Raw genomic sequence first — 115,343 nt, 5'->3', positions numbered from 1 at the left:
ATTCAGAAAAGTATTCAAAACACAATAGATATAATTCAGGTTTTGAACCCGAATATAAATTTCGTTTTTACCGTTTCTCCGGTACGCCATATCAAAGACGGTTTTGCAGAAAATCAACTCAGTAAATCACATCTGTTTGCCGGACTTCATCAAGTTTTAAAAACTCATAAAACAGAATTCATTACTCAAAACTATTTCCCATCTTACGAAATCATGATGGACGAACTTCGTGATTATCGTTTTTATGCCCAGGATATGCTGCATCCTAATCAAATTGCCATTGATTATATCTGGAAACTTTTTAGCGAAAATTATATCTCACCAGAAAGCAGTACTACTATGCAGGAAGTAGATGAAATTCAAAAAAGTCTGCGTCACAGAAGTTTTAATCCGGAATCAGAACAGCATCAAAAATTTTTAGCAAAACTTCAGCAAAAAATAAGTGCTATTCAGGAAAAATGGATTCATATTAAATTTTAATTTAATATAAGTATTTCAATTCCATTATTTAATGAAGGGTTTTCCAATCAAAAAACTTAGTGTCTTGGTGCCTTCGCGGCAAATTAAAAGTAAGAAAATAATTATTTGTGCGTAAAATTCTAGAATAATTGCGTGTAATTATGTAAATTGTTAAAGTTTAAAATTCTCAATTTTGTAGACTGTGTAAGTACAGCCTTATAACAACGCAACTTTAATCTAATCGTGTTTTATTGACGTATGAATAAGAAACCCATTCATTTTCTTAAAAAAACACTACGTATACTTCTTTGGTGCGTGGTTTCTATCATTGCACTTTTATTACTTTTAATTGTTTTAATTCAGGTTCCTTCTATTCAAAATTATGCGAAGGACAAAGCAATTACCTATCTTCATAATAAGATTAAAACCAAAGTTTCATTAGATCATATTTCGATTAAATTCCCAAAAGATATAGTTTTGGAAGGTTTTTATTTCGAAGACCAAAAAAAAGATACTTTACTGGCAGGTAAAAGATTACAAGTCGATGTTGATCTTTTTAAACTCGTAAGCAGTGAACTCGAAATCAATTCGGTTTCACTTGAAAACGTTACGGCCAATATCTCCAGAAATAAAGACGGCGTTTTCAATTTTGATTATATTATTAAAGCTTTCGAATCAAAAGAACCAAAGGTGGAGGATCCGGATAGTAAGTCTTTTAAAATTTCGGTTGTAAAGGTGAATCTGGATAATGTGAAATTCAGTTTTAAAGATGATTTTTCCAAGAATGATGTCAAAGTGAATCTAACCCATTTTGATACAAAATTCAAAGAATTCGATTTGGATAAAATGAATTTTGATATTCCGAACATTAAATTAGACGGATTAAAATTGGTTTTAGATCAAGATGCAGTGGAAAAAATTGCCGAAGTTTCGGTAGAAACCGTTGATACCATCTCGAAAAGAAAAGATTTTAATTTAAAATTAGGCAAAATCAGTTTATCGAAAATTGATATTGCCTATGACAATAAAGACTCCAAATTAGATTCAGGGATAAAACTGGGTAATCTTGATTTATCGGTAAACAAAATAGATTTGAATAATCAGCTTTTAGATTTCGATACTTTCGAACTAAAAAATCTAAAAGGAAACCTGAGATTAGGTACAAAAGACAAACAAATAAAAACGCCCGATTTAGATTCAACTGCCATTAAACAAGCAGGTTGGAAAGTAAAACTAAATGATATCGACATACAGGATGTTGCTTTCAAATTTGATGATATGCAATCCAAACCGGTTGTAAAAGGAATTGATTACAGTCATTTAGATTTGGATAAACTGAATTTTAAAGCAGAAAAATTATACTACGGAAACGATACCATTTCAGGAAATATAAAAGCTTTAAGTGCAAACGATAAAAGCGGATTACAAATTCAGTCTTTAAAAACTGATTTCTTTTACGGGCCTAAAAATGCGTATCTGAATGATTTGTATTTAAAAACACCTCAAACTTTACTTCAAAATAAAGTCAAAGTGGGGTACAATTCGATTGCATCAATTTCTAAAGATTTAGGAAACCTTTCTATAGAGGCAAATCTAAATCAGTCGAAAATTGGTTTTAAAGATATTTTATTATTTGTTCCGGATTTACAAAAAACAAATCCGTTTAAGAGTAACCCAAATGCAATTTTGTATCTGAATACACGCTTGAGCGGAAAAATAAAAGATCTAAGGATTCCGCAATTCGAAATGAGCGGAATAGGAACTACAAAAGTTTCCCTTTCGGGGAAAATAAAAGGATTGCCGGATGCTCAAAAAGCGTATTACGATCTGGATATTAAGAAAGTTTCAAGCACTTCTAAAGATATATATTCGTTTGTACCAACAGGAACAATTCCAAAGAATATTCAGTTGCCTTCTCAATTGAATTTGCAGGGAAAATTTAAAGGTTCAGTTCAGAATTTCAAAACCAATCTGGCTTTAAACAGTAGTTTTGGAAATGCAAAAGTGGATGGTTTATTTGATCAGCGCGTTAAGAAAAAAGAGAAATACGATGCAACGGTTTATCTGTTAGATTTTGATTTGGGGAGATTGATCAAAAACGATTCGATTGGAAAAATTACCCTTAAAGCGAAAGTAAAAGGAAATGGCTTAGACCCAAAAACGGCTCGTGCTCAATTTGATGGACTGGTACAGAAAGCAGTTTTTAATCGATATACTTATAAAGATTTAGCATTAAAAGGAAATATCGCAAAGGGTTCATTCGACGTAAAATCCGAAATGAAAGATCCAAATTTGAATTTTGACTTGGTTGCGAGCGGAAATACACAAGAGAAGTATCCTTCAGTAAAATTAAAATTAAACCTTGATATTGCCGATTTAGAAAAACTGAATCTTCATGCCGGACCAATGAAATTGCGAGGTAATGTAGATGCTGATATTGCCAATAGTAATCCTGATTTTTTAAACGGAAAAGTGTTTCTTTCCAACATTCAGGTTTTGCAGGCTGCAGAACCAATCGTTCTGGATTCTGTTCGCATAATTGCTTTTGCGGATAATAACCGAAATAATATCAAAATTTCATCTCAGTTTTTAAAGGCCGAAGTTGACGGAAAATATAAACTGACAACATTAACTGCCGCGATAAAAAAATCATTGTCAAAATATATCGATTTAAAAAATCCAAAAGTAAATGGCGAGGCAGACGAGCAACGTTTGACCTTTAAGTTAAAGATCGATAATGACCCGATACTTTTTAAACTGGTTCCCAAATTAACCGGTTTAGAACCTGTTAACATTACCGGAAAATACAATAACGTAACAGATTCATTAGAAATAAAAGGAACAATCCCAAGAATTGTGTATGGCGATAATACCATTTCTGACGGGAAAATAAATATCGAAGCCAAAGAAAATGCTTTAGAATATTCGGTTTCTGTAGCAACAATCGAAAGCGGATCTTTAAAAATTCCCTTTACGAGTTTATCGGGAAAAGTGGAGAATAATCTTTTGACATATGCACTTGAAGTGAAAGATGTAAAAGACAAACAACAATATTTTATTGCCGGAGAATTTAAAACAGAGGATTCTAAAAACATCTTTAAAATCGATGCTGAAAACTTTATACTAAATTATGATAAATGGACTATTGATCCTGAAAATGTAATTGAGTTTGGAGCAAAAAGATTGTACATCAATAAATTTTATCTGGCCAATTCAGGTAATGAATTAAAAATACAATCTAAAGGAGAAAAGGATAATGCGCCATTGCAAGTCGATTTTGTAAACTTCAAGATCGAGACCATTATGAACATGGTTAAAAAAGACGAAATCTTGATGCAAGGTTTGATTAACGGTAATGCGGTTGTCGAAAATGTAATGACCAAACCCACTTTTACATCAGACTTAAAAATAGATCAATTTGCTTTTAAAGGTGAACCGGTTGGGGATATTGCCATAAAAGTAGATAATAAAACCGATAATTTACTCAGTGCAAATCTAGCATTGACCGGGGAAGGAAACGAAGTGAACCTGACGGGAAATTATAAAATAGACGATGGAAATCTTGATTTTGATTTAGATTTGAATAAGTTGTATATCAAAAGTATCCAGGGATTTACAATGGGCAACCTTACCGATGGAACGGGGTATTTATCAGGAAATTTCAAGATTGTAGGCAAGGCATCAAGTCCAAAAGTTTCGGGCGAATTAAGTTTTAATGATACAGGATTTAGAATCACACAACTCAATTCATTTTTTAAAACAGATAAGGAAAAAATCACCTTTAATAATGATGTAATCACTTTTGATAAGTTCACGCTCCACGACGAAAATGACAACGAATTATCTGTAGATGGAACCATTCAGTCTCCGGATTTCAAAGCATATAACTTTGGTCTGGTGGTTACGGCAGACGATTTTAGAGCCATACATTCTAAAGAAGCCGATAATGATTTGTTTTATGGCGATATGTTTTTAGACACAAAACTAAATATTAAAGGAAATCTTGATAGCCCGGTTATTGACGGAACGATAAAAATTAATAAAGAAACCAATTTTACGGTGGTAATGCCGCAGTCAGATCCTTCAATTGCAGATCGTGAAGGAATTGTAGAGTTTGTCAACGAAGATAGTATGTATTTGAAACAGACCGTTGATTTACAGAATAAACTCGATCAGTCTGAAGTAAAAGGAATGGATGTAAATGTGGCCATTTCGATTGATAAAGAAGCAGAATTGACTTTGCTTATCGACAAAGCAAACGGGGATTATTTAAAATTAAAAGGAGAAGCAGAGTTAGTTGGAGGAATAGATAAATCAGGAAAAACTACTTTGACTGGCAAATATGAGTTTTCAGACGGGGCTTATGAAATGAATTTTAACGGAATCAAAAGAAAATTTGATATCCAGAAAGGAAGTTATATTACCTGGAATGGCGAACCGACAATGGCAAATTTAAATATTACGGCAATTTATAAAGTAAATGCTGCGCCAATTGATTTATTAGGCAACCAGCTTGGAAACGATGATCAGGCCATAAGAAATAGATACAAACAAAAGCTTCCGTTTCAGACTTTATTGAAAATGAACGGAGAATTAATGAAACCTGATATCTCTTTTGGTATCGTACTTCCTGATGGCAATTATAATGTTTCTTCCGATGTGGTGACCTTAACGCAGACTAAACTAAAACAATTAGAACAAGATCCTGCCGAATTAAATAAACAGGTTTTTGCCCTTTTATTACTAAACCGATTTGTAGGCGAGAATCCATTTGCCAGTGAAAGCGGCGGTACAAATGCAGAATCTTTGGCCAGACAAAGTGTGAGTAAGATTCTTTCGCAGCAATTAAATAATCTTGCCGGAGAACTAATTACCGGATTTGAAGTCAATTTTGATTTAGAATCTACAGAAGATTACACTTCTGGAACCATGCAAAACAGAACCGATTTGAATGTTGCGGTTTCTAAAAAACTGCTCGATGACAGATTGAAAGTAACGGTAGGAAGCAGTTTTGGTGTTGAAGGAGCGGAGCGTGCCAATGAAGAAAGCACCAATATTGCCGGAGACGTAGCCTTGGATTATCAGCTTACAAAAGATGGCCGTTATATGGTTCGTGCTTACAGAAAAAATCAATATCAGGTAGCAGTTGAAGGTCAGGTTGTAGAAACGGGTGTTGCTTTTATCATTACAATGAGTTACAATAAATTCAGAGAGCTTTTTCATCGTTCAGAAGAAGAAAAGCAAATGATAAAAGAAGAAAAAATCCGCAAAGAAAAAATAAAGCAAAAAGAGAAGGAAGAAAAAGAATTAAAAGAGAATCAAATTCAAGGTAATGAACAAAAAACATAAACATATAGAAAATTGGTATATAAAGTATTTTGTACTGTTTTGCCTGTTTTTTGTTTTAGGCTGCAGTAATACTAAATACCTGCCGGAAGGCGATTTGCTTTACACAGGAGCTTCTGTAAGAGTGAAAGATTCTTTAATAAAGAAAAAAGAAAGAAAAGCACTCGAAACAGAATTAGAAGCTTTATTGCGTCCAAAACCCAACAAACAAATTTTGGGATTACGTCCCAAATTATGGATTTATAATCTGGCCGGCGAACCTAAAAAACAAAAAGGAACCAGATATTGGCTTCGTAATAAAGTAGGAGAGGCGCCGGTTCTTTTCAGCAAGGTCGATTTAGATTATAATGCTTCTGTTCTGAGAAATTTTACCGAAAACAGAGGTTATTTTAAAACCCGTGTCAGCGCTGATTCTACCGTTCGAAATAAAAGAGTTACGGCAGAATATACCGTTATACCCAAAAAACAATATATCATTAAAAGCGTAACTTTTCCTGATGATTCCCTGGCCATGTCCAGAATCATTGGAAGATCAAGCCGAAGAAGTTTATTGAAAGTAGGAAAACCGTATGATCTGGATATTATAAAAGCCGAAAGAGAACGAATCGATGCAAGGCTTAAAGAGAAAGGGTATTTTTACTTTAACCCAGATTATCTTTTGGCTCAGGTAGACAGCAGTAAAGGCGATCATGAAGTAAAAATCAGGCTGGTAATAAAACCAGATACGCCGCCAAAAGCACTTACGGCCTATAAGATTAATAGAATTTTTGTTTACCCTAATTATTCTCTTTCGAATGATAGTGCCGTTTACAGGAAAAAAAATATAACGCAATACAAAGATTTCACGATTATAGATACAACAGAGACTTTTAAACCAAGAGTTTACGATCGAACGATCTATTTTAAAAAAGGAGATTTGTATAACAGAAAAGACCATAATTTAACCTTAAATCGTTTTGTGAATCTGGGAACTTTTAGTTTTGTAAAAAATGAATTTAAACCCTCGGATAGTATTCCAAAGACTTTAGATTCCTATTACTATCTAACACTTTTGCCTAAAAAGTTTATTCGCGTTGAGGTTCTGGGAAAAACAAATTCAGCCAGTTATACCGGAACAGAACTTAATGTAAATTGGAATAACCGAAATTTACTTAAAGGCGCAGAACTATTTACCGTGTCTGTTTTTGGCGGTGCTGATTTCCAGCTTGGAGGTGTAAACAAAGGAAAGAACATTTATAAACTGGGAGCAGAAACAAGTTTAACCTGGCCTAGATTTGTTACGCCGTTTAATATCGAAGGGAACAGCGAGTATGTGCCAAGAACCAAAGTAGCTTTGCGATATGAGTATCAAAAAAGAACACAGTTGTATGCCCTTAATTCCTTTAATGCCTCTTTTGGATATTTGTGGAAAGAAAACATAAGGAAAGAACACCAGCTAAATGTAATAGATGTAACCTACGTAAGTCCCAATCATGTTACCCCAGAATATTTAGAAGATATACAACAGGATCCTGCGCTGGGGAAAGTAATTGAAAAACAGCTTATTTTTGGACCTACTTACAGTTATACTTTTACCAATACGATGCAGAAACGCCGAAAAAATACCTTCTATTTTAATGGTGAATTAGATTTGGCCGGAAATATTACAGGATTGGTTACAGGTGCCAATTATAAAAAAGACGATGTAAAGACCATATTTGACGTTCCCTTTAGCCAATATGTAAAAATCAAATCAGATTTCAGGCATTATTTAAAACTGGGGAAAGAAAGCGAATTGGCCAGCAGATTAATTGTAGGAGCAGGATTGGCTTACGGAAATTCAAGAACGCTGCCAACATCGAAACAATTTGTAGTAGGAGGAACCAATAGTATTAGAGCTTTTAGAGCCAGAACTTTAGGGCCGGGAAGTTATGTGATTCCTCCAACAGTAAACAACAATTATACACCAGATCAATCAGCAGATTTAAAACTGGAATTTAATACAGAATACAGAGCAAAGCTCTTTAGTATTGTAAGAGGAGCGGTGTTTATAGATGCGGGAAATATTTGGCTTTTACACGCCGATCCTGATAAACCCGGAGCCGAAATCTCAAAAGATTTTATGAAACAAATTGCAATAGGTGCTGGTGCAGGTTTACGTTTCGACTTGTCGTTCTTGGTTTTAAGAACCGATTTGGCTTTCCCTCTTAGAAATCCAGCCCTTCCGGATGGACAGCGCTGGGTAATCGATGATATTAATTTCGGAAGCGGACCGTGGAGAAAAGACAACCTGATTTTAAATATCGCGATTGGTTATCCATTCTAAAGAAGGTTTGCCACGAATTTGCTTTGCCAGTTCGCTATGGCTCGGTTCACCAATGAGCACCAATTTTAAAATTGAATTTTTAAGATTTTAATTCATGAAATTGATTATAATGCGCAAACTACTAATTAGTGCAAATTAGTGGCGAAAAAACTTCGTAACAAAAAAACTTTTCAGCTCTTAAAAAAAGAAGTAAATTGGTCTAATAAAAAAATAGAATGCAAAATTTAATAAAGAGAATAATAGTTTTAGCTGTGCTGGTACTTGTAGTGGTTCTGGCTTTCAAGTATTGTGAGTTCAAAAAAGACGACGATTCTACAATCGATTATAACACCAATCTCATTCAGCAACAAATCCTTAATGTTGGTAAACTGGTAGTGACCGAAGGACATTTCTCAGAAGTTATCACCTATAAAAACCAACAAAAGTATTTGATGGATATGGTTTCTTTTGAAAAGAAAGCTCTTGTTGTTGTAAATGCAAATGTTACTGTTGCCTACGATTTGCACAAGATGAAATATGATATCGACGAAAAAAACAAAACCATCACCATTCTCAATATCCCAAAAGAAGAAATAACCATCAATCCCGATATCCAGTTTTATGATGTCGAACAAAGTAAACTCAATCCATTTACGGGAGATGATTACAATAAGATAAACAAATCTGTAAAAGCAAATCTGGCCAAGAAAATCGAAAAATCAACTTTAAAAACCAATGCTCAAAACAGATTAATCAGTGAATTATCTAAGATTTTAATTCTAACCAATTCAATGGGCTGGAAATTACAATACGAAGGAAAGACAATAGAATCTGATAAGGATTTTAATGAGGACTTAAAGTTGTAGCGCAAGGGTTTAAGGGTTCAACGTTTTTTTGCAGTAGAAACTCCACAAAGAAACTCTTTAATCTTTTTCGATTTACCACTGTGATTTCTCCCTTCGATCGAAAGTGACAAATTTTCCGAGATTAAAATAAAATCTTTGTTGATCGGTTAAATCTCTAACCTAAACGCTAGCCAACAGGCAAGCAGATCCTCGGGTAACAAATTAAACAGCTTTCTTATCAAAAATCAAATCCAAACCACCAGCAATTAAATGTGCCACTTCAGGACGTTTCCCTTTCAATTGATCTAAATAAACCAATACTTGCTGTAACAGCTGCTCTTCATTTGAATCCTTTAAAAGCTCAGCAATTTCAACAGACAATAACCAATCATTAGAATGGTTTTTTTGAAGTTTTTCAAATACAGCTTTTAGTTCAGCTTTAGAATCTTTATTTTCTCCAATCATGCGAACCGTTTGATACAAGACTTCAAGATCATCACGTTGTTCAGAATGTTTGGCTTTTATAGTGGTTGTTTTTGGGACAGAATTAATCAAGTCAAAACTATTCACATCGGCTGGGCCGGAAAAAGCAGAAACTACTTTTTTACCAATCGCCATATCATAATTTCCCCATTCAGGCTGAAACAAAATCGTTTGGCCATGCCTTACGGTACAATTTCTAAAACTAATTAGAATAATCTCTCCGTGCAGGTTTCTGGATCCCGTAATAATTTCACCTTCCACAATGATATTGCCTTCAAATTCCAGTTTTACCGTTTCATTTTCAACAATAGAATAAGCCTGTAAATCCTTCGGACTCATATCTTCAATGGCTAAATTAAAGCCTTTTAGTTTTCCAATCGGACTTCCAAATCCTTCGGGATGCGTCAAAGTTCCGTGACCAACCAATTCTTTTTCACGGTATGACAAAGCTGTTTTTCCTGTAGTCTGAATGTAAACAGGTTTTCCTTCGTCTTCCAGTACATTGGTAAAAACACCCGAAATTTGTAAACCAGTACTCAACTCAATTGTTCCTAAGGCATTGGAATGAATCAATTTCTGAATCCCCGAGAGCCCTCCTGTACGTAGAGCCATTTTATTTGCAAATTCTTCTAAGATTAAACTTAAATAAGAGAAATTAGGCGTTACATAGAGTTGAGGCTGCAACTGCGTAATATCAAAATTTTGATTTGCAGCTGATATATCATAAGGAATTTTCTTTACGTTATCTGTCATGCACCAGGCACTCTCACCAATCGAGGAAAGTAATCCGGCGCCATATATTTTTGGGTTTTCAACCGTTCCAATCAAGCCATATTCAACCGTCCACCAATGCAGATTTCGAATCTGAGCCATTTCAGATAATTCACCCATATTATTCTGTAAATCAGCAACTGCTTTTTCGGCTTGGTCTATTTTTTCCTGAGGCGTATCCTCAGCTTCTTTCAAAATCGAAAGCAACCGAATCGCTTCATACATCTGATAATCTTTGTGAGAAGAAATCGCTTTGCAGCCAATTTCGCCAAAACGTCTCAAATATTCAGCATATTCAGGATTGGCAATAATTGGAGCGTGGCCGGCACCTTCATGAATAATATCCGGAGCAGGAGTGTATTCAATATGTTCTAACTGACGAATATCCGATGCAATAACCAAAACGTTATACGCCTGAAATTCCATAAAGGCATTGGGTGGAATAAACCCGTCAACTGCAACTGCAGCCCATCCAATTTCAGTCAGGATTCTATTCATTCCGTACATGCTGGGGATCGAATCAATTTCGATTCCCGTTTTACGCAAACCTTCTAAATACGAACTATGCGCAACTTTCGATAAATAATCTACGTTTTTACGCATTACATAGCGCCAAACCGCTTGATTTATAGGAGTGTAATCGCTATAATCCTGAGGTTTAATAAATTGCTTTAAATGTTTAGGCAATCGCTCTAATAACGGGTTTGTTTCAATACTTGCATTCATTTCGAAAACGTTGTAGATTAGGAATGTAAAATTACGAATTAAGACCGCTATTTTTTGCTATTTGTTACAATTTTTTTGTCCGAAATGATTTTTTATTGCGTTTTTATAGATTTTGGAGTATTAATAAAAAAGTGAAAATTTTAGCAGTCGTTATTGTCAAAACTCACTTTTTCCATAGTTTTTTCATAGCTTTCGATCTCTTTTTTGGTCATCGAAGCTTCTTTTAAATCTACCTTCAATTGTTTTTTAGTATCGGGGCTAATCCATAAACCCGAGAAAGTATTTCCTGTTTTCTTTAAAATTAAAACACCACTGAAATCATGTTCGACCATTACAAATTCATTTTCAGCCTTTTTGTTCTGCGTAGGATAAATTTGAATCCATTTGCTTGATTTATTGTAGCGATACATTGAGGCAAACATTAAATCAGCAGTACACGGATTTTCTTCTGTTTTAATATAAAGAGTTATTGGTGTTTTTCCATCAATAGTTCCTTTGTATAAATTAGAAACCGGAGCTTGAGATTGTGCATTTAAATGACTTAAAAAAGAGAAACAGATTGTAAAGAACAGGATGAGTTTTTTCATTTTAATTAAATTTTTGATTTGGCTTTTATCAGTATTTTCAAATCAAATTTATTTAATTAAAAATAGTATGCAATCTAAAACTTGAATATTTTTAAGATTTACCTGATGTATTTCTCAGCTCGTTTTCGGCATTTCTAAAATATTCAATTTTGTGGCTGAACATATAGGCCATATTAGCGGCGCGCATTTTAGCTTCTTGGGTTATTGGACCGGCAAATTGTGCATCGATTGTGGTATTAAAAATTGCAATCCAGCGGTCAAAATGCGTTTTATCTACTGGTAATTGTTTGTGTGGGGGAAAAGGAGTTCCCGAATAAGCTCTCACATCAAATAAAATAGTCTGCCAGAATCCATACATTTTTTGCAGATGAGGTTCCCACCGATCTTGCAGTTTATCATTAAAGATAGGGCCAATCAGCTCGTCTTTTCTAACATTTGCATAAAAGCTGTTCACCATTTGTTTAATGTCTTCTAAGGTTGAAATATCTTTAAGTGCCTCCATATTTTAAGTAATTATATTAACGGCAAAAATACGCTATAACTCCAGGATTGTTCTATGAGATTTGTCATTTGTGAAAATTTTATAACACAATAGAATATTTAAAAGATGATCTAAAAGCTTGATTTTGAAAAATTTATTTATTTAATGAAAAGTAAAATTAGAATTTTATGACTTTTTAGGGTTTAAGTATTTGGTTTTTAGGTTTTTGTAAAAATAAAAGATCAGTTTTTGTTAAGGTAATTTTTACAAATGATGTGTATTTGTAAAGTTTGAATTATATCGATTTCGTGAAAGATTGATGTAATTTAGATGCGTTTTAATAAAAATAATCATAATAAAATGAAAGAAATTTAACTATCTAAAACCACAAAAAAATGCACAAAACTACTCACAAACCTACAAATCGAGTAAAAGCAATTTTGACCCAGGTCATCATTGTAATGCTTTTGGTTATGATCAAAGCCAATGCTCAAACAGTCACACCTTTTATCACATCAGGTGATCAGACCAGATTATTACAGCAGCAATCTGCAGTAAGTTTCGGGACAAACTCAGGAACTAATCCTTCTACAATTACGATTAATGCAGCAACAACCTACCAAACCATGGATGGTTTTGGTTACACTCTTACCGAAGGAAGCGCCGAGGTAATCAGTGCAATGGCAGCCACTCAGCAAAATCAATTATTAAATGATTTGTACAATCCTGTTACAGGTTTAAACGCCAGCGTAGTTCGTATTAGTATAGCGGCTTCTGATTTAAGCAGTTCATCTTATAGTTACAACGAAACTTCAGGAGACGTTAATATGAACAATTTCAGTCTTAACGGACCTGATTTGACCTATTTGATTCCCATTATAAAAAAGATACAGCTTATCAATCCAAACATAAAAATATTAGCCACTCCCTGGTCAGCACCACGCTGGATGAAAACTAATAATTCCTGGATTGGCGGAAGTTTGCAAACACAATATTACGCTGCCTACGCGAGATATTTTGTAAAGTATTTTGCCGCAATGCAAGCGCAGGGAATTTCAATTTGGGCGGTCACACCTCAAAACGAACCAGAGAATCCGCATAATGAGCCAAGTATGTTAATGAATTCTACAGAACAAAAAAACTTTATCAATCAGCAACTGGGACCACAAATGGCAGCAGCAGGTTATGGAAATATAAAAATCATCGCTTTTGATCACAATTGCGACAATACAGCTTACCCTATTGATGTTTTAAACAACAGCAGTTATGTTGATGGTGCAGCGTTTCATTTGTATTTAGGAAATATTTCGGCCATGTCAACTGTGCGAAATGCCACCAATAAAAACGTTTATTTTACAGAACAATATACAGGATCAGGCGGAAACTTTGGTGGAGATTTTGGCTGGCACATGCAAAACGTAGTGATTGGAAGTACCAATAACTGGTCAAAAACAGTTTTAGAATGGAATGCAGCCAATAATCCGAGTTTAGGGCCGCGTACTCCGGGTGGATGCAATACTTGTCTGGGAGCCATTACGGTAAATAACAGTACAAGTTATACTAAAAATGTGGCCTATTATATTATTGGTCAAATCTCAAAATTTGTAAAACCGGGTGCTGTAAGAATTTCATCTTCAAGTACAAGTGGTACAATTCAAACGGTTGGATTTAGAAATCCTGACGGATCGATTGCACTTGTGGTTTACAATTCAGGATCAGCCAATACCATAAAAGTGGTTTCAGGATCATCAGCTTTTAATTATACAGTTCCCGCTTCATCAGCAGTTACTTTTAATTGGTCAGCAGGATCCCCTCCGTCTTCTTCATTTCCGGGATATTACAATGTCATTTCAAGAAACAGCAGCAAAGGATTAGATGTTGCAGATAATTCCACTATAAGCGGAGGACGCATTCAGCAATATGACATTACCGGTGGAGGAGGAAGTAACCAACGCTGGAAGTTTGTTGCTGAGGCAAGCGGCAATTACTACATCATTGTAAAATCGACAGGATTATACCTGGCACCTGAGAGTAATAGTACTGCTGATGGAATAAAAGTACAACAAAGAGCATTCTCGTCTTCGAATGAATTTAAATGGACAGTGAACAGTCTTGGCGGAGGTTACTATAGTATTATCAATGTAAATAGCGGAAAATCATTAGATGTCGAAAGTGTTTCTACTGCAAATGGTGCCAATATTCAGGTATGGGCCTATACAGGAGGATTAAATCAGCAATGGCAATTGGTACAGGTGGAGGCTTCTGCAGCCAGGAAAGCTGCCATAGAAGAACAAGCCAATACCGTATCTGATTTTTCTCTTTATATCAATGTAACAAACAACTATTTAAAAATTAACACCCCTAATTCAGGCTCCGGACAAGTCGAAGTTTACAATGCTTCTGGGCAAAATGTTTTAAAAAGAAGCGTTGATTTTACAACTGGTAATGAAGCCGAAATAGAAATTTCGCAATTACCAAAAGGGATTTATGTAGTAAAAGTAAATGATGGCCAAAGCTCGTATTCTAAAAAAGTGATAAAGAAATAATTACCAATTTTTAATTTTAATTAGTTATTTTATTTTGGTTTGAAAAAGGCTGTCTGATTTTAAATTCAGACAGCCTTTTGTTTTATCCAATGAGTTGTGTAAACAAATCCTGATTGTCATTCAGGTATTGAAATTCAAAACCATTTTTGGTCATATTCATTTTAATTGCTTTGATATCTTTTTTATTTTTTAATTCTAAACCAACCACTACAGAACCAACTTCACGACTGTTTTTCTTGGCAAACTGAAAATAAGTGATATCGTCATCGGGACCTAAAATATTATTGACAAATTCTTTTAAAGCTCCGGGACGCTGCGGAAACTGAATCATAAAGTAATGCATCAAACCTTCATACAATAAAGAGCGCTCTTTTATTTCGGCAGTTCTCTCGATATCATTATTACTTCCGCTTACAACGCAAACCACTGTTTTACCTTTTATTTTATCTTTATAAAAATCTAAAGCGGCAATGGTCAATGCGCCGGCAGGTTCTACCACCATAGCTTCTTCGTTATACAAACGCAAAATTGTCGTACACACTTTTCCTTCGGGAACCAGAATAATATCGTCCAGATTTTCACGACAAATTTCGAAAGTTTTATCTCCAACTTGTTTTACAGCCGCGCCGTCTACAAACTTATCAATTGTTTTTAAGGCTGTGTTTTTATTCTCTTCAATAGAGGTTTTCATCGATGGAGCACCTTGTGGTTCAACACCAATAATTTTAGTATTCGGGCTTAAATGTTTAAAAACTTCAGAAAGACCAGAAGCCAGTCCTCCCCCGCCAATCGGGACAAAAACATAATCGATGGGTTCTTTATAAGTTTCCAGAATCTCTAAACCTACAGTTCCCTGACCGGCAATTACTTTTTCATCGTCAAAAGGATGAATAAATATTTTATGATTTTTAATCGCATCTGCCGTGGCCGAAGCATAAGCATCATCAAAAGTATCTCCGGTTAAGACAATCTCTACAAACGATTTCCCAAACAACTGAACTTGTTTTACCTTTTGTTTTGGAGTTGTTTTAGGCATATAAATTTTGCCCTGTATTTGCAAAAGATGACACGAATAGGCGACACCTTGCGCATGATTTCCGGCACTTGCACAAACAATTCCGGTTGCTTTTTCTTTTTCATTCAACGAAGAAATCTTATTGTATGCGCCTCTGATTTTGTACGACCGCACAATTTGTAAATCTTCCCGTTTCAGTAAAACAGTCGATTTAAACTCGTCTGAAAGATTTAAATTTTGAGTGAGTGGGGTAGCGGCAACTACATTTTCGAGTTGCTTTTTTGCAGAGAGTACTTCGTTAAATAAATTCATTTTTGTTTTATTTTTTTGCCACGAATTGGCACTAATTTTTATTGTTTAATATGGAAAAAAGGATTCGCGTTAATTCCTAGCGACTTTAATCTTCGTTAAATAAAAAAACCTCCCGATTTGGGAGGTTTTATAAATTGTATTTTGTTTACTTATTTATATAATACCTCACCATTATTGCTGAATAGCAATAATTTTAATAGAGATAATAATGATATTTAAGTTTTTCATTTCAGATATTTGAAACACAAATGTATTAATTATTTTTTAACGGGAGGATATTGCGCTAAAACTTTTGTTACAATTTCTTTTACTCTGGCATCTTTTTTATCGACGTTTTTAGTTAAAGTTGCAACTCCTTCACCTTGCCATATCATTTCTTTCTTTTTAGCATCGATTAAATCAATGAATAAAGTTCCTTCGGTAGAAGTTGATACAGTAGTCTGGTTTCCTCCGTACATCATGTAAGGATTCCATCCCCAACCCCAACCGTAGCCCCATCCGGCGCTAAATTGGTTTACGTTAACCTGCTCTCTTGATTTTGTAAAAATATTTACTAATAAATCAGGGTTTTCGCTTTTTGTAAAACCTTTTGCCTGCATTTGTTCGTCTATGGCATGTAAGATACGTCTTTTATCCAAATCAGAGATTTCGACCTTATCAATTCCGGGCTTAAAAAAAGCGTACGTCTTATATGGTGCGAAATCTACGTTTTTATCGTAATCAGAATATACACTTACCGTGCTGCATGAAGCTAGTATCAAAAGCAAAAAAACGGGTACTAATTTGAATGTTTTCATATGTTTAAAATTTTTAATGTTCTTTGTTTTTAATTAAATACGAAACTTTGTCTAAAATAGATTTTCATCTACAATATTGGGTAAAGTTACCTTTAATAGCGGCTGGACTTCCATTGCTCTTTTTATAGCAAAAACAGCTTCGTCATTTCGGGCCCAGCTTCGTCTTGAAATTCCGTTGTTAACATCCCAAAAAAGCATTGATGCTAAACGTTTTGACGCCTCTTTAGAGCCATCAAGAACCATACCAAAACCACCGTTTATAACCTCTCCCCAGCCAACTCCTCCGCCATTATGAATCGAAACCCAGGTTGCTCCTCTAAAACTGTCTCCAATCACGTTTTGAATGGCCATATCAGCCGTAAAACGAGATCCGTCATAGATGTTAGATGTCTCTCTGTAAGGAGAATCAGTTCCCGAAACATCATGATGATCGCGGCCTAAAACAACCGTTCCTATTTCGCCTTTGGCAATCGCCTGATTAAACGCTTCAGCAATTTTAATTCTACCTTCAGCATCAGCATATAAAATACGGGCCTGAGAACCTACAACGAGTTTGTTTTCCTGCGCGCCTTTGATCCATTTGATGTTATCCTGCATTTGCTGCTGAATTTCATTAGGAGCAGTTTTAGCCAGTTCTTCTAAAACCTGGCTTGCGATGTTATCTGTTTTTTGTAAATCTTCTGGTTTCCCGGAAGTACAAACCCATCTAAATGGCCCAAATCCGTAATCAAAACACATTGGTCCCATTATATCCTGAACATAACTCGGATATTTAAAATCGATATTATTCTCTGCCATTACATCAGCTCCGGCGCGGGAAGCTTCAAGTAAAAAGGCATTTCCGTAATCAAAAAAGTAAGTTCCTTTTGCGGTATGTTTGTTAATCGCTTTGGCTTGCCTGCGTAATGATTCCTGAACTTTTTCTTTGAATAAGTCAGGATTATTGGCCATCATTTCGTTGGCTTCTTCAAAAGAAATTCCAACAGGATAATAACCACCAGCCCATGGATTATGGAGCGAAGTCTGGTCAGAACCCAAATCAATTTTGATGTTTTCTTTGTCGAAACATTCCCAAACATCCACCACGTTTCCTAAATAAGCAATTGAAACCACTTCTTTATTGGCTTTGGCCAAAGTGACTCTTTTTACCAATTCTTCAGTAGAAGTTACGATCTCGTTAATCCAGCCCTGTTCGTGACGGATTTTAGTGATTTTAGGGTTTACTTCGGCGCAGACCGTAATACAACCGGCAATGTTTCCGGCTTTTGGTTGTGCTCCGGACATACCGCCAAGACCCGAGGTTACAAAAAGATTACCTTCAGGATTGAGTTTTATTTTTCTGAAACCATTTAAAACTGTAATGGTAGTTCCGTGTACAATTCCTTGTGGGCCAATGTACATATAACTTCCAGCTGTCATTTGTCCGTATTGGGAAACACCCAAAGCATTCATTTTTTCCCAATCGTCGGGTTTAGAATAATTCGGGATAACCATTCCGTTGGTAACCACAACTCTTGGCGCTTCTGCATGTGAGGGGAATAATCCCATAGGATGTCCTGAATACATCGTTAAGGTTTGCTCATCTGTCATTTCAGACAAATATTGCATGGTCAATAAATATTGCGCCCAGTTCTGAAAAACAGCGCCGTTTCCACCATAAGTAATCAATTCATGCGGATGTTGCGCCACAGCATAATCCAGATTGTTCTGAATCATGTGCATAATGGCTTTTGCCTGCAATGATTTTCCTGGATATTGGTCAATCGGTCGCGCGTACATTCTGTAATCAGGACGTAGGCGATACATATATATACGACCGTAAGTTTCTAATTCTTCTGAGAATTCTTTAATTAATTCAGCGTGATGTTTGGCTTCGAAATAGCGTAAGGCATTTTTTAAGGCCAGTTTTTTTTCTTCTGCCGAAAGAATTTCTTTTCGTTTTGGCGCGTGGTTAATGGCCAAATCGTATGCTTTTTTTGGAGGTAATGTAGAGGGGATTCCCTGTTTTATTTGTTCTTGAAAAGTCATTTTTTTTTAAGGTACTTAGTTGCTAAGATAATCTAGCAAGATTAACAACAGATTAATTTTTTTGTTCTTTACAAATTCAGTATTAAAAGAATTATCTAATTATCAAATTGGCACATTTTCTAATTTAGATAATTTTCTAATTAAAAAACTAGGGATAACGAATATCCGACCTGTGATAGGATTTGTGGATCCTAATCCTAAATTTTCGCAAGAGAATATCCATTTATAATTTTAGAGTTTAGATTATTGATTTTAGATTTTTCCTTCGACTTTGCTCAGGATGACAAAACTATCAAATTGTCACATTATCTAATTCGCTTTTTTTCTTATTTCGCCAGTTCGTTTATCAAACCCATACGGACAATGACGACAGCCACTTTTGCAGCAATAACCACGTTTTAAGTGGTGTTTTTCGGTAAAGCATTTATAACCTTCGGGCGTATAGTAAAAATCTTCGCCTTCAATTAGTTTATTTTCATTACTTTGCTCTTTCATAAATCTGCATAGGGTTGATGTTTCTTTTCTTTTAAAATCAAATACACGAATTTGATTGTGATTTTAATGAAATCGAACATTTTTTATCTACAAATTTATAAATTTTACAGCGAATGTTTCTAATTGTTGCTAAATATTTAATTCCGAAAGGATATAGGGGAATGGCTGTGTTTCCCTTTGTAATTTTAAAATATGATTTGGATAAAAATAATCCTGTTTTTGTCAATCATGAAAAAATTCATTTGCGACAACAATTAGAATTTCTGATTTTACCTTTTTATATCTTTTATGTTTTAGAATATATTATCAGACTCATACAATACAAAAACAAAGATCTGGCTTATAGAAGTATAAGTTTTGAAAGAGAAGCTTATGCAAATGAAACGGATTTGGATTATTTGAAAAACCGATCTTTTTTTGGTTTTTTGAATTACATAACTTTAAAATAAAATAGATTTTGAATCAGGAAATTCATATCAGTTTTCCTAATCATATTTCGCTGACAATAAAACGTGATGACTTAAATCATCCGTTTATCTCGGGAAATAAATTAAGAAAATTAAAATACAATTTACTTCAGGCAAAAGCCGAAAACAAAGGAACACTGGTAACTTTTGGCGGAGCATTCTCCAACCACATTGCAGCGGTGGCGTATGCAGGAAAAAAACAGGGTTTTAAAACAATTGGTGTTATTCGCGGCGATGAGCTTTTTGATAAAATTCAAGAAAATCCAACGCTGAGATTTGCTAAGGAAAACGGAATGCAATTTGAGTTTGTAACCCGGGAAGAGTACCGATATAAAAGTGAAATTTTCTTTATCGAAAAATTAAAAGAGAAGTTTGGCGATTTTTATTTAGTACCCGAAGGCGGCACAAATGAATTAGCCGTAAAAGGCTGCGAAGAGATTTTGACAAAGGAAGATGCTGTTTTTAATTACGTTTGCTGCGCGGTTGGAACCGGCGGAACAATTTCCGGTTTGATCAATAGTGCCTTGCCAAATCAGAAAATTTTAGGGTTTCCGGCGTTAAAAGGTGACTTTTTAACCAATGAAATTCGTATTTTTGCAAAACAAGATAACTGGAATTTGATTTGTGACTATCATTTTGGAGGTTACGGGAAGATAAATTTAGAATTAATTGAATTTATCAACACTTTTTTTGAAGAAACAAAAGTGCCTTTAGATCCAATTTATACAGGAAAGATGGTTTTTGGCGTTATAGATTTAATCCATAAAAACTATTTTGCTGAAGATTCAAAAATATTACTCCTTCATACCGGCGGATTGCAAGGAATAGAGGGGATGAATATAAAATTGAAACAGAAAAAATTACCAATACTTAAAAGCAATGGTTAAAAAAATAATAACATTCTTGATTCTTGCTACTTTAGTGAGTTGTTCGTCTAGTAAACCTACTGTTGCAACGACCAAAAAAGCAGCAGCAATACAGAGGCCAAGAGTGGCAGCGACCAAAAAGCAAACTCCTGTTAAGCCAATTGGTAAAAATTATCCTTCTACAAATAATACAACTGAGGTTATTCAATCTACTTCGAAAACAGTTGTAACAGGCGATTTAATCAATAATTATATTTTGCAATTTAAAGATATTGCAATGGGCAATATGCAGAAATACGGTATTCCTGCCAGTATTATTCTGGCTCAGGGAATCTTAGAATCCGGTGCCGGAAGAGGTGATTTAGCCTTGGAAGCAAACAATCATTTTGGGATTAAATGCCATAAAGACTGGTTGGGAGAAAGTGTTCGCCATGATGACGATTCAGCTCAGGAATGTTTCAGGAAATATCCAGAAGCTGCAGAATCTTACAGAGATCACGCTTTGTTTCTGGTGGGTAAAAAAAGATATGAAACCTTATTTACTTACGAAAAAGACGATTATAAAGCCTGGGCAAAAGGTTTAAGAGCAGCAGGTTATGCTACAGATCCTAATTATCCCGATAAATTAATAAGTTATATCGAAAGATACAATCTGCATCAATATGACTGTCAGGTTACCGGAAGAAATTACAAACCTTTTGAGAAATCAACCACGGTTAAAAATTCTTCAACACCTTCTAAGAGTTCATCAAACCCGAATTCGAATGATCCTAATTTATACGAAGTTCAAAAGGGAGATACATTATATTCGATTTCAAAAAAATTCAACGTATTGGTTGATGATTTAAAACAGAAAAACAATCTTTCAGACAACGCCATTTCTATTGGGCAGCGATTGAAAGTTAAATAAGTTTTCAGTCTGAGTCTGAGTTTTCAGTTTTGAAATCAATCTAAATCAAAAAATCAAATTTTAAAATAAAGTTTTCAGTTTATAAACTACAATCTGAACTCAAAAATCAAAAATCTAAAATGATCTATAAAAGAAGTAGTCAGCTTTTTGCTGAAGCAGAAAAAGTAATTCCAGGAGGAGTAAATTCACCAGTTAGAGCCTTTAAAGCGGTTGGGGGAACTCCTGTTTTTGTAAAAAGTGCCAAAGGTGCATATTTATATGATGAGGACGGAAATAAATTAATAGATTATATCAACTCATGGGGACCAATGGTCTTGGGGCATGCCTATCAACCCGTTGTAGATGCTGTGATTGAAAAAGCAAAATTGGGAACTTCATTTGGAATGCCAACTGAATTGGAAACTCAAATTGCAGCTTTGGCGGTTTCTATGGTTCCGAATATTGATAAAATAAGATTTGTAAATTCAGGTACAGAAGCTTGTATGAGTGCGATTCGTCTGGCTCGCGGATTTACAAAAAGAGATAAAATCATCAAATTTGCAGGTTGTTACCACGGACATTCTGATTCATTTTTGATTCAGGCAGGAAGTGGAGCCGTAACTTTTGGTTCGCCAAATAGCCCGGGAGTTACAGAAGGAACTGCAAAAGATACTTTGTTGGCAAAATACAATGATTTAGAGAATGTAAAAACTCTGGTAGAAGCAAATAAAGGGGAGATTGCAGCGATTATTATCGAGGCAGTTGCCGGAAATATGGGCTGTATTCCGCCTCAAAAAGGTTTCTTGGAAGGTTTAAGAGAATTGTGTACAGCAAACGGAATCTTATTAATTTTTGATGAGGTAATGACTGGTTTCCGTCTGGCTCGTGGTGGGGTTCAGGAATTGTATAATATCAATGCTGATATTGTAACTTTCGGAAAAGTAATTGGTGGAGGTTTACCGGTTGGCGCTTTTGCTGCGCGCGAAGAGATCATGAATTATTTAGCGCCTCTTGGTCCGGTTTATCAGGCAGGAACATTATCAGGGAATCCCTTAGCAATGGCTGCGGGATTGGCAATGTTGCAGGCACTTGATAATGATCGTGAAATTTTTACCCGTTTAGAAGAAAAAACAGCTTATTTAGAAGCGGGAATCAACAGGGTTTTAAAAGCCAATAATGTTACTTTTACCATCAATAGAGTGGGTTCTATGATCTCTGTTCATTTTGATGCTAATCCTGTGGTTGATTTTCAAACGGCTGCAAAAGGAGATAACCAAACGTTTAAGAAATTCTTTCACGGTTTATTAAACGAAGGTGTTTACATTGCACCATCTGCTTATGAAACCTGGTTTATTACAGATGCATTAACGTATGAAGATCTAGATTTTACCATTAATGCGATTGATAAGGTTTCAAAGACATTTTAAAACGTAAAGAATTTATATTTTCAATTTCAGGCCCAGCTTTTTAATAAAGTTGGGCTTTTTTTTGGCCTTTAAAATTTTAATTTGAAGTAGTTAATAAAAAGTTAATGAGAATGTTTGTTCTTATATATTTAGAATAAAAATTATTTTTGTTTAACAAATAATCATTAAACTTACCATAAATGAAGAAATTTTTCATTTTTATTACACTGACAGTTTTTATGCTGTTTTCTACTAAACCATTTGCACAATCTAAAAAGAAAGACACCAAAAAAGGAGAACCAGCAGTTGCTGGGCCAGAGAAAAAATCAGAATCTACAATAAAAGAATATAGTAAAGTAATTACTAAAGACGCTGTTTCTGATCCGGGACTTTTTACTGTTCATAAAGTGGATAAAAAATACTACTTCGAGATTCCAAATAAGTATTTAGATAAAGACATGCTTTTAGTAAGCAGACTCTCAAAATTACCTTCAAATTTAGGAGGAGGATATGTAAACGCCGGTTCTGAAACCAATGAACAATTAATAGTCTGGCAGCGTTTTCAGGATAAAATTCTCATCAAATCAAAATCATACAGTGCTGTTGCCAATGATACTTTGCCTATTAGTATTTCGGTAAAATCCAATAATTATGAGCCAACATTGTTTGCTTTTGATATTGTAGCTTTTAGCAAAGATTCAGCCAATAGCGTTATTGATGTTACTAAATTTTACAGTACAGATGTTAAAGCCATCAGCGGAATATCGGCAGAAATGCGCGAAATGTATAAAGTAAAAGGACTTGATGATTCGAGAAGTTTTATCAATACAATTAAAAGTTTTCCTATGAATATCGAAGTAATTCAGGATATGACTTATAATGCTTCGAAGCCATCAATGCTGGAAGATACAGAGTCGATAAGCATACAAATGAATCAATCGATGGTTTTATTGCCAGAAGTGCCAATGAAACCAAGATTAGCAGATCCAAGAGTAGGATGGTTTACTGTAAGTCAATACGATTACGGAAGTAATGAGTTAAAATCTGACCTTAAAACCTACATTCGCCGATGGAGATTAGAACCTAGTGATCCTGAAGCTTATAACAGGGGAGAACTGGTCGAACCTGTAAAACCAATTGTGTATTATTTAGATCCTGCAACGCCTGAAAAATTAAGGAAATATATTAAACAAGGAATTGAAGAATGGCAAAAGCCTTTTGAAGCTGCAGGTTTCAAAAATGCTATTATTGCCAAAGATGCTCCAACAAAAGAAGAAGATCCTGATTTTAGTGCTGAAGATATTCGTTATTCGGTTATTCGATATGTAGCAAGTACAACCCGAAATGCCGTTGGGCCAAGTGTGTCGGATCCCAGAACCGGAGAAATAATCGAAAGTGATGTTATCTGGTATCACAATCATTTGCGTTCCTACAGGAACCGCTATTTGCTCGAGACAGGAGCAGCAAATCCCTCGGCAAGAACTTTGCAAACCAGCGATGAAGAAATGGGAGAGATGATGCGAATGGTAATTGCTCATGAAGTGGGCCACGCTTTAGGGTTTCCTCATAATATGGGAGCAAGTTGTGCTTATGATGTAGAGAGTTACAGAAACGGTGATTTTACACAACAAAACGGAATCTCGGCAAGTATTATGGATTATGCCCGTTTTAATTATATCGCACAGCCTGGGGATAAAAATATTCGTTTTATTCGTAAAATGGGAGCATACGATCATTATGCCCTGAATTGGGGATATAGAGTAATTCCAAATGCCAAATCACCTGAAGAAGAAGTTTCTGTTTTAGACAAATGGATTTTAGAGAAAGCTGGAAATCCTGTTTATAAGTTTGGCAAACAAAGCAGTGCTTTTGATCCTACAACTCAAACCGAAGACATTGGAAATAATGCGATCAAAGCAAGTTCATACGGGCTGAAAAATTTAGAATATGTAGCGTCTCATTTAAATGAATGGACAAGTACTGTGACCAATAATTATGCAGATTTGGATGAATTGTATAAAGAAATGCTAGAAGCCTGGAGCAGATATGTTGGGCATGTGGTAACCAATGTGGGCGGGGTTTATGAAAATACTAAAAAGCCAAATCAAGCCGGAAATATTTATGAAGTGGTTTCAAAAGCAAAACAAATTGAGGCAATGAACTGGCTTCAGGCAAATGCTTTTGCTTCGCCAACCTGGATTGTAAACGTAAATACTTTAAAAAATACAGATGTTGCAGGGTATAGCGAGAGATTTAGAGCCTTGCAGGTTCGACATTTAAATAATTTATTGAGTATTGGCCGTATTGGCCGCCTGATGGATAATGAAATACTTGGCGCAGATACTTATAAAGCTTTGGATTTATTAAGAGATACGCGAAAAGGAATCTGGAAAGAAGCCGTTACACCGGGCAATGTAACAATATACAGAAGAAATTTGCAGCGCGGTTATATCGAGAGAATGGGCGCTTTAATGAGCGAAGAAATTAAACCAGCAGACAGATCTGTAATTTATTATAATGTAGCACAATCTGATGTAAGGGCTTTGGTTCGCGGCGAATTAACTGCACTAAAAACAACACTTTTGGCAGCAAAAGCAAAACCGGTAAACACCGAAACAAAATACCATTATGAAGATTGTATCAAACGAATCGATTTGATTTTAAATCCGAAATAAGAAATGTATAAACAAAAAAAGAGGCTCACGAGCCTCTTTTTTTTGATCAGGATTATTTTTTACCTTTTCTGTGTTCTTTCATTTTGTCTTTACGCTCTTTTTGAATCGCTGTCCATTTTGTATATTGATCTGCATTCAAAATAGATTTCATTTTAGTGTCAAAAGCTTTATGATCTACTTCCATTTGTTTTCTCATGGCTTTTTTCTCCGCATCACTTGGAACTACACCAGTATCTTTGCGGCTTTTTTCAAGCATAGAGATTTTGGTAGTTCTCTCAGATAAAAGTTCACTAACTTGTTTTTGCTGATCAGCATTTAAGTTTAGATCTGTAGTTAGTTTTTGCAAGTGTGCCTGATCGCGTTCTTGTGGAGATTTCATATCTCTTTTTCCCCTGTGATCGCCTTTTTTGTTATGATCTTTATGCTCATTTTTAAGAGCGGTCCATTTAGTGTACTGATCGGCGTTTAGAATAGCTTTCATTTTGGCATCATTTGCTGCTCTTTCAGTTTCCATTTGTTTTTTAAAAGCGTCTCTTTCTGCAGCAGTTGGTTTTGTTTTGCGATCTTTATTAGCATCTTTAAACTTTTCTGCTTTAGCATTTCTTTCGGCTAATAATTGTTTTACTTTTTCCTGTTGGTTTTTATCCAAACTCAATTCAGAAGTTAATTTTTGTAAATGTTTCTCACTACGCTGCTCAGGAGTTAATTTTTCTCTTTGATCACCTGTAGCTTTCTGATTGATGTCTTGCGCAAAACTTACCATTCCAACGAATAATAAAGCTGCGATAAATAATTTTTTCATAATTCGTTTTTTTTTAAAAGGTTTATATCCATTAGACTTCAAGAAGTTGGCTGGGTTTAATCTTGTTGTAAGATTTATCTTTTAATTAACACAAACTATTAAGGAAAGCATAAAAAGTATTCTCAATAAAAAAGAGGCTATTTAAGCCTCTTTTTCAACTATAATTAGTTGTTTTCTTTTTTGTATTCTCTCATTTTCTCTTTTGCCTGCTCTCTTTTTTCGTCCTGAATAGAGGTCCATTTTTTGTATTGATCCGCATTGAGTATCGCTTTCATTTTAGCATCATTGGCGTCTTTTTCAGCTTTTAATTCATTTTTAAAAGCTTCTCTTTCTGCTGCAGTAGGTTTCTCTTTTCGGTCTTTTCGTTCTGCTCTTAATTTTTCTGCTTTAGCACTTCTGTCGGCCAATAGTTGTTTTACCTGAGCTTGCTGATTGGCATCTAAATTTAACTCTGTAGTTATTTTTTTTAACTGTTTCTCATTACGTTGTTCCGGAGTTAGTCTTTCTCTTGGTTCGCGTGTAGGTGTTTGATCTGCTTCTTGTGCAAAACTTGCTACTCCAATAAATAACAAAGCTGCGATAAATAGTTTTTTCATGATGTTGAGTTTTTTAATTGTTATAGTTGTTAGACTTTATTAAATTCAATAGGTTTAATCTGATAATCAGAATTGTAGTTTATTTAACAAAACGAAAAATCGCCTTGCGATATTGTCTCCTGATTTACAAGGGCTTTTTTATTGTTTTAATTATGCTCGATGATGATGTTTTACAACAATAGGTTTTTAAATTTGTTATTGCATTGACAATTTCAAAATAGAATTACCAGGATAAAATATGGAAGAATTATTTAATAAGAAAAATAAAAACCGTGTTCTTAAAGCTGTAAGCGGAGAGATGTCATATCAAAAATTAACCACTGCCGAATTGCATCAATTTGTGCAGCTCTGGAATTATGATGACGGACTTGAACCCTTTAACTGGATCATTAAACAAAAGCACCTGGACAAAGGAACAGCGCTTTGTTTGTATTGGATCTTGCAGCCGGATTATTTCTGTAAATTCAAAAACCAGGAGGCAATAAAACAGGATATTAATTATCAGACTTATCTTGTAATAAAAGAAATTGAAGAAAAATATACTTCCGGGTTTTATAAACAGGAGCATTTTTCTTTTGATCCAAAGCAAGAGTTTCTCGATGAAAATTCTAATACTAAATGTATTCCTGCTCAAATGCTGGAAAAATCGCCGGGAATTATTTTTGAACGAGAGGATATTGAGTTTGCTTTTTTAAGAACCCCCAACGAAAAAGAGTTAAATAACATCAATACAAAAATTGCAGCTGCTGTAAAGATTATTCAGATTTCGAATCCTGATTTTGTTTACAATCAAACAGATGAAGCCATTAAGGCTATAATAGAAAGTATAGAGTATTGGAAAGAAAAAGAATTAGGAAAGATAAAAATTAAGAATCTCTCTTATTTATGGATGGATTGCGTGCATAAAAAACACCACTGGAACTGGATTATTTGGGATTGGGAAACGGGAAATAATATCGGTGTTACAAACGCTACAAAAGAATTAACATGTTTGGCTGATACAATTATAAATCATACAATAGATGGATTTCAGCAATCTTCGATAATTTCAGATTTATATCAGGATCTGGCAGGGGTCAATAATTTTTATGATTTAAAAAAAGATCCTTACAGTGGCATTGGCTTGCTTTTTAGTACAGATCATTTGAAATTTAGAGCATAATAAATCATGGCATTAAGAAAAATTACAGTTCAAGAAAATGTTTATCTATATAAAAGCACTACCGGATTTGGACTTAATTCAGAAATAGCAAGATTTGAAATAACAATATTCTTGAAAGATTTTAAACAAACCCCATTGAAAATTAATTTCATTACATGGGAAGATTTGTACACTGGAAATCCCTTAAATACAGGTGTAAATCTAATTAGATTAACTGCTAAAGAAGAAGAATTTGTCAATTTGAATAGACCTAAATATATTAGAGAATGTATTTTGTATGGTTTGAAAATAGGTTGGAATGGTAAAAACAAATTAGAATCTATTGATGGTTTAGAAATACTTGAAAGTTTAGGCTATGATGTTTCTTCCCTGCATCCAAAAGAGGAATTCATTAAGGCTCATGGTAAAGAGTATCTAGAATAAGTTGATTTTTTAGGATCAGAAATTACTTCAGAATTAATTGCGTACTTTAGTAAGACCAGAAGTTAAAACCCAAAAAAAAAACGATTATGAGTTTAAATGCTACATCAAACAATACTAAAATTGCCTTTTTTTCGACACAGCCTTACGATAAAACATTCTTTAATAACTACAATGAAGATTTTGGTTTTGAATTAGATTTTTTCGAAACACAGCTGAATCCTCAAACGGTAATTCTTATCGAAAATGCTGCTATAGTTTGTGTTTTTGTAAATGATATTGTCAATGAAGCGGTCATTAAGCAATTGGCAGAAAAAAGCGTGAAAATTATCGCATTACGTTGTGCTGGTTTTAATAACGTTGATCTGCAAGCCGCTAAAAAATACAATTTAAAAGTCTGTCGCGTTCCGGCTTATTCACCTCAGGCAGTTGCAGAACATGCCATTGCGATGATTTTAACTTTAAATAGAAAAACGCATAAAGCCTATAACAGAGTTCGTGAGCAAAACTTTTCGCTCAACGGATTACTGGGTTTTGATTTGTTTGGAAAAACAATCGGAATCATCGGAACGGGAAATATAGGGAAAGCTTTTGCAAAAATTGCTTTAGGTTTTGGATGCAAAGTGCTCGCCTATGATATTGTTACAAATGATGAAATGATAAAAGACGGAGTAAAATTCGTGTCTCTTGAAGAAGTTTTTAAACAGAGTGATATTATTTCGCTGCATTGCCCATTAAACGAGCAAACCAAACATATCATAAACAAGAAGTCTATCGATGAAATGAAAGACAATGTGATGATCATCAACACAAGCCGAGGCGGATTAATAGAAACAGCTTCGGTAATTGAAGGTTTAAAAGAAGGTAAAATTGGATATTTGGGAATAGATGTTTACGAGCAGGAAGAAAAACTATTCTTCAGAGATCTTTCTGCTGATATTATTCAGGATGATGCCATTCAGCGTTTAATGAGTTTTCCCAATGTTTTGGTTACAGCGCATCAGGCCTTTTTTACCAATGAGGCCCTAACGCAGATTGCTCTGGTAACTTTTAATAATATAAAAGATTTATTGACTAAAAATGATATTGAAAATAAAGCAGCTTTGCTGGTTTAACAAAGGCAATGTTGAGAACTTAAAACAAAGAGATTATGAAAAATAAAATTTTAGTGGCAGTTATGATTCTGGGAATGCTTTCATGCCAAAATAAAGATAAAACTGACTCAAAGAGTATCATCAAAACAATTGCCGAGGATACCTTATCAAAAACCGTTGCAGGAACTGCAGATCTTAGTGATGCCCCTGCAAAAGATGATAAGGCAGTGGAATTGATCCGCAAACAATTGAATATTCTATTAAAGAAAGATTTGCCGGCATTGACAAAAGACGATCGATTTTTTTACTACGAAGCTTTTGATTTAAACAACGATAAAAAAGACGAATATTTCGTAGGATTCTCCAACTCTTACTTCTGCGGAAGCGGAGGCTGCTCAGGATATATTCTAAAGAATGATGGAGGTTTAATTAATTCTTTCACCGTAACCGATTTTCCGATTTTGGTCACCACTTCATCTACTGAAAAGTTTTACGATCTTATATTTGAAACCGGAGGAAAGTTCCACCTTGTGAAAATGAAAAATGGTAAATACCCTTCAAACCCTTCTGTTCAGGAAATTTGGAAAGGTGAAACTCCTAAAGAAAACTCAAAGGTTTTAGATATTCAGGCAAAGAAATTAGAGAAGTATTGGTTTTAAAATAAAAAACCCGGCAGATTTTTAAAAATTTGTCGGGTTTGAATATTAATACAATTTTGGAATTTGGAATTTTCAAAAATTGGAATTTTAAAATTTACTCTACAAGTTCCACAAATTTAAACTCACCTTCAACAGCCACTTTAGTCAAACCATGTTTTGATAAATTTTTCATAGACGCATCCCATTTTTTACCACTTAAATTAGCAGTAATTTTTAATTGCTGAAGATCCATCTTGTTTTCATTTCCTTTCAATAAATCTACGATAAATTTCTCTTCATCAGACAATTCAATCTGCGCTTGTTTTTTCTCAGGACGCATTTGAGGGAACAATAAAACTTCCTGAATCGAAGCGTTGTTTGTTAGGTACATAATCAAACGATCCATACCAATTCCCATTCCCGAAGTTGGAGGCATACCATATTCTAATGCTCTTAAGAAATCCTCGTCGATAACTCCGTTTGCTTCATCATCACCTTTTTCAGCCAAACGCATTTGGTCTTCAAAACGCTCACGCTGATCAATTGGGTCATTTAGTTCAGAATACGCATTTGCAATTTCTTTACCACAAACCATCAATTCAAAACGCTCAGTAAGCTCAGAATTATCGCGGTGTTCTTTACATAAAGGCGACATTTCTTTGGGGTAATCCGTGATGAAAGTTGGCTGAATATAATTTCCTTCGCATTTAGCGCCAAAAATCTCATCAATCAATTTTCCTTTCCCCATTGTTTTATCAACGTCAATTCCCATTCCTCTGGCAGCTTCAAACAATTCCTCTTCCGTTTTACCCGAGATATCAAAACCAGTAAAATGTTTGATAGAATCTGTCATGGTTACACGGGCGTACGGCGCTTTAAAGTTAATTTGGTGCTCGCCAAAAGTAACCTCGCTTGTTCCGTTTACGGCAATTGCACAATGCTCAAGAAGGCCTTCTGCAAATTCCATCATCCAGTTGTAGTCTTTGTAGGCTACATATATTTCCATAGCGGTAAATTCAGGATTATGGGTTCTGTCCATACCTTCATTTCTAAAGTTTTTCGAGAATTCATAAACACCTTCAAAACCACCCACAATTAATCTTTTCAAATACAATTCGTTTGCAATACGCATGTAAAGTGGAATGTCAAGCGAATTGTGATGCGTGATAAAAGGTCTTGCGGCAGCTCCACCAGGAATCGATTGTAAAACCGGAGTTTCCACTTCAAGATATCCTGCATCGTTAAAATAACCACGCATTGCTGTATACAACTTGGTACGTTTGATAAAGTTTTCTTTTACCTGGGGATTCACTGTTAAATCCACATAACGCATTCTGTAACGTAACTCAGGATCATTAAAAGCATCGTGTACGTTTCCATCCTCGTCTACTTTTGGTAAAGGCAGTGGACGTAAAGTTTTGCTCAGGAAAGTGAATCCGTCCACACGAATACATTGCGCGCCCACTTTTGTGGTAAACAATTCACCTTCAATACCAATAAAGTCACCTAAATCAGTTAGTTTTTTAAATACTGTGTTGTATAAAGTTTTATCATCACCCTCACATAAAACATCACGATTCACATACAATTGTATACGTCCTTCGCTATCCTGTAATTCAGCAAAACAAGCTTTCCCCTGATCTCTAACACTCATTAAACGTCCGGCAACGATCACCTTCTTACCCTCTTCAAAAGATTCCTTCACCTGCTTTGAAGTATGATTTACAGGGAAAAGATTAGCCGGATAAGGATTGATTCCTAAGTTGCGTAAGTTTTGAAGTTTTTCTCTTCGGATGATTTCTTGTTCTGATAATGCCATTTTGTGCTCTTTTTTAAGTGTGCAAAGATAAAGAAAAGAATGTAGATTTTAGAATGCAGGTTTTAGATTTTTTGTAGCAGTAATTTATTGCATTTCAATTGCCTTTTGTCCCGCTATTCACTTGTGTTTTTTTTGCCCAACACCGGCATAAAAGGATTTTCATTTCTATCAGGGCTAGATTAGAAATTTAAGTTTTCAAAAGGCGTTTTAGCTGATGTGGTTACACAATCTTGTCATTGCTAGGAATGAGAAACTAAACCAATGAAAAAACATTTCTGTAAAAATTAAACAAAAAAACCTCAGTATCTTAGCAACTCACAACCTTAGAACCTTGCAAGAAAATGAAAATCATAAAAGCCTTTCTACTCTTAATTTTAGTCTCAAGCTGTCAAATCACAGAAACTATAAAGATAAACCCAGACGGGAGCGGAACTATTGAAGTTTTTCAATTACGCGACGAAAATAGTTATTTGCAATTAGGACGTCCTTATTCTGATTCTGAAAAATTTACAGATACAATATTTGTTTTTCAGGATTATATAACAAAGTATGCAGCAACGTTTGTGAAATTTAATAAATCTGACCAGGCATTGTTTCAGGAGCATGCCAATGTAAAAATGCATATTAAAGCGGATCCGGTTCAAATGGAAAATTTTAATGTAATTTCTTCTGACTTTAAAAAAATAGAAGAAATACCTAATTTTTATGAAAGTCTTACTTTGGCAAATTCGTTAAAAGAAAATTATCCGGTTTCAAAAGAATCTTTCAAAATACAATATACTTTCGATGGCTCTACTTTCAAAAGAAATCTTGTAATTGTTGATCAGCAAAAGTTTGATACGGATAAAAAAATGTTGGAAGAAAGAAAAAAAATGTATGCTAAGTATAAATTAGCGCAATACTATACTTTAAAATATCATTTTCCAAGAGAAATAAAATCGGTTTCAAACGAAAAAGCAGTTATCAGTGCAGATAAAAAAACAATGACATTCCAATTTCAACTTTCAGATTGTTTACAAAATCCAGAAATAACGAATCTGGAAGTGGTTTTAGAACAAAAAGACCTTCAATAGTGTTGTCTTGGAATCTTAAAAAATAAAATAGTCTTCGTATCTTTGATAAAAAAATAGCCATTATGAAATTATACAAGTTACTTAGTTTTTGTTTTGTATTAGCAACATTAACAAGCTGCACCTTAACCGAAAATATATATGTAAATGATAACGGAACCGGAAAGTTTTCTGTAGATATGGATGGTTCCTCTTTAATGGCGATGGCTGGTGACCAGCTTGGACCTGATGCCAAAAAAAATATAGATTCTACTTTTACCTTCAAGCAATTATTTGAAGAGAAAAAAGACAGCATTGCAAAATTGTCTCCCGAAGCCCAAAAAGAACTTAAAAAACTCGAAAATTTTGTAGTAAATACCAAAATGAATGGTGAGAAAAAAGAGTTTTTAATGACCATTTCGACTGATTTTAAAAATGTAAATGAGCTACAAGATGCTTTGCAATCTCTCAGCGCACTTCAAAAATTAGAAGGCGGGGCAAATGCTTCATCACCGTTGGGGAAAGGCTTAGGAGATAATAATAGTAAATTAAGCTATAGCTACGACGGAAAGAAATTTACACGTACAGCAGTAATCGATAAAGACAAATTAGCTGCAAAAGCGAAAGATTCTACGGCCGATATGTCTAAGATGATTTTTGCTTCTTCGACCTACATTATAAAGTATCATTTTCCTAAGAAAATAAAAAAAGTATCCAACCCAAATGCTTTGTTTAGCGAGGATCGAAAATCAATTACAATTCAATACCCTTTTACGGATTATATGGAGAATCCTGACAAACTTAACTTTGATGTAGAGTTTGAAAAATAATTAAAATGAATAAAAAAATTCAACTTCAGGATTTAGGAAGTAAAGACTATAAATCGACCTGGGAATATCAGGAAGAAATTTTTAAGGATATAGTCGACTTAAAAATCAAAAACCGAAGAGAAGAACTTGATTTGCCAACACCCAATTATTTACTTTTTGTTGAGCATCCCCATGTGTATACTTTGGGTAAGAGTGGAGATCTTGACAATCTTTTATTAAACGAAAAACAGCTCCAGGCCAAAGGAGCCACTTTTTATAAAATCAATCGTGGCGGTGATATTACCTATCATGGCCCGGGACAAATTGTAGGTTATCCGATCTTGGATTTAGAAAATTTCTTTACAGATATTCACAAATATTTGCGTTTTCTCGAGGAAGCTATTATCCTGACTTTAGAAGAATACGGCTTAAAATGCGGGCGAAGCGAAGGCGAAACTGGAGTCTGGCTCGATGCGGGAACTCCTTTTGCCAGAAAAATTTGTGCGCTTGGTGTACGCGCTTCACGCTGGGTAACCATGCACGGATTTGCCTTAAATGTAAATGTAGACTTAGGATATTTTGACAACATTATTCCGTGTGGAATTCGAGGAAAAGGCGTTACTTCATTGCAAGTGGAACTTGGTGTAGAAAAAGTCGATGAAGCCCAAGTAAAGGCTAAAATTGTAAAACATTTGACAGAATTATTCGAAGCTGAATTTGTTTAAATTAGCCTATTAAATATAAATAGTATGAAAAATGCTGAAGAAAATAACAATTATAGAATTGCCGTTCCTTCAGCATTTGAAACTGTTTTTTCTCATTTTTACTTTGCCGAAAATAAAACGGCATTTCCCATAACCAAAACCTTATTGCCAAGTTTTCAAACCATATTGGTTTTTAACTTTGGAAGAAAATCATCTTTACAATCGCAGCAAAATACCTTTCTGGAAGTTGAAAAATGTATGGTTCTTGGTCCTATAAAACAAGCTTTCAATTATACTTTAGAGCCTAATTCAGAGATTTTGGTAGCCAATTTTAAAGAAGATGCTTTTTACAGATTCTTTGGCAATGCGCTTTTTGATTCTTTGCCTATTGATCCGGATGATTTAATTGATGAGAATTGTTTTGCTCTTTTATGGGAAGAACTTCAAAAACTTTCAGACCCAAAACAGCGTGTTGATTATATTTTAGATTTCTGCAAACCTTATTTAAGGGAGCAAAAGCAGATAACGAAGCTTTTAACTGATTTTCAAAACCAAAATCTCAGTCCAATAAAAGCAATTGCTTCACAGATCAATCAAACCCAGAGAAATATTCAGCTCAATCAGAAGAAACTTTTTGGCTATACAATTAAAGAAGCCAATCGGTATGAGAGGTTTTTAAAAGCGGTAAATCAAATTCAGGAAAATATACTAAAGGACTCAAAAACGGATTGGCTAACGATTGTGGATCAGTGCGGCTATTACGATCAGAGTCAGCTCATTCATGACTTTAAATATTATATGAATATTTCGCCCAGAAAATTCCTGAAATTTCAAAACGATATCTGCAGCTCAAGGTCAGAATAAAGCAGATTTCGTTTTCTTACAATTCTACCCCAGCCTTGCGCTTTACATTTGTCATGTTAATCTTTAAAAACAGAAAACATGAAAAATTTAATTGTTTATGCGCATCCCAATTCAGGTAGTTTAAATCACTTCTTCAAACAAACAGTACTGGAAAGTCTTCAGGAATCTGGAGAAGCAATTGCACTTCGCGATTTGAATGAGATCAATTTTAATCCCGTACTTTCTTTAGAAGATATGAACGGACAAAGAATGGGAAAGGTTGCCGATGATGTAAAAACAGAACAGGATTTTATAACCTGGGCAGATCGTCTTGTTTTTATTTACCCCATCTGGTGGACAGGAATGCCGGCAATAATGAAAGGTTATATTGATCGTGTATTTAGTTACGGATTTGCATACAGATACGAAAAGGGTGTTCAGAAAGGTTTATTGAGCGGAAAGAAAACAATCATTATCAATTCGCACGGAAAATCAAATGCAGAATATCAGGCAATGGGAATGGACAAAGCTTTGGCCTTAACCTCTGATAGCGGAATTTTTACCTATTGCGGATTAGAAATCGAGCAGCATTTTTATTTTGATAAAGCAGACAGAGCCTCCAAAGAGAGTATTTCGGATTGGGAAAATCAGATCAAAACTACTTTGAGATTCATCGATAAAGAATCTGTTTTGGGATAAAATGATTTAAAATTAAAGATGGTTGCAAAAAACACAAAAAAGAGTCTTTAACGGCAAAGATTTTAAATGGACCGCAAATTATCTTAGGGTAGTACTAGTATGAGTTTTTTATACTAAATTTGGTTTTATACTTTTAATAAAAGCTTTAGCTAACCTAATTTAATGACTTATGGGAAAAATCTACTTTATCTGTTTTATTTTTATGATTAATGGTCTTTTTGCTCAAAAGAAGGATAAATTAAATCCAATCGAGATTTATGAAAAGGCCTGGTCAGAACCTAAGAGTGATGTGAGGCTAAAAATAATTAAAACAATTTGGCTCGAGGAAAGTACTTTTGAGGATCCTTCTGCATCTATAAAAGGAACAGCTGCCTTTAATAATGTTATAAATGAATTTTATAAAAAGTACCCCGATGCAGTATTTAGCTCAGGATCAAAAGTGGTAAAAGACAATTATGTAAGTTGGGACTGGAAAATTTTAGATTCAAAAAATAAGCTTATAATGGCCGGTCGTGATTTTGCCCGACTAAACGGAAAAGGTCAGGTGAGCAAAATCATTGGTTTTTGGAATCCGCAAGCCACTTTGTCTGAGGCTGAAATTTTGAATAATCTCGAAACGGAAAATTTTAAGATTGTTGCCCAGTATTACCAAAGCGTTTTTAAAACCAGGGACTTCACTACAATGGCACATTTAATAGAAGAAGGGGCAGTTTATAATCAGGCAGAAGGATTACCTTACGGAGGAAAGTTTACAGGTTTTAATGAATGGGTAAAAATGTACAGCAAATCAGCTGAGTTTTTTGATTTAGAGATAGAAAAAGAGCCTGTTTATTTTAGCGATGCTACAAAAAATGAAGTAATGATTTATTTCACCATAAAGGCCAAAGCAAAAAAATCAGGAAAAACAATCTCAGTGCCAATCTCAGAGCATTTCGATTTAAAAAATGGAAAAATTATCGCAATTAGACCTTTTTATTTTGATACCAAACAATTTGCAGAATTCCTGAAAAGTAAAAAATAAGAGAAATCTAAATCTCTCTATACAAAAAAGACTTATCGATCTAGATAAGTCTTTTTTTGTTATTCAAAATTCAATTCGAGTTGATCCGGCAAAAGCCTAAAACTCATGCGGTGGTATTTGGTGGTTCCGTATTTTCTGATCGCTTCCCGGTGTTCTTTAGTGGGGTAACCTTTGTTTTGTTTCCAGTTGTACATAGGGAATTCTTCATGAATTTGATCCATGTACTCATCGCGATAGGTTTTGGCCAGGACAGAAGCCGCGGCAATGCTTAAAAATTTACCATCCCCTTTTATAATGCTTTGGTTAGGAATCGATTTTAGTAATTCAATTTCAGGAAGAGAAAATTGTTTGCCAAAAGTATTTTTTAAACCCAGTTTTGCATTCAAAGAACGATTACCATCTACAATGATAAATTCAGGAACATGTTGTAATTTCAAAATACATTCCTGCATGCCTTTCATGGAGGCGTTTAGAATGTTAATCTCATCAATTTCGTTGGGATGCAAATGGGTAACCGAAAAACAAAGGGCATGCTGCTCGATGATTGGTTTTAAAAACACTCTCATCTTTTCAGACAATTGTTTACTGTCGTTTAAAAATTCATGCTCAAAATTATGGGGTAAAATTACTGCAGCAGCCGTTACCGGACCAGCCAGACAACCTCGGCCAGCCTCGTCAGTTCCGGTCTCTAAATTAAATCCTGAGAAATTTTTTTCAAGCATTTGCTTTTTTTGTTTTAATTGGCAAATATTATAAAATTTTCTTTAAAAACATTCGTTCTCTTACTATTTGCCAAAGCAGTGGTATAAATTCAAGTGTTTTTTTATTTATACGTTTTTATCTTTTACCTTTGCCAGACAAATTTTGCCAAAATAATTCCATATAAAGCGATCAAATGAGAATATTCTTTTTTCTATACCTATTAGTTGTACCCACTTTATTGTTTTCTCAGGAAAAAAATACTTCTAAAAATAGTTTAGATATGAATACTAAATATTCAAGTATAACTGATACTATAAAAAAGAAAAAAGCAAAAATTGCAGCCATAGATCAATACCAGATTATTACCCTGGAGCATGATACTACTTATGTCGATACTTCATTAACCTTAAAGAGTGCTTACAAACAAAATAATCTTCGCAGGGATGATTTCGGACTATTGTCTTTTGCCAATATCGGTCAGACTTATAATACTCTGCAATACAGCCTGACTAGTTTTTCTCCGTATCCGGAAATTGGTTTTAACGGAAAACATTTTAATTATCTTCAGGCAGATCAAATCAATTATTACTCGGCAGCAACGCCCCTGACCGAACTGTTTTTTAATACAACAATAAATAAAGGTCAGAATGTAGATTCCTTTATTACATTAAATACGTCAAAAAATCTTAACTTTTCTATTGCATACAGAGGTTTACGTTCAGAAGGAGATTATATAAACCAATTGGTAAGTGCAGGAAATTTTAGATTTACAACAAGTTACGCTACAACCGATAGAAGATATGCAATCAATGCGCATTATACTTATCAGGATGTTTTAAACGAAGAAAATGGAGGGATTACTACACCTGCAGACTTTGAAAGTGATAATCCGGATTATAAAAACCGTCAAAGATTGCAAGTGTATCTTACCGATGCAGAATCATTTTTAAAAGGCCGACGTTTGTTTTTTGATCATGCTTTTAGAATAAATCCAACTGAGGGCAATAATAATTTATATGTAACGCACCAGTTTAATTACGAAAACAAATTTTTCGAATACAATCAGCCAACCGTTCTTTCAGCTGTTGGAACCCGATCAGTGAAACGATTTGGAGAATCATATGTAACAAGTGGTATAAACGATCAGACCCATTATGAAAGATTGTATAATAAGGTGGGGGTGGCCTATGAAAATTCTCTTTTAGGGAAATTTAATTTTTTTGTAGACGATTACAGGTCTAATTATAAATACGGAAGAGTCTTAGTCGATAAAGATGGGACTGTTATTCCCGATAATTTATTTTTGCAGATTAATAATGTAGGGGGACAATTCGAATATCAAAAAAACAAATGGAACGGACGTTTTTTATATTCAAGATCAATTACAGATCAGTCATTGTCTGATTTAGATGCTAAATTAAAATATGATTTTAATGATAAAATCCAGTTTGATTTTAGATACCGTAACATCAATAAATTACCCAATAATAACTACAATTTGTACCAAAGCAGTTATGTGGAGTATAACTGGTCGAATAATTTTAAAAACGAGAAAATTAATTCCCTTAGCGCCGCTGTTCGCACGCCTTGGCTAAACGGTGAAGTTCAGTATACAGTTTTAAATGATCATTTGTATTTTGCAGATGTTTCCTCGCCAGAACAAAAGGCGGTCAATACACAAATTATAAATCCGGCTCAATACTCAAATGCGATTAATTACCTGGAGATAAAAGCAAGTCGTGAATTTAAATTTGGTCCTTTCGCTCTTGATAATACACTATTGTATCAAAAAGTAGATCAGTCAGATTTAATTTTAAATGTGCCTGATTTTGTAACAAGAAATACATTTTATTATTCAGGTCACTTTTTTCAAAAAGCATTGTTTTTGCAAACCGGAATCGTTTTTAACTATTTTACGAAATATTACGCAAATGGCTATAACCCTGTTGTTGGAGAGTTTTATGTTCAGAAAGAAAAAGAAATTGGAGGTTATCCATTATTTGATGTTTTTGTGAATGCCAGAATTCGCCAAACCCGATTCTATGTAAAGGCTGAGCACATCAATGCTCTTTTTTCTAAAAGCGACTATTATTCAGCACCTAATAATCCTTATCGTGATTTTGTTATCCGATTTGGTTTAGTTTGGAATTTCTTCCAATAGCATTAGGTATTATTATATTAAAAATCAAATATTAAATTAAATAGAAATGGACTTTTCAAATAACATTTTAGAAACAATTGGTAATACACCATTGGTAAAACTCAACAAAATTGTTGCTGAAATTGATGCGTTAGTATTGGCAAAAGTCGAAACTTTTAATCCCGGAAATTCTGTAAAGGACAGAATGGCCGTGAAAATGATTCAAGATGCAGAGGCAGATGGCCGATTAAAACCCGGAGGAACTATCATTGAAGGGACTTCTGGAAATACCGGAATGGGATTGGCTCTTGTGGCCATCATTAAAGGATATAAACTCATATGTGTAATATCAGACAAGCAGTCTAAAGAAAAAATGGATATTTTGCGCGCCGTGGGTGCCAAAGTAGTAGTTTGCCCAACAGATGTTGAGCCAACAGATCCAAGATCTTATTATTCTGTTTCAAAACGCCTAGCTGAAGAAACGCCAAATTCATGGTATGTAAATCAGTATGATAATATGTCAAACTCTTTGGCACATTACGAGCAAACAGGTCCGGAAATCTGGAAACAAACTGATGGGAAAATCACTCATTTTGTCGTTGGAGTAGGAACAGGAGGAACGATTTCTGGTGTTGGAAAATACTTAAAAGAAAAAAATCCAAATATTAAAATTTGGGGAATCGATACTTATGGTTCTGTGTTTAAAAAATACCATGAAACGGGAATTTTCGATGAAAACGAAATTTACTCCTACATCACAGAAGGAATTGGAGAAGATATTTTACCTAAAAATGTTGACTTTTCTCTAATTGACGGATTCACAAAAGTAACCGATAAAGATGCAGCGGTTTATACCAGAAAAATTGCTCTTGAAGAGGCTATTTTTGTTGGGAATTCTGCCGGAGCTTGTATAAAAGGCCTTTTACAGCTTAAAGAACACTTTAAGCCAGAAGATGTGGTTGTGGTGTTGTTTCACGATTCAGGAAGCCGTTATGTGGGTAAAATGTTTAATGACGACTGGATGCGTGAGCGTGGTTTCTTGGAAGAGAACATTACAAAGGCTGAAGACGTAATTAAAGATCATATCGATAAGGAATTAATCGTGGTGCGTACAGAAGAATTGGTTTCTCACGCCATTGAACGTATGCGTAAATACAAAATCTCACAGATTCCTGTTGTAGATATTACTGGGTTTGTGGGTTCTGTTGATGAAACAGATTTGTTTAGAAGTTATGTTGCAGATAAAAATGTAGCCGAAAAACCAATTAAAGAAGTAATGGGAAAACCTTTCCCAATTGTAAAATTAGGAACACCAATTGAAGAAGTTTCTAAATTGTTTACCAAAGAAAATGATGCTGTTTTGGTTGATTTAGGAAATGGTAATCATCATATTATTACAAAATATGATATTATTGGATCTATAAAATAATACGGTTTTAATAATTGATAAATCCATAAATCTAGTTTTGATAATTAGTTTTATGGATTTTTTAGCTTAATATACTTGAAAATGACTTTTACCGCGATAGATTTTGAAACTGCTACAGGACATCATCCGTGCTCTGTTGGAATCGTTACTGTAGAGAACGGAATCATTACAGATGAGTTTGTTACCCTGATTAAGCCTCCCAAAAACGAATACAATCCCTTTACGATTCGTGTACATGGAATTTATCCCAGAGATACCCTGAATGCCAAAACTTTTGTCCAGGTTTATCCCGAGATCGAAAAAAGATTAAAAAACAGAGTGGTGGTGGCACACAACGAGAGTTTTGATCGAAATGTTTTAATGAAATCGATGATGCTTTATGGTTTGCAATATCAAGATTTGAATATAGCAGAGAAGTGGGAATGCACCGTGAAGATTTATAAGGCAAAAGGTTTTAAGCCCACTAAGCTAAGTGATTGCTGTCGGGAGATGAAAATTCAACTCGATCATCACGAGGCGCTATCTGATGCAAGAGCTTGTGCTAAATTGTATCTGTTGAGATAAAAGCCAACAAGTTCAGGGAGGAATATTATTTTTAATTCATTTTCAGACTTTCTATAAGCCAAAGTAAAAGCCTAAAAGAATATTTACTGAAAGAGTAGGGAATTCCCCTTGTGATCACAATTAATACCATAATGCTAATTTAGTTTGCTCTTTGAGTGTAAGGGGGATATTAATTGGCGAGGAATTAATATTTGTCAGTGAGCGTAGCCCTTAAGAAAAACGATCTGAGTGATGCATTTAGATCTTTTGGAGTTTGCGCTAAAGATACTTTTGAAATACAAAGATTAGTAGAAGTTTAAAAATAAGTACTCAATCACAGAGGATCTCTAAGAGATGTCTTAGCAAGGGAGCTGCTAGAGAATAATTAGAGATTTAGAAAATGGGTCAATGAGATAATTTTGTACTTTTGTCGGCAAATACTAATAGCATCCCGGGTAAAGCCCAGGGATAAAATAAAAATGTAACTATGTCGGGAATTTTAAGACTTAAGTTTTTCTTAGAGAAGTACGGATTCCATGTTTCTTCACGATTGGCCGATAAACTGGGTATGCGCGTGACAAGTGTGAGATTGTTTTTTATCTATATTTCATTTGTTACGGCAGGTTTGGGATTTGGAGTTTATCTTACTTTGGCATTCTGGATTCGCCTAAAAGATTTAATTCGGGCAAAACGTACCTCGGTTTTTGATTTATAAATCGATATACAACATAAAAAAAAGGATCATAAAGTATTTATACTCTATGATCCTTTTTTATTATCTGCAAGAAAATTACTTCCCTGGATTATTCAGTTTACTGTTTTTCTTACCATAAACAAAATAGATTACTACTCCTAATGCCATCCAGACTACAAGTCTCACCCAGCTTTCGTTAGGTAATGAATACATTAAAGCCAGGCAAATTACAATACCTGCGATAGGCACAAATGGTACTAAAGGTGTTCTGAAAGATCTTGGAGCATCTGGCATTCTTTTACGCATCACCATCACACCAATACAAACAAGTACAAAAGCCAATAATGTTCCAATACTTACCATGTGTCCTAAATCGCTTACCGGAACCAATCCAGCAAATAAACTTACAAATACTAAGAAGAAAAGGTTAGTTTTCCACGGAGTACGAAATTTAGAGTGAATAGAACTAAAAAATGGAGGTAATAAACCATCTTTACTCATTGTATAAAATACACGGCTTTGGCCCAAAAGCATTACTAATATTACAGAGGTGTAACCCGCCAGAATAGCTACAATTAAACCTGTTTGTAGAAAGTCATAACCTGTTTTTGCAAAAGCAGTTGCAGCAGGCTTGGCATCACCGGCAAATTCTCTGTAATTAACAAGACCTGTCATTACGTGAGCAAAGAATACATATAATAAGGTACATATAACAAGGGATCCTAAAATACCAATTGGCATTCCTTTTTGAGGATTTTTAGCTTCCTGTGCAGCTGTAGATACAGCATCAAAACCAATAAAGGCAAAGAATACAGTTCCCGCACCTGCAGCAATTCCTGACCATCCAAATTCACCAAAAACACCTGTATTTTCAGGAATGTAAGGCGTGTAGTTGGAAGAGTCAATAAAGCTCCATCCTAAAATGATAAAAACAAGTACTACAGCAACTTTTACAACAACTAAAAAGTTGTTTAAAGACGCAGATTCCTTTGTTCCTCTTATTAATAATAAAGATAGCATAGATACAATAAAAATCGCCGGTAAATTTACAATACCGCCTTCAATTACTGTACCGTCACTGAGTTTAAGAGTTTCCCAGGGCGAACATATAAATTGATGGGGGAGGTGAATTCCGTATTTGTTTAGTAATTCTAATAAATAGCGCGACCAGCTTACACCAACTGTGGCGGCTCCCAAAGCGTATTCTAAAACTAAATCCCAGCCAATAATCCAAGCCATAAATTCTCCCATTGTAGCATAAGAGTATGTATAGGCGCTACCGGCAACAGGAATCATAGAGGCAAATTCTGCATAACAAAGTCCGGCAAAAGCACATCCAACGGCTGCTAAAACAAAAGAAAGAGTAACTGCTGGTCCTGCATGTTCTGCAGCAGCAATTCCTGTTAACGAGAATAATCCGGCTCCAATAATAGCTCCAACTCCAAGTGCAACGAGTGACCGTGAAGATAGAGTTCTTTTCAAGCCTTTTTCAGATTCGGAAGCTTCGTCAAGCAATACCGAAAGTGGTTTAGTTTTCCAAATTGACATATTATAATATTGGTTTATTGTTATTAAGCTCCAAATGTATCGTTTTTTGTAAAAAATAAAAACAATTATCTGTTTTTAAGTTATAAAATATTAATTTTTTTGATAAAACCTGCGTTGATTATTCTTTAAATACTGGGATTCATTAAATTAATTGGGCTTTAGTAGTGAAAAATGTAATTTTAAAAACAATAACATTTTTAATATAATTCTTATTAAATAAATTGTTTTTCTCTTAATTTCTGGGAATTATTAGAAATCAATATTTTCAATGGGAACAAGCTTTAGCCCATTTTCAAAATGTTTTAGCCATGCAAAGCAGCAATCAACAGGATTTTTTTTACTCTTTCTTGCTTATAATGATAGTGCATAGAATTTATTTTTTGGTCGATTTTAGTTTACCTGAAAAATCTTTTATGCAAAAACAGCCAAGGTTGTCTCTCTAGGGTGAATTAAAGAAAATAGCCATAGAGGCTGGGTCTTTAAAAGAATTATGGATGTTGTTCTATTTCCAGTATGTCGGGTTAAAATAAATTCTAACTTATAGAAGTAGGAGCAGAAATATTAATAATATTGAGGATTTATCAAAAATTAAAGGTTTTCCTGTTGAAAAAGCAAAAATAATTAGTTTATATTTGGAGTTCTAAAACAAAAGCAGCTTACAATGAATTTTGAATATAACGAAACGCAGTCGATGATTGCTCAATCTATAAAGGATTTTGCCGAAAAAAATATCAGACCTAACATTATGCAATGGGATGAGGCTCAAATTTTTCCAGTTGACCTATTTAAAAAATTAGGAGAAATGGGATTTATGGGAGTCTTGGTGCCTGAAGAATACGGAGGATCAGGGTTAGGGTATCATGAATATATTACCGTTGTAGAGGAAATTTCAAAAGTAGATCCTTCAATTGGTTTATCGGTTGCTGCGCATAATTCATTATGTACCAATCATATTTTGACTTTTGGAAACGAAGAGCAAAAGAAAAAATGGTTGCCAAAACTGGCTACCGCAGAATATATAGGAGCCTGGGGTTTAACAGAGCACAATACAGGTTCTGATGCTGGTGGAATGAATACAACAGCCGTTAAGGATGGAGATCATTGGATTGTAAACGGAGCCAAAAACTTTATTACCCACGCAATCTCTGGAGACATCGCAGTTGTAATTGTGCGTACAGGAGAAAAAGGAGATTCTAAAGGAATGACCGCTTTTGTTTTCGAGAAAGGAATGAAAGGATTCACCTCGGGTAAAAAAGAAAATAAATTAGGGATGCGTGCCAGTGAAACTGCGGAGTTGGTTTTTGACAGCTGCCGTGTTCCCGATGCCAATAGATTAGGAGAAGTAGGCCAGGGATTTGTTCAGGCCATGAAAATATTAGATGGAGGGCGTATTTCAATCGGAGCTTTATCTCTTGGGATTGCAAAGGGCGCGTACGAGGCGGCGCTTAAATACTCTAAAGAAAGACATCAGTTTGGTCAGCCTATTAGTAGTTTTCAGGGGATTTCCTTTAAGCTGGCCGATATGGCAACAGAGATCGAAGCTTCAGAATTACTATTGCATAAAGCAGCTTTCTTAAAGCAACAACATAAACCTGTTACAACATTGGGCGCAATGGCAAAAATGTATGCCTCGGAGGCCTGCGTGAGAATTGCAAACGAAGCGGTTCAAATTCACGGAGGGTATGGTTATACAAAAGATTATCCTGTAGAGAAATTCTATCGTGATTCCAAACTATGTACTATAGGAGAGGGCACTACCGAGATTCAAAAGTTAGTTATTTCAAGAAATTTACTCAAGTAATAAGAGTAAGATCATAATATGGGCGTGCCCACAAAAAAAATAATGAGCCATTCAATGTTGAGTGGCTTTTTTTTGTTTTTTTAAAGGTCGGGCTTTGTGTTATATCCATGTTATATACTTCAAAGAAAAAATATAAAAGGATTCTCATGGCAGCCTCTCAGCGGCGGTGCTCATGACGGTGTGAGTTTGTGCAAGGATTAGTTTTTAAAGATAGTGGGTCTGTTTTCTGGATTCTTTTCTACCTTATCAAAAAAAAATAATAATTCATAACTCATAATTGATAATTAATACTTACTTTTGCAGCCTTAACGAGAGGAGGTGTCAATATTATGTTAATTATACCAATTAAAGACGGAGAAAATATCGATAGAGCATTAAAGCGCTATAAAAGAAAATTTGATAAAACAGGAACTGTTCGTCAATTAAGAGCACGTACTGCTTTTATTAAGCCTTCTGTTATCAAAAGAGCACAAATTCAAAAAGCTGCTTACATCCAAAACATGAGAGATGGTTTAGAGAGTTAGTATTAGCTTTTCAAAAATAATTACCGTTAGTTATCAAAATTTTGATACTAACGGTTTTTTTATGCTTAATTTTGAGATAAATAATATTCTTTTTAAGTTAGGATATGAGTTTGAATAAATGAAAAAGTCTATAATCTTATGAAATCAAATAAAGAGGCGTTTGGTGATTATCTTGAATTGGAGAAAAAATATTCCCCACATACGGTCAATGCTTATTTGAATGATATTTTATTTTTCGAAACATTCAATAAAGAACATTTTGAGCAGCAAAATATCGAACAGGTTAATTACAGTCAAATCAGGAGCTGGATAGTCTCACTTGTCGATGATGGTATTTCCAATGTATCGGTTAATCGAAAAATGTCTTCCTTAAAAGCATTTTATAAATTCCTTTTAAAAACAAAACAAATAGAGGTGAGTCCAATGCTGAAACATAAAGCATTAAAAACACCTAAAATTGTTCAGATTCCATTCTCTGAAAAGGAATTGACAGATTTGATGCAGCAGGTTGGAGATCCTTGCGGATTTGAGCAAGTCAGAGATAAGTTGATTGTGGATCTTTTTTATACCACAGGAATGCGTAGGGCCGAGCTGATACATTTAATGAAGTACAATGTTGATTTGTCTTCAAATGTAATTAAGGTGCTGGGGAAACGAAATAAAGAGCGTATCATTCCGGTTTTGCCTATAATTACCCAGCAGTTTGATTTGTATTTGCAGCAAAGGGCCTTGGTGGAGAAGATCATTGATGAGGATTATTTTTTTATTTCAGCAAAAGGGTTAAAATTGAGTGAATCTTTTGTGTATCGATTAATAAATTCATACTTTAGTAAAGTCTCTGAAAAGGTGAAAAAGAGTCCGCATGTGCTTCGGCATACTTTTGCAACTCACTTGCTAAATAACGGGGCAGATTTAAATTCAGTTAAAGAGTTATTAGGACATTCGAGTTTGGCATCTACGCAAGTTTATACTCATAATAGTTTAGCAGAGCTTAAAAAGGTGTATGGTGATGCGCATCCAAGAAATAAATAATGATTCTTAAATGTTTAACCCTAAAATTTGTATTATGAAGGTAGATGTTCATGCAGTTAACTTTACTGTTGACAGAAAATTAGTAGATTTTATTCAGGAAAGAATGGATAAATTAGAAAAATATTACGATCGGGTTGTTTCGGCTGACATTTTTTTAAAGGTCGAAAGAACAAGTGATAAGGAGAATAAGGCAGTAGAGATTAAGATTAATGTCCCGGGAGATGATTTTTTGGTTAAAAAACAATGCAAAACCTTTGAAGAGGCAGTCGAGCTTTCGGCAGAATCTCTAGAACGTGTATTGGTGAAAAGGAAAGAAAAAATAAGAGCACACATATAATTGAAAATTTTTTTTAAAAAATGTTTTGATTAAAAGATAAAATAGCTACATTTGCAGTCCGTTAGAAATAGCGGACTTTTTTATTGATATTGCCAGCGTAGCTCAGTTGGCTAGAGCAGCTGATTTGTAATCAGCAGGTCGTGGGTTCGAGTCCCTCCGCCGGCTCTAAATATTTCAAATGCGATTTGAAATTGTTCATGCAATTATTGATAAAATAAAGGGGAGATACTCAAGCGGCCAACGAGGGCAGACTGTAAATCTGCTGTGTGAACTTCGCAGGTTCGAATCCTGCTCTCCCCACAAAAAGAAGTTAAGATTTCAGGGCGTAGATTTCGGGTTTTAAAACTAAAATCCATAAATACAATCTAAATCAGAACTCTCTGCCGACTTAGCTCAGAGGTAGAGTGCTTCCTTGGTAAGGAAGAGGTCACGGGTTCAATTCCCGTAGTTGGCTCAAGTAAGTAGGAAATTGAAAATTAATATATAACTAAGATTAAAAATTAAGTAAAATGGCAAAGGAGAATTTTAATCGTTCCAAACCGCACTTAAACATAGGTACAATTGGACACGTGGATCACGGGAAAACTACATTAACTGCAGCAATTACAAAAGTATTGTCTGATGCTGGTTACTGTCAAGCAAAATCGTTTGATCAAATCGATAACGCTCCAGAGGAGAAAGAAAGAGGTATTACTATTAATACATCACACGTAGAGTATGAAACAGCTAACCGTCACTACGCTCACGTTGACTGTCCAGGTCACGCGGATTACGTAAAGAACATGGTTACTGGTGCTGCTCAAATGGACGGAGCTATCTTAGTAGTTGCTGCTACAGATGGTCCAATGCCACAAACTCGTGAGCACATCCTTTTAGGTCGTCAGGTAGGTATTCCAAGAATCGTTGTTTTCATGAACAAAGTGGATATGGTTGATGATGCTGAATTGTTAGAGCTTGTTGAGATGGAAATCAGAGATTTATTATCTTTCTACGAATATGATGGAGATAATGGTCCTGTAGTTCAGGGTTCTGCTTTAGGAGGATTGAATAATGATCCTGCTTGGGTACCAAAAATCATTGAATTAATGGAAGCTGTTGATGCTTGGATCGAAGAGCCAGTGCGTGACGTAGCTAAACCATTCTTGATGCCGGTTGAAGATGTATTTACAATTACTGGTCGTGGAACTGTTGCTACAGGTCGTATCGAAACAGGTATTGCTAATACAGGAGATCCAGTTGAAATCATTGGTATGGGAGCTGATAAATTAACTTCTACTATTACAGGAGTTGAGATGTTCCGTAAAATCCTTGATAGAGGTGAGGCTGGAGATAACGTAGGTTTATTGTTAAGAGGTATTGATAAAGAATCTATCAAAAGAGGAATGGTTATCATTAAGCCAGGATCAGTAAAACCACACGCTACTTTCAAAGCTGAGGTTTATATCTTGAAAAAAGAAGAAGGTGGACGTCATACTCCATTCCATAATAACTACCGTCCACAGTTCTACGTACGTACAACTGACGTAACAGGAGTTATTACTTTACCAGAAGGAGTAGAGATGGTAATGCCAGGAGATAACTTGACTATCAATGTTGCTTTATTAAGCCCAATCGCAATGAGCGTAGGTTTACGTTTTGCTATCCGTGAAGGTGGTAGAACTGTAGGTGCAGGTCAGGTAACTGAAATCGTAGGATAATCCTATAAACAAATTATAAAAAGCCAGTTGATTTTCTTAACTGAAATCACTGGCTTTTAATTACGGGCGTAGTTCAAGGGTAGAATAGCGGTCTCCAAAACCGTTGATGGGGGTTCGAATCCCTCCGCCCGTGCAATAAAAAATATATCAAATGACAAAAGTTACGAATTATTTATCAGAGGCTTTCGAAGAGTTAAAGTCAAATGTTACTTGGCCTGCTTGGGCTGAGGTTCAAAAATTGACAATTGTTGTGGCTGTATTTTCGGTTTTATTCGCCTTGGCAACATGGGGAGTAGACGAATTTTTTGCAAAAGCTTTGGCTGGATTTTTTAACTGGTTAAAAGGATAATTTTTTTGTGATGGCAGATAATAATGTGAAAAAATGGTACGTAGTTAGAGCTGTAAGCGGACAGGAAAACAAAGTCAAAGCTTATATCGAAACTGAGATTGCCAGACTAGGTATGGGTGATTATGTTTCCCAAGTTTTAGTACCTACAGAAAAAGTAGTTACTGTAAAAGAAGGAAAGAAAATGTCTAAGGATAAAGTTTATTTCCCTGGATATGTTATGATCGAAGCCAATTTGGTTGGTGAGATACCTCATATTATTAAGTCTATTACTAGTGTAATTGGATTTTTAGGTGAGATCAAAGGCGGAGAACCTGTTCCTTTGAGACTCTCTGAAGTAAATAGAATGTTAGGTAAAGTAGATGAGCTGGCTGTAAATACAGATACCCGCGCTATCCCTTTCAACTTAGGGGAAACAGTAAAAGTGATCGATGGTCCTTTTAATGGCTTCAACGGAACGGTTGAAAAAATCAATGAAGAAAAGCGTAAACTTGAAGTTATGGTGAAGATTTTCGGAAGAAAAACTCCACTGGAACTGAGTTTTATGCAAGTTGAAAAAGTATAATTTTTGTTACATCTATAATAACCATCGTAATCGCTTCCAATGATTAGGGTGTTAAATTTTTTAAAAAATGGCTAAAGAAATTAGTAAGGTAGTTAAACTACAAGTTAAGGGAGGTGCTGCGAATCCGTCGCCACCGGTTGGACCTGCTTTAGGAGCTGCTGGGGTTAATATCATGGAGTTCTGTAAGCAGTTCAATGCTAGAACACAAGATAAACCTGGCAAAATATGCCCAGTACAAATTACTGTGTATAAAGACAAATCATTTGATTTTGTTGTTAAGACTCCTCCAGCTGCTGTCCAATTATTGGAAGCTGCAAAGCTAAAGTCTGGATCAGGTGAACCAAATCGTAAAAAAGTAGCTAGTGTTACTTGGGACGTTATCAAAGCTATTGCTGAAGATAAAATGGTAGATTTAAATGCATTCACAATCGAATCTGCAATGAGCATGATCGCTGGAACTGCTAGATCTATGGGTATAACTGTATCAGGAGATGCTCCTTTTTAATTAAGAGAAAGAAATGGCAAAATTAACAAAAAAGCAAAAAGAGGCTGCTTCAAAAATTGAAAAGAACAAACTATACTCTTTAAAAGATGCAGCTGCATTAATTAAAGTTATAGCTTCTGCAAAATTTGATGAGTCTGTTGATATCGCAGTTCGTTTGGGTGTAGATCCAAGAAAAGCGAATCAAATGGTTAGAGGTGTAGTTACATTACCTCACGGAACAGGTAAAGACGTTAAAGTATTAGCATTGGTTACTCCAGATAAAGAAGCGGAAGCTAAAGAAGCTGGAGCTGATTATGTAGGTCTTGACGATTATTTACAAAAAATTAAAGATGGTTGGACAGATGTTGATGTTATCATCACTATGCCAGCTGTTATGGGTAAATTAGGTCCATTAGGTCGTATTTTAGGACCTAGAGGTTTAATGCCAAACCCTAAAACAGGTACTGTAACTATGGATGTTGCAAAAGCTGTTGCAGAGGTAAAAGCTGGTAAAATTGACTTTAAAGTTGATAAAACTGGTATCGTACATGCAGGAATTGGTAAAGTTTCTTTTGGAGCTGAGCAAATTTATGACAATGCACACGAAATTATTCAAACATTAATCAAACTTAAACCAACTGCTGCTAAAGGTACCTACATTAAAGGTATTCACCTTACAAGCACTATGAGTCCTGCAATTGCATTGGACCCTAAAGCAGTATAATTGGTAGTTAATAATTTTTAGTATGACTAGAGAAGAAAAATCAATCGCGATTGAAGATTTAACTGCACAGTTAGCTGGTACAAATATTATTTATGTATCTGATATTTCTGGATTAAACGCAGAAACTACTTCAAGCTTGAGAAGAGCTTGCTTTAAAGCAGGTATAAAATTAGAGGTTGTAAAAAACACTTTGCTTGCAAAAGCAATGGAGGCTTCTGCTAATGACTATGGTGATTTACCTTCAGTATTGACTGGTAATAGTGCTATATTTATTTCAGATGTTGCAAATGCACCTGGAAAAATAATTAAAGATTTCAGAAAAAAATCAGCTAAACCTGTATTAAAAGGAGCTTATATCAATTCTGAAATTTACATTGGAGATGATCAATTAGATGCCTTGGCAACTATCAAATCTAAAGAAGAACTTCTTGGAGAACTTATTGGATTATTGCAATCACCAGCACAAAGAATTATTTCAGCTTTACAAAACAAATTCGCTGGTAGCGAAGAAGAAGCTGAAGCATAATAATTCGTGCCAGGAATTCAGTTTCCTGGTAGCTTAATTAGCGCACAATAAATAAATTATATTTTACAAATCATTTTAAACGATAGAAAAAATGGCAGATTTGAAACAATTCGCAGAACAATTAGTTAACCTAACAGTTAAAGAAGTTAACGAATTAGCAACAATATTAAAAGACGAGTATGGTATCGAGCCTGCTGCTGCAGCTGTAGTAGTTGCTGCTGGTGGTGGAGAAGGTGCTGCTGAAGAAGCACAAACTGAATTTACAGTTGTATTAAAAGAAGCTGGTGCTTCTAAATTAGCAGTTGTAAAATTAGTTAAAGAACTTACAGGTTTAGGTTTGAAAGAAGCTAAAGATGTAGTTGACGGTGCTCCAAGTAACGTTAAAGAAGGTGTTTCTAAAGAAGAGGCTGAAGGTCTTAAAAAATCATTAGAAGAAGCTGGAGCTGTAGTTGAGCTTAAATAATTCAACTCAGTTTTAAGAACTAGGTTTAGGTCTTGAGTGAACGCTCAATGGCCTAAACCATTTTTCGTATAATAAAATAGATCAAGTTTTATTATCAAATAGTTTAAAATACGAAAAAGTTTTTGATCAATACGAAGAAAAAAAATTGGACCAAATTTTACTGGTTTATTTTTAAAGATGTATTGATTACAATAAGAAAGTATAGATTAAACAGTGTGTGTTTACACAAAAAATTACTTTTTTTTAATCAAAATTTTGTCCATTGATGATAACAAATCAGACTGAAAGATTGAATTTTGCCTCTACAAAAAATATTCCTGACTATCCGGATTTTCTGGACGTTCAGGTTAAATCTTTTAAAGATTTTTTTCAATTAGAAACTAAATCTGATGAAAGAGGCAACGAAGGGTTATACAACACCTTCATGGAAAACTTCCCAATTACAGATACAAGAAACAACTTTGTGTTGGAATTCCTAGATTACTTTGTAGATCCGCCACGTTATACAATTCAAGAATGTATAGAGAGAGGTCTTACTTATAGTGTGCCTTTAAAAGCCAGGTTAAAACTATACTGTACAGATCCAGAACACGAAGATTTTGAAACTATTGTACAAGATGTTTATCTTGGAACAATACCTTATATGACTCCAAGCGGTACTTTTGTTATCAATGGTGCTGAGCGTGTAGTAGTATCTCAACTACACCGTTCTCCAGGGGTTTTCTTTGGTCAATCATTCCACGCAAATGGAACAAAACTTTATTCTGCCAGAGTAATTCCTTTTAAAGGTTCCTGGATAGAATTCTCTACAGATATCAACAGCGTAATGTATGCTTATATCGATAGAAAGAAAAAATTACCAGTAACCACTTTATTCCGTGCAATTGGATTCGAAAGAGATAAGGATATCCTTGAGATCTTCGACCTTGCTGAAGAAATTAAAGTTTCTAAAACAGGTATTAAAAAATATATTGGAAGAAGACTTGCTGCGCGTGTATTGAACACTTGGCACGAGGATTTCGTTGATGAGGATACCGGTGAGGTAGTTTCTATCGAACGTAACGAGATCATCCTTGATAGAGATACTATTATCGATAAGGATAATGTTGAGGAAATCATTGATTCTAACGTTAAATCAATTTTGTTACACAAAGAGGATAATAATCAGGCAGATTATGCTATTATCCACAACACGTTACAAAAAGATCCAACAAACTCTGAAAAAGAAGCCGTTGAGCATATCTACAGACAATTGCGTAATGCAGAACCGCCTGATGAAGAAACTGCTCGTGGTATTATCGATAAATTGTTCTTCTCTGATCAACGTTATAACTTAGGTGAAGTTGGTCGTTACAGAATGAACAAAAAACTTGGTTTGGATATCCCAATGGAGAAGCAAGTGCTTACCAAAGAAGATATCATTACCATTGTAAAATATTTGATCGAACTAATCAACTCTAAGGCAGAGATTGATGATATTGATCACTTATCAAACCGTCGTGTTAGAACAGTTGGAGAACAATTGTCTCAACAATTCGGTGTTGGTTTAGCACGTATGGCAAGAACTATTCGTGAGAGAATGAACGTTAGAGATAACGAGGTGTTTACACCAATTGATTTGATTAATGCTAAAACATTATCATCGGTTATCAACTCTTTCTTTGGTACTAACCAGTTGTCTCAATTTATGGATCAAACCAATCCATTGGCTGAGATTACACACAAAAGAAGACTTTCTGCACTTGGACCTGGTGGACTTTCCAGAGAGAGAGCTGGATTTGAGGTTCGTGACGTTCACTATACACACTATGGTCGTTTATGTCCGATTGAAACTCCAGAGGGACCAAACATTGGTTTGATTTCATCTCTTGGTGTATATGCAAAAGTTAACGGAATGGGTTTCATCGAAACTCCTTACCGTAAAGTTACAGATGGTGTAGTGGATTTAGAGAGTACACCTATCTATTTAAGTGCTGAAGAAGAAGAAGGAAAAATGATTGCTCAGGCAAACATTGAAATGGATGAGACAGGAAAAATCACGGCAAGTAATGTTATTGCTCGTGAGGAAGGTGACTTCCCGGTTGTTGAGCCTTCTGCGGTACATTATACAGACGTTGCACCTAACCAGATTGCTTCGATTTCGGCTTCATTGATTCCTTTCTTGGAGCATGATGATGCCAATAGAGCCTTGATGGGATCTAACATGATGCGTCAGGCGGTTCCTTTGATCCGTCCCGAAGCGCCAATTGTTGGTACAGGTTTAGAGCGTCAGGTAGCTTCAGATTCTAGAGTATTGATTAATGCTGAAGGAGATGGAACTGTAGAATATGTTGATGCAAACATCATTACTATCAAATACGACCGTACTGAAGAAGAAAGAATGGTAAGTTTTGATGCTGATGAGAAAACATACAACTTAATTAAATTTAGAAAAACCAATCAGGGAACAAGTATCAACCTAAAACCAATCGTAAGAAAAGGTGACAGAGTGGTTCTTGGTCAGGTATTATCAGAAGGATATGCGACTCAAAATGGTGAATTAGCTTTAGGTAGGAACTTAAAAGTTGCGTTCATGCCATGGAAAGGATATAACTTTGAGGATGCCATTGTAATTTCTGAGAAAGTAGTTCGTGATGATATTTTTACTTCTATCCACGTTGATGATTATTCATTAGAGGTTAGAGATACTAAGTTAGGAAATGAAGAGTTAACAAACGATATTCCTAACGTTTCTGAAGAAGCTACTAAAGATTTAGATGAAAACGGTATGATCAGAATTGGAGCAGAGGTTAAACCTGGCGACATTCTAATTGGAAAAATTACACCAAAAGGAGAATCAGATCCTACTCCGGAAGAGAAATTGCTTCGTGCAATCTTCGGGGATAAAGCAGGAGATGTAAAAGATGCTTCATTAAAAGCTTCTCCATCTTTACATGGTGTAGTTCTTGACAAAAAATTATTTGCAAGAGCCGTAAAAGATAAACGTAAACGTACTCAGGATAAAGATGCTTTAGGCGCTTTAGAAATGGAGTTCGAAACTAAATTTGTTGAATTAAAAGACAGATTGGTGGAGAAATTATTCCTGATTGTAAACGGAAAAACATCTCAGGGTGTAATGAATGATTTGGGTGAAGAAGTTTTACCAAAAGGTAAAAAATATACTCAAAAAATGCTTTACGCAGTAGAGGATTTTGCTCACTTAAGCAAAGGTCAATGGGTTGCTGATGATGCTACTAATAAAATGGTTAATGATTTAATTCATAACTATAAAATTAAGCTAAACGACTTACAAGGATCTTTAAGAAGAGAAAAATTCACCATTACAGTTGGAGATGAATTACCATCTGGAATCTTGAAATTAGCCAAAATTTATATCGCTAAGAAACGTAAACTGAAAGTAGGGGATAAAATGGCAGGTCGTCACGGTAACAAAGGTATTGTTGCCAGAATCGTTCGTCATGAAGATATGCCTTTCCTTGAAGACGGAACACCGGTTGATATCGTATTGAATCCACTTGGGGTACCTTCACGTATGAACATTGGTCAGATTTATGAGACTGTTCTTGGATGGGCTGGTATGAACTTGGGTAGAAAATTTGCTACTCCAATTTTTGACGGTGCATCTTTAGATCAAATCAATGAATTAACTGATGAGGCTGGAGTACCACGTTTTGGACATACACATCTTTATGATGGTGGTACTGGAGAGCGTTTCCATCAAGCTGCAACTGTGGGTGTGATTTACATGCTTAAATTAGGACACATGGTTGATGATAAGATGCACGCACGTTCTATCGGACCATACTCGTTGATCACTCAACAACCACTTGGAGGTAAAGCTCAATTTGGAGGTCAGCGTTTTGGAGAGATGGAGGTTTGGGCACTTGAGGCTTATGGAGCATCAAGTACACTACGTGAGATCTTAACAGTTAAATCGGATGACGTTATTGGTAGAGCTAAAACTTACGAGGCTATCGTTAAGGGTGAGTCTATGCCAGAACCAGGATTGCCTGAATCATTCAATGTATTGATGCATGAATTGAAAGGTCTTGGACTTGACATTCGTTTAGAAGAATAATAAAGTTTTCAGTTACAGTCTCAGTATTCAGTTCAACACTGAAAGCTGAGACTGAAGCTGTTTATGAAAATAAAAGTTTTTAGGATTTATACCCGTAACCCGTTCCGATTTTTTATTTAAAGCTGAAAAGTTTTATAATTAGCACTTCAAAATTGACGTTTGAAGTTTAGAGAAGTAATCCGAGGTAGCGACTTAATAGTTTGCTTTTTCAAGAGTAACTTATAAGTTAAAATCAATTTTTTAATTGCAGATAAATCAATAGTAAAAACTATGATGAATAATAGAAATAATAATAAAGATAAAAATCCGGTTAAGAGATTTAATAAAATTTCAATTGGATTGGCTTCACCTGAATCTATCTTGAAAGAATCAAGAGGAGAGGTTTTGAAACCAGAAACTATCAACTACAGAACTCACAAACCAGAGCGTGACGGACTTTTCTGTGAAAGAATCTTCGGACCTGTTAAGGATTTTGAGTGTGCTTGTGGAAAATATAAAAGAATTCGTTACAAAGGTATCATTTGCGACCGTTGTGGTGTTGAAGTTACTGAGAAAAAAGTACGTCGTGACAGAGTAGGACACATCAACCTTGTTGTGCCAATTGCTCATATCTGGTACTTCCGTTCTCTTCCAAATAAAATTGGTTATATCCTTGGTCTTCCATCTAAGAAATTAGATATGATCATTTACTACGAGAGATATGTAGTAATTCAGGCAGGTATTGCCAAGAATGCAGATGGAGAATCTCTACAAAGATTAGATTTCTTAACTGAAGAAGAATATTTGAATATCTTAGATACTCTTCCACAGGAAAATCAATATTTAGATGATTTAGATCCTAATAAATTTGTTGCCAAAATGGGAGCAGAGTGTATTATGGATTTATTAGCACGTATCGATTTGGATGAGTTGTCTTACCAATTAAGACACAGTGCTAATAACGAAACATCTAAACAACGTAAAACGGAAGCTTTAAAAAGATTACAAGTTGTGGAGTCTTTCCGTGAGTCTAACTTAAACCGCGAGAACCGTCCTGAATGGATGATCATGAAAGTGGTTCCTGTTATTCCACCAGAATTACGTCCCCTTGTGCCACTTGATGGAGGTCGTTTTGCAACTTCAGATTTAAATGACTTATACCGTCGTGTAATTATCCGTAACAACCGTTTGAAAAGATTAATGGAGATTAAAGCTCCAGAGGTTATCTTAAGAAACGAGAAACGTATGTTACAGGAATCTGTAGATTCATTATTTGATAACACGCGTAAAGCTTCTGCTGTTAAAACAGAATCTAACAGACCATTAAAATCATTATCTGACTCCTTAAAAGGTAAGCAAGGACGTTTCCGTCAAAACTTACTTGGAAAACGTGTGGATTATTCTGCTCGTTCGGTAATTGTTGTTGGTCCTGAATTAAAATTATTCGAATGTGGATTGCCAAAAGATATGGCATCTGAGTTATACAAACCTTTTGTTATCCGTAAATTGATTGAAAGAGGTATTGTTAAGACTGTAAAATCTGCTAAGAAAATCATAGACAAAAAAGAGCCTGTAGTTTGGGATATCCTTGAGAATGTAATTAAAGGTCACCCGGTATTACTTAACCGTGCTCCTACCTTACACAGACTTGGTATTCAGGCTTTCCAGCCAAAATTAATTGAAGGAAAAGCGATCCAGTTACACCCATTAGTATGTACGGCTTTCAACGCCGATTTTGATGGGGATCAGATGGCGGTTCACTTACCATTAGGACCAGAGGCTATTTTAGAGGCACAATTATTAATGTTGGCTTCTCACAATATCTTGAACCCTGCAAATGGTGCTCCAATTACTGTACCTTCTCAGGATATGGTCTTGGGTCTATATTATATGACCAAAGAACGTATCTCTACACCAGAACACATAATTTTAGGTCAAGACTTAACATTCTATTCTGCTGAAGAAGTAAATATTGCATTAAACGAAGGAAGATTAGAATTGAATGCTCGTGTGAAAATTAGAGCAAAAGATTTTAATGAAGCCGGAGAATTGGTATACAAAATTATCCAAACAACTGCAGGACGTGTATTATTTAACGAAGTAGTACCTGAAGCAGCTGGATATATCAATGATGTATTGACTAAGAAAAACCTTAGAGATATTATTGGACACATTTTAAGTGTGACTAATGTACCTACTACTGCTGCTTTCTTGGACAATATGAAAGATATGGGGTATAAATTCGCATTTAGAGGAGGTTTATCATTCTCTTTAGGTGATATTAGAATTCCAGAGCAAAAAACAAAATTAATTGCAGATGCCAGAGAGCAAGTTGAAGGTATTTCTGTGAATTATAACATGGGTCTTATTACCAATAACGAGCGTTACAACCAAGTTATTGATGTTTGGACTTCTGCAAATGCTCAGTTGACAGAATTAGCAATGAAAAATATTAGAGAAGACCAACAAGGTTTCAACTCTGTATATATGATGCTTGACTCTGGGGCGAGGGGTTCTAAGGAACAGATTCGTCAGTTAACTGGTATGCGTGGTTTGATGGCTAAGCCTAAAAAATCTACTGCCGGTGGTGGTGAGATTATTGAAAACCCGATTCTTTCTAACTTTAAGGAAGGTCTTTCGATCCTTGAGTACTTCATTTCTACTCACGGTGCTCGTAAAGGACTTGCCGATACGGCCCTTAAAACTGCCGATGCCGGATATTTGACAAGAAGGCTTCATGACGTATCACAAGATGTTATTGTAAACATCGAAGATTGTGGTACCCTTAGAGGTGTTGAAGTTTCTGCTTTGAAGAAAAATGAGGAAATTGTTGAATCTTTAGGAGAAAGAATTTTAGGACGTGTTGCATTGCAAGATGTTATTAATCCTCTTACTAATGAAGTTCTGGTTGAATCCGGACAACAAATTACTGAAGCAATCATGAGAGTTATCGAAGCTTCTCCGATTGAAAGAGTAGAGGTTAGATCTCCATTAACTTGTGAGGCTTTAAAAGGTATTTGTGCCAAATGTTACGGTAGAAACTTAGCTACTGGTAAGATGACACAAAGAGGTGAAGCTGTCGGAGTTATTGCAGCTCAGTCTATTGGAGAGCCAGGTACACAGTTAACACTTCGTACGTTCCACGTTGGAGGGGTTGCCGGAGGTATTTCTGAAGAGTCTAGTATTGTTACAAGATTCAACGGTAGACTTGAGATTGAAGATTTAAAAACCGTAAAAGGTGAGGATAGTGAAGGTAATGCGGTAGATATCGTAGTATCACGTTCAACTGAATTAAAATTAGTTGACGAGAAAACTGGAATCGTTTTAAATACACATAATATCCCTTACGGATCTAGTATTTTCGTTAAGGATGGTGAGGTAGTTACTAAAGGATCTGTGATCTGTAAGTGGGATCCATATAATGGTGTAATTGTTTCTGAATTCACAGGTAAGATCGCTTACGAGGATTTAGAGCAAGGACAATCGTTCATGGTGGAGATCGATGAGCAAACAGGATTCCAGGAAAAAGTAATTTCTGAGGCTAGAAATAAAAAATTAATTCCAACTTTATTGGTTTACGGTAAAGAAGGTGAATTGATTCGTTCGTATAACTTACCAGTAGGAGCCCACCTTATGGTTGAGAACGGTGAGAAAATTAAAGCAGGTAAAGTATTGGTGAAAATCCCACGTCGTTCTTCTAAAGCAGGAGATATCACGGGAGGTCTACCAAGAATTACTGAGCTTCTTGAGGCTCGTAACCCTTCTAACCCAGCGGTTGTTTCTGAAATTGACGGTGTTGTATCTTTTGGAAAAATCAAAAGAGGTAACCGTGAGATTGTTATCGAATCTAAATTTGGTGAGATTAAAAAGTATTTAGTTAAACTTTCAAGCCAGATCTTAGTACAGGAAAATGACTTCGTAAGAGCAGGAGTACCATTGTCTGACGGTGCAATTACACCAGATGATATTTTAAGAATTCAAGGACCAGCTGCTGTTCAACAGTACCTAGTAAATGAAATTCAAGAGGTATACCGTTTACAAGGGGTAAAAATTAATGACAAGCACTTTGAGGTAGTTATTCGTCAAATGATGCGTAAAGTAAGAGTTCAGGATCCGGGAGATACATTATTTTTAGAAGATCAATTGATTCACACTAAAGATTTCATCGTTCAAAACGATAAATTATATGGTATGAAAGTAGTTGAAGATTCTGGAGACTCTGCCGTATTGAAACCAGGTCAGATTATTTCTCCTCGTGATTTACGTGATGAGAACTCATTGCTAAAACGAAATGATAAAAATCTTGTTGTAGCAAGAGACGTAATTACTGCAACTGCAACGCCAGTTTTACAAGGTATTACAAGAGCTTCGCTACAAACTAAATCATTCATCTCTGCTGCTTCCTTCCAGGAAACAACAAAAGTACTTAACGAAGCTGCTGTAGCTGGTAAAGTAGATGATTTAGAAGGATTAAAAGAAAATGTAATTGTTGGACACAGAATTCCTGCAGGAACTGGTATGAGAGAATACGATAACACTATTGTAGGATCTAAAGACGATTACAATGAAATGATGGCTAATAAAGAAGAATACATTTATTAATTAGGAAACTATGAGTAATCCGAAACAACAACAAGAGCAAATCAATATTGAGTTAGACGAAACAATTGCAGAGGGAATTTATTCTAATCTTGCAATTATCAATCACTCATCATCAGAGTTTGTTTTAGATTTTGTAAGCATTATGCCGGGTATTCCTAAAGCCAAGGTAAAGTCAAGAATTGTTTTGACACCACAACATGCTAAAAGATTATTAAAAGCAATTGGTGAGAATATTCATCGTTTTGAAGCCGCTCATGGCGAGATCAAAGAGACAGAACAAGCACCAATCCCGCTTAATTTTGGTCCAACAGGACAAGCATAAATTCTTAAAGCCCCATTTTTTAATGGGGCTTTTTTATTTCAGGTAAAATCACAATAGATGTATTTCAACGGATTTAGCCTTCCTTTGGTCGGATAAATTTCCTGTTTGGGATTTATTATTCTAAATTGGTTTCTCCTAATAAAATGGGATTAATTTGTTGGATATAATAAACTATTAAGGTTGCATTAATTCAAATTAAAAAAAAGCGCTAATTATTAGCGCTTTTTTTATGCATTTCTGTGTCGTTTTTATCCAGCAATAGTATTCTGGGCTAAAATTATTTTATCTTCTTCCCAACCTTTTTACCAGAAATGTACTCTATATAAGTAAATAAGGATCTGAAAGAGATCTTAACTTAAAAAAGTGCGATATGAAAAAGAAATTCACCCTAGCAATAGCAAGTCCTTGTTCTGAAAATTTTAATAAAATGATTCCCAATGCAACAGGTTCGTTTTGTAATTCATGTGCGAAAAACGTAATTGATTTGAGTAAAAAATCAAATGCTGAAGTAGCTAAATTCATCGCAGAGACAAAAGATACCAATATTTGTGCCCGCTTGCGGGCAGCACAATTAGATCATGAGTTTGAACATCATCAGACATCGGGAATTAATAAGCTGAAATACGCCGCAGTGGCCGCTTCACTTTTATTGGCTTCCAATGTATCGGGACAGGAAAAAACGAGCGTTAAAACTGAAATAGTGAGTCCAAAACCAGGCAAGCATCTAATGGGTAAAGTTGCCTATCATCATAATGTTAGAGAGGAATTATTGATAACAGTTAAGGGAAAATTATTAGATGCTACCACAAATAAGCCATTTGCCCGAAAAAACTATCCAAATTTAGAACTAAGAATTAATGATTCTGAAAACACCTATAGAATAAATGCTAAAACCGGAGAGTTTTCTATTGCTGTAAAAGTTTTAAAAAGCAGCAAAAGTCTAATAGTTACCATAACAGGTGATGATTATTACCTTTCAAAAGAAATACCTTTTGCAATAGAGTCCGTTAAGAATAATATTTTAGTGCAAGATATCATTGTTGGGGAAGGAGAACTTACTAAAATTATGATTGCCGGAGGATTAGGCATCAACTATAAGTAATATCTTTTGGGATTTAATACAAAAAGGCTGTCTTAATTTTTAGACAGCCTTTTTAGGTATTTTTCTTTTAAAGAAAATATTAATCAAATTCCGAGGTAAAGAATAACTTCACACTTGGATATTTGTTTTGAGTCATTTGAATTGTAAAGTCAGAATCAGCTAAGAATACTAATTGGCCGTATTTATCATGAGCGAGGAATTTCTGTTTGATACGTTTGAATTCTTTGAATTCGTCATTTTTAGCATCATCAGGTTTTACCCAGCACGCTTTATGAACCGGGAAGTTTTCATAGGTACATTTAGCGCCATATTCATGCTCTAAACGATATTGGATAACCTCATATTGAAGCGCTCCAACAGTTCCGATTACTTTACGGTTGTTCATCTCCAGTGTAAACAACTGCGCCACACCTTCATCCATTAACTGATCAACTCCTTTTTCTAATTGCTTAGCTTTCATAGGATCAGCATTGTTGATGTATCTAAAGTGCTCTGGAGAGAAACTCGGAATTCCTTTGAAACTCATGATTTCACCTTCTGTTAGCGTATCACCAATTTTAAAGTTTCCTGTATCGTGCAGACCAACGATATCCCCTGGATATGAAATATCAACGATTTCTTTTTTCTCAGCAAAAAAGGCATTTGGGCTGGAGAATTTTAAATTTTTCTTTTGGCGAACATGGTAATAGGGTTTGTTTCTTTCGAAAGTTCCCGAAACGATTTTAATAAATGCCAAACGGTCTCTGTGTTTTGGATCCATATTAGCGTGGATTTTAAAAACAAAACCAGTCATTTTTTCTTCAGTAGGATCTACCAGGCGAGTTTCAGAATCTTTTGGTCTTGGAGAGGGAGCGATTGTTACAAAACAATCCAGGAGTTCGCGAACTCCAAAATTATTCAAGGCCGAACCAAAAAATACAGGCTGCAGTTTTCCGTCTAAATAATCCTGACGATCAAATTTTGGATATACTTCATCGATGAGTTCCAATTCTTCACGCAATCTATCAGCTGGTTTTGCGCCAATAATTTTTTCCAGTTCAGGGCTTTGAACATCAGAGAAAGCAATAGTTTCTTCGATGTTTTTACGGCTGTCTCCACTAAAAAGATTAATGTTTTGCTCCCATAAATTGTAAATTCCCTGAAAGTCATACCCCATACCAATAGGGAAACTCAAAGGAGTAACCGTTAGACCTAGTTTTTGCTCTACTTCATCCATTAAGTCAAAAGCATCTTTTCCTTCACGGTCTAATTTATTGATGAAAACAATCATCGGGATATTTCTCATTCTACAAACAGCTACTAATTTTTCCGTTTGTTCCTCGACCCCTTTTGCAACGTCGATTACAACAATAACACTATCAACAGCTGTTAAAGTTCTAAAAGTATCTTCGGCAAAATCCTTGTGTCCGGGAGTATCAAGAATGTTGATTTTTTTCTCTTTATAATTAAAAGCAAGTACGGATGTTGAAACCGAAATACCTCTTTGGCGTTCGATTTCCATAAAATCACTGGTTGCTCCTTTTTTAATTTTATTGTTTTTTACAGCTCCTGCTTCCTGAATTGCCCCTCCAAATAACAATAACTTCTCTGTTAGAGTTGTTTTACCGGCATCGGGATGCGATATAATTCCAAATGTTCTTCTGCGTTGTATTTCTTTTAAAAAGCTCATATTTCGTATAAATAGGTTGCAAAAGTACTATTAATTACGGCTTAATAAAAATATTCACTTCTTAAATTAGGAAGTCTCTGGTTTTATTTGAGCCAAGTTGTAAGCAAAAAATAAGGCTGTCTTTTTAGAACAGCCCTGAAATTATTAATTTTTAAATTATTGATTAAGTGACCAAACAGTATATCCTTTTGGCGGACATTGAATTTTTACCCATTTATCAGCCTGTGTTGTTGGATACCAAGTAGATGCTCCGGTGAAGTCCTTAATTTGAGCGTTTGTCCAATTGGTCTGAATCCATCGTTCTTGCCAGGAATTTGAATTGTTAATGTAAACTACCAATCCAGGATTTCCGTTATATCCATTTCTTCTGGCCACATATTCATCATCATCTGAATATAAAATTGAAGTGGTACCCGTTGCTTTGTTGTTATGAATCCAGATCAGGTTGTTTAATTTGTTTTTATCGAGCCATTCCTCGTAATCTCTATAGAATATTGTTGGATATCCTTCGTGAGTCAGGATATAAGAATAGGCTAGAAGTTTATTGGAAATTTCGTCTGTATCATGATTGGTTACAAATGTCACAGCTTTGTATGGATTTCTCTTCCACATCATATCATCATTTAAGAGAGCCAGATTATTTCCGTCAAAAGCATCATTCATTTTATAATAACACGCAAAATCAAAAACAGAACTATTGGCATTATTGGCCCAGTCATTGAGTACATTTACATTGGAATCCCATAATTCTCCAACCGAGAAGCCCCCTACATTCGCATTCCATGCATTTACGACCCAGGCGCCAAATCCTTTGACGTAATCAAATCTCCAGCCGTCAAATTTCATGGTATTTTTGTAATATTTACCCACTGCGTCAGCTCTTAGCCAAAGCCAATCCTGTACATGAGGATTTGCGTGGCATAAGTCCGGGAAACCGCCAAAAGCACCTTCGTCATTATTGCCGTAACTATTTTTATAAAAGTCATTATAATTACGGGTGAATTTTCCTGAAGCAACCCCACTAAAATTGGTCCAGGTATTGGTTCCCGTAAAGGGATTCGCTTCAGATTGTCCGCCACTATTGTGATTAATGACAATATCAGCATATACCTTTATATTTTGGGCATGTGCATTGGTAATTAAACTCACCAGTTCGGTTTTGGAACCAAAACGGGTTTCGACAGATCCATTTTGATTGTAATCTCCAAAATCAAAGTAATCAGTTGGATCGTATCCCATAGAAAAAGCTCCGTTTTGAGCCTTAGAGGCTGGCGGAAGCCAAATAGATCCAATTCCTGCATTACCCCAGGCGGCTACTTTACCACTTAGGGTGTTCCACCAATTTCCTCCCGCAGGTACATCCCAATAAAAAGCCTGCATCATAACGCCACCTCCGGGATTATCAACGTATTTTCCCGTTTGGGAGGAACTGGAAGTTCCCGTGCTAAAAGGTTTTCCCTCGTGATGCGTAACATTAATAATCTCAAATTGCTCACTCTTTGCCTGTGAGTCCGCTTGGTTTGTTTCGTTTTGCGAGCAGGAATAAAGGAATGCAGTTGTTAATGCAAGCAAATACATCTTTACAATAGGTTTTTTCATAATAAGATTTGGTTTAGGTTAGATAATAAAGTTTTTAATTTGATATTTATTAAAGGTTTTACAATGGTTATTCGTAATTTTTGTATCTAATAATTATCAATTATTCATCTAAAGTATAGGTTTTTTGATTCGGTTTGTTTTTATAGGAAAATATTTATATCACGAAAACGTTGTAGTATTGATAACTTTTTTTATTTCACCAAAAGTTTGCTTCTTTTAAATTGATTTAAAATATTGCTCAAATAGGTCTTTGTGAGTGTTCTGGCAAGGATTTAGGCCTTTTTTTAAAGAGATTAATCGCATGGAAAGAGTTCTTATGTATGAAATTCAGCGATCATCCCTATAATTTTTTGTTAATAGTATAGCCGATAGTTGTATTATGTAATTGAATTGTTATTTTTGTTCGTTATAAGTTAAAAAGAACTAGATCTTAATTATTTAGTATTTTCAGTAGAATATAGGGGAAATACATTTAAAGTGATTGTGGTTTAAAACGAAATTCTAAAGCAAGATCTTTACATTCAAATTAAATTTAAAATAATGTTATTAAAAAAATTACAGTTAAAAACAATTGATTACAAATTAGTGTTGACAATGTGTTTTTTATTTTTTTTCAACTCAATCATTTCGGCTCAGGAAATTATTAAAGATACTGTGATCCAGAAACCAGTTCAACTTAAAACTGGACAGAAGCAAAAAGTTGACGGTATTATAGCCAATGTGGGAGATTATATTGTTTTAGATTCAGATATTGATAAGGCATATTTAGAAATTAGTGCTCAGGGAGGTTCTGTAAAAGATATTACAAGATGCCAGATGCTTGGTAAACTTTTAGAAGATAAATTGTACGCGCACCAGGCGATTCAGGATAGTATCGTTGTGAGTGATGCAGAGATAAGAGGCATGATGGATGACCGATTGAATTATATGATTCAGCAGGTAGGAGATATCAATAAAGTGGTTGCTTATTATAAGAAAAATTCGGTAGAAGAATTTAAAACTTATTTTTCCGATATCTTAAAGGAGCAAAAATTAGCTTCTGAAATGACCAAGAAAATTGTTGACGCTGTAGAAATTACTCCGGAAGAAGTTCGTAATTTCTTTAAGAAAATACCAAAAGAGGAATTGCCAACTTTTGGAGCTGAAATGGAAGTAGCACAAATCGTGGTAGAACCTAAAGTTTCTGCAGAAGATGAGCAAAAGGTAAAAGACAGATTAAATGCCATCAGAAAAGATGTTCTTGAAGGTTCAAGCTTTGCAACAAAAGCAGTTTTGTATTCGCAAGATCCGGGATCTTCACCAAATGGAGGGTTTTATAAAATGACCAGAAAAACTCCATTTGTAAAAGAGTTTAAAGATGTTGCTTTTAGTTTAGGAGAAGGAGAGATTTCAGAGCCTTTTAAAACTAATTTTGGATATCATATTATTATGGTAGACAAAATAAAAGGTCAGGAAGTGGAGTTACGTCATATTTTAATTGCACCTACAGTTTCTGAGACAGCTTTGAAAGATGCAAAAGAGAGAATTACCAATATCAGAAATAAAATAGAAAACAAAGAAATTACTTTTGCTGAGGCTGCCAGAACTGAATCTGATGAAAAAGAGACAAGAGCAAACGGTGGAACATTGATCAATCCTAATACTCAGGATACACGTTTTGAGTTAACTAAAATGGATCCAACTCTATACAGCCAGGTTTCTAATCTGAAGGATAATGAAATTTCTCAGCCGGTTTTAAATACAGATGATAAAGGTAAAAAGACTTACAAGTTAATTACTATCACCAATAGAATTGATGCCCATACGGCTGATTATGCTAAGGATTATACTAAGATTAAAGAATTAGCATTGAAAGAAAAACAAATCACAACAATCTCAAAGTGGTTTGATACTAAAATAAAAGATACTTACATTAAAATTATTGGAGAGTACAGAGATTGTAATTTTGTGTACAACTGGTTGAAAAAATAAGTTTTATTAAATAAATAAAAAGAGTTAGTTTTATGAATTCATAAAGCTAACTCTTTTCAATTTTAAAAATATATCTAAATGTCTGACGTAGCAGCAATTCATAATTTAGTTCAGAAACGAAATGAATTAAAAACCGAAATAGCCAAAATCATTGTGGGCCAGGATGAAGTTGTAGACCAAATTTTACTTTGTATTTTCTCAGGCGGACACGCACTTTTGATAGGTGTTCCGGGATTGGCAAAAACCTTAATGATCAATACTTTGGCGCAAGCCTTAGGATTGGATTTTAAAAGAATTCAGTTTACGCCTGATTTAATGCCGTCTGATATTTTAGGAAGTGAAATTTTGGATGAAAACAGACAGTTTAAATTTATAAAAGGACCCATCTTCTCAAATATCATTTTAGCCGATGAGATCAATAGAACGCCACCAAAAACGCAGGCCGCTTTACTGGAAGCCATGCAGGAACGCTCGGTTACCATTGCCGGACAAAATTATAAGTTAGATTTACCTTATTTTGTATTGGCCACTCAAAACCCAATTGAGCAGGAAGGAACTTATCCCTTGCCAGAAGCGCAATTAGATCGTTTTATGTTTGCTATAAAGCTAGAATATCCAACTTTTGAAGAGGAAGTTCAGGTAGTAAAACGCACAACATCTGATGCTAAAACAACCATTAATCCACTCTTTACGGCTCAGGAAATTATCGATTTTCAGCATTTGATTCGCAGAATACCCGTTGCCGATAATGTGATTGAATACGCCGTAACCCTGGTGAGTAAAACTCGTCCTGATAATGCATTGTCGAATGATTTTGTGAAAAATTACCTGGATTGGGGAGCAGGACCAAGAGCCTCTCAAAACCTAATTCTGGCAGCTAAAGCCCACGCAGCTTTTAATGGGAAATTCTCACCGGACATAGAAGATGTAAAAGCGGTTGCCACGGGAATTTTACGACACAGAATTATTAAAAACTACAAAGCAGATGCTGAGGGAATAACCGAAGAGATTATTATCCAGAAGCTAATGTAAATAATAAGTAAAATAGCAATAGAAAAAGCCTGATCATAAATTGTGATCAGGCTCTTTTTTTAGAACAATTTTGTAATGCTGGTCTGGTTTACCAGTCGCACAGATTTATTGTAAAAAAGTTTGATTAGAAGTACTTCTGCAAGCGAAGTGTATTTTATATTATCGCATTCGTACCACCAATATGAGAAGTACTCAATATTGTTTTTCTCCATTCTTACCTGCCATATTTTTTCATGGTCCGAATAAATAATTTTCGATTCGATAATTTTATACCCCGTTCCTGTCCAGCAGATCAAAGGATTGTGCGATGGGGTTTTAATATAGATAAGTTTTTCAGGAGTTACAATTTTAAAAACTTCTGGACTTATCCAGATTCCTTTTTCAAGATTATAAGTTGCATTTAAATTTTCGAGCAAATTATGTTTCAATTCTTTTTTGATTTCTAAGCTGGTTACCAGTACAATTGAAAATGCTATTGAAATAAGAAAGAAGGCAGATTTATTAGAATTTGAATGAAGTGTTTCTTCTTGATTAGGTTTGAAAAAACCAATGAAGAATAACATTGGTATAATTTGATAAAATACAAAACAAAGTAAACCAATAGTGTAATGTAAAGTATTCTCTTCTGTGCAATTAAATAAAATTAAAGTTACGATTCTGAAATAATTCGAAATGATATTGAATAAAATCACCGCAAAACAGAACAGGAAGATTTGTTTTAAATTGAAATATTTATGTTGTTTTCGTTCTTCCAGAGTCAGTAAAAAAGCTCCAACTAGCAAACCGGTTTTAAACATCGACAATCCCATACATGCCGTATCTATAGTGATTTTCGCATTGTTGATATAAAAATTAACACCTTCGATCTTTGTTATTGGGATGAAATCTTTTAAAGTGAGATATACGCCATAACAAAGAGCTTGTTTGATTTCTACAGTCAAATAATCAAAAAAAGTACTGAAAACAGATGAGAATAATAAAATACAGATAAAGGCGATGAATGAAAATTTTCTGGTAAGACTATAATATAAAAAGCAGGCTAGCAATGCTAAAGCTAAAAAATGCAAAGATTTGGTATGCAAACGAAAACTTATAAATTCTAATATGAAAATTAAAACTAAAAGAGGGTAGCTTATATTAAATGAAGTTTTTCTACCCCCAATTAGAAACAATACGATTGAAAATACAATTCCAAAGAGATTACTATCAAGCCCGGACATCACTATATTCGAGTTAATAGCCAGTAAACAAGCCAGAATCAATAGGGCAATTGCGTTTTTGTATTGAAATATAAAATTCATTAGATAGTTTGCTTTTTGTTTTTTCTGTAATAGAAGAAAAGTATTGTAGATCCCAGAATAATCAGTAACCATTCGTGTGGTTCAGGAACAGCGCCATCGTTGTTTATAGAGGCATTTCCTAGTGTATCAACGTTTTTCTCAATTCCGTTATTTTTGTAATCTGCATCAGTTTCAAGAACAATCAGAGAAGATATTGGCGAGACAATATTGGCGTCTTTTGCCAGGTCTACATATTGGTTTTGAACCAGTGAATCATTCTGAATTTTGACTTGTTGGTCTAATACTTTTCCAAAAGCATACATTCTGTAAATATGATTTGGTCCATTGCTTTTAAGAGTGCCGGTTTGCGCGCTTTCTACAATCGACATATTTGCAGGTTCTATATTGACCGTGTTAGTTGCTGTTGTAAATAGAATAAATTGATTTTTATCAATGAGTTCTAAGCTGTTTTTTAAACTGGTCTGAAAGTAATCTACATATTTTTGCTCCTTGACAGTCTGCCAAAACGGGTTGATATCCGATGAGATATTAATGACTTTTAAATTTCTCTCTTTTGTTTGGGTTCTTATTTTCTTTAAATAACGGGAATCTTCAAGTTCCTCAAAATTGGCCGAAAACGTACCGCATTTTGTAATGATTAAGCTCTTCGGAGTCATTTTATAAAGAGGCAGTAAAGAATATTGCAGATCTTCAAATTCTAATGCGATAGCTTTAAAATTGTCTTTGTTGATTTCTTTTTTTTGTCCATTTAGGATAACAAACAAATTCGTTTTATTTAAGTCCACAAAAGATTCTATTTGTTTGGTTGTCCAGCTGCTATTTAAATCTAGTATAATTTCAGAAGGTCTAAACGAGATAGCTGTTTTCTCAATGTCTCTGACCTTATAAACTTTATCTTTCCAGACAAAGGAATTTGATTCTAGAGTTTTAGATAATGGCATAGTGGCTTCCCAGTGGTCTAGTCCTTTGGATTGATTGATGTAATGGTCTTTATTGAGTTCAAAATCTTTGCTGGTTTCTATTTTTGTATTTCCAAGAGTCTGGATTCTTGATATGGTTTGGGCGTTGGAAATATTCGGGCCTTTTATAGATAGACTTTGGTATTTCATTTGATTGTCTTCCACTTTTAAAGGAGTTGTAAAACCACATTTAAAGGTGCGTGGGGTTTTATAGTTAATGGGAAAAACCCTGACAACCACTTTATTTCCTTCTTTCCATTGCATTAAAGAGGGATCGCGGTATTCTACACCAACAATTTGTTTGTACGCCGCTTTAGCTTTTTCTTTCGTAGTGAGAACTCCTTTTCTTTCCATTCCGTTTACCCATAATGATAAGGATGTTGCCACAGAGCCTTCCGGTAATTGAAAAGAATAAATAGCCTCCTTGTCGTTTCTCGAGGATTCTTGCTCGCAGGCAATTTTCATTGTGATCTCCGTATAGGCCAAGCGTGCTTGGGGATAGATTTTCACATCTTCTTTAATGCTTTTGGTAAATAAATCATCTCCGCTCCATAATTGTTCTTCGGTTTCTAATCGTTTATCAAAGTTTGATTTTAGAATGTTTATTTTATCATCGTAATCCAGATTAAGGTCCTGGCAAAACAAATAGGCAATAGATATAAACGGATTATGAATTTTACGCTCGTTGAATTGTTTGCTGCCAAAGGAATTAAAAGAGCTAAAAGAAAATATATCGTGAAGCGGAATGTATATGATGTCTTTTTTTAATAGAATTTCGTTAAAGAAATTAGGCTTTAAATTCTGTGAAACGGAGATGTAATGTGGCAGCTCATTGTTTTGGTCAAATGAATTGATAGTATTCAATTGAGTTATTTTTCTGCTTTCAATATTTAATCCTACAGTAAAGAGGATCATGCTAATTAATACCACCAAAAATCCTCCGCTAAAACAAACAGCATAATTTTTATTGTTATTGAGATATTTAATAATTGTGATTGTATGGATAATAATAACAAGCGCCGGTACCAAGCCATAGAATCCTATCCCTAAGGCCAAAAGCCCCATAAAAGAGAATGGCATAATGGGAATGAGGTAAAGCGCAAAATATAAGATAATTGAGAACGATACACCATTTATGAAAAAGGCGATAGCGGTATTTGCTTTTTGATCTGAATTTCTGTAAATAAAAAAATTAGAGAGACAAAAAGCAAGAGTGGCTAAATAAACCCATAGGGGCAGATCCTGAAAAACAGGGATAAATGTATTTAGGCTAAAGCAGCCAATAAACCAGTTTAGGATCAGGAAAGGAACTAAGTGAATATAGGTTTGTTTTTTTCTAAGAATTAAAAAAGAAATTCCAATTCCATATACAAATTCGAATATGAGACTTAGTACATCAATGGATTGATAATTACGAAAATGATGCTCTTGAGAGAGAAGAGCGATAATTAGGAAAATGCTGCTTAGTAGTGTTACAATTAAACTAATTACTACTCCTGGTTTTTGAGTGTAATATTGTAAAATATCTAATTTGTGTTTCATAGTTGTATTTATTTAAAAGTACTTTGAATTGCAAAGCTATGAAATAATTTGAATTACAAGTTTTTTATTTGATTTTTTTTGGATGTGATAAAAAAGGGAAAAATGAGCAATTGATTTTTTTTAAAATGCAGAAGAAAAAGTGGGAATAAAGGATCACTATAACGTTATAATTGCTTATTTAGAACCATTCTTTACTGAAATAGAGGTAAAATCTGACTTCATTTATAACAGCAAATTCCGACTTTGTTAAAGAAAAGATTTTAAAATATCAATAATTTATTTTTTTAATTCAAAATTGATATTTTGACAAAAACAAGCAGTGAAAATCGTTTTTTAGCAATAATAATTTTTGAAAAGCCGACTTCTATTATATTTTTTTTAATTGTCGGCTTTAATACCTAAATTTGCGTACAAAAAAAATAAAATACCTAGAAAAGACTTTTATTATGAATATTTATCAGGATTACATCCAAGAGATTGAAGAACGAAAAGGTCAAGGGCTTAACCCGAAACCAATTGACGGAGCTGAATTATTGAGCGAAATCATTGAACAAATTAAAGATGTGAATAATGAGTACAGAGAAGATTCTCTTAACTTTTTTATTTATAATGTTGTACCGGGAACCACTAGTGCCGCTGGTGTGAAATCTCAATTTTTAAAGGAAATTATTCTCGGTGAATTCGTAGTAAAAGAAATAACACCTGCATTTGCTTTTGAGTTATTATCTCATATGAAAGGTGGATCTTCCATCCGAGTACTACTAGATTTAGCCCTTGGAGAGCATACTTCTATTGCAAAACAAGCTGCAGAGGTTCTCAAGTCACAAGTGTACCTTTATGAGGCAGACACAGATCGTCTAAAAGAAGCATTTAAAGAAGGTAACCCAATTGCTATAGAGATTATCAAAAGTTACGCTCAGGCAGAGTTTTTTACAAAACTGCCAGAAGTAGTGGAAGAAATTAAAGTAGTTACTTATATCGCTGGTGAAGGAGATATTTCGACAGATTTACTTTCTCCGGGTAACCAGGCGCACTCACGTTCTGACCGTGAACTTCATGGTAAATGTATGATTACACCTCAGGCGCAAGAAGAAATCAAAGCATTACAGGCAAAACATCCTGACGCGAGCGTTATGTTGATTGCTGAGAAAGGTACAATGGGTGTAGGTTCATCAAGAATGTCAGGAGTAAACAACGTGGCACTTTGGACAGGTAAACAAGCAAGCCCGTATGTTCCATTTATCAATATTGCCCCAATTGTTGCGGGAACAAACGGAATTTCTCCAATTTTCCTAACAACTGTTGATGTTACTGGTGGTATTGGTTTAGATCTTAAAAACTGGGTTAAAAAGCTGGATGCAGAAGGAAACATTATTCGAAATGAGAATAATGAACCAATTCTTGAAGAAGCTTACTCTGTGGCTACAGGAACTGTACTTACAATAAACACAAAAACAAAAAAATTATACAACGGTGATCAGGAATTGATAGACATCTCTAAGGCATTCACGCCTCAGAAAATGGAATTTATCAAGGCTGGAGGATCATATGCAATTGTATTTGGTAAAAAGCTTCAAACATTAGCAGCTAAAATTTTAGATATTGAGGCTCCTCTTGTATTTGCTCCATCAAAAGAAATTTCTATTGAAGGGCAAGGACTTACAGCGGTAGAGAAAATCTTTAACAGAAATGCTGTTGGAATCACTGCCGGTAAAGTATTACATGCAGGTTCTGATGTTCGTGTAGAAGTAAATATCGTAGGATCTCAGGATACGACCGGTCTTATGACAGCTCAGGAATTAGAATCTATGGCTGCTACCGTAATTTCGCCAATTGTTGACGGGGCTTACCAATCAGGATGTCACACCGCTTCGGTATGGGATAAAAAAGCTCAGGCAAATATTCCAAAACTGATGAAATTCATGAACGATTTTGGTTTAATCACAGCTCGTGATCCAAAAGGAGTGTATCACGCAATGACAGATGTAATTCATAAAGTTCTGAATGACATTACAATTGATGAGTGGGCGATCATTATTGGTGGTGACTCTCATACAAGAATGTCAAAAGGTGTTGCTTTTGGTGCTGACTCAGGAACAGTTGCTCTTGCACTGGCTACAGGTGAGGCTTCAATGCCGATTCCGGAATCTGTAAAGGTGACTTTTAAAGGTGAGATGAAAGACTACATGGACTTCCGTGATGTTGTTCATTCAACGCAAGCTCAAATGCTTAAAAAGTTTGGTGGAGAGAATGTTTTCCAGGGAAGAATCATCGAGGTTCATCTTGGAACTCTAACTGCTGACCAGGCCTTTACATTTACAGACTGGACTGCAGAGATGAAAGCAAAAGCGTCTATCTGTATTTCTGAAGATGATACCTTAATTGAATCATTGGAAATTGCGAAAAGCAGAATCCAGATCATGATCGACAAAGGAATGGACAATGAAAAACAAGTTCTTCAGGGATTGATCAATAAGGCAGATAAGAGAATCACAGAGATCAAATCAGCTGAAAAACCAGCGTTGACTCCAGATGCAAATGCGAAGTATTATGCTGAAGTTGTAGTGGATTTGGATCAGATTATCGAGCCAATGATTGCTGATCCGGACGTAAACAATGTTGATGTTTCTAAAAGATATACCCACGATACCATCAGACCTCTTTCTTTCTACGGAGGAGAGAAAAAAGTAGATCTTGGATTTATCGGATCTTGTATGGTGCACAAAGGTGATATGAAGATTTTAGCTCAAATGCTTAAAAATATAGAAGACCAACACGGTAAGGTTGAGTTCAAAGCGCCTCTTGTAGTAGCGCCACCTACATATAACATTGTAGATGAACTTAAGGCTGAAGGTGACTGGGAAGTTTTACAAAAATACTCTGGTTTTGAATTCAACGATAATGCGCCTAAGGGAGCAGCGCGTACTGAATATGAGAACATGTTATACTTAGAGCGTCCTGGATGTAACCTTTGTATGGGGAACCAGGAAAAAGCGGCAAAAGGAGATACTGTAATGGCAACTTCAACGCGTCTTTTCCAGGGAAGAGTTGTAGAGGATACTGAAGGTAAAAAAGGAGAGTCATTACTTTCTTCTACACCGGTAGTAGTTTTATCTACAATTTTAGGAAGAACTCCTACACTTGCTGAATATACAGCAGCAGTAGATGGTATTAGCCTTACCAGATTTGCACCTTCTCATAAATTGCTGGTAATGTAATTTACCATTAGTTATAATCATTATATATAAAAAGCCCGAGTTGATAAACTCGGGCTTTTTCTTTTCTGGCTGCTCTATTTTTTGTAACTTGTCATGTTGAAAATAAAAAAAAACAAAAACAATTATACTTATGGCTTTTGATATTGAAATGATAAAAAAAGTGTATGAGAACATGCCGGATCGTGTTGATAAAGCACGCGAGATTGTTGGTCGTCCACTTACATTAACAGAGAAAATTTTATACAATCACCTTTGGGAGGGAAATCCAACAAAGGCGTTTGGCAGAGGAGTAGATTATGTTGATTTTGCGCCCGATCGTGTAGCGTGTCAAGATGCAACTGCTCAAATGGCATTATTGCAATTTATGCACGCCGGAAAAGCTAAGGTGGCAGTACCTACAACAGTGCACTGTGATCACTTGATTCAGGCAAAAGTAGATGCTGCAACGGATTTGGCCAGAGCAAAAACACAAAGCAACGAAGTTTTCGACTTCTTGTCCTCAGTTTCTAATAAATACGGAATTGGTTTTTGGAAACCCGGAGCCGGAATTATTCACCAGGTAGTACTAGAGAATTACGCTTTCCCTGGAGGAATGATGATTGGTACGGATTCCCATACTGTAAATGCAGGTGGATTGGGAATGGTAGCTATTGGTGTTGGTGGAGCAGATGCTGTAGACGTTATGTCTGGTATGGCCTGGGAATTAAAATTTCCTAAATTAATTGGAGTAAAACTAACTGGTAAATTATCAGGTTGGACAGCTCCTAAAGATGTTATCCTAAAAGTTGCCGGTATCTTGACTGTAAAGGGAGGAACTGGCGCTATTGTTGAATATTTTGGAGAAGGTGCAACTTCTATGTCATGTACTGGTAAAGGTACTATTTGTAACATGGGAGCAGAGATTGGAGCTACAACTTCAACTTTTGGATATGATGATTCTATGAGTCGTTACCTTCGTTCTACAAGCAGAGCCGATGTTGCCGATGCTGCAGATAAAATAGCTCCATACTTAACAGGAGATCCAGAAGTTTATGCTAACCCGGAGCAATATTTTGATCAGGTTATCGAAATCAACTTAACAGAATTAGAGCCACACTTAAACGGACCTTTTACACCGGATTTAGCTACGCCAATTTCTAAAATGAAAGAAGCAGCCATTAAAAACAACTGGCCATTACAAATCCAGGTAGGTTTAATTGGTTCATGTACCAACTCTTCTTATGAAGATATTGCCCGTGCAGCTTCTCTGGCCAGACAAGTAAGCGCTAAAAACTTAAAAACTAAATCTCAATTCACCATTACTCCAGGATCTGAAGTAGTACGCTATACCATCGAGAGAGACGGATTTATTGATACTTTCGAGAAAATTGGAGCTACTGTTTTTGCCAATGCCTGCGGACCATGTATTGGTATGTGGGACAGAGACGGCGCGGAGAAAGAGGAAAGAAACACCATTGTGCACTCTTTTAACCGTAACTTCTCAAAACGTGCAGATGGTAACCCAAATACTTTAGCATTTGTGGGTTCTCCGGAATTGGTAACCGCTATGGCTATTGCAGGAGATCTAGGTTTTAATCCTTTAACAGATACCCTAATTAACGAAGACGGAGAAGAAGTAAGACTTGAAGCCCCAACCGGAGACGAATTGCCTCCAAGAGGATTTGATGTTAAAGATCCGGGATTCCAGGTTCCGGCTGAAGACGGTTCAGGAGTTCAGGTTGTGGTAAGTCCAACATCTGAGCGTTTGCAACTATTAGCTCCCTTTGATGCCTGGGACGGTAAAAACATTACAGGTGCTAAATTGCTAATCAAAGCATTCGGAAAATGTACAACAGATCATATCTCTATGGCTGGTCCATGGTTGCGTTTCCGTGGACACCTGGATAATATTTCAAACAATATGTTAATTGGCGCTGTAAATGCATTCAACCAAAAAACAAACTCGGTTAAAAATCAATTAACAGGTACTTACGATGCCGTTCCTGCTGTAGCACGCGCGTATAAAGCCGCTGGGGTCCCTTCTATTGTTGTGGGAGATCATAACTATGGTGAGGGTTCATCTCGTGAGCATGCTGCAATGGAGCCACGTTTCTTGGGAGTTAAAGCAGTATTGGTAAAATCTTTTGCCCGTATTCACGAAACAAACCTTAAAAAACAAGGTCTTTTAGGATTAACATTCGCAAACGAAGCCGATTACGATAAAATTCAGGAAGACGATACTATTAATTTTACTGATTTAACTGAGTTCGCTCCAGGAAAACCATTAACATTAGAGTTTGTTCATGCCAATGGTACCAAAGATATCATCCTGGCAAACCATACCTACAATGCAGGTCAGATTGGCTGGTTTGTTGCAGGTTCAGCATTAAACCTAATTGCTGCCGGAAAAGCTTAAGCTTTAAGATTCAATTATACTAGAAACGCCCTGTGAGAACAGGGCGTTTTTTTATTTGTAGCTAATCTTTCCTAAACTTGGGGATTCGCAATGTCTTTTATGCTCAACCCCGCCATAAAACGATGCCGCTTCTATCTGGTCTAGGGCACTCGTTTTCATCAGAAGTTTTTGTTTCTTAATGGTTTTTAAGTCTTTTATATAATCTATCTTGAATAGAAATTATAAAAAAAGAATCTACCCGTTATCTTTAACTGAGCGTACTTCTTGCGGTAGAGTTTTAGATCTGGTAGGTTTTGTAATCTCAAATTCATTTACATCAATACTATATACCTTTGAAGCAGGCAATTTAGAAAAGCTATTGTCAATGCGTCCTGCTAAAATATATAGTTTATTATTGTAATAATGCATGGCTGAATATTTCAGAGGTAATCCAATTTCATATTCTTTCAATAGTTTTGTTTTTAGATCATAAACGCACATTTTTTGATCCTCAAAAAAATAAATAATATTGTCGTGATAAGTTATGGCAGGTCTTTCTAATGCAGAGAATAATTCTCCTTCGGTTTGCCATTTTTCCGTTGCTAGGTCAAAAGATTCTATTTGTGAGATTGGTTTTCCATTATTTCCTCCGACAAGATAAATTTTATCTTCAACCAAAACTCCTGATGTTTCTTTTGCTATCGGCATATGGGTAAGTTCATACCAATAACCTGAAGAAATGTTATATAAATGCACTTTGTCTGTGAAATCCTTTAGGCCACTTTCGGTAGATTTTACAGAACCTCCCATTACAATAATATTGTCTTTATAAGTAAATGAAGCAAAATCAGCAGCCTGATGTGGATTTGTATGATCTGTTTTAACGGTTTGCTTCTCCAGGTCTACAACTTCAATTTGATCCTGCAGGTATTCCCAACTGCTTATTTTATTTACAAACATTTTTTTTCCGCCTATTACATAAATCAAATTGTTATAAAAATGAATGTTGTGATACGCCCTGTTTTGAAGTTTTAATTTGGCAATCTCCCAAGTATCAGTTTTAATATCATAGATACAAAGATCTTGTTTATAATGTCGTTTAGTCGAAGTATATTGCTCTTCATTTAAAAATTTCACCAAGTCCATATCGGCTTTTTCTGATCGCGCTTTTTCCATATGGTTAATTTCAGGATAAGCATCTCCGCCACTAACATAAATTTTGCCATCTTGCACAAGGGAGCCAAATGAGAATATACGATGTTTTAAAGAAGTCAATTGGGTAAAGGAAAGTTTAGATTGTAGTTTTTGATCGGCAGCAATAGTTACGCCTGACAAATTCTCAATATTTTCTTCAAGAGTAACTATAAAGTTTTGCTTTGCCAGATAGCTTAAAGAGATTCGTGTAGTAGTGTAACCAATGTGAGAAAACTCTAAGATTTCATCGCTATTGTATTTTGTAAGAAGTTTTAAAGAAAACGCACCATTTTCATCTGATATCGTTCCCACTTTGCTGGATAGCGCCAGGATATTGGTGTTTTCAAGTGGAAGATTGTTGTTTGTAGAAACTATTGTTCCCTTTATAGTCTGAGCAAAGGATAATAAAGGAAAAAGAATAAAAATTAAAAGTAATTTTTTCACACTGTTTTTGAATTAAGGTTAGTTCTTGGTCGAGAAAGACAATTGGTATTCTAAAAATATTCGCACAATTTTTATGCCGAGAATATTGTTTGAAAGAAAATTAGTTTGTAATTTTTATAAACTATCGGCAAAAGAATATTTTGAAATAAGAGGTTTGTTCCATTATAATTGGCTTTTATTAAAAATAAATACATATTTTATAAAAGACCTGATTTCAAAGAGTTGGGACAATTTTTATCTTGACTAGATTAATTCGGGATAAATTTGTTGTTAAAAAACGTGTATCTTTTACATTAAAAGGGTAAATTCGCTTTTTACGTAATATATTTACATTTTTCTAGTTTATATTATTCAGGCGAAAAGTTATATTATTTAAACTTAAAGAAGTATTCATTAAACTTTAATAGGTATGGTTGTTAGATTAATTATAGTGTTGTTTTTTTTCAGTGTTGGTGTTTTTTCTCAGGAAAAGTTTATCAAGCACAAAATATCCAAAGGAGAAAACCTATCTGTAATTGCTAAAAAATATGGTGTAAAAACTAAAGATATCCAGGATGCCAATCCAGAGGCTCCTACGATTTTAAAATTAAATTCGGTGCTCTTAATTCCCAATACCAATAAAAAGGTCACTGCAAAAAAAACTGAAATTCTTGCCAGTACAACGCCCAGGGCAACTTTAAATTCAGATCAGCACGAAGTACAGCAAAAAGAAAACCTTTGGGTTATTTCAAAAAAATACAATGTTTCTGTTGATGAGTTAAAAAAAGCAAATCCGTCGCTGGAAAGCGAAGATCTGAAAATAGGACAGAAACTAACTATTCCCTCTAATGCTATTGCAGCGAGTGAAAAGACAAAGAAAAATCAGAACATAGAAAAGCCTGAAATAATCCCTTCAACAGATCTAGAAGTTCTCGTTGAGGTAAAACCAAAAGAAACAAAATATCTTATTGCCAAAAAGTACGGAATAACCGTTGCAGAATTAGAAAGGCAAAATCCATCTATTAAAAGAAAGTTGCCAGTTGGTTATCTTCTCAAAATTAGAACTTCAAAAGAAAAAGCAAATCAGGAAATAAAAGATACTGCTCTTGCAGCAGAAACTCAGATTGCTCAAAGCCCTGTTCTTACTTCAGATAATAAAGCTGCAACAGATGAAGTAAAGGGGGAAATTATACCCGCACAAAACGTTGAAGTATTAGTTGAGGTACAGCCAAAAGAAACAAAATATGCCATTGCCAAGAAATACGGAATAACTGTTGCAGAATTAGAGCGGCAGAATCCCTCTATCAAAGCTAAATTGCCTGTTGGTTATGTACTTAAAATTAATACATCAAAAGAAAAGGCCGATGAGGTGGCACTAGTTGCAACTCCGCAAATTAATGACAGTTTAGCAGGCACCCCGCAGGTAGCTGATAATTCAGGGGTTGAAAAAGATACAACTACAATATTTAGGGTTAGTAATCATTCGGATTTAGTGAATCAGTTGGTGATGAATGCAACTGAAAATATAGGAACTCGTTACCGCTCGGGCGGAACCACAAAAGCTGGTTTTGATTGTTCAGGATTAATGATTTGTACTTTTAATAATTTTGATATAAAATTACCCAGAAGTTCTATTGAGCAATCTCGTGTTGGTTTCAAAGTTGGGACAGAGGAAGCTCAAAAAGGAGATTTAATTTTCTTTAGAACCAATGGAAGACGACAAATCAATCATGTGGGAATGGTAGTTGAAGTAGCTGATGGAGAAATTAAATTTGTACATTCCTCAACTCATGGCGGTGTGATAATTTCTTCCACAAAAGAGCCCTATTATCAAAGAACCTTCACTCAGGTAAATCGCATTTTACAATAAAGTAAATCTTTCAGGTAAATTTTCTTTTAAATTCCTCAATGGGAAAAGGTTTGTTTAAAAATCCCGTAACATTATCATTTTTATTAATGTCTTGAAGTTCATCAGGATCTAAGGTTGATGAAAGCACGTAAATTTGAGTTTCTTGGCGGATCTCTTTATTTAGTTTTTGAAAAGCATTCAGGAATTCAAACCCATTCATTATTGGCATTTGTATGTCTAATAAAATAATTAGCGATTGATTCTTTTTTTTGGTTGTAAGCCACTCAATTCCCTCCTTGCCATTATTGGCAATGATAATTTGCTCGACGTGCAGTACTTTTTTTAATAATTGGCTAATCACAAGCTGATCAATCAAATTGTCCTCAATGACAAGAAAGATGGGGTTAGGTTCCATATTAGTTGGGTATTGTTACAACAAATCTGCTTCCAATTGTACTTTCAGAGAAAACCGAAATATTCCCTTGTATGTTTTCTATAGCTTCTTTTACGATATAGAGCCCTAATCCGGAACCTTTGTTCTTATTAGTACCAAAATACATCTCAAAGATATTATCTTTAAATTCTTCTTTAATTCCAATTCCGTTATCGGTGATTTCTATTTTATTGTAACCATCATCGAAATAGGTTTTGATATTGATAAACATTTCCTGTTTGTTGATATCGGCATATTTTATTGCGTTTGAAAGTAAATTTGAAATAATGATTCTCAAGCGCAACCCATCACTGTGAATCTGATCCACTAATAACTCCTGGGTAAAAGTGATTCGATTGGCATTTTCGATATGCATTAATTGTGAGATCGCCTCCCTGAATAATTCCTGTAAACTTACAGGCTCCATAACGACTTGTTTTCGCTTGTTCTTAGAGTAATCTATAATATCAATTATAAACTGATCCTGTTTGGTGAGGCTTTTGTGCATAAGATCTAAATAGGTCTTAATTTGGTCAATATCATCTTCTAGCTGGGTAATTTCAATTAATCCCTTTAAAGATGTTATAGGGGATCTCAAATCATGTGAGGCGCTATACACAAATCGGTCCAATTCACGATTCACGATAATCAGGTTTTCATTTTTGATCTCAATCTCTTTTTTAGAAACAAGCAGTCGTTTTACCATTATAGAATAATAGGAGCAGACACTTAGTACAATAATTAAGATAAATACAATATTGGTAATAATTAGAAGGCTTTTAATTTTACGTGTTCCTTCTCCTAAAGTATTGGAGAAGTTACGTTCATTAACGGTAAGTTTATCGCTGATTGAACTAATCTTATTTAGGAAATTTTTCTGGCTGGCAGCAGTTAATTGATTGTATTTTATCTGGGCGTTTATTTGTTGACCAACGATGAATAATTTAAAAATAAGTTCATCACCTTGGCCCCACTCATCAATGGCTTTTGCCAAAAAAGAGACTTGTTGAAAATTTACAAAAAGCCAGACAAGATCATCTAAATCATCTTTATGATTTCGGCCAATCAAAAATCCTTCTCGCGCGACTTTATTATCGCCTACCTTTAAAAGTGTTTTCCTGGCAATGCCATCCCCTTGAGGGACTTCTAATTCTTCTAAATATAATTTCCACTGGTTCTCATCTTTAGTATAAAGATAGGTGATCAGGTGTCTGGAAGCATCTTTTTGTCCTTTTGAGTAATGTGACTCTCCATTGACATAGGCCCTGTTAGCAGATAATATTTTGATGGTAAAAAAATTGATGCAAATAAGTAAGGCGCAGGAAACAAATACAATTATGAGAAGAATAAAAACATTGGGAAAACGTATGTTCTTAAAAAACGGATTCTTAGGCATAATTTTCAAGTTAGCAGGTTAGTGGCCTTATAAAAGTCTTTTGCTTTTGTTTTATTCTTCAGCATTTATCGTTTGGGGGCGATTATCCGTGTATTTTAAAAATGAACAACTGTTAATGAAATATTTTAGATGCAGTAATCAACTATCATTTTTATAAATTTAATAAAAAAAGGATATAGTTTTACAAATGAGTTATTTTTTCTTGTTAAATTTATTTTTAAAATTAATTAGTAATATAATTTACTGATTTTGTGAGTCTTATTATGTTTTTTGAATTTCAGAACCTATTGCCCACTGTAATATATTAAGATTGGTTTAATAAATAAAAAAATGGAGAAGTAGATAAATTCTTAGAATAAGTAGTTGTTTTGTTTAACAATTTTTTTGATATAAAAGAATTTTGTATTAAAAGGATATAAAAAAAGCTACAACTTTTTTAGAGTGGTAGCCATTTTGTTTTTTTCTTGATTGTGAATTTTTTTAAATGATAATAGAACGCTTGCCTATTAATTTTTCATTTGAAGAAACTTCCCAAGAAACACCCGAAGCTGGTAGAGCTCTTTCACGTCCCCAAGTTCTAATAGCTTCAATTTTTTCAGGAGCCGTTTTACTTAATGGAACAATATTTTTAAAACATTTTTCAAATAAGCTGTCATCTACAATATCATCACCGTGAATCACTGCCTGAATTGCCACGTCTCTAACTGCACCCTCTAGATCAGATCCCGCAAAACCTTCTGAAATTTCAACTAATAGGTCTAATGTATGTGATGAGGGTTCAGATAATAAATTTCGTTTTATGTATAAATTAATGATGTCTTTTCTCTCTATTTCACCTGGTAAATCAACGAAAAATAGTTCGTCAAAGCGTCCTCTGCGCAAAAGTTCAGGAGGTAATTTACTAACATCGTTTGCTGTAGAAACAACAAAAACTTTTGCCATACTTTCTTGTAGCCAAAACAAAAATTGTCCAACCATTCTTGTCGATGTACCACCGTCACTAGATCCTGATGCTCCGGAAAGTCCTTTTTCAATTTCATCAATCCATAAGATACAAGGAGCCGCATTGTCTGCTGATGCCAGAGCCTCTTTTAATCTATTTTCAGATTGTCCAAGATATTGACCTTGAATGGCAGCAAGATCAAGTCGATATAAAGGTAGGTTCCAATTTGCAGCAATAAATTTGGCAGATAGAGATTTACCACAACCTGGAACGCCAACTAATAAAACTCCTCTGGGAGGTCGCATTTTTCTTGCCTTTAAGTCGGCTGTTAAAAGTTGTTTTTGATTATCCAGCCAATGTTGTAATCCACTTAACCCGGCAACAGAAAGGGTAGAGGGATCAAGTTTTACTTTTTCTAATCCGGATATGTCGCTAAATAATTTATCTTTTGCATTGCTCAATTCTTTAATATCATCTTTTGTTAAAGAACCTTTGGCCATTTGAGTGGCTAATACATTTTCTGCTTCTATTTTTGTCATATTGGCCAAGATCGTAGCGGCCATTTTATAATCTGTTTCATCCCATTCAAGAGGAATTGAACCTTTGTAAGGGGTGACACACTCTTTTACAACTTCCAGCATTTCTTCTTCGTTTGGAGCATCGAGCGTAATTGTCATTCCTAAACGTTGTAATTGTGGCCAAATTGTTTTGGTTGTAATGAGACAAATACTTCCGCCTCTTTCTATAGCTTGAATGACACAGTCATAAAGATGTCTAGAAACCAAATTATCATCTTCGATGTCGCTAACTTCTGTAAAAACAAAAGTTAAGTTTTGTCGTTGAGAAATATTTTGAACAGCAAAATCTAAACCTCCTGCAATTGATCGATCGTCATTTACACTTTTTTTTGATTTAATATCTATAGTTCCATGCGATAAACTATGAAAGTAAATGGGGATATTTATTTCCTCGGCTAATTGTTGTATTACTTCTAAAACTCGTGCCCTTTCGATACTTCTAATAGATATAAAAGGTATCCGGGCTCTAAACATTCGCAAAAGCGAAGTCTTAAAATCTGCTTTATTTGCCATTTTAAAATATTATTTTTCTGCCTGTTGCAGCGATTATTTCGGTTTTATTATTTGTGTTACTTTTCGAATTGATTAAAATTTCTTCAGGAGTACTACTCAAATCAAAAGAGTTTAATAAGATTAGCATTTTCTCTCTTCCTTTTGAAAGTTTGGCGTTGTTATTTTTTAATGATGTTTTAATTTCATTTACAAATTCTTCGAGATCTTTTCTTAGCGCTTTTTTCAAATCATCCGGAAAAGTATTTATAAATACAAATTTGCTCAGAGGAGAAAGATTTTGTTTTCCATTTCGTAGTGCTATTTCAAAATCATCTTCTGTTTTAAAATTTTGTAATTGAAAAGAGAATTGAAATTTGTCGAGCCAACTTTGTTTACGTTTCTTATATGCTTCTTCAACTTTAATATAGAAACGAGTTGCAGTTCCTGCATCAAGTATAAACGTTCCTTTACTTAATTCTTCTAAAACAGAATCGTCACCATCACCAAATTGATCAAGCAATTTTGTCCATGCAGCATAAGTTGTTGGTCCGGTTTTCATTATGATTTTATTCGCGGATTGATGAATTGGGTTGGTGGAAGAATATCCCAATCCGGGAATTTTGCATTTCCCAATTCTGATTCTGTTCTGCCTTGAAATAAATTGGGTTTTATAATGTTTTCTTTCTTCATTTCCTGAATGGTATTTTCAGATTCCTCTGAATGATTACCTAAAATTATTTTTGTCATTTTCTTTAATTTTAATGTTAAATAATGTTTCTTACCGTTTCTTTTGATACACTTGAAAAATCTTCAGGAGTAATTGAATACAAAAGATGACTTACTTCTTCTGCCTTATTGTCTTGAGTTGTATGCTCTTTTCTGTAATCTACAGTTTCAGCAAAGCAACCTCTTAATACTTCTTTTGCTTTTGTTTTTCTTTCTTCAATATTTTCGGTGATTTTCTTTTTTGCTTTTTTATGATTGTTTATGGAGTTCCAAACTATAACCCCACCAATACCAATTCCTATGATACCAACAATAGGTTGTATGCTAAATGCCCAAAAAGCAAGTAATGCAATTAATATTCCGATGATAACACCTGCATATGGAAATGAAAGACTTGCCAGTTGAGTTTCTAAAACATCTCTATAAAAATCTTCTTGTTGTTTTAGGAGTTCAATTTCTTCACTTCCATCTTTTGTAGAGGTTTTAAAATCATCGATTGAGAGTTCAACATATTGAGGAATTTTATTTCTGCTTTGAGCAGTAAAAGTATTATGTGCTTCAACGATCCATGGTTGACTTATTGATACAGCAAGTGCTTGAGTTACTTTAGTTGCCCCGGATAATTCAGGATTAAATGAAGCATTTGTCAACAATTGTAAAAAGTCAACTTGCTCATCAAAAATGTGTTTTTCCGCGTCCATTACAGCTTGTGCTGCTGCTTTGTCTCCATCCATTTGAATGATAAGTTGATTGAATCTTACCTGTTCCTGTAAGGGCAATTCTTCATCATCGAAGTTGGTAACCAGTAATGATAAAATTTCATCTAACTGAACTTTAACACCTTTTGAAAAGTCTGCCGATGATGAAATTATACTTTTAAAATGAGCATCTAAGACATCATGTGTTTTCGCTTCCTTTAAAGAGTTTTCTAATTGATTCCAGTTTAGTGCGAATTTTTCAAGTAATGGATATTTGCCATCCGATAGAGGTCCTAATGCTTCAAAGAATTTAACCCACTGCGATTTTTGCTCATTTATAAATGTATCACCTTGAGTGAGTTGATCTAGCCAGTTTTTAACATTACTCATCATTAATTGCCTAGCAGCAGGAGGAAATACGCCAGTTGTAACGGCTTCAAGTATAATTATAAATTCTCGATCAAGATTATGTGGATTTTGATGCATAAAATAACGTTCTAGCCATTTTAGGCTGGCATCATTTCTCGCTAATCTTCGCATTACCATCATAAAGAAAAGAGTTGTTTTGTAATCATCTCTCTTTAGAGCTTCGTTTAATGCTTTTTCATTAGTGTTTTTGTCATTTCGAACCCATGCTGCTAAAGATACCAGCGCAGGAGCTAGCCAATAGCCAGGTGCTTTTATCATTACCTCTTCGGTGGTAAATTTTAGAGTGTCATCGCTTATTATTCCAGTGTCTACTCCTTGAAGAATTCCTGTGGCCATTCTTCGGACTTCAGCATAGTAACCAAACTTGATTTGCAAATCTTGTTTTAGATTTCCTTGTCTTGTTTCTGCAAGTTGTAATGCTTTGTGTTTTATATCTGCTTCTACAAAATCTGCAAAAGAATCAGCTAGTTTTACCAATTCACTTTCTAAATGATCTTGTTTGAAATTTAATGTTCCTAATTCAGAATGTACTCCTGACATATCTGATTTGATTGATCTTAAGGCACTATTTATGATCGAAAGATCTGCATATGAGATTACTTGTTGAGACATAGTTATTTTAGTTTATTGGTTCTATAGTTTTGTTGCAGTTCCGTTTTCACGAATTAAAATGATTTTGTCTTTATATACTTCTACCATTGCATAAGCATTATGTTGAGCGACTGCTCTTGCTTTTTCGAAGTCAGGTTCCATTGTTTCTGATAATTTGTAATGTTTGATAATTTGGCTACCACTTAAATCAAGGGTGTGTACTTCATAAGGATGGCCTAGAAAACATTTTGCAATGATTCCTAGTGGTAAACTTACTAGTTCAGCCGTTCCAAATTCTTCCTGAATTGCCTTGATAAGTTGGTTCATTCCTTTTGTGTCTGATAATGTTTTAGAATCCAGGCCAGCAATAAGATCCAGATATTTTTTAGAACGTTTTTTTAGAACATCTCTATCACTGATAAAACCAGTTGATAAATCTGATTTTTTATCGGTATTAATATTTATCTCGTTGTGTTGTAGAATGATTCTTGCCATACTATTTATATTCTTAATATTTCTGATTTTCAAATGTAAACAGATGAAAAACTATTATTTTATGGAAATCCGTAAAGCAGATTTTTAAGCTAAAATTTCTTAGCAAACCAGAACTTGCCTGAGGGATTACTGCACTATATTTTATTTTTTATTTTATTGGAGTTAGGTAAACTTTATTTGAGACGATATCCTTTTGTCAAGAGAAGCCGAACAAATCATATAGACGAAAGCCTAACATAAGGTCATGCTCAATTTATTTCAGACTTTTTGAATTTTTAGATTTGAAATTTATCTTCAGATTATGATTGTCTCCAAGCTTTGGGAGGGCTGTGTATGAGAGTGATAAATAAGTATTGGAATTTGAATTTCTAGATTTGGAATTTCCAAAAAAAGTATATCTTTAACCAACCCAAAAAACCAAAAACGATGCAAGAAAACGACCAGGAAAATTTTAAAAGAGAACTCGGATTATTAGACGGAACCATGCTTGTGGTAGGCTCTATGATCGGATCGGGGATATTTATCGTGAGTGCCGATATCGCCAGACAGGTAGGGTCAGCGGGATGGCTGACCCTGATTTGGCTCATCTCAGGATTGATTACTATTATTGCAGCAGTGAGCTATGGCGAGCTAAGCGCAATGTTTCCAAAAGCAGGTGGACAATACGTTTATCTAAAAGAAGCTTACAACAAGTTAATTGCCTTTTTGTACGGCTGGAGTTTTTTTGCTGTAATCCAGACCGGAACAATTGCTGCCGTTGGTGTGGCTTTCTCGAAGTTTGCCGCTTATTTGTATGAGCCTTTTAGCGACGAGAATATATTGTATGAGATAGGATCTTTTAAACTTAATGCAGCGCAAATTGTTTCGATTCTGACAATTGTTTTACTCACCTTTATTAATAGCCGTGGGGTTAAAAACGGAAAGATTCTGCAAACGGTTTTAACGATTATCAAAATTTTATCACTGTTGGGTTTGATCATTTTCGGACTAACATTAGCCGCAAAGGCTTCTGTTTGGGATGCCAACTGGGCAGATGCCTGGACGACACGTTCTTTTAACAAAGATACCGGTTCATGGCTACCGATTAGCGGAACGGCTTTAATTAGTGGGATTTCAGCTGCAATGGTGGGATCTTTATTCTCTAGTGATGCCTGGAATGGCGTAACCTTTATTGCAGGGGAAATTAAAAACCCAAAACGTAATGTTGGTTTCAGTTTGTTTTTAGGAACTTTTATTGTGACCATTATTTATGTTTTGACCAATTTGATGTATTTGGCAGTGATTCCCCTAGACGAAATTGCAACGGCAAAATCCGATAGGGTAGCGGTTGTGGCTTCACAATATATCTTTGGTAACATAGGAACGCTCATTATTGCCATTATGATTATGATTTCGACTTTTGCGTGTAACAACGGATTAATCATGGCCGGTGCCAGAGTGTATTATACAATGGCAAAAGATGGTTTGTTCTTTAAAAAAGCAGCTGTTTTAAATAAATTCAGTGTACCCTCATGGGCTTTATGGGCGCAATGTATTTGGGCTTCGGCTTTGTGTCTTACGGGTAAATATGGAGATTTATTGGATTTTGTAATCATCATTGTTTTAATTTTTTACATCCTAACGATCTACGGAATCTTTATTTTACGTAAAAAAATGCCCAATGCAGAAAGACCTTATAAAGCTTTTGGATATCCGTTTCTGCCTTTATTGTACATCGTGATTGCAGCGGCAATTTGTATTTCGTTATTAATTACAAAATTCTCGACCTGTGGTTGGGGAGTTCTAATCATGCTAACGGGAATTCCTGTATATTATTTAACCAAACCAAAAGGAGAATAAAACAAACAAAGGGTAAATGAGAGATAAAATTGGCTAAGGGATTTTACCCATTAGAAGATTTCTTTTTTCAAAGTTTGATTTTGCTTCAAAATATAAATGCCTTGTTTCTAGCAAGGCATTTTTTGTACTGTATTTTAAGCAATAAAAAAAATTGGTCTAATGTAGTTGAATTCATGAAACCCGCGGGCTAAAAAAAAAGACACTACCATTTGCAAAGCAAAACATGTAGTGTCTTTAAATGTAATAATCTAATGAATTGTTAGTGGCAATTATGCCATTTGAGTCTCAAGAGAAGATTTTATAGATGAATTAATAATAGACAAAGTAAGTGGATCTGATTCTCCTGAGAAAAAAGCTTCTAATACTTCCTTGAATACAGGATTTGTATTTTCTACCAAAGAAAAAAGCGTCATAGAAGAGCGTAATTTACGCGCATCGAGATCTCCTAAAATCCCGTCTGCTGATTTTCTTTTGAAAGTCAGAAACAGCTCGGAGATTTCTATAAGATGTTTTCCAAGAATGGGATGTTCAAGGAATTCGGTTGCTTCTTTTAGATCGTTAATGGCGTAATAATTTGCAGTATCGCTCTTGCCTAATCCTTTAATCTGAGGAAAAATAAACCACATCCAGTGTGTTTCTTTTTTGCCTTTTTTGATTTCAGAAAGAGCAGTAAGATAAAGTTTGTTTTGCGCATCTAAAAAACGCAATAAATCATTGTTTGAATAAGCCATTGTGGTAATGTATATATAAAAAAAGGTTGCAAAAATAGTAAAAAAGATAGGTTCTGCCTAATAAAAGGTTCATGTACTGAGTATTTTAACTTTTAGAGGAGGAATTTTCCTCATGGTTTTGTAATGAAAAAAAACTCATTTTGAGTGGTTTATAATCATTCACTTCGATTGGTTCTTCTAAAGGTTAAATTTATTCTTGGCAATACATTTTTGGCTGTTTTAGGGACATGATGCTGCCAAAAACTATTGGTTGTTCCCCCCATTAATAAAAATGATCCATGATGCAATGGAATCTCTATTTGCGGAATCTCTTTTCTGAATTTATGACGGAGTTTGAACATCCTGGTCTCGCCAAAAGTCACCGAAGCAATAACAGGGTTAGGCCCCGTATTGTGTTCTTTGTCGCTGTGCCAGCCAACACCATCATTTCCGTCTCGGTATAAATTTAAAAGAAGACTGTTAAAATCAAGCTGCGTTTCTCTCTCCACCCTGCCTCTGATGGTCAGTAATTCATAAGTCCAGTCAGGTCCGTTTTGGTCTGCTCCGGGATTATCCTTGTCTTCATACCAGCAAATCATTCGGGGAACAGTATAGGTTTTATCATAAATTTCCATTTCATATTCTCTCCATTTGGTCTTGTGGAGTATTCTTTCGTAAAAGCGATCAGATTCTTCTTTGGTGAAGAAATTATCGATCAAAATAAGTTCTGCATCCGGCAGGTCAAATACTTTTTTTCCCGACAGACCAGTGGCAAATAATTCGGTATCGCTAAATAGTGTCATTGTTTGGTTATTTTGTGTCAATTTCAATCCATACCGGAGCATGGTCGCTTGTTTTTTCCCATCCCCGCACATGGCGGTCAACTCCTGCGGAAAGCAGTTTTTTTGCTAATTGCGGACTTAGTAAGAAATGATCAATTCTAAGTCCTGCGTCCCGCTTGTAAGCCTCTCTGAAATAATCCCAAAAGGTGTAAATTTTCTCTTCAGGATATAATCTTCGAATGGCATCTGTCCATCCCTGGGAGACAATATCTGCAAAAGCTTTTCTAACTTCGGGTCTGAAAAGGGCATCGTTTACCCATTTCGCGGGTTTGTAAACATCCAGTTCTGTTGGCATCACATTATAATCTCCAACGAGAATTACCGGAACTTTTAAACTCAAAAGTGTTGCTGCGCGATCACTTAGACGATCAAACCATTTTAGCTTATATTCTAATTTTGGCCCCGGAGCAGGATTTCCGTTTGGCAGATAAAGACAGGCAATCACAATTCCGTTAATCAAAGCTTCGATATACCGACTTTGTATATCCTTGTCGTCTCCCGGAAGAACGCGCGTTATTTCTTCAATTTCCATGTTACGGGCCAGAATAGCAACGCCATTCCATTGTTTTTGCCCGTGCCAAATGGCATTGTAGCCGGCGTCATTAATCGCTTTGAGAGGAAAATTATCCTGAGGCGCTTTTAATTCCTGCAGACATACAATATCAGGAGTGGCTTCTTCAAGCCATTTTAGTAATACATTTAAACGCCCGTTGACTCCGTTTACGTTATAAGTTGCTATTTTCATAGTAGATTCAATTAGTTGGATCATTAAATTTACAGCTTTTTGCGCCTTTATATTTACACAACTTCATGTTCTTATTTCAGAAACTCTTTGTTAAAGAATACTTTACGCGGATTTTTTTCTGCATAAGCAAAAATCAATTGCACAATGTATTGATTGCTTTTATAAGGCGTAGTGTAATTTTTCACCTCTAAGGGATCCGTAATTGAAACATCTAAAGGGATATATCCCATACCATAAAAATGACCATTTTCTATCCAGATACAACTTCGCTCTTGTGATGTTCTTCCTTTCTCTATAATGGCAAAAGTAGGTCTGTTGTTTAATAAAAAATCAATAGCCTTCTGGACTTGTTCATTGTGGAGTGAAACATCGGGCAGCTCTGTTATGTCATTATTTTTAAATATTTCTGCGTCCTGAGCTCTTAGATATTTACAAAACCTATAATCAATCTCAAATTGTTCTGCCAGGCTTCGCAGCATATTTGTCCCTTCGTGTATACTGCTGAAATGCTCAATGCAGGACTGAAATTTATTGAGTTTTCCCATTGCCAGATATTTGTATCCGTTGCGCGCTTCATATTGATACAATCCAAATTTGGGTTCAAAGCGTTTTAAAGCTCTGTTATAAGTAGGCCAAAGGTGCTTGATTTCGGTACATTCTAACAGGAGGGCCATTAATTCATTGCCACAGACTTCAAAGGAAATAGAGTGTATATCCCGCAGGAAATGCTGTCTTTGGGGATTAATCTTATGACCGCTAAAGTGTGAAGCTACACGTTTTTTTAAGTTAATGGCTTTACCCACATAGATTACTTTTTTTACCTCATTATAAAAATAATACACGCCTGGTTTTTCCGGCAAATTATTAAAATCTTCAGGGGGAAGATTAGGGGGTAAACGCTGATCTTGTGATGTGGCTTTGATCATCTTTTCAATATGACCTTCCTTGTCCCATTGAAGTAATTGCGAGAATAATATAGCCGTAGCATCTGCATCACCCCCGGCGCGATGTCGGTTCTCTAAAGATATATCGAGTGAATTGCAGAGATTCCCTAAACTATACGACCCCAAACCGGGCCTGATTTTTCTTGCTGCCCGAACAGTACACAATTTTCTTGCTGTCCATTTAAAACCTGCCTGTTCGAGTTGGTGGCGAACAAAGGAATAATCAAAGTTGACATTGTGCGCCACAAAAACGCGATCGGTAAGCATTTCTAAAACCTTATCTGAAATATCATCAAAGATCGGCGCATTAGCCACCATTTCATTGTTAATCCCTGTTAGGGCAAAAATAGAAATCGGGATTTCTTTTTGCGGATTCACAAGTGTTTCATATCGGTCAATCACGTTTTCTCCGTCATGAATGATAATGGCAATTTCTGTAATGCGGCTGCCACTGGCGTTTCCACCAGTGGTTTCAATATCTACTATGGCATATTCTTGCTTTTTCATCTTATGTATATAACGTAAAACAGATTCTTATTCTTGTGAAATCTTTGCATTATGTGTTTTGAAATTTCATTCGGTGTCGGGGCAAATTAATCTCATGTCCTTGCGGATAAGGTTCCCGATGCGTAGGGCTAACATCCTCCTTGATCAAACGCTGGGTTTTATATTGATCTTTGGCATCCATATAACGCGGGTCGGCAATAAAAGGCATTTTGGCCATTTTGGTAATGGTGATTGTCGGGAAATGATAATCGACCTCGACAGTTCCTAAAAGCAGGTAACAACCTCCGCCTTCAAAAGGATATTGAGCCAGGCAATCCGGAAAATGTGCCGTGTCAAAATAAGTACCCTCATGATCAATCCAGGTCCCAAAATACATATTGCCTTTTTTGGTAGGCACCTGTTTTCTGGAAATCAGATACGCCAGCATGCGGACTTGTTTTTTATGATGAGCCACTAAATCCTTGGCCATAATATCGCCGCGATGTTTGGTTTGCAAAAGATCAAAAACGCTGCACGATACAGGGAAACTCAGTAATTCAATTTCATCAAAAGCATCTTCGTATAAAGAGCGTTCCAGTGTTGGAAGTTTGTATTCTTTAACGGGTTCCTGCAGGAGCATCAAACTTCTGTTTTCGGGTTTGAAATTATTTAAAAGCAAGCTGGCGATAACCAAAAGCTGATTTTTGGTTTTTCCCGTAAAACGAAAAGCATCTATGAAAATCAAAATTTTCATGCTTTCAATTCCAATTGGAATGCGATTGATGAAATCTTCCAAAGAAAGAAAATCGCCGTTTTTCTCCCGATCCGATTCAATCAAATGAGCCGTTTTTGCTTCCAGGCTTTGCAGATGCATAAAGCCCAGATAAATATCAGTTCCGTAAACCGTAGTCTGGTATTCGCTTTTATTCACGCACGGATTATGAATTCTTGCCCCGGACATTCTCGCCTCGTGTATATAAACCTCGGTTCTGTAAAATCCGCCCTGATTGTTGATTACCGCTGTCATAAATTCTACAGGATAATTGATCTTGAGATATAAACTTTGGTAGCTTTCTACAGCATAAGAAGCCGAGTGCGCTTTACAAAACGAAAATCCGGCAAAGGATTCAATCTGGCGGTAAATTTCCTGACTAAGTCCTTCAGGATGCCCTTTCTGGGCGCAAGAGGCAAAGAAATTATCTTTTACTTTTTGTAAAGCCTCGACAGATCTCCCTTTTCCGGACATGGCCCGGCGCAGGATATCACCATCAGGGGCAGGGAGTCCGCCATAATGCTGGGCAATTTTGATCACATCCTCCTGATAGACCATAATGCCGTAAGTCTCGCCCAGATGCTCTTTGAAGACCTGATGAAAATACTCAAACTCATCGGGATTATTATGACGAAAAATATACTCCTTCATCATACCCGATTGTGCCACGCCGGGACGAATAATAGAAGAAGCAGCTACCAGAATTTTATAATTATCACAATTGAGTCGGCGCAATAATCCGCGCATGGCAGGACTTTCAATATAAAAACAACCAATGGTTTTGCCTTGTGCCAAATGAACATTGCAGATCGCTTCATCTTTTGAGATCGAAGTATTGCGAATGTCGACTTTGATACCCCTGTTTTTCTCAATGAGTTTCACGCTATCATCAATATGCCCAATACCGCGCTGACTTAGAATATCGAATTTTTCAAAACCAATTTCCTCGGCAATATGCATATCAAAAAGTACGATAGGAAATCCTTTTGGAGGCATTTCCAGAGGTGTATAATTGGTAATGGGCTCTTCAGAGATAATAATCCCGCAAGCATGCATACTTCGCTGATTGGGATATTTATTCATCATCAGGCTATATTGCTGAACCAGTTTTACAATAGAATTGCTTTGGTGTAATGCCATGGGATTTTTGGCCAGCATATCGAGTTCCTCTTTGGGAAGGCCAAAGACTTTTCCCACTTCCCTGAAAATAGAGCGGTGTTTGAATTCGACATTGGTACCGCAAAAAGCAACATGGTCTTTTCCATATTTACCGAAGATATATTCTAAAATGGTGTTGCGCTCTTTCCAACTCCAGTCGATGTCAAAATCCGGAGGACTTTTTCGGTTTAAATTCAAAAAACGCTCAAAATACAAATCCAGTTCTATGGGACATATATCGGTAATTCCCAAACAATAGGCAATAATACTATTGGCTCCGCTCCCTCGGCCAATATGCATAAAACCCTGACTGTTGCTATATTGAACAATATCCCAGGTGATCAGAAAATAACCGCTGAATTCTAATTGATCAATTACTTTTAGTTCTTTCTCTACACGTTTTTGCGCCGCCTGATTATTCTCACCATAACGCCACTGTAAACCTTCTTGAGCTAATTGGGTTAGTTTTGCAATATCAGTTTGACGGTTTTCAGTAAAAAACTTCTTGTTTTTTGGCGTTTTAAAATCATATTCAAAATTGCAGCAATCAATTATTTGCTCTGTGTTGGCTATAATTTCAGGATAGTTTTCATAATAGGGTAAAAGATCTTCTAAAGGCAACATTTTCTCCGAAGCCTTGCAATAATCAGACTCTGTTAACTTTGATAAAATGATATTGGTATCAATGGCCCGTAGAATTTTATGCAGGTTAAATTCTCTTTTATTGCTAACAGTCACCGATTGAAGCACAAGCATTTTTGCTGTTTTATTTTTATGTTCCGAGGTAAGAAGCCTTAAAACTTCATCGGGGCGAATTCCGATAAATTCATTCTCCCGCAAGACTGCCGGAGCATTCTCTAGGGTATAAATTACAAAAACCGAATCAAATTCAGGGGCAATTAACGGTAGGGGTTCTCCGCTAAAATTATGTTCTGTCAAAAAACGATTCATTTGGCCAAGTCCATGAGCATTTTTAGCCAGACCAATATATCTGAATTGATGATCAGAGCGAAATTCCATTCCCACAAGAGCCTTGATACCTTTCTGGTCACACTTTCTTATAAAATCATAAATTCCAGTTACCGTATTAATATCGGTAAGTGCCATTGCTTTTACACCACATGAGACAGCCTGCCCGATAAGCTCATCAAGAGGAATTGTGCCGTAGCGTAGCGAATGATAGGAATGAGAGTTGAGATACATGATTTTATTTGGTGCGTTTTAAAATTTCGTCTTTATTATTGGGTTTAAAAGAAGCCCCTGCGCAGCGCATGACGGCATCAAAACCATAACGGCTTTTCATTTTATCCATCGCGGCATAAAGGGAAAGCATTTCCTCTGTATCTTCAAAAAGATTAATTTGATAGGTTCCCCGAACCAGTCCGCTAAAGCGAATACCAATCAAACGCAATCGCATACGACGCTGATACACTTTATCAAATTGCTCCATTACATTTTTGGTCAGAATATGATCTGCAGAGGTATAGGCAATTTTGCATTGTTTGGTTTCGGTATCAAAATTGGCGTAACGTATTTTAACTGTAATGGTTGAAGTTAGCCATTGCTCGGAGCGTAATTGAAAGGCCAGTTTTTCAACCATGCCAATCAATATGGATTTTAGCATGATAATATCGATGGTGTCCTGAGAGAAAGTATGTTCGGTAGAAATCGATTTTCTCTCCGTGTAAGGCTCTACAGGAGTGTTGTCAATTCCATTGGCTTTTTTCCAGATATCCAGACCATTCTTACCAATCATTTGCTGGAGAAGCTCGGGAGGCATTTCAGATAAAGTCTGAATTTTACGAACGCCAATTCGCGATAACAACTGAAAAGTCACACTGCCAACCATGGGTATTTTCTGAATCGATAAGGGATTGAGAAAAGCCTGTACATTTCCCTGGGGGATTTCTAAATTTCCTTTTGGCTTACCCTCGCCAGTGGCAATTTTAGAAACGGTTTTATTGACCGATAGTGAAAAACTAATGGGTAATCCGGTTTCTTTAATCACCGATTGAGCCAGTTCATCTGTCCATTTGTAACTGCCGTGAAATTTGTCCATTCCGGTAATATCGAGATAAAATTCATCGATGCTGGCTTTCTCCATTATCGGTGCTTTTTCCTGAATCACCTGGGTAACATCATGTGATAGTTGAGAATATAATTCCATATCACCTTTCATTATTTTGGCTTGCGGACAAAGTTTCATTGCCATATGGATAGGCATGGCTGAGCGTACTCCAAAACGACGGGCTTCATAGGAACAGGACGCTACAACGCCACGATCACCCCCGCCAATAATAAGCGGAATACCTCTTAATGCTGAGTTGGTTAACCTCTCGCAGGATACAAAAAAAGTATCCAAATCCATGTGTACAATTGCCCTTGTCATCTCCTTGTTTTTGTATGAAACAAAATTAGTACAGATGATAACATTTTTTTGTATATTTGTTGTTCCAAATTATAACAAATTAATTATGTCCTTATTTTCAGATAACATCAGAGCATTGAGGGTTAAGCATAAAATATCTCAGGAGAAATTAGCTGAAAACCTTAGAATTACCCGAGGAAGATACGTTAAATACGAAGATGGAACCTCCGAGGCGCCATATGATATTTTAAAGCAGATTGCTTTATATTTTCATATGAGTATTGATTTATTATTGTCTGTGGACATACGTAAAATCAATATAGAAAACTTGATAAAATTAGAAGGCAACCGACTTATTTTACCCATACAAGTAGATAGTTTTGGGGAGAATTATATCGAGATTGTATCTCAAAAGGCCAAAGCAGGTTACCTAAACGGATATGCCGATCCGGAATATATCGAGAGTCTGCAACAGGTTTCCCTTCCGTTTTTAGGACCGGGAAAACACCGCGGATTTCCCGTAGAAGGCGATTCAATGCCCCCACATGAGGACGGATCCATTATCATTGGCCGCTATGTAGAGAGGCTAGGAGAGGTCATGGATGGCAGAACCTATATCCTGATTACCAAAAATGAAGGGATGGTCTACAAACGTCTCAATAAGAATAAAAAGAATGCTTTGGTTTTGGAATCTGACAATCGTTTTTATCCCAATTATGAAGTGAAAGCTTCAGATATTTTAGAAATCTGGGAGTATGAATGCAGCATTGGACGAAGTGATAAACGCCATGAACAAACAGAATCCCAAAGTATGAAGGATTTGCTTTTGGAAGTGAAAAGAGAAGTAATGGAAATTAAAAATAATACGTCAAATACGTAAGAGTTTATACTGGGTGAGATAAACAAAATTTCATCAAATATGATTTACCTCTTCTATTTGCATTTCTCAATATGCTATGAGTTATGATTCTGATAGTCAAAGCAAAGAGGATGAAGGATATGAAAAAACCTCAAATAGAGGACATTCAAAGGGGCAAAAGGAACTGAAATGTGGCCTTATAGGATACATGGAGTCGGTCTGAATAATTTTAAGGGAAAAAATAAAAGCTAAATGATATTTATTCTTTACACAGGAATTGGAAGTTTTATAACCAGAACAAATTTTACAGTTACACAATGGAATGAAAAATTGTATAGATTTCAAAAGGTGGTAGGCTTTATTGATGATAAAGAATTACTGGAAGAATTGAAATTTGTATATCATCTGGATCATAAGGATATTGAATGTATTAATAGCATCATTGTTAAAGATAACTTCAAAAATATTAGATTTCAAAACAAAGCTTTTGAAGGCTTTAGATATGCTGAGAACTATTTTGATTTTACTAATGTAAAAGGGCAGATTTTATATTTTGAAGATTGGGATTTCATATTTCGAAGATTTAATGAAGAATATTTTCTTTGGTGCTTTTTAGGGGGAATAGCAGATATTCAAAGAGAAATTAAATTGAGTGAAGAGCATATCGAAAGGTATAAAGAGATTGGATTGGCACAAATAGACTATTTAATTGATGATTTAAAAAGACTGAACAATTCAATTGAGTATGAAACAGCAATTTTACAGGATAGAAAATTACTCTAAATGCATATTAAAACTTCCTTTAAAAAGACCATTAAGACAATGAATTTCTAAAAGACCTTCACAAAACCAAGCCCATATTGTTGCCCATTATAAAAAGGCATTATCATAGAAGTTGAATTACTTTCAGAAGATGATTTGAATAATTTTCTGGTAATATACGGATTGATCCAATAGGCCAATTTAGTACTCAAAATCCCAATTCCTGCTCCCGCGGCAACATCAGTGAGCCAATGGCGGTTGTTGTAAATTCTAAATAATCCCGTTCCCGTTGCAACGGCATAACCTGCAATTCCATACCAGATCGATTTGTCTTTGTATTCCTGCCATAAAAACTCGGCTCCTGCAAAAGCAGTTGCTGTATGTCCGGAGGGGAAAGAGTTCTTCGAACTTGCATCTGGTCGTTCTTCTTTTACAATTGACTTTAAACCCAAAACCGTTGAAGCCATTATAACATAAGACGTTACAAAAATCACCGAGCGATCGCGCATATTGTTCTTGCCCTTTACTCCAAAAGCATTCAAAGCATACACAGATGCCGCAGGGGCATATTGCGAGAAGTCATCAATGGTGATTTTCTCATCAATATCTTCGGTAACTTCAGCCTTGATTTGGTGATTGAAGCTTAAGAGCTGATCATTTCCAATTCCAATTACGCCATATCCAATTAATACTCCTGGAATGATCAATTGCTTGTAATTGAATTTTAAATGATTTGAAGTACTGTCAAGTTTTGTTATAGAATCGTTTTGTTGTGCATTTGCACTTAAAAAAACGAATAAAAATACCAGAGAAACCGCTTTGTAAAACATCTGTCGTTATTGTTATAAGTTGCAATAATAACGAATGCCTGATGCAATTATTTGGAGCTTAACGGAACCTTAAGTTAATATTAATCTGTTGGTTTTAAAACAGATAGTTTAATTAAGATTGGCTAAATATTGTATTTTTTTAAAGATCGATCAAGCTATTGTTTTTAACCATTTTTTCATTTCTGAAATTACATCTTCATTTTTATGAAATTTACCGTTTTTGATTTGAGCTCGACTTATTTCAATAGAAGACTCCTCTTTAGAAGTTAATTCATATAAATGCTTTTCAGATGTTTCTTCTTTATTTATAATCTAAAATAATTTTAATAAAAATAAATAATAATTAAACTTTGAGCGAAAACCAAAAAGTACTTCCCAAACCTAAATTGCTTTCAACGCCAATGCTACCATTCTGGGCTTCAATAAATTCTTTACTGATGGCCAGACCAAGTCCTGTTCCTGATTTTTGACTTCCGGGAATCTGAAAATATTTATCGAAAACCTTGTCTTTATATCTGGCATCAATTCCTTTTCCGGTATCGATCACCTGAAATATGATCTGATCATTTTCCTGTTTTAATTTAATGACAATCGTACTTTTTTCAGATGAATAGGTAATGGCATTGGAGAGATAATTAATTAAAACCCAGCCTGTTTTCTCGCTGTCGGCTCTTACATCCTGTAGATTTTCATCGGCATCAATTAGGAGTTTGATTTGTTTTTGATCGGCCTGAATCTTTACCGCTTCGGTAGCATAATGTACAATAGCATACGGATTACTTTTCTCGATATTCAACTGAATGTTTCCGGTTTCCAGTTGTGATAAATTCAGCAATTCACCTGTTATTTTCAATAAACGCTGACTGTCATCTTTAATACTTTCCACCAATTGTTTCTGGTCATCATTCATCTGGCCAGTTTTGGTATTTTCAAGCAATTGAAGACTTAGTTTTATAGAAGCAATTGGTGTTTTTAGTTCATGGGAAACCGTCGCTATAAAATTAGTTTTGGCAAAATCAAGTTCTTTAAATAAGGTAATATTTCGAAGGATAATAACATCGCCAATATTGATTTGTTTTTCTTCTCCCGTTGGTGTTATGGTAATATTGATGGTTTCCTTATCAAAATAACTTTCTTTTGCGTTAGCAAAAATCTTCAAAGGCTGTTTTTTCTGAGAATCAGAGGCTAATTCTTTCAAGATCAAAGAACGAATTAGGTCATTGGATAAAGCCAAAGTCGAAGCCGATTGACCAATAAGGTCTTCAGATTTCATTCCGATAATTTTCAAGGCTTCATCATTTGCAAACAAAACCAGACCTTCATTATCCAACCCAATAATAGGATCGTGCATATTATTGATAAGGGTTTCAAGTCGTTTTTTCTCGAAGAATAATTTGTACAAATTACTATTGTTGTATTCCTGAAGTTTTTGCGCCATGGTATTAAAGGATTTGGCCAGATCTCCATATTCGTTATGATTGGTAAAATGCACACGTTCCGAATAATTTTTATTGGCAATCTCTTTAATACTCTGGGTTAGTTCTTTAATAGGGTTGGCAATATTATTGGGCAGATTCACCAGTAAATTAAAGGCAATCAAAAAACATAAAGTTCCCACAATGGCAATCCATAAATTGGCCGTCTCGGCGGTATGTTTGGCAATATCGCTTTTCTGCTTTATGGCATCGAGATTGAGTTTCATAATGGCAAAAATATCCTGTCTGATTTGTGTTTTTACCCCTTCATTTGAACTGTTTTTTTCTAAAAGGGCAAAGCTTTTCTCCAGACTTGCTGTTGCTTCTTTTTCTCCGGGCTCGGTAACATTTTGCATTTGTTTTTGCAAATATTCTTTAAAAGTATGAAGCTTGTTATCGGTACTGATTGTAGTGCCATCCAAAGACAAAATCATATTTCTGGAATATTCCAGGGTATTATAATTGGCTTTGAGAATATTCTCAGTGTCTGCTTTTATCAAAAAAACAGAATACCCACTCACTAGCGAGAGTATAATAATCATTAAAAATAACAATCCAACTCCCAGATTCAATTTAGTTTTAATTCTCATGACGTTTATTTAAAAACAAGTTTTTCTATATAGGAACCGTTAAGTTATTAAGTTTTGTAAGGTCAAAGCTTCAAGTTTTCTTAATTTCTTAATGGTAAAAAAAGTTACGATAAAATAACAAGGTCTACATTCGATAAAGACAGACTGTTTAGTAAACGTCTGAAAATCGTTGTAGACAAAATTACTTTAAATAAATTCAAATGCGGTTTTCCGATGCAAACAGTTGTGATGTGTTTTTCTTCCACCGCCATTAAAATAGCATCGGCAATATTTTTATTCTCTAATTTAATGACTTCCGCGCCCAATTGTACGGCCAGTTTAAAATTATTAATCAAATGGCGTTGTTTGTCCAGCGCGATTTTAGTACTGCTTTCCTTTGGGGTTTCTACATACAAAACATACCAGGATCCGTTGTAATAACTCGCCAAGCGCGCTGCTTTTCTAATTACAATTTTAGCTGTTTTATCATTACTGCTAATACAGGCCAAAAGTTTTTCGTGTCTTAAAGCATGTAGCTGAGGCACTTCGCTTTCCACTTTTCGAACCACCTGACTTGCTACTTCTTTCAGGGCCAATTCACGCAATTGTAAAATCTGATCCGATTTAAAAAAGTTGGTCAACGCGGTCTGAATTTTATCAGGGGTATAAATTTTCCCTTCTTTTAAACGCGCAATCAAATCTTCAGCCGTTAAATCGATATTGACCACTTCATCTGCCAACCGCAAAACATTATCGGGAATTCGTTCCTGAACATCAACATTTGTAATGCGTTTTACATCTTCATTCAGACTCTCAATATGCTGAATATTCACTGCCGATATTACATTGATTCCTGCCTCGAGAATCTCCAGGACATCCTGCCAGCGTTTTTCGTTTTTACTTCCTTCAACATTGGTATGGGCCAATTCATCCACAATTACCACTTCAGGTCTCAGATTGATAATCGCCTGTACATCTAGCTCCTCGAGCTCTTTGCCTTTATAGAAAATGGTTCGCCGTGGAATAAGGGGCAAACCAGATAAGAGTTCATGCGTTTCCTTTCGCATATGGGTTTCGATATAACCAATTTTCACGTCGATTCCGTTTTTCAGTAACGAATGCGCCTCTTGTAGCATCCGATACGTTTTTCCTACACCGGCGCTCATCCCAATATAGACCTTAAACTTTCCTTTTCGTGATTTCTGAATTAAATCGAGAAAGTGCTGTGCATTATTTTCTTTTTCCTGTTCCATGATTTTGACTGAAGGTGCTAAGTCATAAAGTTTTTTTAATAATTAAACCATTAAAATAGTAAGCCAATAAAGGCAAAGCCTAATTTTCTCAATATAGATTATAAAGACAAAGCTTAACTTTCTTACTATCTTAATGGTAAAAAAAACAAATTTTAATGTTTAAAAACTAATCGCCAGCGAAGTCGTTACAAAGGTATTGTTATCGGTTGGGAGATTGTCTTTTGTAAATATTTCATCTTTACTTGAAAGATTTCTTGCCTCGATTCTAAACATTACATTATCAGTAACTAAGTAATCAAAGTTAGCTGAAAATCCGTAAGTTTTAAAACCGTTTGGAGTTCCTGTTGAAATAATAACTCCTTTTTCATCACTATAATATTCGCCACGGGCTGCAAGCTGAATTTTATCTGTTGGTTTGTATTGCAGAATCAAAACAGGCGAAAACCAGGTATCGTATTTATTGCTGTCTTTAGCCGCTTGTTGCGATCCAACATCAAAACCAGCCGTAAGATTTGTTTTGTCGCCTAGCTTAAATTGCCCATAAAAGTTATTAAAATAACGCCATTTTTTCTCAATATCTGCTTGCTCATTTCCAACATAGGTGCTCCAGTTCAAAATTACGCTCTGCGATGGTTTATAAGTAACCTGCGTTCCAAAAGCAGGCGTTTGATTGCCTTTTACTTTCTCAATGCGTTGCCATCCATTTAAGTACATTGCGGCCAGATACCATTCTCCGGACTCAGAGGTATAACCAATTTTTACTCCCGTTTCATAATAAGGCGAATTTTCAGCCAAAATACTTCTGCTCAGAGTCTGGCAATCTTTACCAATGGCACTTTCAAAACCTATATGCGCTGGCATGATTCCCGCATCAATCCATAAACTATGGCTTTGCGAGATCTTTACACCAACATTGGCCTCGTAAATGTTTTTCAATAAACCTTGTTCAGCGGCCATATTATATTCGGCGTAAGTTCCGGCCATTAAAGCAAAATTTCCACGAACATTATCTTTGGAATAATTCACTTTTGCCAGACCCAAATTGATGTTCACCTCATTGCTTTTATTAAAATTGTAAAAAAAGTTTGGTCGGGTATGATCATCGGGTTTTGCAAAATCATAACTATAATAAGTCTCTACATATCCCGAAAAGGTAAAGGGGCTTTTTGTTTCTTCTTGCGCGTGTAAATTGCTAAAACCAAAAGCGATTAAAGCGGTAAGTATTATTTTTTTCATTTTTCTGGTATTCAATTATTTATTAGTAGATTTTTTCCCGCTATCTCTGTCACGCGAGCGAAAGCGAACTGAGGAAGTAATTCTTTGTGTCGAACCCGACAAAAAAAGATTTTCAACTACTACGGGGCTAGTTTTTTTGGGGTAAAAAAGGTGTTTATTATCCTAACAGGTTTTCAAAACCTGTTAGGTATTTATTGTAAGATTTGGTTATTTAAAAACGTATTACTTCAATCTATCAAGTGCAACATTCAATTCCAAAACATTAACTGTTTCAGGTCCCATAACAGCTGTGTTAATTTTAGATTCAACCAAAGCTTTTACTTTATTCTCGTCGAGTTTTCTTTCTTTAGCAACACGTTTGACCTGGATCAAAGCACCTTGTGGAGAAATATTTGGATCGAGTCCACTTCCTGAAGCGGTAACCATATCGGCAGGAATTTCTGTTTTTTTCAAATAAGGATGAACAACTAAAAACGTATCGATTCTTTTTTGAACCAAAGCCAGATATTCAGCATTACTTGGTCCTTTATTACTACCTGCACTTCCGGCAGCATTATAATCAACAGCCGAAGGTCTTCCCCAGAAATAATTCGACTTATCGAATTTCTGACCAATTTTTTGGTATCCCACCACTTTTCCGTTCACCGAAATAGTTTCTCCTTTTCCATGATTTGGAGCAAATTGTGCAATTGCGTAAATGGCAAGAGGATAAATAACTGCAAAGAGAATTAAGGTAAGCAGTGTTAATTTTAATAGTGAAAATATTGTTTTCATTTTTTTATTTTTTGAGGCTCTAAGGTCCTAAGTTTCTAAGATGCTAAGGAAAAACCTTAGAACCTTAGTGACTTAGTATCTCACAAGCTTAGATTTACATAAATAAGGCAACCAACAAATCAATTAATTTAATTCCAATAAAAGGGACAATAAGTCCGCCTAGACCATAAATCAAAAGATTCCTTTTTAGAATTGCACTTGCACCAATTGGTTTATAATCAACTCCTCTAAGTGCCAGTGGAATCAATATGGGAATGATAATGGCATTGAAAATTACTGCTGATAAAATCGCACTCTCAGGGCTGTGCAAATGCATGATGTTCAACCCTTCAAGCGCAGGAATCGCAGTAATAAAAAGAGCAGGAACAATAGCAAAATATTTCGCAACGTCATTTGCAATAGAAAAAGTAGTTAAAGTACCTCGGGTCATTAAAAGCTGTTTCCCAATTTCGATAATCTCAATTAACTTGGTTGGGTCATTATCAAGATCCACCATGTTTCCGGCCTCTTTTGCAGCCTGGGTTCCACTGTTCATGGCAACACCTACATTGGCTTGGGCAAGGGCAGGAGCATCATTGGTTCCGTCGCCCATCATGGCCACTAGTTTACCCAGGTTTTGTTCGTTTTTGATGTAGTTCATTTTATCCTCAGGTTTCGCCTCGGCAATAAAATCATCAACACCGGCAGCCTCGGCAATAAACTTGGCCGTTAGGGGATTATCTCCGGTAACCATCACTGTTTTTACACCCATTTTTCTCAGGCGGTCAAAACGTTCTTTCATTCCTGTTTTAATGATATCCTGCAATTCGATAACACCTTGAACCTGGTCATTTTTAATTACAACTAGTGGTGTTCCTCCATTTGTAGAGATATCAATTACTTTTTGGGCAGTATCCTCAGGAAAAGAATTTCCGGCTTGTTTTGCAATGTTTTTTGCAGCATCCTGCGCCCCTTTTCTAATATTGGTTCCGTCTTTTAAAATAACTCCGGAAGTTCTGGTCTCAGCGGTAAATTTGATTAAAGTAGCACCTTCAATTGATAATTTATTGGCAGTTTCGGCTCCTGCCAGTTCCACGATACTTTTCCCTTCCGGAGTGTCATCGGCCAGTGAACTCAGTACAGCAGACTTTATAAAATCTTCCGGAGTAACACCTTTTGCTGGGTAGAAATTTGTTGCTTTTCTGTTTCCAATGGTAATTGTTCCGGTTTTATCCAAAAGAAGTACGTCGATATCTCCGGCAGTTTCAACTGCTTTTCCGGATTTTGTAATTACATTAGCTCGCAAGGCTCTGTCCATACCGGCAATACCAATTGCAGAGAGTAAACCTCCAATTGTAGTTGGAATCAAACAAACAAATAGTGCAATAAAAGCCGCAATCGTGATGGGGGCATTTGCATAGTCGGCAAACGGTTTTAGCGTAACGCACACAATCACGAAAATTAAAGTAAATGCGGCTAATAAAATAGTTAAGGCAATCTCGTTTGGTGTTTTCTGACGGCTCGCCCCTTCAACCAGAGCAATCATTTTATCCAAGAAGCTTTCGCCAGGCTCAGAAGTTACAATTACTTTAATTTTATCAGATAGTACTTTTGTTCCTCCCGTTACAGATGATTTATCACCACCGGCTTCCCGAATCACAGGAGCACTTTCACCTGTAATGGCACTTTCATCAATAGTGGCCAAACCTTCGATAATTTCCCCGTCGGTTGCAATTAAATCACCGGCTTCACAAACGAAAATATCTCCTTTTTTCAATTCAGATGAACTGATGTTTTTGATTTCTCCGTTAGGCAAAATTTGTCTGGCAGGAGTTTCTTCGCGTGTTTTTCTTAAACTATCGGCTTGCGCTTTTCCTCTGGCCTCGGCAATAGCTTCAGCGAAATTGGCAAACAAAAGCGTTGCAAGTAAAATTAAAAACACAATTAGGTTATAAGTGAAACTACCCTGATCTGTTGCTCCCATTAAAATGGAAACACAAACAGCAAACATAATGGCAGTTCCTATCTCTACGGTAAACATTACCGGATTTTTGATCATCATTTTTGGATTCAGCTTCACAAAAGATTGCGCTAAGGCTTCTTTTACCTGTTTGCTTTCAAACAATGAATTGGATTTATTAGTTGTCATTTTTCTTTTATATTATTTTAAAGTAAAATATTCTGCCAATGGACCTAAAGCTAGCGCCGGGAAGAAGGATAAAGCGGCAATAATTGCGATTACGGCAAAAACCATTATTCCAAAAATTGAAGTGTCGGTTTTTAGGGTTCCGGCGCTTTCGGGAATGTATTTCTTATTGGCCAGTAATCCTGCGATTGCCAGTGGCCCAACGATAGGAATGAAACGGCTTAACAGAAGCACAATTCCTGTGGTGATATTCCAAAACGGATTGTTATCTCCTAAACCTTCAAAACCAGATCCGTTGTTGGCAGCGCTCGAAGTATATTCATATAACATTTCAGAGAATCCATGGTGTCCCGGGTTATTGAGCCAGCCTGTTGCATTTCCGCTAAACCAATAGCCCATTGCAGTATCATTTGCAGCAAAATAAGAAGCCAAAGCTGTACCTGATAATATTAATAAAGGGTGCAAAATGGCGATAAAAGCAGCAATTTTAACTTCCCGCGCTTCGATTTTCTTGCCTAAAAATTCAGGTGTTCGACCCACCATTAATCCGGAGATAAATACAGCCAGAATGATGAAAATATAAAAGTTTAAAATACCCACTCCACAACCTCCGTAAAACGCATTGACCATCATGGCAAGCAATTCCATAGCGCCGGAAACCGGCATTGAACTATCGTGCATACTATTTACAGAACCTGTCGAAATTACAGTAGTTGCGATGCTCCAGAATCCTGAAACGGCAGGTCCAAACCGAACCTCTTTTCCTTCCATAGCCCCGGTTGCTTGGGCAATTCCCATTTTCTCGATAGCCGGATTTCCGTTCATCTCTGATATCATTGTTGGGATAACCAGCAATAAGAATCCAACTGTCATAACCCCGAAGATTACATAGGATAATTTTCTTTTCTTTAGATAAAAACCTAAAGCAAAAATCATGGCAAAGGGAACAATTAACTGAGACCATAATTCAACGGCATTGGTAAGATAAGTTGGATTCTCTAGTGGATGCGCTGAGTTGGCTCCAAAGAATCCACCACCATTTGTACCTAAGTGTTTGATGGCTATAAATGCAGCAGCAGGTCCGCGGGAAACATCAACGTGATCCCCTTGTAGAGTTGTGATAGAGTCTTTGCTGTCAAAATTCATTGGAGTGCCGCTAAAGGCTAAAATAGTGGCTACAATAACTGAAAGTGGCAATAAAATACGCGTACAGCTTTTGATGAAATAGTTGTAAAAATTGCCTAGTTTATCTGTAGTTCTTTCTTTCATTGCAGTGAAAATCATCGCTGCAGCGGCCATTCCCACACCAGCAGAAACAAATTGCAAGAACATCAAGAACATTTGCGATAGGTAAGAAACTCCGCTTTCGCCTGAATAATGCTGTAAATTACAATTGACAACAAATGAAATGGCAGTGTTAAAGGCCAGATCCGGGCTCATAGATGGATTATTGTCAGGATTTAAAAATAATGACCCTTGAAACAATAAGACAAAAAAGCAAAGAAAGAACCAGATCATGTTGATACTTAAAAGTGCTTTTAAGTGCTCTTTCCAGTTCATTTCTTCAGTGGAATTGATACCGCTGATTTTAAAAATAAATTTTTCAATTGGATTGAAAATCGGGTCAAAGAATGTTTTATCACCCAAATACACTTTAGCGATATATTTTCCTAATGGAATGGCTAAAACTATCGAAACGATAAAGATACTGATGACCCCTAGTAATTCTGTGTTCATAATATGTGATTTGTTAATTGTAAAATGTGAGAGGTAAAAAAATGATGTCTAAGAGTTGTCTTTTATATTTTACATCTCACTTAAACATTTTACGTTGCTAAAATTTTTCAGGTTTAATTAATACATAAACCAAATAGCCAAAAACGGCGATCGAAACAATAAATAGTGCAGTCATGATTTAGATTTTTTCAAAGAATTCAACTGATTTAAAACAAATAGCAAAAAGTATAACAGCCAATGCGAGTAAAAGAAAAGTGATTAACATAGGTTTTAGAATTATTTAGATTATTGGATTTTAGATTTTTCAGAAGATTAACCAATTAAAGAGTTAATCCATTACACTTTATACGCCCGAGGTATTCACCTGTTTGATATATTCTGCTTTTAGCGTTTGAGGAAAAAGGTGTGAAATGTTGCAGTGACGCACTTCCATAAAAGAAGAAACTGAGAAAACGTACACATTAGAAATGGCATTTTTTGTTTCGATGCTTCCATTAATAAATAGGCGCTCGGCAAGTGCCAGACATTTTTTGGCACGAACGATATTACCCGAAATAATAGATTTTTTGGTGATATCGGCAAAACGTTCCGCTTGTTTGTAGATTGAAGTGACTTGATTTTTCATGAGAATGAATTTTTATGTTCTTCCCACTTATGCCAAAAGTCAGACCGAAAAACAGCAGTATTACCTAAGGTGTTGCCAATAAAGGAGTTGTGGTTTTATGCCAAAAATCAGGCATAAAAAAAGCCTATCAAAATGATAAGCTTTTATTGAAATGATAAGATTGTATAAATATTTTTAGGATTTTAATTTGCTGGGCCTACTACCATACCATTATAAGTATCATTTAATTTTGCCACAGTTTTTCCTTTTATATCAATTAAGATATTTTCTTTTGATGTTTCAACTGAAAATAATCCTTTTTTGTATCCATTTACACTTTTGTATTTGTTAGCAATTACTATGTTACCTTTTTTATCAATAAATCCCCATTTAAAATCGTTTGTTTCAGATGATGATTCTCCTTTACCATATTCAGCATATCCATTGCTAAAACTGCGCATCGATCCCTTAAATTTAAAGTCAATAATTGTATTGCCATTTTTGTCTATAAATCCCCAAAGGCCTTTCTTTAAAGCCGGTGCGATACCTTCAGAGAAATTATGTACTTCATCGTAAATCATTGGAATAACAATTTCTCCTTTTTCATTTGCAAATCCATATTTTCCGTTTTTTGAAATTGAAATAAGCCCGTCTTCAAAAGAATATCCAAGCTGATCATATTCTGGAACCAGGATAATTTTGCCGGATTTATCCATTAATCCTTTTAGTGAATTAACGGCAATGAAATCACCAAAACCCGTGGAAAGAAAATCATACTTAGGCTCTACTAAGATGTTCTCATGCAGATCCATTAATCCATCTAAACCTTCTTTTTCTTTTTTAAAAGTCAAAGAAAAACCATTGTTAAATTCTCCTAAAGCATAATATTTACATTCTATTACGATGTTACCATTTTTGTCAATCAAACCATATTTACTATCGTTTTGAATTACAGCGTAATCATTGTAAAAGTTATCTAATGAATCATATTTAATATCAAATATTTTTTCGCCCTTTATATTACTTACATATTTTTTTCCTTTTCGATCAAATATTAAAAATGTCTGTTTTAGCCCGGTAGGATAAATGCCATCATATTCCATCTTAAAAATGAAATTTCCTTTTTGATCAATTACTCCAAAATCATTATCATATTCTACTATGGCATATCCATCGCTAAAACCTCTGGTACTGTTAAATTGACATGGTATTACCAGTTCTCCTTTTGTATTGATAAAACCATATTTGTCATTTAATTGTACAGCAAATAATCCATCACTAAGTTGGTCTATTGTTTCATATTGATTAGGAGTTATTGTTTTTCCTTTTTCATTTAAAATTCCAAATTTTGGGGAATTACCACTTATGTAATAAGTAAAGTCATTTTTTTGAGAAAAAATTAAATTTGAAAAAATTAGACATACTATAAGTAATGATTGTTTCATAGGGTTGTATTTTTTATTTTAAGATTATGTAATGTTATACTCTTCCAATTTTCGATACAAAGTAGCAATCCCAATTTCAAGTAATCGCGCAGTTTCAGCCTTATTGCCTTTAGTATAGTTCAGCACTTTCTGGATATGGAGTTTCTCAACACTTTGCATAGAGAAAGCTGACATTGATTTGGTTGCTTTCTCGGGCTGATGCTGCATCTCATATGGTAGGACATCAGAAGTTAGGGTATCTCCATTGCTTAGAATAACAGATCTTTCGATCACATTTTTAAGTTCACGAATATTTCCCGGCCAGGAATAATGCTCTAGTTTCTGAAGAAAATCATCCGTTACATTCAGGTTCTTTTTATTTGTTTTTTCAGAGAATTGCTTCACAAAATATTGAGTAATAGGAGCAATGTCTTTAATTCTTTCTCTTAAGGGGGGAAGAGTAATTTCGAAAATATTCAAACGAAAATACAGATCCGAACGAAAACGGTGCTCTTCGCTTTCTGTTTTTAAATCTCTGTTGGTTGCCGCTATTAATCTGAAATTTGACTTTTTTGGAGTTGTATCACCAATGGGGATATACTGGCTGGTTTCTAAAACGCGCAGTAACTTGGCTTGCAGTTCAATTGGCATTTCTCCAATTTCATCCAGGAATAAAGTTCCGCCGTTGGCCTCTTCAATAAACCCTTTTTTATCCTTCATAGCTCCTGTAAAAGCACCTTGTTTATGACCAAAAAGTTCGCTTTCCAGAATTTCTTTGCTAAAAGTACTGCAGTTTAAGGCCACAAAAGATTTTCCAACTCGATTGCTGTTCTCATGAATTGCTTGCGCAAAAACTTCTTTTCCGGTTCCGGTCTCCCCGGTAAGCAAAACAGTCGAATCGGTTTTGGCTACTTTTTTGGCAAGATCAATAACCTGTTCGATTCCTTTAGATTTTCCGATAATGGTAGTAAAGGAATATTTATCGCCAATGCGCTTTTCGAGTTGTTTAACCTTTTTCTGCAAATGTGCTTTCTCGACAGCTTTGTACAAAAGCGGAATAATTTTGTCGTTATCATCACCTTTAACTATATAATCAAAAGCGCCATTTTTCATGGCCTGAACACCATCGGGGATATTTCCAAAAGCAGTTAAGAGAATTACTTCGATCAAAGGAAAACTTCCCTTTATGTTTTGCAGAAAATCAACCCCGTTTCCGTCAGGTAATTTTACATCACATAAAACAACATCAATATCGGTTTGCTCGAGTTTTTTAAAACCTGATTTTAAATCTTTGGCCTCAAAAACTTCAAAGCCTTCTGATTTTATAATACGTGCCAGGAGACTTCTGAGTTTTTCTTCGTCGTCTATAATTAAAATTTTATGTGTCATTTGAGGAAAAAGGCTAGGATCGAAATTTATTTTTTGAGATACAAATTTAGGCTTTAAATCATTCAACTTTTTTGATCGATGGGAAATTCTTGCAAAAAATAATTTTAAGCACATAAAGTTATAAAATTAAGTTTTAAGCTACCGGATGGTAATATTTAAATTATATTTATAACAGCATTAAAACATTTAACACTGGTAAATTTTATAATTCTCTTAACATGAAAAAATTCAAGCTTTGTATCAAATGAAGTAATTTTGCATAAAAGCTACATTATATATGAAAGACTCAATTTCAATCTCAATATTAGAATTAGCTATCATTACACAAGATAGCAACGCCTCTGAAACATTTCAAAAAACAAAAGAAATCGCTCAACTAGCAGACAACTTAGGCTATAAGCGTTTCTGGCTGGCTGAACATCACAATATGGCGCACGTTGCCAGTTCGGCAACAGTAGTCTTAATTGGCTATATTGCCGGTCAGACAAAAGACATACGAGTAGGGTCAGGGGGAATCATGCTGCCCAATCACTCTCCTTTAGTAGTAGCCGAACAATTCGGAACACTAGAGACGCTTTATCCCAACCGAATCGATTTAGGATTAGGAAGAGCGCCGGGAACAGATCAGCCCACTGCTGAGGCGATCCGAAAAGACTTTTTTGAGCAGGCGCAGCGCTTTCCTCAAAACGTGACCAAACTCCAGGATTACTTTTCTTCTGAAAATGCCACAGCAAAAGTAAGGGCATTTCCAGCCGAAGGAACAAATGTTCCCATCTGGATTCTGGGTTCAAGTACAGAGAGCGCCGCCCTTGCCGCAGCTTATGGATTGCCTTATGCCTTTGCCGGACATTTTGCGCCACGCCAAATGATACAGGCCTTTGAGTTCTACCGCGAAAACTTTCAGCCTTCAGAATTCTTAGACAAGCCTAAAACAATGGCGTGCGTTAATATCATTGCGGCCGACACCAGTGAAGAAGCTGAAAGACTATCTACGAGTTTGTATCAAATGTTTCTCAATTTAATTCGAGGTGATCGCAAAGGTTTACAGCCACCGGTAGATTCATTAGATGACATTATGAGCGAGGAAGAGCGATTTCATGTCAATCAAATGACTGCGTGTACTTTTACAGGAGATAAAGAACAACTGATAAGAGATCTTAAAAAGTTCATTGACTATGCGAGAGTAGATGAGCTAATGGCAACAGGTCCAATTTTCGATCATCAGGCCAAGCTCAGAAGTATCCACATTACAAAAGAGGTAATAGATAGTATAAACGCTATATAAGTATACTTCTCTATTGCTTATATATAAGGTAAGATCTGAGTTCAACAAACCCGGCAGTTTTAAATCCTGTCGGGTTTGTTTTTGATACCTTGTATAGAAAAGAGTTACTCAGCTGGCCAAAGGTGAAGCTTTTTAGAATTTGAAGAGAAGGCCCGCAGCAGCTCAGGCAATTTACAATATTGGAATTCTAATAAGCCTTCAAGGTAAAAACACTTAAAAAACAGTCCAAGTCGCCTAATGCTGGCCGGGATCAAAAAACTTCGCCTTGTAAAAAACATCAAACCAGCTACTTATAAAAAAGATTGAAAATAGTGAAGAAAAGCTATTGTTTTACTCAATAAAGAGTCTACTTTTGCACCCGCAACAGCGATAGACGTTCACTGAAATACTGACAAGCATACGGGATCAAGGAGAAAATTTATTTTCAAAAAAAAGATTTCAAAAAGCTTGTGAGATTTGAAAACAGATGTTAC

At 35.3% G+C, this 115,343-nt stretch carries 89 protein-coding genes and 4 tRNA genes (1 of these 93 cut by a window edge); 52 read left to right on the top strand and 41 right to left on the bottom strand.

Features of this window, described 5'->3' with window-relative positions; genetic code table 11:
- The 4 genes from GIY83_RS15175 to GIY83_RS15160 all read left to right on the top strand — a co-directional run.
- Nucleotides 1-480, top strand: the final stretch of a protein-coding gene (locus tag GIY83_RS15175; protein ID WP_208682302.1) for a GSCFA domain-containing protein. Its footprint begins 480 nt before the window's first position; 480 of the gene's 960 nt are visible here — the last part of the coding sequence; its start codon lies off the left edge, out of view; it ends in the stop codon at nt 478-480.
- A 237-nt stretch (nt 481-717) separates the two neighbouring features.
- The gene (locus tag GIY83_RS15170; RefSeq protein ID WP_208682299.1) at nt 718-5,808 is read left to right on the top strand and encodes a translocation/assembly module TamB; all 5,091 of its coding nucleotides are present in this window, start codon (nt 718-720) and stop codon (nt 5,806-5,808) included.
- Complete coding sequence (locus GIY83_RS15165) at nt 5,792-8,110, top strand: BamA/TamA family outer membrane protein (RefSeq protein WP_208682297.1); 2,319 nt, start codon at nt 5,792-5,794, stop codon at nt 8,108-8,110. The genes GIY83_RS15170 and GIY83_RS15165 overlap by 17 nt, the downstream gene beginning before the upstream one ends.
- A gap of 215 nt (nt 8,111-8,325) precedes the next feature.
- The gene (locus tag GIY83_RS15160) at nt 8,326-8,955 is read left to right on the top strand and encodes a DUF4230 domain-containing protein (RefSeq protein ID WP_208682288.1); all 630 of its coding nucleotides are present in this window, start codon (nt 8,326-8,328) and stop codon (nt 8,953-8,955) included.
- 201 nt (nt 8,956-9,156) lie between these two features.
- On the opposite strand, the gene GIY83_RS15155 is transcribed toward GIY83_RS15160, so the two are convergent.
- The 3 genes from GIY83_RS15155 to GIY83_RS15145 all read right to left on the bottom strand — a co-directional run bounded on the left by GIY83_RS15155 (nt 9,157) and on the right by GIY83_RS15145 (nt 12,003).
- Nucleotides 9,157-10,914, bottom strand: coding sequence for an aromatic amino acid hydroxylase (locus GIY83_RS15155; protein WP_208682285.1), 1,758 nt, complete (start codon nt 10,912-10,914; stop codon nt 9,157-9,159).
- Between the two features lie 140 nt (nt 10,915-11,054).
- On the bottom strand, nt 11,055-11,501 hold the full coding sequence (locus GIY83_RS15150) for a hypothetical protein (protein WP_208682283.1): 447 nt from the start codon (nt 11,499-11,501) through the stop codon (nt 11,055-11,057).
- Nucleotides 11,502-11,592: 91 nt separating this feature from the next.
- A complete protein-coding gene (locus GIY83_RS15145) occupies nt 11,593-12,003 on the bottom strand; it encodes a group III truncated hemoglobin (protein WP_208682281.1) in 411 nt (136 codons plus the stop codon).
- A 374-nt stretch (nt 12,004-12,377) separates the two neighbouring features.
- Here GIY83_RS15145 and GIY83_RS15140 point away from each other — a divergent pair, with 374 nt between their 5' ends.
- On the top strand, nt 12,378-14,528 hold the full coding sequence (locus tag GIY83_RS15140) for an RICIN domain-containing protein (protein ID WP_208682279.1): 2,151 nt from the start codon (nt 12,378-12,380) through the stop codon (nt 14,526-14,528).
- Between the two features lie 82 nt (nt 14,529-14,610).
- On the opposite strand, the gene ilvA is transcribed toward GIY83_RS15140, so the two are convergent.
- The 4 genes from ilvA to GIY83_RS15120 all read right to left on the bottom strand — a co-directional run bounded on the left by ilvA (nt 14,611) and on the right by GIY83_RS15120 (nt 19,175).
- Entirely contained in the window at nt 14,611-15,855 is a 1,245-nt protein-coding gene (gene ilvA / locus GIY83_RS15135; protein WP_208682276.1) for a threonine ammonia-lyase IlvA, read from the bottom strand.
- Between the two features lie 257 nt (nt 15,856-16,112).
- Nucleotides 16,113-16,652 (bottom strand): DUF4136 domain-containing protein, encoded by a 540-nt coding sequence (locus GIY83_RS15130; RefSeq protein WP_194617871.1) that lies wholly within the window; start codon nt 16,650-16,652, stop codon nt 16,113-16,115.
- 51 nt (nt 16,653-16,703) lie between these two features.
- Nucleotides 16,704-18,680 (bottom strand): urocanate hydratase, encoded by a 1,977-nt coding sequence (locus GIY83_RS15125; protein WP_208682275.1) that lies wholly within the window; start codon nt 18,678-18,680, stop codon nt 16,704-16,706.
- Between the two features lie 309 nt (nt 18,681-18,989).
- On the bottom strand, nt 18,990-19,175 hold the full coding sequence (locus GIY83_RS15120; protein ID WP_073418076.1) for a DUF5522 domain-containing protein: 186 nt from the start codon (nt 19,173-19,175) through the stop codon (nt 18,990-18,992).
- A gap of 113 nt (nt 19,176-19,288) precedes the next feature.
- On the opposite strand from GIY83_RS15120, the gene GIY83_RS15115 reads away from it, so the two are divergent.
- From GIY83_RS15115 to GIY83_RS15095, 5 genes are all read left to right on the top strand, one after another.
- A complete protein-coding gene (locus GIY83_RS15115; RefSeq protein ID WP_194617869.1) occupies nt 19,289-19,624 on the top strand; it encodes a hypothetical protein in 336 nt (111 codons plus the stop codon).
- A gap of 8 nt (nt 19,625-19,632) precedes the next feature.
- On the top strand, nt 19,633-20,529 hold the full coding sequence (locus GIY83_RS15110; protein ID WP_208682274.1) for a 1-aminocyclopropane-1-carboxylate deaminase/D-cysteine desulfhydrase: 897 nt from the start codon (nt 19,633-19,635) through the stop codon (nt 20,527-20,529).
- Nucleotides 20,522-21,418, top strand: coding sequence for a glucosaminidase domain-containing protein (locus GIY83_RS15105; protein WP_194617867.1), 897 nt, complete (start codon nt 20,522-20,524; stop codon nt 21,416-21,418). Before GIY83_RS15110 ends, GIY83_RS15105 begins: the two co-directional genes overlap by 8 nt.
- Before the next feature lie 119 nt (nt 21,419-21,537).
- On the top strand, nt 21,538-22,824 hold the full coding sequence (hemL, locus tag GIY83_RS15100) for a glutamate-1-semialdehyde 2,1-aminomutase (protein ID WP_208682273.1): 1,287 nt from the start codon (nt 21,538-21,540) through the stop codon (nt 22,822-22,824).
- Between the two features lie 179 nt (nt 22,825-23,003).
- On the top strand, nt 23,004-25,478 hold the full coding sequence (locus GIY83_RS15095) for a zinc-dependent metalloprotease (RefSeq protein ID WP_208682272.1): 2,475 nt from the start codon (nt 23,004-23,006) through the stop codon (nt 25,476-25,478).
- A gap of 52 nt (nt 25,479-25,530) precedes the next feature.
- Here GIY83_RS15095 and GIY83_RS24955 read toward each other — a convergent pair whose 3' ends face one another.
- Both GIY83_RS24955 and GIY83_RS15085 read right to left on the bottom strand, forming a co-directional pair.
- On the bottom strand, nt 25,531-26,280 hold the full coding sequence (locus tag GIY83_RS24955; RefSeq protein ID WP_229029114.1) for a hypothetical protein: 750 nt from the start codon (nt 26,278-26,280) through the stop codon (nt 25,531-25,533).
- Nucleotides 26,281-26,444: 164 nt separating this feature from the next.
- Nucleotides 26,445-26,876, bottom strand: coding sequence for a hypothetical protein (locus tag GIY83_RS15085; RefSeq protein ID WP_194617863.1), 432 nt, complete (start codon nt 26,874-26,876; stop codon nt 26,445-26,447).
- A 238-nt stretch (nt 26,877-27,114) separates the two neighbouring features.
- Between GIY83_RS15085 and GIY83_RS15080 the strand changes: the two genes are divergently transcribed.
- The 4 genes from GIY83_RS15080 (at nt 27,115) to GIY83_RS15065 (ending at nt 30,211) form a co-directional block, all read left to right on the top strand.
- The gene (locus GIY83_RS15080) at nt 27,115-28,038 is read left to right on the top strand and encodes a DUF4274 domain-containing protein (protein WP_208682271.1); all 924 of its coding nucleotides are present in this window, start codon (nt 27,115-27,117) and stop codon (nt 28,036-28,038) included.
- Nucleotides 28,039-28,044: 6 nt separating this feature from the next.
- Nucleotides 28,045-28,461 carry a hypothetical protein gene (locus GIY83_RS15075; protein ID WP_208682270.1) on the top strand — a complete coding sequence of 139 codons (417 nt, stop codon included), beginning with the start codon at nt 28,045-28,047 and terminating at the stop codon, nt 28,459-28,461.
- Between the two features lie 86 nt (nt 28,462-28,547).
- On the top strand, nt 28,548-29,573 hold the full coding sequence (locus tag GIY83_RS15070; RefSeq protein WP_208682268.1) for a 2-hydroxyacid dehydrogenase: 1,026 nt from the start codon (nt 28,548-28,550) through the stop codon (nt 29,571-29,573).
- A gap of 35 nt (nt 29,574-29,608) precedes the next feature.
- Complete coding sequence (locus tag GIY83_RS15065) at nt 29,609-30,211, top strand: hypothetical protein (RefSeq protein ID WP_208682266.1); 603 nt, start codon at nt 29,609-29,611, stop codon at nt 30,209-30,211.
- Nucleotides 30,212-30,305: 94 nt separating this feature from the next.
- Here GIY83_RS15065 and lysS read toward each other — a convergent pair whose 3' ends face one another.
- Nucleotides 30,306-32,009 carry a lysine--tRNA ligase gene (gene lysS / locus GIY83_RS15060; protein WP_208682264.1) on the bottom strand — a complete coding sequence of 568 codons (1,704 nt, stop codon included), beginning with the start codon at nt 32,007-32,009 and terminating at the stop codon, nt 30,306-30,308.
- A 341-nt stretch (nt 32,010-32,350) separates the two neighbouring features.
- Here lysS and GIY83_RS15055 point away from each other — a divergent pair, with 341 nt between their 5' ends.
- From GIY83_RS15055 to GIY83_RS15030, 6 genes are all read left to right on the top strand, one after another.
- The gene (locus GIY83_RS15055) at nt 32,351-33,082 is read left to right on the top strand and encodes a hypothetical protein (protein ID WP_208682262.1); all 732 of its coding nucleotides are present in this window, start codon (nt 32,351-32,353) and stop codon (nt 33,080-33,082) included.
- Nucleotides 33,083-33,144: 62 nt separating this feature from the next.
- Complete coding sequence (locus GIY83_RS15050; RefSeq protein WP_208682260.1) at nt 33,145-33,888, top strand: hypothetical protein; 744 nt, start codon at nt 33,145-33,147, stop codon at nt 33,886-33,888.
- A gap of 5 nt (nt 33,889-33,893) precedes the next feature.
- Entirely contained in the window at nt 33,894-34,592 is a 699-nt protein-coding gene (gene lipB / locus GIY83_RS15045) for a lipoyl(octanoyl) transferase LipB (RefSeq protein WP_208682258.1), read from the top strand.
- 24 nt (nt 34,593-34,616) lie between these two features.
- Nucleotides 34,617-35,435, top strand: coding sequence for an AraC family transcriptional regulator (locus GIY83_RS15040; RefSeq protein WP_208682256.1), 819 nt, complete (start codon nt 34,617-34,619; stop codon nt 35,433-35,435).
- 78 nt (nt 35,436-35,513) lie between these two features.
- Entirely contained in the window at nt 35,514-36,113 is a 600-nt protein-coding gene (locus tag GIY83_RS15035; protein WP_208682254.1) for an NAD(P)H-dependent oxidoreductase, read from the top strand.
- Nucleotides 36,114-36,282: 169 nt separating this feature from the next.
- Complete coding sequence (locus GIY83_RS15030; RefSeq protein WP_208682252.1) at nt 36,283-37,134, top strand: nuclear transport factor 2 family protein; 852 nt, start codon at nt 36,283-36,285, stop codon at nt 37,132-37,134.
- A 59-nt stretch (nt 37,135-37,193) separates the two neighbouring features.
- Here GIY83_RS15030 and GIY83_RS15025 read toward each other — a convergent pair whose 3' ends face one another.
- Nucleotides 37,194-37,856 (bottom strand): ribonuclease HII, encoded by a 663-nt coding sequence (locus GIY83_RS15025; protein WP_208682250.1) that lies wholly within the window; start codon nt 37,854-37,856, stop codon nt 37,194-37,196.
- Nucleotides 37,857-38,029: 173 nt separating this feature from the next.
- On the opposite strand from GIY83_RS15025, the gene GIY83_RS15020 reads away from it, so the two are divergent.
- From GIY83_RS15020 to GIY83_RS15005, 4 genes are all read left to right on the top strand, one after another.
- Nucleotides 38,030-39,997, top strand: a complete 1,968-nt coding sequence (locus GIY83_RS15020; protein ID WP_208682248.1) for a putative porin — start codon at nt 38,030-38,032, stop codon at nt 39,995-39,997.
- Nucleotides 39,998-40,043: 46 nt separating this feature from the next.
- Nucleotides 40,044-41,405: a pyridoxal-phosphate dependent enzyme gene (locus tag GIY83_RS15015; protein WP_194617849.1), complete on the top strand. Its 1,362-nt coding sequence runs from the start codon at nt 40,044-40,046 to the stop codon at nt 41,403-41,405.
- Nucleotides 41,406-41,486: 81 nt separating this feature from the next.
- On the top strand, nt 41,487-41,969 hold the full coding sequence (locus GIY83_RS15010; RefSeq protein ID WP_194617848.1) for a 3'-5' exonuclease: 483 nt from the start codon (nt 41,487-41,489) through the stop codon (nt 41,967-41,969).
- Nucleotides 41,970-42,435: 466 nt separating this feature from the next.
- Nucleotides 42,436-42,663 carry a PspC domain-containing protein gene (locus GIY83_RS15005; protein ID WP_208682246.1) on the top strand — a complete coding sequence of 76 codons (228 nt, stop codon included), beginning with the start codon at nt 42,436-42,438 and terminating at the stop codon, nt 42,661-42,663.
- Between the two features lie 75 nt (nt 42,664-42,738).
- Here the strand turns inward: GIY83_RS15005 and GIY83_RS15000 are convergent, their stop codons facing one another.
- A complete protein-coding gene (locus tag GIY83_RS15000) occupies nt 42,739-44,190 on the bottom strand; it encodes an amino acid permease (RefSeq protein WP_194617846.1) in 1,452 nt (483 codons plus the stop codon).
- Between the two features lie 661 nt (nt 44,191-44,851).
- On the opposite strand from GIY83_RS15000, the gene GIY83_RS14995 reads away from it, so the two are divergent.
- The 19 genes from GIY83_RS14995 to GIY83_RS14905 all read left to right on the top strand — a co-directional run bounded on the left by GIY83_RS14995 (nt 44,852) and on the right by GIY83_RS14905 (nt 62,772).
- Nucleotides 44,852-45,991, top strand: coding sequence for an acyl-CoA dehydrogenase family protein (locus tag GIY83_RS14995; protein WP_194617845.1), 1,140 nt, complete (start codon nt 44,852-44,854; stop codon nt 45,989-45,991).
- A gap of 329 nt (nt 45,992-46,320) precedes the next feature.
- Complete coding sequence (rpsU, locus tag GIY83_RS14990; RefSeq protein ID WP_026985791.1) at nt 46,321-46,515, top strand: 30S ribosomal protein S21; 195 nt, start codon at nt 46,321-46,323, stop codon at nt 46,513-46,515.
- A 138-nt stretch (nt 46,516-46,653) separates the two neighbouring features.
- A complete protein-coding gene (locus GIY83_RS14985; protein WP_208682244.1) occupies nt 46,654-47,547 on the top strand; it encodes a tyrosine-type recombinase/integrase in 894 nt (297 codons plus the stop codon).
- A gap of 34 nt (nt 47,548-47,581) precedes the next feature.
- Nucleotides 47,582-47,884 carry a ribosome hibernation-promoting factor, HPF/YfiA family gene (gene hpf / locus GIY83_RS14980; RefSeq protein WP_056245753.1) on the top strand — a complete coding sequence of 101 codons (303 nt, stop codon included), beginning with the start codon at nt 47,582-47,584 and terminating at the stop codon, nt 47,882-47,884.
- 91 nt (nt 47,885-47,975) lie between these two features.
- Nucleotides 47,976-48,049 (top strand) — tRNA-Thr (locus GIY83_RS14975).
- A gap of 54 nt (nt 48,050-48,103) precedes the next feature.
- Nucleotides 48,104-48,184: transfer RNA gene (locus tag GIY83_RS14970), tRNA-Tyr, on the top strand.
- Nucleotides 48,185-48,266: 82 nt separating this feature from the next.
- A tRNA-Thr gene (locus GIY83_RS14965) sits at nt 48,267-48,338 on the top strand.
- A 55-nt stretch (nt 48,339-48,393) separates the two neighbouring features.
- Entirely contained in the window at nt 48,394-49,581 is a 1,188-nt protein-coding gene (gene tuf / locus GIY83_RS14960; RefSeq protein WP_031456758.1) for an elongation factor Tu, read from the top strand.
- A 62-nt stretch (nt 49,582-49,643) separates the two neighbouring features.
- Nucleotides 49,644-49,714 (top strand) — tRNA-Trp (locus GIY83_RS14955).
- 18 nt (nt 49,715-49,732) lie between these two features.
- Complete coding sequence (secE, locus tag GIY83_RS14950; RefSeq protein ID WP_041517377.1) at nt 49,733-49,930, top strand: preprotein translocase subunit SecE; 198 nt, start codon at nt 49,733-49,735, stop codon at nt 49,928-49,930.
- Nucleotides 49,931-49,940: 10 nt separating this feature from the next.
- Nucleotides 49,941-50,492 (top strand): transcription termination/antitermination protein NusG, encoded by a 552-nt coding sequence (nusG, locus tag GIY83_RS14945; RefSeq protein WP_029273444.1) that lies wholly within the window; start codon nt 49,941-49,943, stop codon nt 50,490-50,492.
- Between the two features lie 67 nt (nt 50,493-50,559).
- Nucleotides 50,560-50,997 carry a 50S ribosomal protein L11 gene (gene rplK, locus GIY83_RS14940; protein ID WP_007807442.1) on the top strand — a complete coding sequence of 146 codons (438 nt, stop codon included), beginning with the start codon at nt 50,560-50,562 and terminating at the stop codon, nt 50,995-50,997.
- A 13-nt stretch (nt 50,998-51,010) separates the two neighbouring features.
- Nucleotides 51,011-51,700: a 50S ribosomal protein L1 gene (gene rplA / locus GIY83_RS14935; RefSeq protein WP_007807440.1), complete on the top strand. Its 690-nt coding sequence runs from the start codon at nt 51,011-51,013 to the stop codon at nt 51,698-51,700.
- Between the two features lie 22 nt (nt 51,701-51,722).
- Nucleotides 51,723-52,226, top strand: coding sequence for a 50S ribosomal protein L10 (gene rplJ / locus GIY83_RS14930; RefSeq protein WP_056195154.1), 504 nt, complete (start codon nt 51,723-51,725; stop codon nt 52,224-52,226).
- 91 nt (nt 52,227-52,317) lie between these two features.
- Nucleotides 52,318-52,689, top strand: coding sequence for a 50S ribosomal protein L7/L12 (gene rplL, locus GIY83_RS14925; protein WP_007807437.1), 372 nt, complete (start codon nt 52,318-52,320; stop codon nt 52,687-52,689).
- Between the two features lie 265 nt (nt 52,690-52,954).
- The gene (gene rpoB, locus GIY83_RS14920; protein WP_194617843.1) at nt 52,955-56,767 is read left to right on the top strand and encodes a DNA-directed RNA polymerase subunit beta; all 3,813 of its coding nucleotides are present in this window, start codon (nt 52,955-52,957) and stop codon (nt 56,765-56,767) included.
- 270 nt (nt 56,768-57,037) lie between these two features.
- Nucleotides 57,038-61,348 carry a DNA-directed RNA polymerase subunit beta' gene (rpoC, locus tag GIY83_RS14915; protein WP_208682242.1) on the top strand — a complete coding sequence of 1,437 codons (4,311 nt, stop codon included), beginning with the start codon at nt 57,038-57,040 and terminating at the stop codon, nt 61,346-61,348.
- A 10-nt stretch (nt 61,349-61,358) separates the two neighbouring features.
- Nucleotides 61,359-61,670 carry a DUF3467 domain-containing protein gene (locus tag GIY83_RS14910; protein ID WP_055094614.1) on the top strand — a complete coding sequence of 104 codons (312 nt, stop codon included), beginning with the start codon at nt 61,359-61,361 and terminating at the stop codon, nt 61,668-61,670.
- Nucleotides 61,671-62,040: 370 nt separating this feature from the next.
- Nucleotides 62,041-62,772, top strand: coding sequence for a hypothetical protein (locus GIY83_RS14905; RefSeq protein WP_194617841.1), 732 nt, complete (start codon nt 62,041-62,043; stop codon nt 62,770-62,772).
- 79 nt (nt 62,773-62,851) lie between these two features.
- Here GIY83_RS14905 and GIY83_RS14900 read toward each other — a convergent pair whose 3' ends face one another.
- The gene (locus tag GIY83_RS14900) at nt 62,852-64,441 is read right to left on the bottom strand and encodes a peptide chain release factor 3 (RefSeq protein ID WP_065448355.1); all 1,590 of its coding nucleotides are present in this window, start codon (nt 64,439-64,441) and stop codon (nt 62,852-62,854) included.
- A gap of 156 nt (nt 64,442-64,597) precedes the next feature.
- Nucleotides 64,598-66,040, bottom strand: a complete 1,443-nt coding sequence (locus tag GIY83_RS14895; RefSeq protein ID WP_208682240.1) for an alpha-amylase — start codon at nt 66,038-66,040, stop codon at nt 64,598-64,600.
- 540 nt (nt 66,041-66,580) lie between these two features.
- Between GIY83_RS14895 and GIY83_RS14890 the strand changes: the two genes are divergently transcribed.
- Nucleotides 66,581-68,011 (top strand): peptidylprolyl isomerase, encoded by a 1,431-nt coding sequence (locus GIY83_RS14890; RefSeq protein WP_208682232.1) that lies wholly within the window; start codon nt 66,581-66,583, stop codon nt 68,009-68,011.
- A gap of 78 nt (nt 68,012-68,089) precedes the next feature.
- Complete coding sequence (locus GIY83_RS14885; RefSeq protein WP_208682229.1) at nt 68,090-69,043, top strand: MoxR family ATPase; 954 nt, start codon at nt 68,090-68,092, stop codon at nt 69,041-69,043.
- 59 nt (nt 69,044-69,102) lie between these two features.
- On the opposite strand, the gene xrtN is transcribed toward GIY83_RS14885, so the two are convergent.
- Together xrtN and GIY83_RS14875 are read right to left on the bottom strand one after the other, a co-directional pair.
- The gene (gene xrtN / locus GIY83_RS14880) at nt 69,103-70,344 is read right to left on the bottom strand and encodes an exosortase N (RefSeq protein WP_208682227.1); all 1,242 of its coding nucleotides are present in this window, start codon (nt 70,342-70,344) and stop codon (nt 69,103-69,105) included.
- Nucleotides 70,344-72,845 (bottom strand): XrtN system VIT domain-containing protein, encoded by a 2,502-nt coding sequence (locus GIY83_RS14875; RefSeq protein ID WP_208682226.1) that lies wholly within the window; start codon nt 72,843-72,845, stop codon nt 70,344-70,346. Before GIY83_RS14875 ends, xrtN begins: the two co-directional genes overlap by 1 nt.
- A gap of 446 nt (nt 72,846-73,291) precedes the next feature.
- Between GIY83_RS14875 and GIY83_RS14870 the strand changes: the two genes are divergently transcribed.
- Together GIY83_RS14870 and GIY83_RS14865 are read left to right on the top strand one after the other, a co-directional pair.
- On the top strand, nt 73,292-76,063 hold the full coding sequence (locus GIY83_RS14870) for a bifunctional aconitate hydratase 2/2-methylisocitrate dehydratase (protein ID WP_208682223.1): 2,772 nt from the start codon (nt 73,292-73,294) through the stop codon (nt 76,061-76,063).
- Between the two features lie 130 nt (nt 76,064-76,193).
- Entirely contained in the window at nt 76,194-78,458 is a 2,265-nt protein-coding gene (locus tag GIY83_RS14865) for an aconitate hydratase (protein ID WP_208682221.1), read from the top strand.
- 234 nt (nt 78,459-78,692) lie between these two features.
- Here GIY83_RS14865 and GIY83_RS14860 read toward each other — a convergent pair whose 3' ends face one another.
- Nucleotides 78,693-80,075, bottom strand: a complete 1,383-nt coding sequence (locus GIY83_RS14860) for a carboxypeptidase-like regulatory domain-containing protein (RefSeq protein WP_208682219.1) — start codon at nt 80,073-80,075, stop codon at nt 78,693-78,695.
- A 409-nt stretch (nt 80,076-80,484) separates the two neighbouring features.
- On the opposite strand from GIY83_RS14860, the gene GIY83_RS14855 reads away from it, so the two are divergent.
- Nucleotides 80,485-81,924, top strand: a complete 1,440-nt coding sequence (locus GIY83_RS14855; RefSeq protein ID WP_208682215.1) for a C40 family peptidase — start codon at nt 80,485-80,487, stop codon at nt 81,922-81,924.
- Nucleotides 81,925-81,934: 10 nt separating this feature from the next.
- Here GIY83_RS14855 and GIY83_RS14850 read toward each other — a convergent pair whose 3' ends face one another.
- The 7 genes from GIY83_RS14850 to GIY83_RS14820 form a co-directional block, all read right to left on the bottom strand.
- Nucleotides 81,935-82,318, bottom strand: a complete 384-nt coding sequence (locus GIY83_RS14850) for a response regulator (RefSeq protein WP_208682213.1) — start codon at nt 82,316-82,318, stop codon at nt 81,935-81,937.
- Between the two features lies 1 nt (nt 82,319).
- Entirely contained in the window at nt 82,320-83,732 is a 1,413-nt protein-coding gene (locus tag GIY83_RS14845; RefSeq protein ID WP_208682211.1) for a HAMP domain-containing sensor histidine kinase, read from the bottom strand.
- A 480-nt stretch (nt 83,733-84,212) separates the two neighbouring features.
- Entirely contained in the window at nt 84,213-85,766 is a 1,554-nt protein-coding gene (locus tag GIY83_RS14840; protein WP_208682209.1) for an ATP-binding protein, read from the bottom strand.
- Between the two features lies 1 nt (nt 85,767).
- Nucleotides 85,768-86,304 carry a hypothetical protein gene (locus GIY83_RS14835; RefSeq protein WP_208682208.1) on the bottom strand — a complete coding sequence of 179 codons (537 nt, stop codon included), beginning with the start codon at nt 86,302-86,304 and terminating at the stop codon, nt 85,768-85,770.
- Entirely contained in the window at nt 86,304-86,492 is a 189-nt protein-coding gene (locus GIY83_RS14830) for a hypothetical protein (RefSeq protein WP_208682207.1), read from the bottom strand. Before GIY83_RS14830 ends, GIY83_RS14835 begins: the two co-directional genes overlap by 1 nt.
- Nucleotides 86,493-86,509: 17 nt before the next feature.
- Nucleotides 86,510-88,210 (bottom strand): hypothetical protein, encoded by a 1,701-nt coding sequence (locus GIY83_RS14825; RefSeq protein ID WP_208682206.1) that lies wholly within the window; start codon nt 88,208-88,210, stop codon nt 86,510-86,512.
- Between the two features lie 21 nt (nt 88,211-88,231).
- Nucleotides 88,232-88,684: a hypothetical protein gene (locus GIY83_RS14820; protein ID WP_208682205.1), complete on the bottom strand. Its 453-nt coding sequence runs from the start codon at nt 88,682-88,684 to the stop codon at nt 88,232-88,234.
- A 426-nt stretch (nt 88,685-89,110) separates the two neighbouring features.
- Between GIY83_RS14820 and GIY83_RS14815 the strand changes: the two genes are divergently transcribed.
- Entirely contained in the window at nt 89,111-90,523 is a 1,413-nt protein-coding gene (locus tag GIY83_RS14815; RefSeq protein WP_208682204.1) for an APC family permease, read from the top strand.
- Between the two features lie 269 nt (nt 90,524-90,792).
- Here the strand turns inward: GIY83_RS14815 and GIY83_RS14810 are convergent, their stop codons facing one another.
- From GIY83_RS14810 to dinB, 6 genes are all read right to left on the bottom strand, one after another.
- Nucleotides 90,793-91,254: a DUF1810 domain-containing protein gene (locus GIY83_RS14810; RefSeq protein ID WP_208682203.1), complete on the bottom strand. Its 462-nt coding sequence runs from the start codon at nt 91,252-91,254 to the stop codon at nt 90,793-90,795.
- A gap of 155 nt (nt 91,255-91,409) precedes the next feature.
- On the bottom strand, nt 91,410-92,036 hold the full coding sequence (locus tag GIY83_RS14805) for an alpha-ketoglutarate-dependent dioxygenase AlkB (RefSeq protein WP_194617825.1): 627 nt from the start codon (nt 92,034-92,036) through the stop codon (nt 91,410-91,412).
- 7 nt (nt 92,037-92,043) lie between these two features.
- Nucleotides 92,044-92,844 carry an exodeoxyribonuclease III gene (gene xth, locus GIY83_RS14800; protein ID WP_229029113.1) on the bottom strand — a complete coding sequence of 267 codons (801 nt, stop codon included), beginning with the start codon at nt 92,842-92,844 and terminating at the stop codon, nt 92,044-92,046.
- Between the two features lie 47 nt (nt 92,845-92,891).
- Nucleotides 92,892-94,271, bottom strand: a complete 1,380-nt coding sequence (locus tag GIY83_RS14795) for an exonuclease domain-containing protein (protein ID WP_208682201.1) — start codon at nt 94,269-94,271, stop codon at nt 92,892-92,894.
- Between the two features lie 49 nt (nt 94,272-94,320).
- A complete protein-coding gene (locus GIY83_RS14790; RefSeq protein WP_208682199.1) occupies nt 94,321-97,383 on the bottom strand; it encodes a DNA polymerase III subunit alpha in 3,063 nt (1,020 codons plus the stop codon).
- Between the two features lie 4 nt (nt 97,384-97,387).
- Nucleotides 97,388-98,569 (bottom strand): DNA polymerase IV, encoded by a 1,182-nt coding sequence (gene dinB / locus GIY83_RS14785; RefSeq protein ID WP_208682149.1) that lies wholly within the window; start codon nt 98,567-98,569, stop codon nt 97,388-97,390.
- Nucleotides 98,570-98,654: 85 nt separating this feature from the next.
- On the opposite strand from dinB, the gene GIY83_RS14780 reads away from it, so the two are divergent.
- A complete protein-coding gene (locus GIY83_RS14780) occupies nt 98,655-99,428 on the top strand; it encodes a LexA family transcriptional regulator (RefSeq protein WP_194617821.1) in 774 nt (257 codons plus the stop codon).
- A 231-nt stretch (nt 99,429-99,659) separates the two neighbouring features.
- Nucleotides 99,660-100,190, top strand: coding sequence for a hypothetical protein (locus tag GIY83_RS14775; RefSeq protein ID WP_208682142.1), 531 nt, complete (start codon nt 99,660-99,662; stop codon nt 100,188-100,190).
- A gap of 47 nt (nt 100,191-100,237) precedes the next feature.
- On the opposite strand, the gene GIY83_RS14770 is transcribed toward GIY83_RS14775, so the two are convergent.
- The 11 genes from GIY83_RS14770 to GIY83_RS14720 form a co-directional block, all read right to left on the bottom strand.
- Complete coding sequence (locus GIY83_RS14770) at nt 100,238-100,999, bottom strand: phosphatase PAP2 family protein (RefSeq protein WP_208682140.1); 762 nt, start codon at nt 100,997-100,999, stop codon at nt 100,238-100,240.
- A 343-nt stretch (nt 101,000-101,342) separates the two neighbouring features.
- Nucleotides 101,343-103,064, bottom strand: coding sequence for an ATP-binding protein (locus GIY83_RS14765; protein ID WP_208682138.1), 1,722 nt, complete (start codon nt 103,062-103,064; stop codon nt 101,343-101,345).
- A gap of 104 nt (nt 103,065-103,168) precedes the next feature.
- A complete protein-coding gene (locus GIY83_RS14760; RefSeq protein ID WP_194617816.1) occupies nt 103,169-104,296 on the bottom strand; it encodes a sensor protein KdpD in 1,128 nt (375 codons plus the stop codon).
- Nucleotides 104,297-104,455: 159 nt separating this feature from the next.
- The gene (locus tag GIY83_RS14755) at nt 104,456-105,532 is read right to left on the bottom strand and encodes a porin (RefSeq protein WP_208682136.1); all 1,077 of its coding nucleotides are present in this window, start codon (nt 105,530-105,532) and stop codon (nt 104,456-104,458) included.
- 222 nt (nt 105,533-105,754) lie between these two features.
- Entirely contained in the window at nt 105,755-106,306 is a 552-nt protein-coding gene (locus GIY83_RS14750) for a K(+)-transporting ATPase subunit C (RefSeq protein WP_208682134.1), read from the bottom strand.
- 94 nt (nt 106,307-106,400) lie between these two features.
- Nucleotides 106,401-108,434, bottom strand: a complete 2,034-nt coding sequence (gene kdpB / locus GIY83_RS14745) for a potassium-transporting ATPase subunit KdpB (protein ID WP_194617813.1) — start codon at nt 108,432-108,434, stop codon at nt 106,401-106,403.
- A 12-nt stretch (nt 108,435-108,446) separates the two neighbouring features.
- Complete coding sequence (kdpA, locus tag GIY83_RS14740) at nt 108,447-110,168, bottom strand: potassium-transporting ATPase subunit KdpA (protein WP_208682132.1); 1,722 nt, start codon at nt 110,166-110,168, stop codon at nt 108,447-108,449.
- A gap of 97 nt (nt 110,169-110,265) precedes the next feature.
- On the bottom strand, nt 110,266-110,343 hold the full coding sequence (kdpF, locus tag GIY83_RS14735; RefSeq protein ID WP_073075461.1) for a K(+)-transporting ATPase subunit F: 78 nt from the start codon (nt 110,341-110,343) through the stop codon (nt 110,266-110,268).
- A 168-nt stretch (nt 110,344-110,511) separates the two neighbouring features.
- Nucleotides 110,512-110,793: a hypothetical protein gene (locus GIY83_RS14730; protein WP_055094560.1), complete on the bottom strand. Its 282-nt coding sequence runs from the start codon at nt 110,791-110,793 to the stop codon at nt 110,512-110,514.
- Between the two features lie 182 nt (nt 110,794-110,975).
- Nucleotides 110,976-112,217, bottom strand: coding sequence for a WG repeat-containing protein (locus tag GIY83_RS14725; protein ID WP_208682130.1), 1,242 nt, complete (start codon nt 112,215-112,217; stop codon nt 110,976-110,978).
- 24 nt (nt 112,218-112,241) lie between these two features.
- A complete protein-coding gene (locus GIY83_RS14720) occupies nt 112,242-113,585 on the bottom strand; it encodes a sigma-54 dependent transcriptional regulator (protein WP_208682128.1) in 1,344 nt (447 codons plus the stop codon).
- A 277-nt stretch (nt 113,586-113,862) separates the two neighbouring features.
- Between GIY83_RS14720 and GIY83_RS14715 the strand changes: the two genes are divergently transcribed.
- Nucleotides 113,863-114,870, top strand: coding sequence for an LLM class flavin-dependent oxidoreductase (locus tag GIY83_RS14715; protein ID WP_208682126.1), 1,008 nt, complete (start codon nt 113,863-113,865; stop codon nt 114,868-114,870).
- Nucleotides 114,871-115,343 lie beyond the last annotated feature (473 nt).

The sequence above is a fragment of the Flavobacterium sp. SLB02 genome (assembly GCF_009664855.1).
Lineage (GTDB): Bacteria > Bacteroidota > Bacteroidia > Flavobacteriales > Flavobacteriaceae > Flavobacterium.
This window is presented reverse-complemented; position numbering and strand designations above follow the sequence as displayed.

Bases quoted from the DNA above. Each gene is read 5' to 3' on its own strand.
- GIY83_RS15170 (WP_208682299.1), top strand. From the start codon at position 718: ATGAATAAGAAACCCATTCATTTTCTTAAAAAAACACTACGTATACTT.
- GIY83_RS15165 (WP_208682297.1), top strand. From the start codon at position 5,792: ATGAACAAAAAACATAAACATATAGAAAATTGGTATATAAAGTATTTT.
- GIY83_RS15160 (WP_208682288.1), top strand. From the start codon at position 8,326: ATGCAAAATTTAATAAAGAGAATAATAGTTTTAGCTGTGCTGGTACTT.
- GIY83_RS15155 (WP_208682285.1), bottom strand. From the start codon at position 10,914: ATGAATGCAAGTATTGAAACAAACCCGTTATTAGAGCGATTGCCTAAA.
- GIY83_RS15150 (WP_208682283.1), bottom strand. From the start codon at position 11,501: ATGAAAAAACTCATCCTGTTCTTTACAATCTGTTTCTCTTTTTTAAGT.
- GIY83_RS15145 (WP_208682281.1), bottom strand. From the start codon at position 12,003: ATGGAGGCACTTAAAGATATTTCAACCTTAGAAGACATTAAACAAATG.
- GIY83_RS15140 (WP_208682279.1), top strand. From the start codon at position 12,378: ATGCACAAAACTACTCACAAACCTACAAATCGAGTAAAAGCAATTTTG.
- ilvA (WP_208682276.1), bottom strand. From the start codon at position 15,855: ATGAATTTATTTAACGAAGTACTCTCTGCAAAAAAGCAACTCGAAAAT.
- GIY83_RS15130 (WP_194617871.1), bottom strand. From the start codon at position 16,652: ATGAAAACATTCAAATTAGTACCCGTTTTTTTGCTTTTGATACTAGCT.
- GIY83_RS15125 (WP_208682275.1), bottom strand. From the start codon at position 18,680: ATGACTTTTCAAGAACAAATAAAACAGGGAATCCCCTCTACATTACCT.
- GIY83_RS15120 (WP_073418076.1), bottom strand. From the start codon at position 19,175: ATGAAAGAGCAAAGTAATGAAAATAAACTAATTGAAGGCGAAGATTTT.
- GIY83_RS15115 (WP_194617869.1), top strand. From the start codon at position 19,289: ATGTTTCTAATTGTTGCTAAATATTTAATTCCGAAAGGATATAGGGGA.
- GIY83_RS15105 (WP_194617867.1), top strand. From the start codon at position 20,522: ATGGTTAAAAAAATAATAACATTCTTGATTCTTGCTACTTTAGTGAGT.
- hemL (WP_208682273.1), top strand. From the start codon at position 21,538: ATGATCTATAAAAGAAGTAGTCAGCTTTTTGCTGAAGCAGAAAAAGTA.
- GIY83_RS15095 (WP_208682272.1), top strand. From the start codon at position 23,004: ATGAAGAAATTTTTCATTTTTATTACACTGACAGTTTTTATGCTGTTT.
- GIY83_RS24955 (WP_229029114.1), bottom strand. From the start codon at position 26,280: ATGAAAAAATTATTTATCGCAGCTTTATTATTCGTTGGAATGGTAAGT.
- GIY83_RS15085 (WP_194617863.1), bottom strand. From the start codon at position 26,876: ATGAAAAAACTATTTATCGCAGCTTTGTTATTTATTGGAGTAGCAAGT.
- GIY83_RS15080 (WP_208682271.1), top strand. From the start codon at position 27,115: ATGGAAGAATTATTTAATAAGAAAAATAAAAACCGTGTTCTTAAAGCT.
- GIY83_RS15075 (WP_208682270.1), top strand. From the start codon at position 28,045: ATGGCATTAAGAAAAATTACAGTTCAAGAAAATGTTTATCTATATAAA.
- GIY83_RS15070 (WP_208682268.1), top strand. From the start codon at position 28,548: ATGAGTTTAAATGCTACATCAAACAATACTAAAATTGCCTTTTTTTCG.
- GIY83_RS15065 (WP_208682266.1), top strand. From the start codon at position 29,609: ATGAAAAATAAAATTTTAGTGGCAGTTATGATTCTGGGAATGCTTTCA.
- lysS (WP_208682264.1), bottom strand. From the start codon at position 32,009: ATGGCATTATCAGAACAAGAAATCATCCGAAGAGAAAAACTTCAAAAC.
- GIY83_RS15055 (WP_208682262.1), top strand. From the start codon at position 32,351: ATGAAAATCATAAAAGCCTTTCTACTCTTAATTTTAGTCTCAAGCTGT.
- GIY83_RS15050 (WP_208682260.1), top strand. From the start codon at position 33,145: ATGAAATTATACAAGTTACTTAGTTTTTGTTTTGTATTAGCAACATTA.
- lipB (WP_208682258.1), top strand. From the start codon at position 33,894: ATGAATAAAAAAATTCAACTTCAGGATTTAGGAAGTAAAGACTATAAA.
- GIY83_RS15040 (WP_208682256.1), top strand. From the start codon at position 34,617: ATGAAAAATGCTGAAGAAAATAACAATTATAGAATTGCCGTTCCTTCA.
- GIY83_RS15035 (WP_208682254.1), top strand. From the start codon at position 35,514: ATGAAAAATTTAATTGTTTATGCGCATCCCAATTCAGGTAGTTTAAAT.
- GIY83_RS15030 (WP_208682252.1), top strand. From the start codon at position 36,283: ATGGGAAAAATCTACTTTATCTGTTTTATTTTTATGATTAATGGTCTT.
- GIY83_RS15025 (WP_208682250.1), bottom strand. From the start codon at position 37,856: ATGCTTGAAAAAAATTTCTCAGGATTTAATTTAGAGACCGGAACTGAC.
- GIY83_RS15020 (WP_208682248.1), top strand. From the start codon at position 38,030: ATGAGAATATTCTTTTTTCTATACCTATTAGTTGTACCCACTTTATTG.
- GIY83_RS15015 (WP_194617849.1), top strand. From the start codon at position 40,044: ATGGACTTTTCAAATAACATTTTAGAAACAATTGGTAATACACCATTG.
- GIY83_RS15010 (WP_194617848.1), top strand. From the start codon at position 41,487: ATGACTTTTACCGCGATAGATTTTGAAACTGCTACAGGACATCATCCG.
- GIY83_RS15005 (WP_208682246.1), top strand. From the start codon at position 42,436: ATGTCGGGAATTTTAAGACTTAAGTTTTTCTTAGAGAAGTACGGATTC.
- GIY83_RS15000 (WP_194617846.1), bottom strand. From the start codon at position 44,190: ATGTCAATTTGGAAAACTAAACCACTTTCGGTATTGCTTGACGAAGCT.
- GIY83_RS14995 (WP_194617845.1), top strand. From the start codon at position 44,852: ATGAATTTTGAATATAACGAAACGCAGTCGATGATTGCTCAATCTATA.
- rpsU (WP_026985791.1), top strand. From the start codon at position 46,321: ATGTTAATTATACCAATTAAAGACGGAGAAAATATCGATAGAGCATTA.
- GIY83_RS14985 (WP_208682244.1), top strand. From the start codon at position 46,654: ATGAAATCAAATAAAGAGGCGTTTGGTGATTATCTTGAATTGGAGAAA.
- hpf (WP_056245753.1), top strand. From the start codon at position 47,582: ATGAAGGTAGATGTTCATGCAGTTAACTTTACTGTTGACAGAAAATTA.
- tuf (WP_031456758.1), top strand. From the start codon at position 48,394: ATGGCAAAGGAGAATTTTAATCGTTCCAAACCGCACTTAAACATAGGT.
- secE (WP_041517377.1), top strand. From the start codon at position 49,733: ATGACAAAAGTTACGAATTATTTATCAGAGGCTTTCGAAGAGTTAAAG.
- nusG (WP_029273444.1), top strand. From the start codon at position 49,941: ATGGCAGATAATAATGTGAAAAAATGGTACGTAGTTAGAGCTGTAAGC.
- rplK (WP_007807442.1), top strand. From the start codon at position 50,560: ATGGCTAAAGAAATTAGTAAGGTAGTTAAACTACAAGTTAAGGGAGGT.
- rplA (WP_007807440.1), top strand. From the start codon at position 51,011: ATGGCAAAATTAACAAAAAAGCAAAAAGAGGCTGCTTCAAAAATTGAA.
- rplJ (WP_056195154.1), top strand. From the start codon at position 51,723: ATGACTAGAGAAGAAAAATCAATCGCGATTGAAGATTTAACTGCACAG.
- rplL (WP_007807437.1), top strand. From the start codon at position 52,318: ATGGCAGATTTGAAACAATTCGCAGAACAATTAGTTAACCTAACAGTT.
- rpoB (WP_194617843.1), top strand. From the start codon at position 52,955: ATGATAACAAATCAGACTGAAAGATTGAATTTTGCCTCTACAAAAAAT.
- rpoC (WP_208682242.1), top strand. From the start codon at position 57,038: ATGATGAATAATAGAAATAATAATAAAGATAAAAATCCGGTTAAGAGA.
- GIY83_RS14910 (WP_055094614.1), top strand. From the start codon at position 61,359: ATGAGTAATCCGAAACAACAACAAGAGCAAATCAATATTGAGTTAGAC.
- GIY83_RS14905 (WP_194617841.1), top strand. From the start codon at position 62,041: ATGAAAAAGAAATTCACCCTAGCAATAGCAAGTCCTTGTTCTGAAAAT.
- GIY83_RS14900 (WP_065448355.1), bottom strand. From the start codon at position 64,441: ATGAGCTTTTTAAAAGAAATACAACGCAGAAGAACATTTGGAATTATA.
- GIY83_RS14895 (WP_208682240.1), bottom strand. From the start codon at position 66,040: ATGAAAAAACCTATTGTAAAGATGTATTTGCTTGCATTAACAACTGCA.
- GIY83_RS14890 (WP_208682232.1), top strand. From the start codon at position 66,581: ATGTTATTAAAAAAATTACAGTTAAAAACAATTGATTACAAATTAGTG.
- GIY83_RS14885 (WP_208682229.1), top strand. From the start codon at position 68,090: ATGTCTGACGTAGCAGCAATTCATAATTTAGTTCAGAAACGAAATGAA.
- xrtN (WP_208682227.1), bottom strand. From the start codon at position 70,344: ATGAATTTTATATTTCAATACAAAAACGCAATTGCCCTATTGATTCTG.
- GIY83_RS14875 (WP_208682226.1), bottom strand. From the start codon at position 72,845: ATGAAACACAAATTAGATATTTTACAATATTACACTCAAAAACCAGGA.
- GIY83_RS14870 (WP_208682223.1), top strand. From the start codon at position 73,292: ATGAATATTTATCAGGATTACATCCAAGAGATTGAAGAACGAAAAGGT.
- GIY83_RS14865 (WP_208682221.1), top strand. From the start codon at position 76,194: ATGGCTTTTGATATTGAAATGATAAAAAAAGTGTATGAGAACATGCCG.
- GIY83_RS14855 (WP_208682215.1), top strand. From the start codon at position 80,485: ATGGTTGTTAGATTAATTATAGTGTTGTTTTTTTTCAGTGTTGGTGTT.
- GIY83_RS14850 (WP_208682213.1), bottom strand. From the start codon at position 82,318: ATGGAACCTAACCCCATCTTTCTTGTCATTGAGGACAATTTGATTGAT.
- GIY83_RS14845 (WP_208682211.1), bottom strand. From the start codon at position 83,732: ATGCCTAAGAATCCGTTTTTTAAGAACATACGTTTTCCCAATGTTTTT.
- GIY83_RS14840 (WP_208682209.1), bottom strand. From the start codon at position 85,766: ATGGCAAATAAAGCAGATTTTAAGACTTCGCTTTTGCGAATGTTTAGA.
- GIY83_RS14835 (WP_208682208.1), bottom strand. From the start codon at position 86,304: ATGAAAACCGGACCAACAACTTATGCTGCATGGACAAAATTGCTTGAT.
- GIY83_RS14830 (WP_208682207.1), bottom strand. From the start codon at position 86,492: ATGACAAAAATAATTTTAGGTAATCATTCAGAGGAATCTGAAAATACC.
- GIY83_RS14825 (WP_208682206.1), bottom strand. From the start codon at position 88,210: ATGTCTCAACAAGTAATCTCATATGCAGATCTTTCGATCATAAATAGT.
- GIY83_RS14820 (WP_208682205.1), bottom strand. From the start codon at position 88,684: ATGGCAAGAATCATTCTACAACACAACGAGATAAATATTAATACCGAT.
- GIY83_RS14815 (WP_208682204.1), top strand. From the start codon at position 89,111: ATGCAAGAAAACGACCAGGAAAATTTTAAAAGAGAACTCGGATTATTA.
- GIY83_RS14810 (WP_208682203.1), bottom strand. From the start codon at position 91,254: ATGGCTTATTCAAACAATGATTTATTGCGTTTTTTAGATGCGCAAAAC.
- GIY83_RS14805 (WP_194617825.1), bottom strand. From the start codon at position 92,036: ATGACACTATTTAGCGATACCGAATTATTTGCCACTGGTCTGTCGGGA.
- xth (WP_229029113.1), bottom strand. From the start codon at position 92,844: ATGATCCAACTAATTGAATCTACTATGAAAATAGCAACTTATAACGTA.
- GIY83_RS14795 (WP_208682201.1), bottom strand. From the start codon at position 94,271: ATGAAAAAGCAAGAATATGCCATAGTAGATATTGAAACCACTGGTGGA.
- GIY83_RS14790 (WP_208682199.1), bottom strand. From the start codon at position 97,383: ATGTATCTCAACTCTCATTCCTATCATTCGCTACGCTACGGCACAATT.
- dinB (WP_208682149.1), bottom strand. From the start codon at position 98,569: ATGACAAGGGCAATTGTACACATGGATTTGGATACTTTTTTTGTATCC.
- GIY83_RS14780 (WP_194617821.1), top strand. From the start codon at position 98,655: ATGTCCTTATTTTCAGATAACATCAGAGCATTGAGGGTTAAGCATAAA.
- GIY83_RS14775 (WP_208682142.1), top strand. From the start codon at position 99,660: ATGATATTTATTCTTTACACAGGAATTGGAAGTTTTATAACCAGAACA.
- GIY83_RS14770 (WP_208682140.1), bottom strand. From the start codon at position 100,999: ATGTTTTACAAAGCGGTTTCTCTGGTATTTTTATTCGTTTTTTTAAGT.
- GIY83_RS14765 (WP_208682138.1), bottom strand. From the start codon at position 103,064: ATGAGAATTAAAACTAAATTGAATCTGGGAGTTGGATTGTTATTTTTA.
- GIY83_RS14760 (WP_194617816.1), bottom strand. From the start codon at position 104,296: ATGGAACAGGAAAAAGAAAATAATGCACAGCACTTTCTCGATTTAATT.
- GIY83_RS14755 (WP_208682136.1), bottom strand. From the start codon at position 105,532: ATGAAAAAAATAATACTTACCGCTTTAATCGCTTTTGGTTTTAGCAAT.
- GIY83_RS14750 (WP_208682134.1), bottom strand. From the start codon at position 106,306: ATGAAAACAATATTTTCACTATTAAAATTAACACTGCTTACCTTAATT.
- kdpB (WP_194617813.1), bottom strand. From the start codon at position 108,434: ATGACAACTAATAAATCCAATTCATTGTTTGAAAGCAAACAGGTAAAA.
- kdpA (WP_208682132.1), bottom strand. From the start codon at position 110,168: ATGAACACAGAATTACTAGGGGTCATCAGTATCTTTATCGTTTCGATA.
- kdpF (WP_073075461.1), bottom strand. From the start codon at position 110,343: ATGACTGCACTATTTATTGTTTCGATCGCCGTTTTTGGCTATTTGGTT.
- GIY83_RS14730 (WP_055094560.1), bottom strand. From the start codon at position 110,793: ATGAAAAATCAAGTCACTTCAATCTACAAACAAGCGGAACGTTTTGCC.
- GIY83_RS14725 (WP_208682130.1), bottom strand. From the start codon at position 112,217: ATGAAACAATCATTACTTATAGTATGTCTAATTTTTTCAAATTTAATT.
- GIY83_RS14720 (WP_208682128.1), bottom strand. From the start codon at position 113,585: ATGACACATAAAATTTTAATTATAGACGACGAAGAAAAACTCAGAAGT.
- GIY83_RS14715 (WP_208682126.1), top strand. From the start codon at position 113,863: ATGAAAGACTCAATTTCAATCTCAATATTAGAATTAGCTATCATTACA.